We start from the raw sequence: 108,983 nt of genomic DNA on the forward strand, positions 1-108,983 counted from the left end.
GTTCGTCCTCCCATCCGGCCTATGTGTTTCACATGAGTGCCCGCGACCTCGCGCGGTTCGGCGTGCTCTATCTGAACGGTGGACGTTGGAACGGCGCCCAGATCGTCCCGGCGCATTGGGTGACGGAATCGACCACGCGGATGTCGGACACCGAGCAGCCTGAACGCGGCTATGGATATCTCTGGTGGACGTACACAAAGGCAGATGGAAGTCTCAACGCGTTCTTCGCCAATGGCTATGGCGGCCAGTTGGTGGTCGTCGTCCCATCGAAGCGCCTGGTGCTCGTCGAGCTGGTGGATCTGGACGTCAACCCGCATGTTGTCCGAACCCAGCGCGTCCTCGATCTCGTGAGCAGGATCAGCGCGTCGGTGCCGTGAGGACCATGCAATGGCCATCGCCCTCAATCTGCGATCCGATCGTGTCTGCGTAGGGCGGAAAATGGATTGCTGCGGGACCAGGTCGCGGCGTTCTCGGGACGGACCGCCGAGGCGGAAGTTCGCCCTGCGCTCGCAAACCCCGAAGGCTTACACGCGTCGTGCGGTTGCACGCCGAACCAGCGCTCGGCAATGTGAACGCCGCGGTGAGGGGCGTGTCAGATGAATCGGATTTCGTTCAAGGGCGTGGTGACCGGCAACATCGTGGACATCTTGTCGACGAACCTCGCGATCTTTCCGGTGACGATCATCGTGTTGATGTCGTCGGGAACGGCGGCGCAACTGGCCGTCTCCGACCCTCGCGTGCTGATGGCCAGCTCGCTGTTCAAATCGCTCATGCTCCTGTTCGGGGTGCTCAGTTCGGTCTTGGGCGGATACGTTGCGGGACGGCTCGCGCGGCATGATGTCATCCTCAACGGGGCTCTGTCGTCGATCCTCTGTCTCGGCTTCGGGGTTTATGCGCTGATCGGCGGGCACGGCAGCCTGATCACGCAGTTGCTCCTGCTGCCGACAAGCCCGGCGCTGGCCGCTCTGGGCGGCTATCTGAGTGCGCGCCGGACCCAACCAGTGTAACGATCGAGGCCAGCACCGTCTGGTCGCGCTTGGCAGATCGTCGAGGCTTCCCGATCTCAGCGCCAGAACGGCTTCGGCAACTGCTCGGGATTGAACTTCGGCGTCGGGCGTGGGGTTGGCGGAGGCGCATTGTCGGGAGAGGAGTACAGCAGGAAGGCCTCGAAGGGGACGTCAGGCGCTTCGGCGGCCCGGCCGGAGCAGGTGACGGGACTCGTCCGGCAGCAGCCTTCCAGGCTGAGCGTGAGCTCGTCCGGGCCGAACAGCGAGGGCTGTCCCGGGGCATGCCGTTTCGTCCGGATGACCGCCGTGAAGCGATCGCCGCGGGCCTCGTAGCTGCCGCTATAGCTCAGCACGCCGTCGCCGCCGCAGACCTTGCCCGCGGCCAATTGCACGATCCCGGTCCCCTGGCCCCTCGGAGTCTTGAACCAGGCGGAGTAGGTGCCTTCCTTCATCATGGGCGAGAACCCCATCGATCCATCACGCCATAGTTGTGCGCTGCACATTAAAGGAAGGTGAAAGCGGCCGCCCCAAACCCGTGGGAGCCCGGGATTTTATTCGTATACGAATGGTGAGCGGCGCGGCTCGCCGGTCTCGACGCGGGGCGAGACGGCGGAGGGTGATCGTATCAGCGAAACTGCGGCCAGTTCTCGAGCCAGCCGACGGCCTCGCGCGTCCACCGCATCACCGACGCGTCGTCGATACCGACATCGAACAGGTTCCAGCGGAAGGCGTCGATGGCGTCCTCGACCGTGCAACCCCAGTGGTGCGGGCGCGTCGCGATGATCGCCTGCTGGATCGGATCGCTCAAAGACCGACAGGGTGGAATGGGCATGCCGCGCAGATGGTCGGACGTGAGATCCTGCTCGTAGAAGCCTGCAAGGGATTCGAGCAAGTCCGCGCAGGCCGTTGCGTGATCATAGTCGCCCAGCACGTGCCCGAGCCAATGCGGCTTCAGGGTCGAGAGTGCAGGCGGTGTGTCAAGGACCCGAACGAGCGGTGATCGAACTTGCCCGCTGGCGAAAGTCGCAAGGCCGTGACAGGCGGCGGCGATCGCGACCATGAGGTGCGTCTGCAGACGGCTCACGAACAGGAATTCGCGACAGTCACGCGCTTCCCTGTCGGAGCCCCTCTCGTCGCGGAACGTCGTGAGTGTCGGCAGCGCGAGGTTGGTCCAGTCCGCGGCCGGAGGGCCGTAGCGCCGGAGCGGCAAGGTGGAGGGATCGTCGACCAGGACGGGCGAGCTTCCAGCGACCCGGCTGTAACGATGGTCATACGCAGCGAGCAGATCGGCACGAGCCGCGCCGGCCTTCATTCCCTCCGTGATCAAACATTCCTGAATGAGGCTGTCACCGCCGTAGAAGAACGCGATCGTGGTGTCGACCATGAAGGCCGCGGTCGCAGCATCCGGCTGGCACCAGGTCTGGCCGATGATGGCGAACGGCGTGAGCGCATAGTGCGTGTGATAACTCCAGGCGGGGTGACGCTTGGCCGGCGGCCGGCCCAGGCTCGCAATGATCTCGGCCAATCGCTCCTTGGCGCCATTCCAATGTCCGACGTGCCGGATCCAGAGATCGGCGCGGTCTCGGCGCGGCGGCGGTCCGAAACCCAGGCCGCTGTAGCGATGCGGCAGTTGCAGCGCGCAACTGACCTGCCAGTCGAAATCGCCGTCGCGCATGCCGGCCATGACGGCGCGCTCTTCGCTAGTCTGGCCGGGCATGACCCCGAGCGGCCAGCGGGCGGCCTCGTAGATCGGAGGCGATGGAGCAAAGCGAACATATTCTGAGGGATCGATGAATTCCGATGACAGCCAGACGCGCACGTCGCGATCGAAGCGCGGCGCCGACGCGCGCGGGTGAGCCTCGCGTGCGACCGGAGCATGGGCGACGATATGGGAGAACGCCTGATCGGAGGGCAACGACATCGACTCATGTCCCATGCTCGAAAGCAGTGCCGATCAAGCTACCAGAGATCGCGGGCGACCTCAGTCGGATCTCCACGACGTTCGGTGCCGTGGTAAACGATCTTCCTCGCACCAGTCCTGAGAAACTTTGTCTGACGTCAGGCGCACGCGCGTGATACGACGGATCAGGTCGTTTTCCAGAGATCAAGCCATGCCATCCGAATCCCGCTCGCCGCGCCTTGCCGTGCTCATCGACGCCGATAATGCCTCGGCCAAGATCGTGGACGGGCTGTTCGAGGAGATCGCCAAGATCGGCGAGGCGAGCGTGCGCCGGATCTATGGCGATTTCTCCAGTCCGCGCTCAAAGCCGTGGGCGGATACGCTGGCGCGCTACGCCATCGTGCCGCAGCAGCAGTTCGCCTACACCACGGGAAAGAACGCCTCCGACATCACGCTGGTGATCGATGCGATGGACCTGCTGCACAGCGGCCGCTTCGACGGGTTCTGCCTGGTGTCGTCGGACAGTGACTTCACCCGGCTGGCGGCGCGCATCCGCGAGCAGGGCATCGACGTGTTCGGCTTCGGCGAGCAGAAGACGCCCGAGAGCTTTCGGCAGGCCTGCCGCCGGTTTGTCTACACGGAAAATCTGCGCAGCGACGCGCTGAGCAGCAAGGATGTCGACAGCGCCACGGCGCCGAAGCCGCTGCAGCCGATCAGCGCGGCGACGCCGATGATCAAGAAGGTCATCACGCAGATGGAGAGCGAGGACGGTTGGGTCGCGCTCGGCGAGGTAGGCAAGCAGCTCTCCAACCTGGTCTCCGACTTCGATCCGCGCACCTATGGCTGCCGCAAGCTCAGCGACCTCGTGCGCAAGACCGGCGCCTTCGACATCGAGGAGCAGTCGAAAGGCGGCGGCTCGGTGAGGATTCGGGTGAAGGCGCCCAGCGGCGCGCAGGGGCGGTCTAGAGGAGGAAAACAGCGAGCCGCTTGATCGGAGAGCAACTTGCTAGTGCGGAGAGGTCCTAGCGTAGAAATGGTGCAAGACGTGATTGCATTGCACCGCTTTACGTTTCGCTTGCGTGAGGATTCGTGTCACCAAGGAAATCCGATGATGCGAATCTTGCTGACGTCGATTGCCGTGGCCAGAGTAATTGTAAGATATAGCGTGCAGGTCGCAGTATAGATAGTGAGAAAGTTTCGTGTAGTGAAGGAAATAGCCAAGAAAACACGTATGTTCGAGAGCTGTGCGCGGTCATAATGCGCTCCGTTTAGAGTGTAGCGTTCGGCATTTAGGAAGATGACCCACGTGAGAGCGGCATTCGTAGCGGCAGCGATATGCCATCCTGGGATGGCCTCTGGTACTAGGTAGTGGGCTATTGTGTCCCACCCTGGGATGCGTTGTGCTGTCTCCTTCAGAGAGGACCACGCTACAAATAGATAGAGTTTGGCTGCAAAGAGAGACAATACTCCAGCCGAGTAAAGTCGCGATATTCGGTAGATGGACAGGACCTGAATTTGCTGTGCAAGCTGCAGAGGATCTTCTTTTGCCTGTATAGGTCGGAACGCCCACAGAAGCGGACTCCAGATCAACGAAGTGCTTTTGATTGACCAGCGATAGGCACTAGCCGGCGCATAAACAAAAAACAGCAAATAGAATAGTCCCGCTGCGTACTTTGCTCGACCTAATGAAGGCTCAAGGGGGACGTCGGAAAACCGTACGATAAAAATCTCTGAAAACGTCGCAAGGTCCTCTAATCCCGGTGCCAGCTCAGGTAGGGTCGTCACGTCAGTGCAGAGAACGATCTTCCGCCAATTGTCAGGTATAGCGGCTATCGACTCCATCGGCCTCAAAGTTAGCTCAAGAAGAGTGGCGAAAGCTCTTGCAGATATTAGAAGCACGACAAGGCAGGTGCAGAAAAAGAAGTAGAGCGCGAATATATAGATCTCGAGAAGGAGGAACACTATGCCGAGAAGCAATAATCGCATGAAGCTTGTAGATTTGTCGACGGATGCGCTACTCGGAAACTCCTTAGGTAGTGCAGCGTGGAACACTATAGTCAGTCAACGATTAAGGCCGATCGCGTACTGCAGTGCGCGCTGATTTGAGCGGGCGGTCTGGAGTAGCGCCGCTGGCGACAAGGCAGCTAGTGCAATCAAGTGCGCAGCATGACCGCCATCAGAATAGAGGTAGATGCTCAGGCAAATAGCGGCCGCAGTCTCTGCAAGAGCTAAGATCGAAATATGATTCTCAGCAATCGTGCTCGGGGAAGAGTGCCACACGATCATCTTTAAGGTTATCCACCCTGCCGCAGCTTCGCCAGCACCTTCAACCCGCCATAGCCGTCGGCGGGGGTAATGCCGGCCTTCGCCTGGAAGTCGCGGATCGCCTTCATGGTGTCATTGCCGACGCGGCCGTCGGTGCCGCCGGTGTCGAAGCCGGCGGCGGTCAGGCGCTTCTGCATCTCCTGGACTTCGGCGAGCGTCAGCGCGCGCTCGGAGCCGGGGAAGGGCTGCAGAAAGGGCGGTGCTCCTAAGATGCGGTCGCCGAGATGGCAGATCGCGAGCGCGTAGCTCATCGCCGGATTGTAGGACTTGACCGAATAGAAGTTCGGACCCAGCAGGAAGGCGGGGCCGCCCTCGACGGGAATCCAGAGTTGCGCCGACGCGTTCGGCTGCGGGAAGGGCTCGCCGTCGGGGCGGGTGACGCCGGCGGCCTGCCAGGCCGCGTAGGTCCTGCTGCCTGAGATGTTGCCGGGGGCACGGACCTCGTAGCCCCAATGCTCGCCGCGATGATATTTGCCGCGGTTGACGAGATAGCGCGCGGTCGAGCCGAGCGCATCATCGGGCCGGCCGAATGGCGAGATCTTGCCGTCGCCATCATAGTCGAAGCCGACATTGAGCCAGACCTCGGGCATCCATTGCGTGTGGCCCATCGCGCCGGCCCAGGAGCCGCGCATCTCCTCCGGCGTGCTCCAGCCGCGGTCGACGATTTTCAGCGCGTTGGTGAGCTCGGTCTCCCAATAGGCCTTGCGGCGCGGCTCGTTCCAGGCGAGCGCGGCGAGCGCGGGAAACACCGGGCGCATGTGGTTCTGCTGCACCAACGGATCGCCGTAAGCCGACTCCACGCCCCACAGCGCGAGCAGCGTGCCGCGCTCGACGCCAAAGTCCTTTTCGATGCGCGCGAACAGCGCCTCGTTCTTCGACAGTGCCGCCTTGCCGTTGATGACGCGCCAGTCGGAGACGCGGCGGTTGATGTACTGCCAGAGCTGCTCCTTGAACTCCGGCTGGTTGCGCATCTCCTTGAACACGGACATGTCGGGCTCGAGCCGGGACATGACGCGCGTCCAGGTCGCCTGCGAGATGCCCTTGGCGAGCGCGCGGCTGCGGAAGCCGTCGCGCCAGGCGTCGAACTCGGCCGGCGCGGCCGCGGCGGGCCGCGCAGGCATGAGCAGCGCGGCGGCACCGAGGCCGGAGCGGAGCAGGGTGCGGCGGGTCGGGGAATCGGGCTGGGTCATGGCCGCCAGTGTAGCCGCTGGTGCGGGCCGGCGGCAGACCCCCTTTCAGCGTCAATCCGGATGGAACTCGGTCGCGATCCGCGCCAGCCAGCGGCGGATGGTCGCGAGCTCGCGCTGGCTGACACCGCGCGCGAGCCGGCGTTCCAGGGCCGACGCCTGTTGCCGCGCCTTGGCGAGCAAGGCGAGGCCGCGGCGGGTGAGCGTCCACTGCAGCACCCGGCCATGCACCGGATGCGGCGAGCGCGTGATGGCGCCGTCACGTTCCAGGTTGCCGATGATGACGTTGACGGTTTGCGGCGTCAGCAGCGCGACGCGGGCGCAGTCGGCGCCGGACAGGCCGGGATAGGCCTTGAGCATCGTCAGCACCACGAATTGCGGATGCGTGAGGCCGGTCGAGACCAGCGCGCGCTCGAGCGACAGCCTGGCCGCGGCCTGCGCCTGGCGTAGCAGATAGGCGAGATGTCCGTCCTCGCCGCGCTTGCCCTCGCCGGCGGCCGGGGGACGCACGGCGGTCGTCTTTGCCGGCTGCGGCTGTCGCCGCGCGCGCGATGGTGATGATGGCTGTGCCTTGCGCATAATATCAGAGCTCTGATAAATTATCAGACCACTGATAACATGAGAGACGATCCATGTCACATGCACGCAGCGAGTATGCGGATTTCAGGCGGCAGGCTCCCGAGCTGTACGACGCCATCCTCGCGGTCAGCCAGCAGGCGGCCAAGGCCGGGCTCGACAAGCAGCTGCTCGAGCTCGTCAAGATCCGGGCGTCGCAGATCAACGGCTGTGCGTTCTGCGTGCAGCATCATGTGCTGCTGGCGGAGAAGCTCGGCGTCGCCGCCGACAAGCTCAACCTCGTCGTGGTCTGGCGCGAAGCGCCGCATTTCTCGGCGCGCGAGCGCGCGGCGCTGGCCTTCACCGAAGCGCTGACGACGCTGGATAACGGCGTCAGCGACGAGGTCTATGCGCAGGCGCGCGCCGAATTCTCCGAGACGGAGGTGGTGTTGCTGACCTCGGCCATCGGCGTCATCAATCTCTGGAACCGCTTCGGCGTCGCCTTCCGCTGGACCCCGGGGGAGCGGCCGGCGCGCTCCGGCGGCTGAGCGGTCAGGAACCGCCGGGAAGCCGCGCGTGTTGTGCCTGCAAACCAGGAGGCGCACATGACCGAGCCGAACGAGCCGCTCAAGCCCGAGGATTTCCCGCTAGAGGCCGACAAGGACCGCGTGCGGTGTCAGGACGGCAAGCCGATCGCACGCACCGATAACGAAGCCATGGCCCATGAGATCGCCGAGCGGCTGAATGCGGAGGAGCACCGGCGGGAGGAGGAGAAGTGGTCGGCGTGAGGGTGGGCGCGTGGACGAACACCGCGTCGCCTAGCTTGTGATGCGAGCTATGGCGTCAGCCTTGGCGCGAAGGATGAAAGGGGGCTGGTCTCCCTGCTTGTCCTGCCCGTGTGGCTGCCCCTCACCCCGACCCTCTCCCCGTAAGAACGGGGAGAGGGAGGGCCGCGGCGAGGTTGCGGGAGCTTTGTCGACGACTAGCAGTATTGAAGGCAGGTCGCACCTGCCATCAGCTTGGACTGATCAGCACGCCCTTGTTCAAAACGGATTTGCCGGCTGCGCGCGCTTGGGGCCTCCGGGCTTTGGCTCCACGGCGAGGCTCGGATCGGTCGGCATCACGCGGGCGCCTGCGGCGCGGGCGACCTCGCCGGTCATCGAGTGACGGGCGGCGTCGGCGGATTTGATCTCCGGCGGATGCCAGCGATCGCGCACGAGCATGATGAGTGCGCCGATGCAGGCGAGCGCGATCGCTGCCGACACCAGCGCAGGTCCCGTCCTGTGATGCGATGTGACTGTCGCCATCCGACATCCTCCTTCACCCATCAACCCGCAGCCGGGGAGGTCGGTTCCGGCAGGGGCTGCGGCGCGGTCAGTTCCGGTCGCGCCCCACGGCGGCGTCGGCGGAGGGCCCGAGCGGCGAGACGGCTTGCGCCGGCGCTCTTATTGATCCGGTGGTGAGGGGAGACGGCGAGGCGGCCATCTCCGGGTCGGTGCCGATCTCGCGACCGCGGCGGCCGATCAGCCGCTCATAGGCGGTGATCAGCGTCATGTAGGGATTGACCCAGATCCAGCCGTCGCGCGTGAACAATTGGATGTCGAAATGCAGATGGCGCGTGGTGCCGTTGGGGTGGTCGAGATAGTTCGAGACCAAGCCGATCGGCTCGCCTTCGCGCAAGGAGCGGCCGTTGAGCAGGCCGTCATTGTCCATCGCGGTCGGGTTCATGTGCATGTAGCGGAAGCGGATGTGCTCGGTGCCGCTGTTGACCTGGATCGTGACGGCCTGCTGCTTGACCGAGCGGATGACGACGCCGTCGCGCACCGCCAGCACGCGCTGCCGCGAGGGATCGCAGCCATCGGGCCCGTCGCGGCGCACCGGACAGATGCCCGGACGGATGTCCTGGCCCTGATGGCCGAAGCCGCTGGCGCATTGGCCGACATTGAAGTCGCGCGCCTCGCAGAAATTGTCCCGCCAAGGATATTGGCTCCAGGGCTGTTGGCTTCGAGGCTGGTCGAGCTTGTCGCTGGCGCGCCTGCGGCCGAACGACTGCGAATGGACATAGGCCGGAGCGTCCACGGGAAAGCGGATCTGCGAATAGGCAATGCGGTCGGCGCGTCCGCTCTGGCCGCGAGCGCCTGAATTGGCGACGATGTCGCCCGGCGGCCGATAGCTGAAATCGGCGTCCAGCGTGGACGGCCGCTCGACGCCAAGCTGTGCGATCTCCGTCGCACGGCGCGCCGGCTGGCCGCCGGCGACGCGCAACGCCCGCAGGAAACGTTCGGCGACCGGGTAGGCCTCACGACAGGCGAGGCGCTTCGGCCGCGGCGCGCTGTCGAGGCATTGGATCGAGACGACATAGGGCACGCCAAAGCGCGTGAAGGCGTAGCGGACATAGCCTTCGCGAATGAAGCGGCGCAGATCGGGATATTGCGCCGAGAGCGCCTTGACCGGATCGCCCTTGCCGCCGGCGGGATCGGCGACGTCGTAGGTGATCGCCGAGCCCGTGATCTGGATCTCGATCGGCCTCGCGAAGATGCGCGGGGGCAGGCCGGAGGTCACCTCGACCGGCAGCGAGAACACGGCGTCATAGCCGGACGGGCCGGCATCGAACAGATCGGTGCGGAAATCCGCCTGGTAGCGCGGCAGGCTTTGCGGATCGATCGCGCCCTTGGCGCGCGCACCGAGATAGGCCGTGGTGTCGAACGGCAGCAAAACGGGGACCGGACTGCGTCCGATCCCCGTGAAGATATTGGAGGTCACGCTGTTGAGCTGGACCAGTGCCGGACGGCGGCGCGGATCATCCGCGGTCACGCTGCGCCGTCGCGCATCGACCGCGACGTCAGCCGCGGCCTCCGGCGCCGGGCTGAGCTCGGCGCGGAGTCGATCGAGCGCCGCGCGCCAGTCGGCGCGGTGGAGCGTGACGGCGGGGGTGGCGAGCGCCTCGGCCGCGCGCCCCGCAGGCGCTGCACCCAGCGTGATGATCGCCGCCAGGGCGGCGACGATGATGGTGACCCTTGCCCCCAATCCCCCGCGCCCCCCGGCGTCAGATTCATCCCATGTCGCCGGTCAGTCGGTCCGTCAGTCGGTCGGTCAGTCCTTGGCGCGCTCGCAGTATGAGCCATCCTCGGTCATGACGACAATCCGGGTGCCGACGGTGATGTGCGGCGGCACGCCGGTGCGGACGCCATTGGAGAGCACGGCGGGCTTGTAGGAGGACGACGCGGTCTGGCCCTTGGTCACCGGCTCGGTCTCGACGACCTCGAGCGTGACACGCTGCGGCAGCGCGATCGAGACCGGGTTGGTGTCGTGCATCGACAGCTTGACGGTCATATTCTCCTGGAGATACGCCGCCTGAGTGCCGACGACGTCCTTCGGCACCTGGACCTGGTCGTAGGTCTCCGGGTTCATGAAGTGGAAGCCGTCCTGGTCTTCGTACAGATAGGTGTAGTTGCGCTCTTCGATCGTGGCCTTCTCGACCTGGTCGGTGGTCTTGTAGCGCTCGGAGATCTTCACGCCGTCGCTGATTCGGCGCATTTCGATCTGGCTGACCGGGGTGCCCTTGCCGGGATGGATGTTCTCGGCGCTGACGACAACGTAGAGCTTGCCGTCTTGCTCAATGACGTTACCCTTGCGAATAGAGCTGGCGATGACTTTCAAAGCTGTTTTTCCTGAGTCTGGGGCCCGGCAACGGGCGGAGCCGGGCGGCGCATGGGCGCCGGATGCGGTTTCGGGGCGCAACATACTGATTTTGTCTGGCGTTGCCAGTCTTTTGGCCAGCCTTTTGGCGATCGCATGACAGGCCAGGGACCGTCCCCGTCGCCCTGGTGGTCGCCGGCGCGGCACGCCGATGTCCGGCCGTTCCTGCAGGCGAGGGCCGCGATCACGCGCGCCTTGCGGGCCTGGTTCGAGGAGCAGGGTTTTACCGAGGTCGAGACGGGGGTCCTGCAGGTCTCCCCGGGCAACGAGACCCATCTGCATGCGCCGGCCACCGAGCTGATGGCGGCGGATGGAACTCGTCAGCGAAGGTATCTCAGAACCTCGCCGGAATTCGCCTGCAAGAAGCTGCTGGCGGCCGGGGAACGCCGCATCTTCGAGTTCGCCCGCGTCTTTCGCGATCGCGAGCGCGGCGACCTGCATCTGCCCGAATTCACCATGCTGGAATGGTATCGGGCCGAGGCGCCGTACGACGCCATCATGGCCGATACGGTGGTGGTGATCGCCCATGCCGCTCAGGCGACCGGTATCAAGCAATTTGCCTTCCGCGGCCGGACCGCCGATCCCCATGCCGAGCCGGAGCTGCTGACCGTCGCGGGCGCCTTCGAGCGTTACGCCGGCATCGATCTTCTGGCGACGATCCGGGACCGAGTGGGCGACCGCGCCGCGCTGGCCGCGGCGGCGCAGGGCAAGATCCGCATCAGCGACGACGACACCTGGTCGGACCTGTTCAGCAAGCTGCTGGTCGAGCATGTCGAGCCGCAGCTCGGCAATGGGCGCGGGTGACCGTGTTGTACGAATATCCCTCGCCCGAGGCGGCGCTGGCGCGGGTGGCGCCGGACCCGCGCGTCGCCGAGCGCTTCGAGGTCTATGCCTGCGGCGTCGAGCTCGCCAACGGCTTTGGCGAGCTGACCGATGCCGCGGAGCAGCGCCGGCGCTTTGAGGCGGAGATGAACGAGAAGCAGCGCCGCTACGGCGAGCGCTATCCGCTTGACGAGGATTTTCTCGCCGCTGTCGCCGCCATGCCGCAGGCGAGCGGGGTCGCGCTCGGCTTCGACCGGCTGGTGATGCTGGCGGCGGGTGCAATGAGGATCGACCAGGTGGTGTGGACGCCGCCGGCAGGTGAGCAGCGATGAACAGGATCGAACGGCCCACGACATTGCGCAGCGCCGACGATCTCGTCGCGCAAGGCCTGGCTGATCCAAGCCAGCAGCCTGCGCTCGACCGCGTGGCGCAGCGCTACGCCGTCGCCGTGACGACGCATCTGGCGGACCTGATCGATAGCGACGATCCCAACGATCCGATCGCGCGCCAGTTCGTGCCGTCACCTGACGAGCTGATCGCGACGCCTGGGGAGCGCGGCGATCCGATCGGCGACGATGCGCATGCGCCGGTGCCCGGCATCGTGCACCGCTATCCAGACCGCGTGCTGCTCAAGCTCGTGCATGTCTGCGCGGTGTATTGCCGGTTCTGCTTCCGCCGCGAGATGGTCGGGCCGGGCAAGGACAATGCGCTGTCCGAGGACGCCTATCGGGGCGCGCTCGACTACATCCGCTCGCATGGCGAGATCTGGGAGGTGATCCTCACTGGCGGCGATCCCCTGATGCTGTCGCCGCGGCGGCTCAAGGAGATCATGGCCGATCTCGCTGATATCGATCACGTTAAGATCATCCGCATCCACACGCGGCTGCCGGTCGCCGATCCACAGCGCATCACGCCCGCGCTGGTCGATGCGCTGAAGGTTGCGGGTGCGACGACCTGGGTGGCGCTGCACGCCAATCATCCGCGCGAGTTGAGCCCATCCGTGCGCGCCGCCTGCGCGCGCCTGATCGACTCAGGCATTCCGATGGTCAGCCAGTCGGTGCTGCTGCGCGGCGTCAACGACGACGCGGCAACATTGGAGGCCTTGATGCGCGCCTTCGTCGAGACCGGCATCAAGCCCTACTACCTGCACCATGGCGACCTCGCGCCGGGCACCGCGCATCTGCGCACCACGTTGGACGAGGGACAGGCGCTGATTCGAGCGCTGCGCGGCCGTGTGTCGGGCCTGTGCCAGCCGGATTACGTGCTCGACATCCCCGGCGGCTACGGCAAGGCGCCGGTCGGACCGCAATACATCACTGCCGAGGATTCTGTTGCGCAGGATCATGCCACCGCTCCGCAAACGCGCTATCGTGTGGTTGACTATTGCGGCGAGGCGCATCTCTATCCGCCCGCTGGGGAATGAAGTGATCGGCCGATTCCGCCGACACGGAGGAGCAACATGAAGACACCTGCGATGAGGACAATCGCGATCGCGATGGGGCTCCTGATCCTGGCCGATGGCGCCGTACTGGCGCAGGGCAGCAACATGAGCAGCGATTCGACCGCGCAGGGCGGCAAGAAGCGGCGTCAGCCGCGGCCGAGCGACCTGCCGAAGGCCGAGCAGGCTGACGAGAGCTCCTCGATGGGCAATATGAGCAAGGAAGATCGCGAGCTCGATCGCAAGATCAAGAGCATCTGCCGCGGCTGCTGAGCGCAACCGCGGCGCGCGTAACCCGCGCGCCGCTTGGCTCGATCGCGTGATTACGCCGAGCGCTCACGCACGATGTCGCGACGCTTGGCGCGACGCGCCGTGACGGCGTCGGCCAACTGCTCCAGCACCTCGACCGTCGTCTCCCAGCCGATGCAGCCGTCGGTGATGCTCTGGCCGTAGGTCAAAGGCACGCCCGGCTTGACGTCCTGACGACCCGCCACGAGGTGGCTTTCGATCATCACGCCGATGATGCGCTGCTCGCCGTTCGCGAGCTGGCCGGCGATGTCGGCCGCGACCAGCGGCTGGTTCTCCGGCTTCTTGCTCGAATTGGCGTGGCTGGTGTCGATCATCAGCCGCGCCGGCAGGCCGGCCTTGATCAGCTCGGCGGAGGCCTGCTCGACATGGGCGGCATCGTAGTTCGGGCCAGCGCCGCCGCGCAGGATGATGTGGCAGTCCTCATTGCCCGTGGTTGCCGCGATGCCCGAGCGGCCGCCCTTGGTCACCGCCATGAAATGGTGCGGATGCGCGGCCGACTTCACCGCATCGGAGGCGATGCGGATGTTGCCGTCGGTGCCGTTCTTGAAGCCGACCGGGCAGGACAGTCCGGACGCCAACTCGCGATGGATCTGGCTCTCGGTCGTGCGCGCGCCGATCGCGGCCCAGGCGACGAGGTCGGCGATATATTGCGGGGTCGTCATGTCCAAGAATTCGCATCCCGCGGGCAGGCCGAGATTGTTGACGGCTGAGAGCACGTTGCGGGCCAGCCGCAGGCCCTTGTTGATGTCGAAGGAGTTGTCGAGATCGGGATCGTTGATCAGGCCCTTCCAGCCGACCGTGGTGCGCGGCTTCTCGAAATAGACCCGCATCACGATCTCCAGCCGGTCACCGAGGCGCTCGCGCAAAGCAGCGAGGCGGCTGGCGTAGTCCAGCGCGGCCTTGGGATCATGAATCGAGCAGGGGCCGACGATGACGAGCAGGCGGTCATCGGTGCCGGTGAGGATGGCGTGGATGGCGTTGCGCGCGGCCATCACCACGCGGGTGGCGGTGAGGGTGCGCGGAATCTCGCCCATCACCTCCACGGGCAGGCTCAATTCCTTGATTTCCTTGATACGAAGATCGTCTGTGGTGCTCAGCACGGCGGGCTCCTGGGTCACTTGAAGGGCACCTGCCGGCAATAAAAAAGCCGCCAGGTCTGGCGGCTTGGTCGGATATCTTGCTGCAATTTCTTAGATTGAGCGCGATCCTCCCGCCGCCAGCGAGCTGTCGAAGCTAAAGTACCAATAATAGCTGGTGGCGGCGTTGATCATGATCGTCCTATAGCGGCAGCGCGGCCGCTTGTCATCCCAAAAATCGAAACTCGGGTCGTCAGGCGTTTCTCGCCGCGAGCGCCATGCCGATCATCGACAGGCCGCCGAACAACAGGTTGATGCCGACGAGGAGGCCGATCGCCCAAGTCGCCGTCCCCGGCAGGCCGGAAATGATGATGCCGGCAATGGCGATATCGACGAGTCCCGAGATGGCGAGCCACGACCAGCGGCCGGACAGCTCGCGCCGGTGCTCCAGCGCATACATGATGGTGGCAACGCCCTCGGCGAGGAAATAGACGCCGATCACGATCGTCAATGTCACCGTGCCCTGGATCGGCTGCGCCACCAGGATGAAGCCGGCGACGATGGCGAGCACGGCCGAGAGCAGCGACCACCAGAAGCCAGGCATGCCGCGCGCCCAGAAGGTCAGCGCCAGCCCTGCGATGCCGGAGATCAGGAACATCCAGCCGAGGAAGATCGTCACCGCGAGGCTCGCCAGCGGCGTCAGGACCATGGCGAGCAGACCGAGCACCGCGAGCAGGATGCCTTCGATCAGGAAGGCCTTCCAATGCGCGCGCACGGCGGCGCTCATCCGCGACCGCATGCGCTCGAGCTCGGGCGGGATCGTATCCTGGGGAAGGGTCATGCTCATCACTCCGACAAGGCCACGAACGGGACGCCGTGCCCGCCCGCCCACAACATGGCGAGGAACGGCGGCCGGAACAAGCGCGCGAGGCGCGTTTCGTTGCAATCGAGCCCTGCGGCGGGCGGCTACGCCGTCGTCCGCATCCGGTTGCGGCCGAAGATATAGATCGTCGTTGTGACAACCAGCAGGGCGACCCCGAGCAGGATCGCGGTGAGGCCCAGGGGAACCAGGACGCCGGCGATGTTGCGGTCGGGATTGAGCAGCCAGTGCCGGATCGACGTCAGCACGAAGCCGAGGCCGATGAAGCCGGCGGCGCCGCCGAGCAGCAGCAGCGCCCACATCCGGCGCAACTGGCTCAGCCGGGCCTTCGCCACCTCGGTGCGGGGCGTGTGGTGATGCGCCACGCGGCGCACCAGCCGTGCGGCGAGCCCGATCGAGGAGAAGCCGATCAAGACGCTGACCGCGCCGAGACAGAGCCGCGAGGTCGGGTCGAGATTGGAGGCGCGTTGCAGCAGCAGCAGCGGATAGTCGAATGCTGCATGCAGCATCACCGGCGCGGCCAGCACCAGCGCCCAGCTCGACATCCGCGCGCCCTCGCGATTGTGCCGGTTGGCGCCGAGCGCGGTCGAGGTGCGCGCGATCGCAAGATAGGCCCCGGCGATGATGCCGAGCGCGCCATGGAAGGGCACCGTGAGGACGCTGCGCAGGATCGCAAGCGAGCGCCACATCTCGGCATGCTGAACCAGGTAGGCGAGGTTCTCGTAAGCCGCGAAGCCGAGGCCGACGGCCGCGCCATAGAACACCGTGTCCATGGCATTGCCGACCTGCCGTCGTCGCGACCACAGCGCGGCGATCACCGCCACCTTGGCGATTTCCTCCGGCAGGGCGACGTTGAATAGCGCCCGGACGGCTTGCGCGACCCAGGGGTTTTCGATCGCCAATCCGACATTCTGGAACGGGATCCGGATGATGCCGAGCAGCAGCACGCTCGCGGCGCCGAGCAGGAACGCGGTCCAGATCTTGAGCGGAGGTCCGGAATTATCGCCTGCCGCAACCACCAGCCACAGGATCAGCAGCGCAGGCGCGATCGCCGCGGTTCCGACCACGGTGGCGAGCGCTTCGAGCAGGTTCATTTGCGATGGCAGGTAGGCCATGGTCTCCAATCGTCTCAAACCGCTGGCGGACCCAGCCCGTCTCCTCCCGCGCGCGGCGTCACGGCGACATCGGCAGCCGCGGGGCATGACCACAATGTCGGTAAAAATCGCCGATCATCAAGGCATGGATCATCGATATGCCCCGCTGCCGCTTTCGGCCGCAGGGCTCCCGCCCGGACCGCGGCGTCAACGAATCCGGGAGCCGCCCGTAGCTGGCGTGCCGTCTCGCGCCGGCGTCTCCCGGCGAGGCTCCGGGGGCCAGGCATCGGTCCGCGACGGAGCCGGCGCCTGGGCCGTGGTCGGCGTCTCGACGCAGCTCAGCCGCGGGGTGGGATCGGCGACGCGCCGGCACTCCAGACCTTCGGCAAAGGCGGTCTGACTGATGGCGCAGGCAACGACGACAAGCGGAAAGACTTTCATGGTGCCCCTCGTATGCGGGTCCGTTGGCCCGTCATGCAACCCTCGACGAGATCCAGTCTACGGCAATGCAGCGCCTTAGTTCGCCCTGAAAGTGTGCAATTGTTTGGCCAATCTCGCCGAGATTCAAATTTCCTCGCCTCACCGGAGGTGCGAATGCGGCGCAATGCCCGCATCTGGGGCAACGGACACGCGGCGCGCGGCAGCTACCGCCCGTTCAGCATGCCCCAGGCCAGGGTGATCGCGGGCTTGATGCGGCCAGGGGATCATGATCGGTATGCCCCCATGAATCCGCCGAGTCCGTTTCGCCCCGCCGAACCCTGCCTGCCACGCTATCGCCGCGGCTGGGTCGACGATGCCGTCGCCGCCATCGAGGCGGACCAGTGCCGGACGGCCGACACGCACCTCATCCGCCTCATCGTCCCGGCGCTCGCCGGCATCGATATCTATCTCAAGGACGAGTCGACGCATCCGACCGGCAGCCTGAAGCATCGCCTGGCGCGCTCGCTGTTTCTCTATGCCCTCTGCAACGGCCATATCTGCGAGGGGACGCCGGTGGTCGAGGCTTCCTCGGGCTCGACCGCGGTGTCGGAGGCTTATTTCGCGCAGATGATCGGCGTGCCGTTCTATGCGGTCATGCCGCGCACGACCTCGGCGGAGAAGATCGCGGCGATCACGCATTACGGCGGCAATTGCCATTTGATCGACGATGGCCGCTTCCTGTACGCGGAGGCGGCGGCGCTCGCCGCGCGGCTCGGCGGCCACTACATGGACCAGTTCACCTTCGCCGAGCGCGCCACCGACTGGCGCGGCAACAACAACATCGCCGAATCGATCTTCAATCAGCTCAACGGCGAGCGCTGCCCGTTGCCGGAATGGATCGTGATGGGGGCCGGCACCGGCGGCACGTCGGCGACGATGGGACGCTATCTGCGCTACCGCCGCTATCCGACGCGGCTCTGCGTCGCCGATGTCGAGCACTCCGCGTTCTTCGATGCGTTCTGTAGCGGGGACTGCGCAAAGACCTGCGAGAAGCCGTCGTTGATCGAGGGCGTCGGCCGCCCGCGCTGCGAGCCGTCCTTCGTGCCGGGCGTGGTCGACCGGATGATGAAGGTGCCGGATGCTGCCTCCATCGCGGCGATGAACGTGCTGACGCGCAAGCTGCGCCGGCCGGTCGGCGGCTCGACCGGCACGAACTTCCTGGCGCTGTGCCGGCTCGCGGCGGAGATGCGGCAGCAGGGACAGACCGGCTCGCTGGTCACGCTGATCTGCGATTCCGGCGAGCGCTACCGCCAGACCTATTACGAGCCGCAATGGCTGGCCGCGCGCGGGCTCGATCCCGCGCCGACCGAGGCGGCGCTGTCGGCCTTCCTCGACACCGGCGCGCCGCTCGCGCTCGACATTCCCGACGCCGGCAATCCTCTCCATCCCTGATCTGGATCAACGATCGCCCGGCCGAACTGGGCTTTTGTCCCAGCCGAGACAGACCTTTAACCGCGCGCTGGAACGCTGGCGCCGGGCCGCAGGGCAGGGGAAGGACGGATCAGGTGATGAACTACGACAGCTATTTCGACCGCGCCCTCGACCAGCTGCACAGGGAAAGCCGCTACCGCGTCTTCGCCGATCTCGAACGTCTCGCCGGCCGTTTTCCGCGCGCCATCTGGCATTCGCCGGAGGGACCGAAGGATGTCGTGATCTGGTGCTCCAACGACTATCTCGGCATGGGCCAGCACCCGAAGGTGATCGGCGCCATGGTCGACGTCGCCGCGCGCATGGGCACCGGCGCCGGCGGCACCCGCAACATCGCCGGCACCAATCATCCGCTGATCGAGCTGGAGCGCGAGCTCGCCGATCTGCACGGAAAGCAGGCGGCGCTGGTGTTCACCTCCGGCTACGTCTCCAACGAGACGGGCATCTCGACGATCGCAAAGCTGCTGCCGAACTGCCTCTTGCTGTCGGATGCGCTGAACCACAATTCGATGATCGAAGGCGTCCGCAAGTCGGGCGCTGAACGGCAGATCTGGCGGCACAACGATCTCGCCCATCTGGAGGAGCTGCTGCGCGCCGCCGATGCGGATCGGCCGAAGCTGATCGTCTGCGAGAGCCTGTATTCGATGGACGGCGACGTCGCGCCGCTGCATCGGATCTGCGATCTCGCCGAGCGCTACGGGGCGTTGACTTATGTCGATGAGGTCCATGCCGTCGGCATGTACGGCCCGCGCGGCGGCGGCATCGCCGAGCGCGACGGCGCGATGGCCCGGATCGACATCCTCGAGGGCACGCTCGCCAAGGCCTATGGCTGCCTCGGCGGCTACATCGCCGCCAATGCCAATCTGATCGACGCCGTCCGCTCCTATGCGCCCGGCTTCATCTTCACGACCGCGCTGCCGCCTCCGGTCTGCGCGGCCGCGACCGCCGCGATCCGGCATCTGAAGACCTCGCAATGGGAGCGCAACCGTCACCAGGACCGGGCTGCCCGGCTCAAGGCGGTGCTGAACGCCTCCGGCCTGCCGGTGATGCCGTCCGACACCCACATCGTCCCGGTACATGTCGGCGATCCCGAGAAGTGCAAGACGGCGTCGGACCTGCTGCTGGCCGAGCACGGCATCTACATCCAGCCGATCAACTACCCGACCGTGCCGCGCGGCCTGGAGCGGCTGCGCATCACCCCGTCGCCCTACCACGATGACGGCCTGATCGATGCGCTCGCCGAGGCGCTGGTCGACGTCTGGGACCGGCTGGGCCTCTCCCGCGCACAGCAGGCGCTGGCGGCCGAGTAGGCCGGCTGCTCGCTGTCCGCCTGAGCTGTCAGGTCACCCTGTCAGTTTGATCTGCCGCAATGCTGCCTGCGCCCGCGCGGGCGTAGTCTGCTGCGATCAGGGGAGCATGCCGGTCCGGCAGAGCCCGGCCCGGCGCAAAGAGGCAGCCATGGCAAAGATCATCGAAGCGCTGCTGCAGGAGCACCAGAACCTCGAGAAGCTTCTTTCGGTGCTCGAGCACGAGCTGGAGCTGTTCGATCACAATCGGCGGCCGGACTACGACATCCTTCAGAGCATCATCGCCTATTTCGAGGACTATCCGCAGCGCTGCCATCATCCCAAGGAGGAGATGATCTTCGGCAAGCTGCGGGCGCGCGATCCGGCGGCGGCCGCGACCTATGGCGATGTCGACGACGAGCACGAGACCGAGGCGCAGCGGCTGCGCGGCTTCGCCGATGCCGTCAACGCCGTCCTGTCCGACCAGGAGATCCTGCGCGAGAGCTTCCACGCCGCCGTGCATCAGTTCATCGACAGCCAGCGCGAGCACCTGCGCAAGGAGGAGACGTTGCTGTTTCCGGCCGCGCTGCGCGCCTTGCAGCCGGAGGATTGGGCCGACATCGACGCGCGCATGACCGACCGCAAGGACCCGCTGTTCGACGGCGACGTCGCGGAGAAATTCCACAATCTCGAGCGGACCATCCTGCGCTGGGAGCAGGAAGCGGAGCAGGCCCGCGCCGCGGCGGGCTGAGGGACACTGAGCTGAGGGACACTTGGCCTCACGGACGCTTTGTCCCAATTGCGCAGGATATCCAGAGCGCTATAGTTCCCGATCGTTGGGGGCAGGCACTCTTTCACGGAGTTGGCTATGACCGCGTTGACTACAGGGATTGAGCCGGTCCGGACTTCGTTGGCCCGCGTCGAGGCTGATCCGCCCGATCCGGCGCAGACGCCGATGTCGCAGCAGAGCGCCTTCGGCTGCCACGGCTACGACATCCATCCTCAAGAGTTCGTCCGTCTGTCGGGCTGCCAGGAGCGTGCGCTGCGCCGCGAGAAGAAGCGCGCCTTGATCCTGAGCTGAGCGCTGTCCTTTCCTCGGTCTTAAGCGTCGACCAGCCGGTGAGGGGCCGGGTAACCCTGATTTTGCGCGGTGCCCGCTGGACGTGCAGTTTCGGCTGTCGCGTCGCTTCGCTCACCACGCATTAATCCATCATTAACCAGGCCGCGCGACCCTGTTCGCATGCTCCCCCAGGAGTGCGACGGAACCGGACGGCCGGAGCCGGCAGTCGCGACAAGAGGCCGGCGGCGTAACGCCCGCCGGCCTTTTTGCGTGAGCTGCTCAGCGCAGGATGCTCTCACGTCGCTCGTCTAAAGCGCGATGAGATCAAAATGAATCGTCATCGCGCTTTAGGTTATTGTTTGCGCATGATCTTTTCGGAAAACCGCTGCGCACTTTTCCGGATCATGCTTTTAGTTGCGGCGCGCCAGCGAGCGCAGGAAGCCCTGGTATTCCTCGTTCAGCTCCATGTCGACCGCCGGCGCGAGCTTCAGTAGCGTGTTGGCAATGAACGCCTGGTCGTTGCGCGGCTCCTCCAGCACCTCGCGCAGCACCGGGACGTTGTCCTCGATATGATGCAGGAAGGCGACGCCCTTGTCGGCGGTCTCGGTCCAGCGTGCGCGCGTCCATTTGGCCAGCGGGTACATGATCTCGTGGACGAAGTTCGATTTGCGCGCCTTCTCGAAGAAGCGCAGGCCAGCGCTCCAATATTCCTTGGCCCGCAGCGGCGGAGGCGGCAGGTCGCCCGCCAGCATCTTCTTGCCGGCCTGGCCGACGAAATCATCCAGCGTGGTCGGCGCGTCGATCGTGGTGCGGAAGTGCCACAGCGCAAATGAGCCGGGAAAATCCGGGCCGATCTGATCGAGCAGGGCGGTCTCGACCTTGTCGACCGCGGCCTTGTCGCCCTTCAGCGCCGCCGTCATCGCGAACGCAAACAGCGCGTCATTGCCGACCTCGTGCACGCCGCCATTCTTGAGCTGCGCCGGCGATAAAGCCGGTGTCTTGCCGTCCGCGGGCACCGTGGCCTCGCCCGCGCGCTGCGCCTTGATGAAAGCGGTGATCTCGAGCCAGCCCATCAGATGGGCGATGAAGGCATCGGGATCGACATGGACGATGGCGAGGTTGAGCGGCTCCTTGCGTGTCCTCAACTCCGTCATGTCGGTCATGTCACACTCCGTCGCCGCTGCTCGCCGGCGCGGTGGCCGCTCTGTCGTGTTTGCGACAGAGGCGGCGCGGTCAACGAGCTCTCGATGGTGAGGCAGCAAGAAGGGTGCCATCGTCCTGCTGCGCTCGGCAGACGAGGCGTCGTCGGAACAAGTCTTGCTCCGGCCGTCGCTTGCGATCATCGCAGACAAACGACGGAGAGGGCCCGCGCATGTTCACCCGCGTCTGCAAGGCGGACACGATCGACGAAGGCGGCATGCGCCTGGTCATCGCCGACGCCCAGCTCATCATTCTCGCCTGGCCCGACAATGGCGAGCTGAAGGCGTTCCAGGGCGTCTGCCCGCACACGGCGGCGCCGATGGAGGAGGCCGGCTTCGACGGCCGGGTGCTGCGCTGCCCCGTGCACAATTGGACGTGGGATGCGCTGACGGGCGAGCCGCTGCACCCGCCGGAGAGCGCGCTGGCCGAATATCCGGTCAAGGTCGAGGACGGCGTGGTCTATATCGACACCGACGGGATCTCGCCATTGTTTGCGGCGCGTTGAGCATGGCGTGACCGGGCCGGTAAAGACGTTCACGGGCGGCTTGCCCGGGCGGGCAAACGCCTCTATACGTTCGCCGCGCGCGGCACGGAATCACCTTTTGGCGGTTCAGCCGACCTCGCAAATTGCAGCCACAAGCTGTTGTTTTGCAGACGGTTTTTCCTTGAGCGCGCAAACGGCGATGGCGCCGGAGCCCAGTGTCTCCGCGACATCGTACGTCGTGCTCCCTTCGTCTATCGGTTAGGACGCCACCCTTTCACGGTGGAGAGAGCGGTTCGATTCCGCTAGGGAGCGCCATTCGCGGCGTCGTTTCTCACCCATCCGAATACCATGCTCGCCATCGACGTTTGTCGTCGACGGTCTGTTCTCCCGTGCATCGGCGCCGCTGTTCGAACAGGTCAACCGTCCATTAGGGTCCTTGCCGTACTGCAGCGGGCGAGCAGGAGCAGGATGATGGCCGCACCCAAGAAGCGGGAAGCCCGCAAGTCGATGAGGCAGCCGGCGTGGATCACGCTGGAGGGCGGATTCGCCGTGCGCCATTGTCTCGTGCAGGACATCTCCAGCGCGGGCGCCAAGCTGACCCTGGAGGATGCGGCGGCGCTGCCGGCCACAATCCGGCTCGCCTTCGCCCGGGATGCGCGCACCGGCCGGCTGTGCCAGGTGGTGTGGCGCCGCGGCGCCTCCGTCGGCGTCAAGTTCATCGGCAAGTAGCGCAATCGGCCGTCGCGTCCGCGCCGCCGACGCGCTATCAAGCCGGCATGTGCAGGTCCTTCAGTCTTGGCATCCTTGCCATCCTTGGCATCATCGCGTGGCTCGCGGTCGCGCTGCCCGCATCCGCGGGTTCGTCGGGGGCGTCGCTGCTGACCTCGAACGCTGCTGGTGGCAGCAAGCCGCCAACCCGCCCCACCGTCGTCAATCGAAATCCCTGCGCATCCTATGGCGCCAATTTCGTGCGGGTCGAAGGCACGGACACCTGCGTGAAGGTCGGCGGCGCGCTGCGCCTCGAGACGGGCACCTCCCTCGGCCGCTGACGGCTCAGGACAGCGGCGGCGCGATGTGGCGGGTGAACGCCGCGCGCTGCGCGATGCGGTCGTACCAGCGCCTCAGGCTCGGCAGCTCCGGCTTGGTGACGCCTTCGACTCCGAACCAGCGGCGCGCATAGGCGCCGAGCGCGATGTCGGCGAGCGTGAACGTCTCGGCTTCGACATGGCTGCGTGTGGCGAGGTGGGCATCGAGGATGCGCCACATCGCCGCGGCCTCGTCGGCGGCTTTTTGCAGCGCGATCATGTCGCGCTGCTCGGGCGGGGTGCGCACTAGGCCCCAGAACAGCGGGCGCTCGGTCGGCTGCACTGTCGAGAGCGTCCAGTCGAGCCAGCGCTCGATCGCGGCGCGGTGACGCGGTTGCGCCGGATAAAGCCGGGTGTCGCCGCCATAGGCGAGGCAGAGATAGCGCATGATCGCGTTGCTCTCCCACAGCACGAAATCGCCGTCGACCAGCGTCGGAATGCGGCCGTTCGGATTCATCGCAAGATAGTCCGCCTCATTGTTGCGGCCGAACTGCATGCCCGCATCGATGCGCTCGTAGTCGAGATCGAGCTCGGCCAGACACCACAGCACCTTCTGCACGTTGACCGAATTGGGCCGGCCCCAGACTGTCAGTTGCGTTGCAGTAGGCACATTTGGCTCCTGTGTTGATTGCTTCTGCTGCTCGCTGTAATAGCGCATCCCCACGCAAAAAGCCCCGCTCTTCAGCGGGGCTTTTCGGTTGAACGCGTCGCGCGATCAGTCGTGCTCTCGATCGTTCCCGGCGCTCAGCGGCCGAAGAACAGCCACAGCAGAATGATCACCGGGATCGGCACGCCCAACAACCACAGCAAGATTCCTCGACCCATCTCGGCCTCCTCATGTCCTCTCCGTCAATCGGGGCGACAACGCGAGGGGGGCTTCGATGTTCCGGACTTGTGTGGACGATTGCGACGCCTACCAATGTCCGGTGTTCGGCATCGACAGCCACGGCTCGGCCGGCGCCTTCGGCTCGCCCTTCTGCAATAGCTCGATCGAGTGCAGGTCGGGCGAGCGGACGAACGCCATGTTGCCGTCGCGCGGCGGCCGGTTGATGGTAACGCCGAGCTTCATCAGGCGATCGCAGGTGGCGTAGATGTCGTCGACCTCATAGGCGAGGTGGCCGAAGAAGCGATCCTCGCCGTATTTTTCCTCGTCCCAATTGTAGGTCAGCTCGACCAGCGGTGCGCCGCGCGTCGGAGGCAGGCTCTTCAGCAGGTGTTCATCTTCGGGTGCGCAGAGAAACACCAGGGTGAAGCGGCCCTTGTCGTTGTCGATCCGGCGCACCTCCTTGAGGCCGAGCGCATCGGAATAGAACTTCAGCGCGACGTCGAGATTGCGCACGCGCAGCATGGTGTGGAGATAACGCATCTGTCCTGGTCTCCCTGAGCTTCAAGCGGATGTTCAACGGCCGCCTGCGGATGCCGATCCATAGCAGCTATCGGCGCGCTTGCGCAGCACACCTCGGCTCGCGAAAAGGCCGGCTCGCGCGGAATTGTGGAGCGCGCAAGAGGGCGTCGGTGGTCGCTGCGACGATGCGGCTGTCGGCCCTGATGCCCCGGCGAATCGCTGTTTTCAGCCGTGATTCGCCGCGCGAACCAACCGGGGCGATGCGGGCGGATACGGGTTTTTCAGCGTATTTTGCCGGTGATGTGCGACCAAAATCACGCAGGAGCGTCGAAAATGCCTGGAAATATAGGGGAAAATGAATCGCATGCTCCATTCGATCGGCATCGCAGCTTGACTTCTCCGCGCTCCGTTGGAATTTTGGCGCCGCTGTGGGTGCTTCGGGGCCCCTTGAAATGCAGGAGAATCCCGAAAATCGCGGGGTGCTACACCACCAGACGGCTGAAGTCCCGGCTGTGCAATGCAGCCAGAAAACCCCGACCAGTCTGCGCAGCAATGCGCTGATAGCCGCGCAGTCGTCACGTCATTCATCCGTACCAATCACATCGGTACCAATCACAAGGAGATACGATGGCTACCCAACTGTCCAAGTCGCAACTGATCGAGAAGATTGCGACCTCCACCGAGTTGTCCAAGCGTGACGTCAAGAACGTCATGGAGACGCTCACGGACGTCGGCCACAAGGAGCTGAAGAAGAACGGCGTGTTCCTGGTGCCGGGCTTCGCCAAGTTCGTCGTCGTCAAGAAGCCGGCCGTCAAGGCGCGCAAGGGCACCAATCCCTTCACCGGCGAAGAGATGATGTTCAAGGCCAAGCCGGCCCGCAAGATCGTGCGCGCGCGCCCGGTCAAGGCCGCCAAGGACGCTGTCGCCTGATCAGACTTTTTTAGTCGTGATCGCGATCAGAGGCCCCCTGCAAAGGGGGCCTTTTTCGTTGCTGCATGTTTTCGTTGCTGCATGCTGGTGGGTTGCTGTCCCTGCATGCCGCTGCGGCCATCAGACCGCGGAAACGACAGCAGCGCCAGCGCGACGGAATATCTTCGTCGCGTGGCGCCACCCTCGAACACTGGGCCCTGAAATCCCCAGTGCTGATGTGTCTTGGCTCTCCGGGAAAAGGTTCAAGGCCCGATGCGAGAACCCCGCGGGAAGCCGCCGGGATGCGTAGCAGGTCGGGCAGGGGCGGAGACGCAACCAAGCCGCAGCAGCGAAGCTGAGGACAATGACGGTCATATTGCGCAGCAAGCCTTTGATCGGTCGGCTCGATGCTCTCGGGGCCCGCCTGTGGATATGCTGCGGATCGGCTGTGGACGACCGCCGAAAGACCAGCCTTCACATGCGGTCGATATGCACCTGAGCCCCGTCGTGCACGTCCGGTCCAGCGACGGACGGCTCCCCCTGGTGGCGCGAGGCAATCAGGACGAAGCCGCCATAGCCGATGATGTTGAACAGAAGTTCCAGCCAGGATGCCATGACCGATCCATGTTGAACGCAATTGAACGCCCAAGACGGCCAAGGGGTTCCGGAGCGAGGATCGAGCGTCGGCCTGCAACCAATCCGCCGGCGTCTGCGTTGTTTGGACGCATCGGAATTGGAGGATTGATCATGAGAAAGACATTGGCTGTTCTGGCCACCGCAGGCGCCGTTGCCGCCACCGCGCTGGCCGCACCTGCGCCGGCTCAGGCGCGCGGCATCGGACCGGGCCTGGCGTTCGGTCTCGCTGCTGGCGCGCTGACGGCCGGCGCGATCGCCGCGTCGCATCCCTACTACTATGGTCCGGGCTACGGCTATTATGACGATGGTCCGCGCTACGTGTACGGCCCGGGCTCGTATGCCTATTACGGCGGACCGTACTATCATCGCCACCATTACTGGCGCCACCACTGGTAAGGGCGCGCCAGGCGAGAAGAGTCCCCTAGAAGAAGAGCCCGGATGGCCCACGCCTCCGGGCTTTCTTCATCGTGCGGAATGTCGCTCTATTCGGCAGCCTCGCCGCGCTGTGCCTTTCGCCAGGCTTCCCGTGCGAACTCCTCGCGCTCGCGCGCGAACCTGTCCTGGGTCGACTTGAATCGTGCAATCCTGGCTGTGATCTCGGCACGCTCCTGAGTGCGCCGATCGTCCTGCGTCTGGTTCTGTCCCACGGATCCTCTCTGCTCCGGTCGATGTCCGGCGAGTCCAGCCATGAGACGCGTGACAAACTTCCTGGCGAATCGCTGACGGGATGTGGATGCCCGATTGCGGCGTGATTGCGGAGGGACGCGCTCCGCCGCATATGATGCACGGGGATTGCCGGCTTCTGATCTGTCGGGCGGTAGCGACGCCGTCTGTGGACTCGTCTCGCTTGCAGCCATCCGCATGGTTCCGACTGATGCAGGATGGACTCGAGTGCCGCCGGCGGCGGGTCATGACATGCTATGAGGGAGAAGGCGCACATGCTGCGCCGTGTGATGTGCCGGAGCCGCCGCTGATGATTGCATCCGATCTGCAAGACGGCGTGAACCGCCTGGGCGACATGATTGCCGCGGCACGCGTGATCGTGCCGTTCACCGGGGCCGGCATCTCGACGGAAGCCGGCATTCCCGACTTCCGCTCCCCGGGCGGGCTATGGACGCGCAACAGGCCGATCCATTTCGAAGACTTCGTCGCCAGTCAGGACGCGCGCGACGAAGCCTGGCGCCGGCGCTTCGCGATGCAGGACACGTTCGCGGCGGCGCGGCCCGGCCGCGGTCACCGCGCGCTTGCCGCGCTTTACCGCGCGGGGAAAAATTCCCGCCGTCATCACCCAGAACATCGACAACCTGCACCAGGACTCCGGCTTCGCAGGCGACCACGTCATCGAGCTGCACGGCAACACCACCTATGCGCGCTGCATCGGATGCGGGCAGCGCTATGAGCTGGATTGGGTGCAGCAGCGATTCATCGCCGACGGCGCCGCGCCGGATTGTCCTGAATGTGCAGAGCCGGTGAAGACGGCGACGGTCTCGTTCGGTCAGGCGATGCCTGAGGACGAGATGCAGCGCGCGACCGAGCTTGCGCAGCATTGCGACCTGTTTCTCGCCATCGGCTCATCGCTGGTTGTATGGCCGGCGGCCGGCTTTCCATTGATGGCAAAGCAGGCGGGTGCACGACTCGTGATCATCAACCGGGAACCGACCGATCAGGACGACGTTGCCGACCTCGTCATCCGCCATGACATCGGCGAAGTGCTCGGTCCGTTCGTCCGTAATTGAACGGAAATTGATGCATTTTTGTCGGCAAGTCTGTTCATATGCCTCACTGAATCCGATTTTTGTCTATGCGCGGCACGAGGGAATGTTATCTTTGATTCGAGAGATTCGCGTGAATCGTCTTGGGTATAAGTGATGAGCACGCGCAGACGCCGTTGCAGGGGTGGCGGCTCACAATTCATCTGTGAGGTCCGGGGTTATGGGGTCGGACGGATTTGAGTCCAAGAAGCTTGGAGTACCGGTTGCTGGTGGTGCTACACCAAACCGGCTCGGAGCTGACTATCAGAGCGGTATAGCACGCGATCAGGCGATCGATGCGTTGGCTGGTCTCGGCGAGAACCTCGTCGAAATCAGTGGCGTGATCAAATGGTTCGACGCCTCGAAGGGATACGGCTTCATCGTTCCCGACAATGGCTGGCCGGATGTGCTGCTGCACGTCACGGTGCTCAGGCGAGACGGCTATCAGACGGCCTATGAAGGCGCCCGTCTGGTCGTCGAATGCGTCCAGCGTGCCAAGGGTTATCAGGCCTTCCGCATCGTTTCGATGGACGAGTCGACGGCGATCCATCCGGCCCAGATGCTGCCGCCGCGCACACACGTGACGGTGACGCCGACCAGCGGGCTGGAGCGGGCCCAGGTCAAGTGGTTCAACCGCCTGCGCGGCTTCGGCTTCGTCACCTGCGGCGAGGGCACGCCGGACATCTTCGTCCACATGGAGACGCTGCGTCGCTTCGGCATGACCGAGCTGCGCCCGGGCCAGTGGGTCCTTGTCCGCTATGGGCCGGGCTCCAAGGGCATGATGGCGGCCGAGATCCATCCCGAGGCGGGATCGCCGGCGCTATCCTCGCACTGAGGATTGAGGATCGCATCGTCGTCGCAGAGCCCCGGGATCCGGGGCTTTGTCGTTCCTGGGATTGGTCTTTTCAGGCCGTGGCCCATCGGACGCGCCTGTGGCTTGCTGCGGGCGCCGCGACCGTGTAGTGACGTGGTCATTCCACGACAGTGGTCCTTCGAGGACATCGGGGTATAGCGCAGCCTGGTAGCGCGGCAGTTTTGGGTACTGCAGGTCGTTGGTTCGAATCCAGCTGCCCCGACCATCTAAGCATCTGAGAAATCTCCGTTTTCCTAGCACCTGTTCTGACGGGGTTCTGCCCTCGCGGGGCCGTCGTAGCCGGCGCGGTATCAGGACTGGAGATCATTGCGGGGCACCGGCCGCGGCCGTCGGTCCAAGGGAGGACGGCGCGTCCTCATCGACCCGGAAGAAGTCGTCGAGCTGGGGTTTGAGGCTCTCGAGGACGTAGTGCGACCCTTCGGGCGTGAGGTGGAGCGTGTCCCATACGATCGGCGTCTCGGCGTTGGCGGTCAGCGGGCAGATCCGGTTGGGGCACGCGGCCTGCAGCACCGAGATGAACCTGACATTCTCATAGCCGCGCGATAGCTGCCTCAGATGGGCGTCGACCGCGAAGCTCTCGTCCAGCGCAAGGAATGACTTGTCGGGCGGGAAGTGAGTCAGCTCTCGGCTGACCAGGCTGCTCGCCAGCGGCACGGGAAACTCGATCGACGGACCGAACACGAGAACGGGCAGCCCAGCATCCCGCGCGGCCGACAAGGTCGCGTCGAGATAGGCATCCAGGGCCGGGGCGGGACGATCGGATCGTTCGCTCCCGCTGGCTTCCGACGGGGCCAGTTGCCGATGAAGGTAGGCGCGCCAATGCGCCGAGATGATGATCGCTGAAAGCCTGCCGCCGCGGATGAGCTCGCCGATCCGTGCGGTCATCTCGTTGCAATTGTTCGAGCCGTCCTGGTGCAGTCCAATGAGCGGCGCGCAGCCTGCGGAGTTCAACTGAAGCAGTTGATACGGACTTGCGGCGAAATAGTCCTGGAGGGCGGGGACGTAGTGAGCGGCGGTGCTGTCACCGACGATGAGCACGTTCTTCCTGTCGCCGGCGAATGCCAGGCATTCCGAGCTCCGATAGACCGACATCGATTCTTGTCGATCGAGGAAGCAGACGTGCTGGCGGTAGTAGGGGACGAGCGACGCCGCGTCGTATCTCAGCATTCGCTGCTGCGCCTGCGGATAGCGATCGGGGTAGCCGTTGCCGAGGATGCCGGCCGAAGCGATCGCGATCATGAGCGACGAGGCCACCGCGATCAGGCTGGTGACGCGCATCTGCTTCCACATGACCGTCGCGCGCGCGGGCGCTTCGACCAGGCGATAGGTCGCATAAGCGAGGGTGATCGAGCACAGCAAGAACACGCCGCTCGATGCAGGCCCTGTCGCCCAGTCGCGGGGCAGCGCTGCTGTCCCGAGCACGAACACCGGCCAGTGCCAGAGGTAGAGCGAGTAGGAGATCTTGCCGAAGAACAGACCGGCGGCCTCCGCCGGCAAAGGCGGCCGCCAGCCCTCGCGGTTGAACGCGAAGATGAAGAGCGCGGCGCCCACGCATGGGACGAGGGCATGGAGACCCGGGAAGCGAGTCTCCGGGCTGAACAGCGCGACCGGCAGCAGCATCGCCGCCAGCCCGGCCAGCGCCAGGGCATAGCGGGTCCGGACGTCCGACGGTGACCAGCGGTCGGCCAGATAGACGAGGCCGCCGATGAGAAACTCCCAGGCGCGCAGCGGCGACAAATAAAACGCGGCCTGCGCCTGCTGCTTGATCATGAGCTCGTCGAGGACGCACAGAGCCACGGCGCCGCTGCCCACCAGCAGCAACGACCAGCGCGAGGACGGATCGCGAAAGCACTTGCTCCACAGCCACGTCACCAGCGGGAAGACGAAATAGAACTGCTCTTCGACCGATAGCGACCAGGTGTGGAGGAGGACCTTGCTCACTCCCGGCAGGTCGAAATAGCCGGATTGCGTCCAGAAGTAGATGTTCGAGCTGAACAGCAGCGTGGCGACCGCGCTCTCGAAGAAGGCCCTGTAATCGTGGGGTGGCGCGAGGTACCACGCGCAGATCCCGGTCGCGAGCAGAACCACGTAGAGAGCGGGCAAGAGTCGTCGGGCGCGACGCTCGTAGAAGCGCGCGAACGAGAACGCGTCGATGCGGATGTCGGTCCAGATCAGTCGCGAGATCAGGAAGCCTGAGATCACGAAGAAGATGTCGACGCCGACGAAGCCACCTGAAAAGCCGGGGATGTCGTAGTGGAAGCCGATGACCGAGAAGACTGCGATGGCTCTGAGATAGTCGACGTCGGCGCGGAATGACAAACGCATCTGACTCTGCCGCACCTTCCATACCAGGACACCGAACGCTGCGGCGACACAAGTTGAAATGAATGGCAATATTTGGAAACGCGCGCGATCACGCCGAGCACGGCTTGAGGATTCGACGAAAGGCCGCAGGCGCGCCGCGATGCTGCCGGCGTCCCACCTTTGATGTGGCGCGTTCAGGACGAGAGCATGACGATTTTCAGAATCGCGACGAGCGATTCGAGGGGCTCAAGGCTGGTTCGCGATCAGCCGCTGCTGGGACGCGCGATCGCTCGGTCGCGAGCATGTGCGGCGCGCTCGGCCGGTATCGGGAACGGCGAAGCTGCCGTGGCTCAATGAGCATGATCGCGTCGACAAACAAGCCTGGACCGGAGCCCCGGCCGGCGATGTTCGGGCTGGCTCGACCGACAAAAAAGTTCGGATGCTCCCGCAGCGGCAAGACCCGGGAGCATCCGAAGTGGTGCGGGTGAATCCGGGGAAGGAACATCCGCCAGCCCTCACCTCATCGCAATCGAGATTTCGCGTCTTTGCGCTAAATCAAATCAGTCGGCTGGAGCGCGCGGCGCATGGTCCTGAGCATGGTGACAGCCACGCTCAGCGCTTGCGGTTATGCGCCGGTCACGAGGCGCGCAGGACGCTGATCAAAACAGCACCGGCCGCGATCGGCGGCCGGTGCGAAACGAGGGACGTGATTGCAGTTGGACGCCTGCGTCCGTGATGCTTTAGCCCGCGGTGCCCGTCATCACCCGCGGCGGCGCCATCTTGAAGTGCTGCTTGGCATAGGCGACGATCTGCCGATCGGTCGGATGATCGGCGGCCTCGACGGCCACGATGCGCTTGCCGACGGCGGGATGTTTCTCGTGCAGGTACTTGGCGAGCTCGGTCTTGGCGCTGGCCGGGCCGATGATCAGGATCTCGCCGGCGTCGTTGAGCGCATGCGCGATCTCCTCGAGGAAATGCTTGTCGGGCGCCGCATGGCCGCTGCCGATCGAGTTGGCCTTGTGATGCAGATGCTTGGTCTGCAACTGCGGATGCAGCGTCAGCTCGTCGGCGCCGGTCAGGCCGATGTGAAACAGCTTGGCCTCGCTGTGATCGAGCCACACGACGGCATGGAAATGGGTCGGCATGATCTGGTCCTCGTCAGCAAATGATCAGCAAGCAGCCATCGTGGCTGGCGCGCTCGCGGAGGAGCGCGCGCCGCAGCAAGCGGCTTCTCTTGTGCTTGGGACCTTAGCGAGCCCCGATGGGGGCCCCTTGATGCAGGTCAACGGACGAGCCGCCGGAGAGGGCGCCTCGTCCAGGCCCGCTCATTTCGGAGCAGGCGGCTTGGGCAACGGCTTGTCCTGCCGTTTCGACCAGGAGATGTAGTAGGCCACCGTGGTCATGATCGCGATGCCGGCGGCGCTGACCAGGATCTGGGCGAGCAGCGAGCCCGAGCTCAGCATCAGCGTGAAGTGACCGATGAACGACAGGAAGACGCCGACGCAGAACACCGCCAGCGATTGCTGGCCGCAGACCACCAGCGGATCGAAGCCTTTCCACTCCAGGCCTTTCCACTCCTTCGGGACAAAGCGGATGACCATGATCACGATCACCACGAAATGCAGGAAGCGATAGGGGGCGAGATTGGTCTTGTCGTTCGGGTTGAACGCCGAATAAAGCCAGTGCGGAAACATCGCGCCGAGATCGGGGAAGCGGCCGGCCATGGTCATGACCAAGCCGAGCAGCAGATAGGCCAGACAGAAATAGAGCGTGGCCGGGGCCATGATGATGCCCATCGAGCGGCGGGCGCCGCCGAGCGCGCACCATGAGCCGAACACGAACAGCACCTGCCAGCAATACGGATTGAAGTACCAGGTGCCGGCCGGATAGGCGGCGAAATTCCAGCCCATCTGCCGCGCCAGGAGCCAGAGCACGATCGAGGCGATCATGGTGAGATCGGGTTGACGCAGCATCAGCCACAGCACTGGCGGGAAGAACCCCATCAGCACGATGTAGAGCGGCAGCACGTCGAGATTGACCGGCTTGAACTTCAGGATGAGGCCCTGCGCCAGGGTGTCGCTGGCGTGGTCGACGAGGCCAGCCACGTTGAACTCGTCGATGATCTCGGAAACGCCGAAGCGCGTCGCCAGATAGCTGATGGCCACGATGTAAATGACGAACAGCACGATGTGGGCGACGTAGAGCTGCCACACCCGCTTGAACAGCCGGGTGGCGCCGACGATGAAGCCGCGGTCGATCATCATGCGGGCATAGACGAACGAGGCGGTATAGCCGGAGATGAAGACGAACAGGTCGGCGGCGTCGCTGAAGCCGTAGTTTCGCGTGGTGATCCAGTTCACCACATTGTCGGGAATGTGGTCGAGGAAGATCGCCCAGTTGGCGATCCCGCGAAACAGGTCGAGCCGCAGGTCGCGCCCTCTCTCGGGCAGCGTGGCATTGATTTTCATGGCCGCTTCAACGCACTGTCTTGAATGGAAAACGATCGGGGCAGGAGGCGCGGTGGCAGTCGAGCGAGATTGTCACGAGACGGCAGAATGACTATACGGAGCACGATAGACGGTCACGTCCTGGATGGGAATCACCGTTCCATGCTGAATGTTGCGTGTACCCCATCCCAGCCGTTTCCGCCAAACGCATGCCGACCGCCGCTCGAGGGGCTCTGCCAGCCATGACCGCACGTATTTTCAAGCCCGCCAAGAACGCGATGCAATCGGGCAAGGCCAAGACCCGGGACTGGCAGCTGGATTACGAGCCGGAGCAGCCGCGCGCGGTCGAGCCGCTGATGGGCTGGACGTCGTCGTCGGACATGAAGCAGCAGGTCACCCTGCGCTTCGACACCAAGGACGAGGCGATCGCCTATTGCGAGCGCAAGGGCATTCCATACCAGGTGATCGAGCCGAAGGAGCCGGTGAAGCGCCAGGTCGCCTATGCCGACAATTTCTCGTTCCGCCGCGGCGAGCCCTGGACGCACTGATCAGGTTGCACTGACCCAGCCCGCGCGGTGGGTTTCGTAAACCGCAGGGGCGCCCGCGACGCCTAGCTTGGCGCGCCGTCCCCGGGGATCGGCAGGGGTGCGTCCTTCGACTGGCCGAGCGACGGCAAGCTTCTGATCGTGCGAACGCCGGGCAGCGCCGCAAATTGTCGCAGTTGCCGGCTCATGCCCTCGACGCCGGTCGAGACGCATTTCAGCAGGAAGTCGGCGTCTCCGGAGAGACGCCAGCATTGCTGGACCCAGGGCAGCGGCATGATCGCCGCCTCGAAGGCCGCCAGCGCAGCCTGGTTCTGGCTGTCGAGCTGGATCGTGACGAACGAGACCACCTCGTAGCCGAGCGCCCGTTCGTCGATCGTGGCGCGGATCGCCTTGATCACGCCGGTGCTGCGCAGGGCGCGCACCCGGCGCAGGCAGTTCGGATGCGAGATGCCGACCCGGTCCGCCAGCTCGTTGATGCGCATGCGACCGTCCGCCTGCAGCTCCGCGAGGATCCTGCGGTCGATCGCGTCGAGGTCGGGGCGCTCTGCCATCGCCGCTAGGCCTGTTCTCCCGTTGTGCCGTCGCCGCCGGCTTGGGCCGCAGCGGTGCGCGGCATGACCCCGGACAGGACGAGCTTCTCATGCGCGGCGATGATCGCATCCTTGGTCAGCCGGCCGCCGGGACGATACCAGCTGCACAGCCCCGTCAGCAGCGCAATGATCGCGAAGGTTGCGACCTGAACGTCGTCCACGTCGAACACGCCTTCTTTGACGCCGTCCGTGAGGATATCGGCCAGTCTGCGCTCATAGGCGCCGCGCAGCGCCACCACGGCCTCATAGTTGCGCGGCTCGAGGCTGCGCAGCTCTGAGTTGGCGATGAAGACCTCGCGCTTCCGCGTCATGTGATAGCTGACATGGAAGGCGACGAACGCCCGGAGACGTTCGACCGCACCCTGCTTGTCCCCGAGCGCCTGCTCGAGCTCGCCCAGGAGATCCCTGATGTGGTCCTGGATCAGCACTGCCAGCAGCTCCTGCTTGGTGCTGATGTGATTATAGAGAGAGCCGGGCTGGAGGCCGACCTCGGCGGCGAGCTGGCGCAGGCTCATGGCCTCGTAGCCGTGCTCGAAGATCAGCCGCAGGCCGGCCTTGCGGATCGCCTCCATCGTCGTCGGACCATGTGACCCGATCGTGCGCGCCATCTCATCCTCGCGAGACCCAAAATACGTATCGTCTCAAAGAGCTGCTGCCCGGACCAAACCATACAACAATCCTCTTGAGAACTCGATATAAAAACGTATGATCGTTTAATTCGAGAACGACGGACGGCCTGAAACGGTCGCGAGAGGTCCGGGGAGGACAGCATGCCGGCAGTGGTGATAAACCCTTGGTTGCGGCCGATCTTCCGGTCGCGCGCAATCTGACGCGTGCTCCCCGCGGCTTTCCCTCCAAGCTGAGACACGAAGACGGCGATCATGACGCTTCATTCCACGATCGATCCCTCGTCAGCGGATTTTGCGCGCAATGCCGAGGCCATGCGCGCGCTCGTTGCGGACCTCCGCGGCAAGCTGGCACAGGTCGCCGAAGGCGGCGGCGAGGCCTCGCGCAAACGCCACCTCGCGCGCGGCAAGATGCTGGCGCGCCAGCGCGTCGACCTGCTGCTCGATCCCGGCACCGCCTTCCTGGAGTTGTCGCCGCTTGCGGCGCACGGGCTCTATGGCGGCGACGTGCACTCGGCCAGCATCGTGACCGGCATCGGCCGCATCGCCGGCCGCGAATGCGTCGTCGTCGCCAATGACGCCACCATCAAGGGCGGCACCTATTATCCGATGACGGTGAAGAAGCACCTGCGCGCGCAGGACATCGCGCGGCAGAACAATCTGCCCTGCGTCTACATGGTCGATTCCGGCGGCGCCTTCCTGCCGCTGCAGGACGAGATCTTTCCGGACGAGCGGCATTTCGGACGCATCTTCTTCAACCAGGCGCAGATGTCGGCCGCGGGCATTCCGCAGCTCGCGATCGTGATGGGCTCATGCACGGCCGGCGGCGCCTATGTGCCGGCGATGTCCGACGAGAGCATCATCGTGCGCAACCAGGGCACGATCTTCCTCGGTGGCCCGCCGCTGGTGAAGGCCGCGACCGGCGAGGTTGTCAGTGCCGAGGAGCTCGGCGGCGCCGATGTGCATTCGCGGCAGTCAGGTGTGACCGATCACTACGCGCAGAATGATGCGCATGCGATCGGCATCGCGCGGCGCATCGTCGGCACGTTGAAGCCGCCGGGCGCGCGCACCGTGCTCAACATGCGCGAGGTCCGCGAGCCGCGCTATCAGGCGGAGGAGATCTACGGCGTGGTGCCGGCCGACGGCCGCAAGCCGTTCGACGTGCGCGACATCATTGCCCGCGTGGTCGACGGCTCCGAGTTCGACGAGTTCAAGAAGCTCTACGGCCAGACGCTGGTGTGCGGCTTCGCTCACATCTTCGGCTATCCCGTCGGCATCATCGCCAACAACGGCATCCTGTTCAGCGAGAGCTCGCTGAAGGGCGCTCACTTCATCGAGCTGTGCTGCCAGCGCAACATCCCGCTGGTGTTCCTGCAGAACATCACCGGCTTCATGGTCGGCAAGAAATACGAGGCCGGCGGCATCGCGCGCGACGGCGCCAAGCTGGTGACCGCGGTCGCGACCGCCTCGGTGCCGAAATTCACCGTCGTGATCGGCGGCTCCTACGGCGCTGGCAATTACGGCATGTGCGGCCGGGCGTACTCGCCGCGTTTCCTCTGGATGTGGCCGAACGCGCGCATCTCGGTGATGGGCGGCGAGCAGGCGGCGATGGTGCTGAGCCAGGTCCGCCGCGACGGCATCGAGGCCAAGGGCGAGAGCTGGCCGGCGGAAGAGGAAGAGACATTCCGGGCGCCCATCCGCGCGCAATACGAGGCGCAGGGCAATCCGTACTACGCGACCGCGCGGCTGTGGGACGACGGCGTGATCGATCCCGCCGACACCCGGCTCGTGCTCGGGCTCGGATTATCAGCTGCCGCCAATGCTCCGGTCGAGCCGACCAAGTTCGGCCTGTTCAGGATGTGATCATGGCTCGTCCCGGATTGTATCGCCGTTTCCGCAAGCTCCTGATCGCCAACCGCGGCGAGATCGCCGTGCGCGTCATCCGCACCGCGCGCGCGATGGGATTGAAGACCGTCGCGGTCTACTCCGAAGCCGACCGCAATGCGCTGCATGTCGCGCTTGCAGACGAGGCCGTGCTGCTGGGCCCCGCACGTGCTCGCGACTCCTACCTGAACATCGAGCGGCTGATCGAGGCTGCCAAGCAGACCGGAGCCGAGGCGGTTCATCCCGGCTACGGCTTCCTGTCGGAGAGCGCCGAGTTCGCGCAGGCCTGTCTCGACGCCGGCCTCGTATTCGTCGGCCCCACGGCGGCGATGATCACCGCGATGGGCTCGAAGTCCGGCTCGAAATTCCTGATGGAGCAGGCCGGCGTGCCGCTGGTGCCCGGCTATCATGGCGAGGCGCAGGACGAGGCCACGCTTGCCAATGAAGCCGCGCGGATCGGCTTCCCCGTGCTGATCAAGGCCTCCGCCGGCGGCGGCGGCCGCGGCATGCGCGTGGTGAATGCGGCCGGCGATCTCGCCGATGCCGTCACCAGCGCCAAACGTGAGGCCAAGGCGGCGTTCGGCGACGACCGTGTGCTGATCGAGAAGTTCGTCCAGAACCCGCGCCACATCGAGGTGCAGATTATCGGCGACAGTCACGGCAATCTGGTGTCGCTGTACGAGCGCGAATGCACCTTGCAGCGCCGGCACCAGAAGGTGATCGAGGAGGCGCCGTCGCCGACGTTGTCGCCTGAGCAGCGCGACACGGTCTGTGCCGCGGCCCGCCGCGCGGCGGGCGCCGTAAACTATGTCGGGGCGGGCACCATCGAGTTCGTCTCCGACGGCCGCGACGTGTTCTTCATCGAGATGAACACGCGCCTCCAGGTCGAGCATCCTGTCACTGAGCTGATCACCGGCGTCGATCTCGTCGAATGGCAGCTGCGTGTCGCCTTCGGCGAGGCGCTGCCGCTGACGCAGGACCAGATCAAGCTCAATGGCCACGCCATCGAGGCGCGCGTTTATGCGGAGAATCCGGCGAAGAACTTCATGCCCTCGGTCGGCGCCATCAAGACTTGGCGGACGCCGGCGGAGACCGGTGGCCTGCGCATCGATGCCGGCTATCGCGAGGGCGATGCCGTCTCGCCGTACTACGACGCGATGCTGGCGAAGATGATCGCCTGGGCGCCGACGCGCGAGGTTGCGATCGAGCGGCTCAACCGCGGGCTGGAGGACACCGACGTCCGCGGCATCGTCAGCAACATCCCGTTCCTGTCGGCGCTGCTGACGCATCCTGACGTCCAGGCGAATGCGATCGACACCGGCTTCATCGAGCGTCACCTGTCGCAACTGACCCAAGACGGCGCGGCCGCAGGAGATGTCGAGCTGTGCGCCGCTGTCGCGGCCATTCTGGTCGACGAGCAGAAGGCCGCGGCCAGCGAGCCAGCATCGCCATGGCGCTGCTCCGGCTGGATGCCGGTGGGTCTGCGGCAGCGCGTATTCTCGTTCCGCCATGCCGGCGGCGATCCGCGGACGGTGACGCTGGCCTATGGCCCGGGCGTGCAGACATTGTCGATCGATGGAAGGCAGACTTCGTTCTCGGCTATCCCCACATATGATGGCGGCTTCGACCTTGTGCGCGACGGCATCAAGTCCCATGTGGTGGCCGTCATCGAGGGGCACGAGCTCTATCTGCGCACCCGCAACGGCCGCTTCGATCTGCACTGGATCGATCCGTTCGGCGGCGACGACGAGGAGCAGGGCGGCGAGGACAAGATCGTCGCGCCGCTGCCGGGCACCGTGGTAGCGTTGCTGGCGCAGGAAGGCGCAGTTCTGGAGAAGGGCGCCGCGATCCTGACGCTCGAAGTGATGAAGATGGAGCAGACCCTGCGCGCGCCGTTCGCGGGCGTGCTCAAGGCCATCAGGTGCAAGGTCGGCGACATCGTGCAGGAAGGCGTCGAATTGGCGGAAATCGAACCCTCCGCCTGATCCTCCAACTGAATGAGGTCAGCATGAGCGAGAGCGTGCGCATCATCGAAATGGGCCCGCGCGACGGCCTGCAGAACGAAAAGACATCGGTCAGCGTCGCCGACCGCATCGCCTTCGTCCGTGCGCTGGTCGCGGCCGGGCTGACCACGGTCGAGGTCGGCGCCTTCGTCTCGCCCAAGGCGATCCCGCAGATGGTGGGCTCGGACGAGGTCATGCGCAGCGTCGCCGCGCTGCCCGGCGAGTTCCACGTGCTCGTGCCCAACGTGAAGGGATACGAGGCGGCGCATGCGGCGGGCGCCAAGGTGATCTCGGTGTTCACCGCGGCGTCCGAAAGCTTCTCGCGCGCCAACATCAATTGCTCCATCGAGGAATCGCTCGAGCGCTTCAAGCCTGTCGTGGCGCATGCCAAGACCGACGGCATCAAGGTGCGTGGCTATGTGTCGTGCGTGCTCGGCTGTCCCTATGAGGGCGAGATCAAGCCGCAGGCCGTCGCCGACGTCGCCAAGGCGCTGTGGGATCTCGGCTGCTACGAGGTTTCGCTCGGCGACACCATCGGTGTCGGCACGCCGCTCAAGGCCAAGCAGATGCTGCGCGCCGTCTGCGACGACGTGCCGGTCACGCATCTGGCGATGCATTTCCACGACACCTACGGCCAGGCGCTGGCCAATCTCTATGCCGGGATGGAAGAGGGCGTGCGCGTGATCGATGCCGCCGCGGGCGGCCTCGGTGGTTGCCCGTTCGCGCCGGGCGCGACGGGCAATGTCGCGACCGAGGATGTCGTCTATATGCTCGAGGGCATGGGCATCCGGACCGGCGTCGACATGGCCAAGCTGCTGGCGGCGACCAACGAGATGAGCCGCCTGCTCGGCCGTCCGCCGGTCAGCCGCGTGGCGTCGGCGCTGAATGCGAAAGCGAGGCGGGCGAGTAACGATCAGGGGTAAGCCCTAGTCGCTACTCCTATTCGCCATTCGCCTCCGCGTCAGCGGCTGAGATCCGGGCCCATCACCAGGTCCGGCAGCGCGGTCGAGATCTGCGGCACGAAGCAGAGCAGCAGCACCGCGGCCATCATCAGCAGCACGAAGGGCAGGGTGCCCCAGATCACCTCGCGCAGCGGAATGTCCGGCGCGACGTTCCTGATGACGAAGATGTTCAGTCCGACAGGCGGGTGGATCAGGCCCATTTCCATCACGATCGTCATGACGACACCGAACCAGATGATGTCGAAGTTCGCCGCGCGCAGCGGCGGCAGGATGATCGGCGCGGTCATCAGGATGATCGACACCGGCGGCAGGAAGAAGCCGAGCACGACGACCATCAGCAGGATCGCGAACAGCAGCTCCCAGCGCGGCAGGTGCATGGCCACGATGGACTCCGCCACCGACTGCGAGATGTGCAGATAGCTCATCACGTAGGAGTACAAGAGCGACATGCCGATGATCAGCATCAGCATGGTCGATTCTCGCAACGTCGCCTTCATGATCGGCGCGAGATCGCTGGGGCTCCAGACCCGGTAGATGATCGCGATCAGCACCAGCGCGAGGATGCCGCCGAGGCCGGCCGTCTCCGACGGGGTCGCCAGGCCGCCATAGAGCGCGACCATGACGCCGGTGAGCAGCAGCACGAACGGGATCACGCGCGGCAGCACCGAAAAGCGCTGCGCCATGGTGTACTCGTCCTTGACCAGGATGTCCGACCAGGCGCCCGACTTCTCATAGACAGTTTTCGCGCGCGCATATTCCTGGCGGAAGCGGACGACGGCATAGAGGCCGAACAGCGTGACCAGCAGCAGTCCCGGGCCGATGCCGGCGAGGAACAGACGTCCTAGCGACTTCTCCGCGGCGATCGCGAACAGGATCATCGTGATGGAGGGCGGCAAGAGGATGCCGAGCGTGCCGCCGGCTGCGATGATGCCGGCCGCGAAGCCGCCGGAATAGCCCCGCTTGCGCATCTCGGGAATGCCGGCCGAGCCGATCGCCGAGCAGGTCGCGGGTGACGATCCGGCCATCGCCGCGAACAGTGCGCAGGCGAACACGTTGGCAACGCCGAGACCGCCGGGCACACGATGCAGCCAAGCGTGCAGCGCCGAGTAGAGATCCTGGCCGGCGCGGGAGCGGCCGATCGCGGCGCCCTTGAGGATGAATAGCGGGATCGACAGCAGGGTGATCGACGCCATTTCCTCATAGACGTTCTGCGTCACCGTATCGAGCGACGCAGCCGGCATGTAGATCGCCATGAACACCACGGCGACGGCGCCGAGCGCGAACGCGATCGGCATGCCCGCGAACATCGCAAACAGGGTGGAGAGCCCGTAAGCGACACCAATTCCAAACACGCTCATCGACGGGCTCCGGTCAGCGGGGCCACGATCTGCAGCAGCATCTGCACGCAGAGCAGCGTCATTCCCGCAGCCATCAGGCCGTAGGGAATGGCCAGCGGCGGCGACCACATTGAATTCGACACCTGGCCGTCGACCCAGGCTTCATGCGTCAGGGTCCAGGACTTCCAGGTGAAAAAGGCACAAAACAGAAAGCTCGCGACATCGACGAGCCAGAGCCGGATCTTGTTGGCGAGCGGCGACATCAGGCCGACGAAGGCCTCGATGCTGACATGGCCGCGATGCTCCTGCACATAAGCGGCGGTCATGAAGGTGGCGCCCACCAGCAGGAACACGGCGGCCTCGTCCTGCCAGTAATTGGCGGCCTTGAACAGCGCGCGGCCGGCGACGCTGTAGCTGAGGATGACACAGGCCGCGACGAGGGCAATCGCGGCGAGAACGACGATGATGCTGTTGAGGGTGGAGATCACACGCTGAAGCGGCGCCAGCGGTCCGCTGGCGCCGGTGACAGGCGAGGTCTCATCCGAGACGGGCGCGTGCATCGATCAGGCCGCGACGTCGGAGGCGAGCTTGAGGAGCTTGGCGCAGTTGGCGGACTTGTTGCCATAGTCCTTCCAGGCGGTGTCGCGCGCAATGTCGCGCCACTTGTTGACGATCTCGACATCGAGATCGACCACCTTGGCGCCGGCCTTCTCGTAGACCTTGGCGACCTCGATGTCGTCCTCCTGCGCGCCCTTGCGGCCGAACGCCTCCATCTCTGCGCCGACCGAGAGCAGGATGTCCTGCTGGTTCTTCGGCAGCTTGTCGAACGAGGCCTTCGACATCATCAGCGGCTCGAGCATGAACCAGTACGACGCCTTGGCGCCGGAGGTCAGGGCCTTCGCCACCTCTTCGAGACGGAACGAGATCAGGCTGGTCGACGAGGTGAGGCCGGCATCGCAGGCGCCGGTCTGCATCGCCGTATAGATTTCGTTGGAGGGAACCGAGAGCACGGACGCGCCGGCGGTCTGCAGCACCATGTCCATCTCGCGCGAGCCGCCGCGCACCTTCATGCCCTTGGCGTCGTCAGGCGTCAGCAGCGGACGCGAGCGGCTGGCGACGCCGCCGGCCTGCCAGACCCAGGTGAGCAGGATGATGCCCTTGTCGGCGAGGAAGTCGCTGAGCGCCTTGCCGACCGGCTCGTTCTTCCAGCGCATGCCTTGATCATAGGTGGTGACGAGGCCGGGCATCAGCCCGATGTTGGTCTCCGGAAGCTCACCACCCGCATAGGGCATCGGATACAGGCTGATGTCGAGCGCGCCTTTCCGCATCGCCGAGAACTGCGCGACGGTCTTGATCAGCGAGGAGTTCGGATAGATCTCGGCGGCAATCTCGCCGCCCGAGCGCTTGGCGACTTGCTCCGCGAACACCCGGCACAGCCGGTCGCGGAAGTCGCCTTTGTCGATGGTTCCACCGGGGAACTGGTGGGAAATCTTCAGCGTGGTGGCGGCATGGGCGGTGCCGGTCCCGAAGCGAAGGATAGCCGGCGCGGCGAGCGCGGACGCGATGACATGACGGCGTGAGAGCATGAGACTTCCCCTGGACAACTTCTGGTTGGGTTCCCGACCCCGGTTCGCTGGCATTACCGATACGAGCCAAACTGCCGGATTTACCTCTAGCCGAACTATACAGCCCGTTCGAGGTCAAATGCAGGGGAGGCGACATATTGCTGCGGCGCAACTGCCCGCCTCTGAGTCCCTTGCAGCGGTTGTACTAACATCGGCTTGCCGGGGCGAAATTGTGTCGAGCTTTGAAACACCGCCAAATGCGACTCGAAGTTGATCCATGAGATTTTTTTCGAGCGCCCGTAACAATCGCCCGGCCGGCGACGTCGAGATCGATGAGCGGCGCAATCGATCGCCGTCCAACCCCGCACCTCGAAGGAGCGCTCAACATGACGTCTCGCAGCCGCCTCATCCTCGCTATCTCCGCCGCCGCTCTCGCCTTCAGCGTCGCCGCCGCGCCGGCGGCCTTTGCCGAGGACAAGATGGGCAAGGACGATGGGATGAAGAAGGATTCGATGTCCCACGACGGCATGAAGAAGGACACGATGGCCAAGGACAACATGAAGAAGGACAGCATGTCCAAGGACGGGATGAAGAAGGACGACGGCATGATGAAGAAGAACTGAGCCGCGTCTCGACAGAAGCGGAGGCGCCATGGCGAATGCTTCGCCCGGCGCCTCTGCTGTTACTTCTTCTTGCCGCGCGCCTTGCGCGCCGCATAGCGCGCATCGCGCTTGGCCTTCTGCTCGGCCTCGAGCTCGGCGGCACGCGCGGCAGCTTCTTCCGCCTCGCGGGCCAGGCGGGCAGCCTCGGCGGCCTTGGCCTCCTCCTCGAGTCGCTTCTGCTCGGCCTTTGCAGCCTCGCGCTCCAGGCGCTGCTGCTCGCGGCGCGCCGCGGCGGCCTCGCGCTCCTGCCGGCGCTTCACGACTTCGGGATCGTCCGGCCCGGGCTGCGACTTGAACTTCTGCAAGATGCTCTGGCGGGCCTGCTGCGCGGCCTTCTGCCGATCGGCAAATCCGGGTTCCTTGAATCCTCTCATGGAGACGTCGTCACTTCGCTACTGGTGTGGTTTGATTGGGTGGGTTCGGTCAGGGGCCGCTTGCGCCGCCATGCCATTCTTCCACAGTGTCGTGAACACGTGCGAAGGCTGACGCGAGGCCGTGTGTATAGGATGGCATGCGTCGATGACAAATGCTTTATCGCCGCTCCTCCACATGGAGCCTGTTCGGCGCTTGCATGCTCTGTAGCGATCGCTATGTAAGCCTCCCGTCAAGCTGACGAAGGTCGGCCGGCTGTGAGCTGCCTCACACCTCACGGGCACTGGCGCACCGTTCGGGTGCGACATCGAACGGAGACGACCGGCATGACCTCCATTTTTCGAGGGCGCGGGCGCACGGCGCTCGCTCTTGCGCTCACCTGTCTCGTGGTGAGCGCCTGCGTCGCGACGGCGGTATTTGCTCGCCCGACCCCTGTTCCGACCGGTGTCCTCGGCGCGGAATGGGAGTGCGGACAGCTGTTCTGGGTGACGAGCTGCACCCGGGTCGAGCCGGTCACCCCGGCCTCGCGCCATCACGAGACGCCGCACGGCGCCGCCGCCGACCTGCGCGCCGCCTAGGCAGGTCAAGGGATGAGCGGGCAAGACGAGGGCGGCGGACGGGGCGGTGCCATGGCGGCGCTGGTGTTTGCAGCGATCATGGTTGGGTTCGGCCTTTGGCTCGCCCACAGCCTGACCTCGGCCAGCAAGATGCAGGATTGCCTGATGTCCGGCCGCACCAATTGTAACGTCATCCAGCCGGAACGCTGAAGGTCGATCGGGACGCGGCTGCGCAGGGCGACACATTCGCAGCGGCGAATCAGCTCCATTTTCGCCTATCCTCATGGCTGCGAAGGGATTCGGTCGCAGGCTCGGCCGCAAATTTGTCGCGATTTTACCGGTTTGTCGCGAGGATTGTCGGATGGCCGACCGTCTACGCGCCGTGGTCGGATTCGGCCCGAGGTCGGCGGGCCACCATTCCCGCCGGCGCAGCGCCATCGCGGATCGCGGGAGAGCGAGAGGTAGGCAAGCATGACGTTGATCGACAAAACCAGATCGTGGCTGCCGGCCTTGGCCATGCTTGCGGCCGTCGCTCTGCCGTCCGCGGCAGACGCGCAGGGACCCGCGCCGGATCAGGCCGGTCCTGGCCATCCGCTGCCGGGCCGTCCGCCCGGCGTCATTCGTCAGGGGCAGGGCGGGCAACCGCCGGCCGGCCAGCCGCAGGCCCAACAAGGGCCGCGCCAAGGGATGCCGCCCGGCGGTCTCCAAGGGCACATCCCAACACCCGGCCAGGGTCCTGTCGCAGGACAGCCCGGTGGCCCCGCGCCGCGCGCCGGGATGCCGCCGCAGGGGCGGCTGCCCGCCCCGGTGGCGCAGCAGGGACGTCCGCCCGGTCCCGCAGCCATGGGCCGTGGCCCGGACGCGCGCTATGCCCGCGGCGCCATCGGCGTCCGCGACTATGGCGGACAGGCCTATCGGGGCCGCGTCGGCTGGGAAGGCGGCCGATGGCATCACACCGTCCACAATGGACGGGAGGGCTGGTGGTGGGACGTTGGTGGCGTCTGGTATTATTATCCTGAGCCGATGGAAGGCCCGCCGACCTACGTCTCCGACGAATATGCCGACGACATCGTCTATGCCCCGGCGACCGTGTACGAAGCCGCGCCTCCGCCGGTCGCCTATGAGCCGGCGCCGCCGCCTGCGGATCCCGATCCCGGCGCCAGCGCGCTCGGCGGCGCCATCATCGGCGGCGTCCTGGGTGGCATCCTGACCGGCAAGGCCGGCGGCGCCGCGGCGGGCGCGGTGATCGGCGGCGCAACGGGAGCGATCGCCGGCGCCACCGCCGCCTCGCGGCCCGGCTACTACCTGTCGCAGGGCAATTGCTACTATCGCTATCCCTCCGGCGAGTATGTCGCGGTCGATCCGCGCTCCTGCTACTGATCTGGCTGATGCGGCTGACGTGGCGTTGATCGGCGCCATGTTCGGCCGCGCGGCTGAACCCGGATGCGCCGCCCGCGACTGATGGAGGAAGCGGATCCGATCTCGCGCACCGCTCCGGCCTCCGCAAACGTCCGGAGCGGGAGTTGGAACGAATCCTGATACGCTCCGCTTCAGGGCGAGGTGAGAGTTTCCGAAGCAATGACCAAGGCGTCCAAGCTGGTTGCCGCGAAGGGCGGCAAGGTTCTCCTGGTCCGGCGCCGCATCGACGGCCGCTGGATGTTTCCGGGCGGCCGCAAGCGGGCGCGCGAGACCGCGAAGGACTGCATCAAGCGCGAGATCAAGGAAGAGCTGCCGAAGCTCAAGCTCGGCCGCCTGCGGCTGTGGAAGGAAGTCACGGCCAAGAACAAGCGCTCCGGGCGCAAGATGAGCGATGCGATCTTCATCGCCAAGAATGCCAAAGGGCGGCTCGATATCGGCGACAAGAAAGAGATCGACCGCGCGGTGTGGCAGAAACCTTATGGGATCAGCCTGACGCCGACGTCGCGCTATATTCGGGACCAGTTGTTTCCGCGTAAGGCCGACTAAACGGAAAGCCGGGCGGGAACGCCTGGCGCACCGCGGCGTTATATCGCCATGACTTACGAAAGCACCGCCAGACCGCCACGCGTCCTGACGCCTGAAGAGCGCCGGGCACGCGACGCCATGCGCAGGGCCGATGCCGAGCAGGCTATGCGCGAGCATGAGGAGGCCCAGCGGGCCTTCTACAAGAACCGTGAACGTCTGCGCGCCGAACGTCTGGCGCGAGAAGCCGCCGAAAAGCGCGGCTGAGTTCGAAGAGCTCAGTTGGCTGGACGCGTCCGGAACGCGTTGGCCATTCGCAGAAAAGCCCGATCCAGCAGGTCGTACATGTCGCCCGTGATGTCGCAATCGAACATCGCGCGGCGCATGCACGTCATCCACTCGTCGCGCTCGGCATCGCCGATCGGGTAGGGCCGGTGCGCCGACATGATGCAGCGGTGCTCGGCGCGCTGGAAGTAGATCGGCGGTCCGCCGAGCCAGCCGCTGAGAAACTCGAACAGCAATTGCCTGATCGGACCGAGGTCGGCATCGTGCATGGCGCGAATGCGGCGCGCGTCCGGCTCCTCGTCCATGATGGCATAGAATCGATCGGTCAGACGGCGAACGCCCGCTTCCCCACCGATCAGCTCGTAGGGCGTCGCCTCGACCACCACCGCTTCGCTGGCTTGCTCCGCTGCCGTCATTGCATCCCGTTTCCGTTCGTCCCGTTGCAGCCAACAGGCGACGGGCCGCTGCCGCCTTGATCTGCATCAAAGGCGACATGGCGATGGCCGCCGCACGGCAGCGCCGCGGGCGCGGGTCACAAAAGCGCGTTGGCGCTAGCGCATATTGGCTTTGACGAGGCGCTGCCGATCGGTGTCGGCGGCGATCTGGCGCAGCGTCTGGCGCAGCAGCGCGAGATCGACCGGCTTGGGGAACGGCGGATAGACGTTGAGGCCGAGGATCTTGCCGGCCCGCACCGTGATGTCGCGGGTCTGGTCGTCCGAGCCGCTGATGATGAGGATCGGCGTTCGCGACTTCATGTCGGCGAGGAGCTGCAGCACCTCGGTGCCCGAGCGTTCGCCGAGGTTGAGGTCGAGGGTGATGCACTCGAAGTTGCGCCGGCGCAGCACGCTCATGGCGCCGTCGACCGAGTTTACGCCGGTCGTGGCAAAGCCCGCCTGCACAGCGATCTTGCGGAGGATCGACAGATGAACATCGGCATCTTCGATCACGAGAAGTTCGTTCAGCATGGTCCCCGCGCGGCTGTGTGTCGACCTCTGATGGACGTTCGGAGCTTAAGAGTCGGTTTCTGAGTTCCGCGTAAATTTTCGGTCCCGTAGAATTACGTGTGGTTCTGCACGTCATCGTATATTGTGTATGAATGCGCGAGCGGATTCATTGTGCTCGCGCGCTACGCATCTTCGCGGAGGCGAGCTGTTGTCGGCGGACATAGGCCATCGTCAACGCGACGCCTTTCGGCGCCCGAGCTTTGCGAATGGGCTCGCCCTCGGCCCAGAGGGCGCAGGGAATGCCGGGCTGCTGGCCGCAACCCATGGCCCGCCTGCAGACAAAAAAGCAGGCGGCAGTCACCACAGGTTCAGCCGGATCAACCCGGCATTCCCCGCGCGATGGTCTTCACGCTTATACGCGGTCTCCCCGGTGTCCGGCTGTTTAGCCACCGTCGCCTCCGGGCTCATCATCACCCAAAGACTTGGCGCCAGCGTCGGGGCGCCAGGACCACGCGATTTCACGTCCGCCAACTGCCGTTCGTCCACACAGTCTCCTGTGCTGCGACATGCCAGCGGCCACCGCATCCCGCGCCCAACGTTCGTGACGATCGCGAAGCGCCCCCCTCGAGGAGCACGGGACTGGGACAGAGAACATCATTTTTCGAAAAAACGGAAGCGCATTTTTTCGAGCGACAGCACAGCACGGGGCGATGTCCCTGATGCGCCGTGCCAAATCCGTTTTCCGGCGCATCGTGAGTTGTTAGTTCGCTGCCGCGCCCGGCCGTTGAATGGGTGCCTCGGCGCACCCGACGGGCAAATCAATCCAACGGCAAGCGGCCGCCGGTGAGCGGGCACGCGGTCGGCTGAGCCCGTGCGGACGCATCGAGCGGGTCAATACATGAGATCACAACGATCAATTTTACCAATGTTCCGAAATCGCTCATCAATGAGGTGATCCATCGGGCGCCGGTGCGCCGCGCCGGCGGTCGATGGGGGCAAGCTCGTTCAAGAAGCGCGCCACTGAGGGGGGAATATGAGACGAGGACTGAAGCAGTCCGCTCTGGCGACATTGATGCTGGCCGTCATTCTGCCGGGCGCAAGAGCGGCGGAGAATGGCACCACCAACTATCCCGCGGGGTCGCCCGGCATCTTCATCGGAACGATGCCGCCGATTCCAGGCCTGTTTGCGATCAGCCAGACCAGCTACACCAGCGCCAACGGCCTGTATGACGGCCAGGGCAACAAGCTGCCGATCAATTTCAAGCTGTCCTCGGTGTCGGAGACCATGCGGTTTCTCGCCAGCTATCCCGGCGATTTCTTCGGCGCCCATGTCTATTCGCAATTGGTCGTCCCGTACGTGCATCTCGACAACACCACGCCGGGCGGCTCCTTCCAGGCCAACGGGCTTGCGAACATCACGTTCTCGCCGGTGATCCTGCGCTGGGCATTGTCGCCCACCCAGAGCGTGACGGCGGGGCTCGACATCATGCCGAATACCGGCACCTACTCGGCGCGGCAGCCGCTGAACGTCGGCACCAACTACACGACGATCTCGCCGGTGATCGCCTATCGCTATGCCGACCCGAAGGGGTTCGAGCTCGCCATCTCGCCGCGTCTCCTGCTCAACACGACCAATGCCGACTCGGTCAACGCGTTCACCCAACTCGGCCAGCAATATCGCAGCGGTGATGCGCTCGTGGTCGACTTCAACGTCGGCTACAACATCGGCGCCTGGAAGATCGGCGCGGTCGGTGGCTACACGCATCAGTATCAGGACGACAAGGTCAACGGCGTCAAGGCGTTCAATCTGGCGGGTGTCCAGGACGGCAACCGCCTCAAGTCGCTGAATCTCGGGCCGTCGCTGAGCTATGATGGCGGATCCTTCCAGGTCAATGTGAACTACCAGCACACCTTCCTTGTCGAGAACGGCAGCCGCAGCGACACGGTGTGGGCGAACGTGGCGTTCCCGATCTGGGTGCCGGCGCCCCCGCCGGGCACTGGACCGGCCAGGCACTGAGCCGCGCTGCCCCGCCGGCATTTTCGAGCTACGAACGGCCGGCGCTCCTGCGCCGGCCGTTTTCATGAGAGACCGCAGACGTCGATCACGGCAGCTCCGCGACCACCTCGCGCATCAGATTGCGCAGCCACAGCAGGCCGGCATCATTGGAGCGATAGCGGTGCCACTGCACGCGCTGGCGCAGAGCCGGAAGCTTCACCGGCAGATCGATGATGCGGATCGGCAGGCTGCGCTGGGCAGCGACAGCCAATTTGCGATGCACGGTGGCGATGCGGTCCGTCCCGGTGATGAGATGCGGGATGGCGGTGAACGCGTACACCGAGATGTCCTCGCGGCGGCTGGTGTCGCGCTGCTCCAGGTAATGGGTTTCGAGCGATTGCGCGGCGATCGCGGGCCGCATCACGACATGGGACGCGCTCGCGAAATCCTGCCGTGACAGCTTGCCCTTGCCATATTTGCCCTTGCTCCAGGCGATGACGCAGAAATCGTCCTCGAAGATGACCTCCGACGGATGCAGCTTCGAGCTGAACTCCTCGGGAATGATCAGGAGGTCGACATCGCCGCGCTCGAGCGCGCGCTCCGGCCGCTGCACCTGTTGCAGGAAATCGAAGCGGATGCCGGGGGCGAGGGCTTCGCTGCGCGCCAGCAGCCGCGGGATCAAGGTCACCAGCGTGTAGTCCGAGGCCAGGATCTTGAAGCAGCGGTCGGACTGCGCGGGGTCGAACTCCGTGGATGAGGCGATCGCCCAGTCGACCCGCACCAGAAGGTCCCTGATCGAGTCCTTGAGCACCTCCGCGCGCGGCGTGAGCTCCATCTTGCGCCCGATCTTCACCAGCAGCTCGTCGTCGAAATAGGTGCGCAGGCGGAGCAGGGCGTTGCTCATCGCCGACTGCGTCATGTTCATGCGCGCGGCCGCCCCGCTGACGCTGCGCAAATGCAGCAGATGATCGAGCGCGACCAGCAGATTGAGATCGAACTTGTTGTTGAACCGCATCGGCCGCCTCGCGGGATGTATTCAGAGGATCAATGCCATCGATCTTGATAATCAATTTTTCGAAATGGTCAAACCGCGCTACTCCAGATCCCGGGAAGAAACGTCAAGGGGACGCGCGGCCGGTCCGCGCGTCGCGAGTGCAGCATGTTCAAGTATTTTCCGACCAACTACGTCTGGAATCTGTCGGTCGATCTGGCGATCGAGATGGGCGCCCGGATCGGCGAGATCGAGGAGATGTGCGCGCCGCTGCAGGATGCGGCGCGGCAGCCCGACGCCAGCGGCACCCAGGCGTTTCGCGAGACCTGGGCGCGGATGGCCGACAAGCTCTGCGAGCTCGCCGCCGAGGACGAGGCGAAGGGCCGGTTACTCTCCGCGGGCGAGAAGTATGGCCGTGCAGCGAGCTATCTGATTACCTGCGAGCGTCTGCAGGCGCATGAGGCGCCCGGCCGGCTGGCGTTGTACCGCAAGTGCCTCGACACCTTTACCAAGGGAATTGCGCTGGCGCGGGAAAACTGCGAGCGCTTCGAGATCCCCTATGAAGGCAGCCACATTGCAGGCCTGCTGGTGCGCGCGGAAGGCTGCGATGGACCAGCGCCCTTGCTGGTGCAGGTCAACGGCTTGGACTCGACCAAGGAGATGAAATACCGCGTGGGGCTGCCGGCGTGGTTGGCCAAGCGCGGCGTGTCGTCATTGATCATCGATCAGCCGGGCTCCGGCGAGGCGCTGCGCCTGCAGGGGCTCACGGCGCGCTATGACAGCGAGCACTGGGCCTCGCGCGTCGTCGACTGGCTGGAGACGCGCAGCGACGTCGATCCCAGCCGCATCGGCCTCGAGGGCGTCTCGCTCGGCGGCTATTACTGCCCGCGTGCGGTAGCGTTCGAGCCGCGCTTCGCCTGCGGTGTCGCCTGGGGCGCCAATCATGATTGGCGCGACGTGCAGAAGAAGCGGCTGCAGAAGGAAGGCAACTTTCCGGTCCCGCATTACTGGGCGCATGTGCGCTGGGTGTGGGGAGCGAAAGACCAGGACGAGTTCATGCAGATCGCCGAGCGGGTTCACCTCGACGGCATCCTCGACCGCATCAAGGTGCCGTTCCTGGTGACGCATGGCGCGAAGGACTCGCAGATCCCGCTGCATTGGGCGGAGCGGACCTATGAGCAGCTGGTCAACTCGCCGAAGCGCGAGCTGAAGATCTTCACCGATCGCGAAGGCGGCGCGCAGCATGCGAGCTTCGACAACAGCATCAATGCCGGCCACTACATCGCGGATTGGGTGGCCGAGACCTTGAACGCGAGACCTTGAACGGAAAAGTCGCCTGAGCGCAGGCGGAGAGGAAAGCCATGAAAATTGTCGGTCTGGAAAGCCTGGTCTTCGCTGTCGACGACGTCAGGGGCGCGGCGCGCTTCCTGGTGGATTACGGCCTGACGGCGGTCGACGTCTCGGATCGCGGCGGCCGCTTCGAGGCGATGGACGGGACGGCTGTCGTGATCGCGCGGCAGGACGACCCGTCGCTGCCGCCCGGGCCCGTGCCGGGATGCCGCCTGCGCAAGACGGTGATGGGCGTCGCCGATGAGGCGACCTTGGGTGCGATCGCCGCCGAGCTGCGGCGCGATCGCGAGGTCCGGCGGCTGCCGGACGGCTCGATCGAGTCGATCGATGATTGCGGCTTCGTGATCGGCTTCCAGCTCACGGCGCGGCGGCCCTTCGTGCTCCCGAGCGAGATCTCAAATGCGCCGGGAGGCGTGGTGTTCAGGCCCGTCAACAGTCTCGGCGTGCCGCCGCCGGGCAGCGTGATCCGCCCGCGCTCGCTGTCGCATGTCGTGTACTTCGTGCCAGACGTGATGAAGGCGGAGGCCTTCTACGTCAACCGCCTGGGCTTCCGCTGCACCGATCGCTTCACCGGCACCGGGCCGTTCCTGCAGCCCGCCGGGTCGCTCGATCATCACACCCATTTCCTGATCGGCGCGCCGCCGCACATGCACGGGGTCGAGCACTTCACCTTCCATTTCGGCGGCCCGTCGGAAATGATCACCAACGGCTATCGCTTCGTCGAGAAGGGCTATCAGGCGTTCTGGGGCCCCGGCCGTCACATCCTCGGCTCGAACTGGTTCTGGTATTTCAACAGCCCGTTCGGCTGCCACATCGAGATGGATGCCGACATGGACCAGCATGATGCGAGTTGGCAGCCGCGCGAGGCCACGGCGTCCGCAGACAACTCGCAGACCTTCCTGCTGAAGATGCGCAAGAAGTGGTACCCCGGGCCAGGAATTCCCGAGAATGGCGACTACGCGTGAGGGCGCTAGCCCAGGCTGGGTCCGTCTGTGCCACGCGGGTGAGATCGGCGAGGGGCAATCGCGCGGCTTCGACCCTGACGACGAGGGGCAGGACAGCCTGTTCGTCGTGCGATGGCAGGGACAGCTCTATGCCTGGCGCAATGCCTGTCCGCATGTCGACGGCGCGCCGATGGCCTGGCGCAGGGATGCCTATCTCAACGCAGCGGGCACGCGCATCGTCTGTCACGCCCATGGCGCCGAGTTCATGCCCGATAGCGGGCTGTGCGTGCAGGGACCGTGTCGCGGTGAGCGGCTAGCTCAGCTCGAGCTCGTCGTCGATGCCGACGGCGAGCTGTTCGTGAAGTCATAACAAGCCCGCAAGGGTGGACTGTAGAGGGAGGAGGGCACCATGGCAGTGGTGAGCAGGGTGCTGACGATCGGCGGCGGATTTTCCGGCATGGCCGCGGCGATCCAGATGCGCAAGGCCGGCATCGCGGTCGATCTGGTCGAGCTCGATGCGAGCTGGCGGCCGGAAGGCGCCGGCATCACCGTCAGCGGCCCGACCTTGCGGGCGCTCGACCAGATCGGCGTGCTGGGCGAATTCAAACGGCGCGGCTATCTGTCTGATGGCGTCGAGCTGTTTACGCCGGCAGGTCATCGCATCGGCGAGATTCCGACGCCGAAGCCGGTCGGATCGGACGTCCCCGGCGGCGGCGGCATCATGCGCCCCGAGCTCGGCCGTATCCTCGCCGATGCGACACGCGAAGCCGGCGTCAGCGTCCGGGTTGGCTGCAGCTACACCGACATCACCCAGCACGACGATGACGTCGAGGTCGCCTTCACCGACGGCACGACCGGGCGCTACGATCTCGTCGTCGTCGCCGACGGCGTGCATTCGAAGACGCGGGCGCTGCTGTTGCCGGAGGTGAAGCCGCCGCAATATATCGGGCAGGTGGTGTGGCGCGCGGTGCTGCCGCGGCCGGACGAGATCGTGCGGCCGCGGATGTGGCTGGGCGGAGCGGTCAAGGCCGGAGTCAATCCGGTGTCGCCGAGCCAGATGTACATGTTCGTCACCGAGGCGCGGCCGGACAAGCAGCAGATCGAGCGCGCGGCCTGGCCGCAGATGGTCGCGGCCTTGCTGGCACCGTTCAGCGATCCCGTGCTGACCGGCTTGCGGCCGCATCTGTTCAGCGCGGAGGCTGCGATCGACTATCGCCCGCTCGCAAACCTCCTGGTACCGGCGCCATGGAATCGCGGGCGCGTGATCCTGATCGGCGACACCGTGGCCGCAACCACGCCGCATCTCGCCTCCGGCGCCGGCATCGGCATCGAAAGCGGCATCGTGCTGGCCGAGGAGCTCGCGCGTGCCGCGACGTTGCAGGAGGCGTTCGAACGCTTCCATGCGCGGCGCTGGGAGCGCTGCCGCATGGTGATCGAGAACTCCGCGCAGCTCTGCCGCATCGAGATGGAGAACGGCGACAAGGCCGAGCACGCACGCATCATGCGGGAGTCGACCATCGGGCTGACGCAGCCGATCTGAGACGGCAAGTAACAAGAACAGATATCAAGGGGAGGAAACAATGACGGTGACGACGGAAACCTGGCGCGGGCGCATCGCCCTGATGGTCGCGCATTGCGCCGGAATGGTTGACCTCGTGGCGCTGCCGGTCTGGGTGGGCACGCTGATCGCGCGCTACAAGTTCAGCCCGCAGCAGGCCGGATTGCTGGCCACTCTGTTCCTGCTCGGCGCCGTGCTCAGCAGCCTGTTCTTTGCGCCGCGCTTCAACCGCCTGAACGCCCGGCTGGCAGCCGCTGCGGGATACGCCGCGGCCGCGCTGGTGTTCATGGCCGCGAGCCGAACGTCGGAGTTTCCGCTGCTCGCGCTGCTGCATGCGCTGGCGGGGGCGACGGCGGCCTGCGGCTTGAGCTTCACCCATGGCACCATCGCGCGCAGCGCCAATCCGCACCGGCTGTTCGCGATCGTCGGGATGGCGCTCGGGGTGTTCGCAATTCTCTTCCTCGGCCTGACACCCAATCTCGTCGCGAGCTTCGGCGGGCCGGCGCTGTTCATCGTGTTCGCAGGCGTCATGGCGATCGCGGCGCTGGCGTCCGCGATATCGTTTCCCAAGGGCGTCATGCGCAGCGAGGAGGATCTCATCGCCGAGGTCAGCCATCTGCCGCGCGCGGTGTGGTTCGGGATCGCCGGCATCAGCGCGATGGCCCTGACGCAGGCGATGCTGTTCAGCTTCATCGAGCGCATCGGCATCGATCACGGCTTCGGCGCGGAGACGGTCACCGGCGTGCTGATCGCGCTCGGCTTCGTCAACCTGCTGCCGGCGCCGTTGGCCGCGCTTCTGGAGCGACGGCTGCCGGCGCGCCACGTGCTGCTGGCGGGGCCGGTCTGCCAGGCGCTGATCGCAGTGACGATCACCTTCGGCTCGGGCTTGCTCGCCTATGCCGTCCCGACCGCGGTGTTTGCGGCGGTGATGATCTTCACCCACACCTTCGCCTTCGGCCTGTTGTCGCGCCTCGACCCGACGGCGCGCGCGCTCGCCGGCACGCCGGCGATGCTGATGATCGGCGCCGCGATCGGTCCCATTCTCGGCGGCACCTTGGTGCAACTGTTCGGCTATCCCGCGCTCGGGCTCGGCGCCGTCGTCATCTCGTCGGTCGCCGTCGTGATGTTCTCGCGCGTGTTCGCCGCGCGTGAGACCGCCTCCGCTCCCTCTCTCGAAATCGCCTGACCAGGAGACCAGTTGCATGACCCTTCCGCAGATCCGCCGCGTCGTCACCGGACATGACGCCGAAGGCGCCGCCGTGATCTCGTCCGACGGCGCGCTGCCGACCGTGACCGAGCTCGCGGCGATCCCCGGCACCTTCTTCCACGAGGTGTGGAGCACGCAGGCGACGCCCGCGCCGATCGACAACGGCCCCGATCCGACCGTCGGGCCTCTACGGCTGCCGCCGCCGGCACATGGCAGCCGCATCCGCTTCGTCGACATCCCGCCGGACACCGAGGACTTCCTGCGCAACGGCGCCGAGCGCATGCAGGCTGCGTTCGGCCAGATTGGTGATCCCCACGCCTCGACGGTGACGAAGGAATCGCCGCACCCACTGATGCATCGCACCGAGACGATCGACTACGGCATCGTCATCTCCGGCGAGATCACGCTGGTGCTCGACAAGGGCACCGCGGATCTGAAGGCCGGTGACGTCGTGATCCAGCGCGGCACCAACCATGCGTGGGCCAATCGCAGCGACAAGCCGTGCCGGATGCTGTTCATCCTGGTCGACGGCAAGTTCGGTCCCGACGCCAATCCCGGCAAGGCCGACCGATGAAGCTCGCGACCTATCAGAACGGCAGCCTGGACGGCCGCCTCGTCATCGTCTCCAGCGATCAGGCGCGCGCCGTCAGCGCTGGAGCCATCGTGCCGGATCTCGCGAGCGCGCTGCGGCGCTGGCGCGAGGTCGAGGCGCCGCTGCGCGATCTCGCCGGCCGGCTGGAGACGGGCGCGGCGTCGGACGTCTTCGCGTTCGATCCCGCGCGCTGCGCCGCGCCGCTGCCGCGCGCACCGCAATGGCTGGACGGCTCGGCGTTTCTGAATCATGGGCGGCTGATGGACATCGCCTTCAACAAGCCGCCGATCCCGGACTTCGAGACCATTCCGGTCATGTACCAGGGCGCGAGCGACGACTTTCTCGGCCCGCAGGCCGATGTCCCGTTCGTGTCCGAAGCCGACGGCATCGATTGCGAGGGCGAGTTCGGCGTGATCGTCGACGAGGTCCCGATGGCGGTCACGGCCGAGCAGGCGGCACAGTGCATCCGGCTGCTGGTACAGATCAACGATTGGAGCCTGCGCGCGGTCGGCGCGCGCGAGGTGCGCACCGGCTTCGGCTTCCTGCAGGCGAAGCCCTCCACGAGCTTCGCGCCGATCGCGGTGACGCCCGACGAGATCGGCGCCGCCTGGCGCGGCGGCCGCGTGGACATGGCCCTGCATGTCGAGCGCAATGGCGCGCGGATCGGCGCGGCATCGGGCGGCGAGATGGCCTTCTCGTTTCCGCAACTGATCGCCCATGCCGCGCGGACGCGCCGCTTGAGCGCGGGCACGATCATCGGCTCGGGCACGGTCTCGAACGCTGATCGCAAGGCCGGATCGAGCTGCCTCGCGGAGGTCCGGGCGATCGAGATGATCGAGCGGGGCGAGGCGCGAACGGCGTTCCTGCGCTTCGGTGAGCATGTCTCCATGGAGGCCCGCTTCGCCGACGGCCGCGCCGGACCGTTCGGCCGTATCCATCAGCATGTGGTGCGCGCCGCCGGCGCGACGACGGCCTGAGGCGATGCGCATCCTGGTCACCGGCGCCGCCGGCTTCATTGGCTCAGCCTTGCTGCGCCGGCTGCTGATGGACGCGACCATCGCCGAGATCACCGCGATCGATCTCGCGGAACAGCCAATCGGACTGTCCGATCCTCGTCTGCGCTGGATCAGCGGCGCGCTGGATGCGGCGATGCTGGCCCGACTCGGGGAGCCCGCCTTCGACCGGGTGTTTCATCTCGCCAGCGTCCCGGGCGCGCGCGCCGAGGCAGATCCGGCGCTCGGGCGTCGCGTCAATCTCGATGCCTCGCTTGACCTCCTGCAATGGCTTGCGCAAGCACGGCACCGCCCGCGCGTGGTCTATGCCAGCAGCATCGCCGTCTATGGCAATTTCGAGGACGCGGTGGTGAGCGCGCGCACCGAGCCGCGGCCGACCACGACCTACGGCGCCCACAAGCGGATGGTGGAAATCGCGCTCGCCGATCACACCAGGCGCGACGAGATCTCGGGCGTCTCGCTGCGGCTGCCAGGGATCGTGGCGCGGCCGCGCCCGGTGAGCGGCTTCGGCTCGGCCTTCATGAGCGAGCTGCTGCACGCGCTCGCCGCCGGCGAGCCCTATGTCTGTCCGGTCTCTGCAGCAGCCACCTGCTGGTGGCTGTCGCAGACGGCGGTGGTCGACGATCTCGTTCGGGCGGGCGCGGCCGAGATCTGCGGAGCGCTGCAGCTACCCGCGCTGCATCTCTCCATCGGAGAGGTGGTGGAGGGCCTTGCGCAGCTGTTCGGCGCCGAGCGGGCGCGGCTGGTCAGCTACGCGCCCGATGAGCGCATCGAGGCGGTGTTCGCCCGCTATCCAGCGCTGGATGCGCGGGCCGAGATGGCGCAGGGCTTCGCCCATGACGGCTCGGTCGCGGCGCTGATCTCGCATGCGCTGGCGGCTGGGTGATCCGGATCGTCTCGGTGCCGCTCACCGCTCGATCGTGCCGAGCCGCCGGATCTTCTGTTGCAGCAGCATCACGCCGTAGAGCAGGGCCTCCGCCGTCGGCGGGCAGCCGGGCACGTAGATGTCGACCGGCACGATGCGGTCGCAGCCGCGGACGACGGAATAGGCGTAGTGATAATAGCCGCCGCCGTTGGCGCAGGAGCCCATCGAGATGACGTAGCGCGGCTCCGGCATCTGGTCGTAGATCTTTCGGAAGGCCGGGGCCATCTTGTTGGTGAGCGTGCCGGCGACGATGATCACGTCGGACTGCCGCGGCGAGGCGCGCGGCGCGAAGCCGAAGCGCTCGGCGTCCCAGCGCGGCATCGACATCTGCATCATCTCGACCGCGCAGCAGGCGAGCCCGAAGGTCATCCACATCAGCGAGCCGGCGCGCGCCCAGGTGATCAGCTCCTCGGCGCTTGCCGTGAAGAAGCCCTTGTCGGCGAGATCGTTGCGGACGCGGATGAAATAGGGATCGGTCGCATTGTCGGGCTTGCCCTGACCGGGCCGCAGCGCCTGCCTGCCCGGCGCGCTGTCATCGAAAGGGATCACCATGCTGCTCTCATCGGCGGAATCGTCGTCGCGCGATCCTGCAAGCACCGCTGGATCGCGCCGGCGGACAATGATGCTGGCGACCTGCCGTTCCTATCGGTGGTGGAGAGCGCCGAGGGCCAGCGCCGATCACGCGGGCGCAGCGGCGGCTTGCGGCTTCCCGGGGCAGGCGACGCGCGAGAACGGTTTGGGAGGTGTCGCGTCCGCGGCCGATCAGAGCGGCCGGCGAGTCGCGATCGAGCCGGGCGAGTTGGGGAGGGTCTTGATCGAGGCCGGGCCGACCGGCCGGACGCGCCGGTCGGACTGCCGCCACTGCCGGACATTGACGAGGATTCCCGCCAGCAGCAGCGGCGCGACGGCGAAGACGGCCAAGAACGGCGACAGCGGCTTCGGCGAGATCATCTCGAGCACCATCTCGGAGACCATCCAGAGCGTGCCGAAGACGACCGCGAAATCGACCGGGGGAATGCGCAGCCAGTACAGGAAGCCGGCCACCAGAACGGCGGGTGCGATCGCCGGGCCGATCATGTAAAAGGTCAGCTCCGGCGGCGTCAGGGCGTCGAGAAGCATGGACGCCAGCAGCCACAGGCTGAAGAACATCACCGCGCCGTCGAGATATCGCATGGCCCAAACCTCCGCCGCGACATTTTGGCGCAATCTTTGTCCGGTTTGTGGCTCTCTCGTCAAGCGGGGAACTTTAGATTTGACCTCCGATTTGCGGCCAAGGTGGGTGAATTGGCCCGGTTGTGCGCCTGCGGAGGGCCCGGGCCCCTCCACAGGCGTCCTCGGTCAGGGCGCGTGGTGGCCCGCAACCGCCGCTTCGAGCCTGGACTTCATCAGCCGGAACCGCTCGTCGATCTGCTCGGGGTGGTCGCGGTTGAGCGCGATCATCGCGCGCCGCGTCTCGTTGGTGCGGATGACCTCGCGGGCACCGGAAACGAGGCCCTCGACCAGCGCGTCGGCGACCATCTCGGGCGTCTCGCGCGCGAAACCGAGATCGGGGCCGGCCTTGTTGCTCGCCATCATCGGCGTCTCCGTGGCGCCGGGATAGACCGTGAGCACCCGCACGCCCTCGTCGAGCAGCTCGCGATGCAGTGCTTCGCCGAACCGTGCGAGGCCGGCTTTCGCCGCGGCATAGGTCGCGTAGAACGGGGCGCCCACCAGGGCGATTCCGGACGCGACATTGATGATCGCGCCATCACCGCTGGCGCGGAGCAGCGGCAGCGCCGCGCGGGTCCACAGGTCGGGGCGAGCAGGTCGACCTCGATCATGGCGCGGATGTCGGCTGTGTCGGTCGCCTCCAGCCGACCGGCGCGGACGTTGCCGGCATTGTTGACGAGGATGTCGAGCCGGCCGAAGCGGTCGCGGGCCAGCGCCAGCGTCTGGCTGCAGGCGGTCTCATCGGCGACATTGCCGGCGAGCGTCTCGACCTTTGCGCCGTGGCCGGCGGCAAGGTCCGCGGTCGCAGCGAGCTTCGATGGCGTGCGGCCGAACAGCACGAGGTGGGCGCCGCGCTTGGCGAGCGCGAGCGCGGTGGCGCGGCCAATGCCGCTGCCGGCGCCGGTGATCAGGGCGACCTTGCCGTCGAGTGTCATGGGGCTGTCTCCTCTCCGGGGCTGATCAGGCCGCGGCCGTCGCCAGCGCGGCCAGCCCCGCCTCGGGCTCGAGCCGCGTCCGGTAGTCCGGGCTGACATGCGCGAGCAGGATGCGGCCGCCCTTGGCGACGACATAGGTCGCGGGGATCGGCAGCGACCAGCGGCCGTCGCCATTGTGCACCGGCAGGTCGTGACCGAATTTCTGGTACAGCGCCTTGATTGGCGCCGACAGCTCATAGCGGATGCCGAGCGCATCGGCGAGGCGACCTTCGGTGTCGGACAGCACGTCGAAGGCGAGCGCGTTCTTCTCCGCTGTCGTCAGCGTGTTGTCCGGCGTTTCCGGCGACACCGCGACCAGGCGCGCGCGGCGCGCGGCGATCTCTGGCAATAGCGCCTGATAGGCGCGGAGCTCGAGATTGCAGTAGGGGCACCAGCCGCCGCGATAGAACGTCACGATGATGGCGCTCTCGGCGATGAGGGGCGCGAGATCGGTGATGCCGCCTTTGTGGTTGGGCAGCGCGAGGGCGGGGAAGGTCGCGCCTTGCTGTATTGCGCGGTCCGCGAGAGCTTGGAGCGCTGCGTTGTCGGTGTCGACCAGCGTGGCGATGTCATCGCCGACGCGCGAGGTCCAAGCCGTCTTGAAGGCATCGAGTTCGGTTTGCAGTGACATGATGATGATCCCTTTGAAATGGAAACAGCGAACGGCTTGCTCGGTCTGCGCCTCTCCCCGCCTGCGGGGAGAGGTCGGATCGCATCGTCAGATGCGATCCGGGTGAGGGGGTGCAGGTCTCGCAGCGAAGACTTCCCGTGCGGCTGCCCCTCACCCCAGCCCTCTCCCCGTGAAGGACGGGGAGAGGGAGCGCAGCGCCGCTGCGGTGAAGAGCTGAGTTCAAAACGGGAAGCGGGCTGATGAAGTTTTGGTCGGAGGATGCGCCGCGCTCAGCGTTGCCCCGCCGTCATCTGCTGCACCAGCGCATTGGCGCTGGCGCCTTCGAGGGCGAGGCCGTAGCCGACTTCGCGGACGATACGCTCCTTCAGCGGCTGGATGAAATGGATGCGGCTGTTGCGGCGGGTGACTTCGGGTTGGCGCAGATAGAGCGCGGCGAGCTCGCGGGCGACGGCGACGGTCTTGCCGTCGTCGGTGATGTGGTTGACGACCCCCCAGCTCGCCGCCTCCTGCGCCGACAGCGGCTGCGGGTTGAGCAGGAAGGCCTGCGCGCGGCCGGCGCCGGCGCGATACGACCAGGTGGTGAAGATGCCGTCGCCGGGCACGATGCCGCCGGCGAAATGCGGCAGGTCGTTGAAGGTGGCGCCGCGGCCGGCAACGATGACATCGGCGAGCAGCGCATATTCGGTGTGGATGTGGGCGCGGCCCTCGATCGCGGCGATCATCGGCACGCGGATGTTGGCGATGTTCTCGAGGATCTGCGTGCCCTCGTCATGGACGCGCGACCACACATGGGCGTCGCCGACATTGCCGAAGCTCGCGAAGTCGATCTCCGCCATGTAGTCGCCGACGCCGGTAAGGATGACGATCTTGTTGTCGCGATCGCGGCCGATCTCGTAGAAGGCATCGGTGAACTCGGTGTGATCGCGCGCATCGAAGCGGATCGGTCCGCCATCGCTGTGCATCTCGACCAGCAGCACGCCCTGGGCGTCGCGGCTGAGGCGCAGATGGGCGAAGCGGGTGAAGTAGGACGGGGTCATGGCTCTCTCCGATGCGATGGCCGGCGACGTGCCGGCCGTTTGCTGATGGGAGGACCTTCGCGCATTCGAGATGCTTGGATAATTGGCGGTGACCAGATATCATTCATACGTTTTTCGTATGGATTGATGAGATGGATCTTCTCGCACCGATGCGGACCTTCGTGCGGGTGGTGGAGGCCGGCAGCTTCACCGCCGTCGCCACGGAGCTGAACACGACGCAGCCGACGATCAGCCGCCAGATCGGCGCGCTGGAGGATCATCTGCGCACGCGGCTGTTCACCCGCACCACACGCGCGCTGACGCTGACCGATGACGGCCGGGTGTTCTACGAGCACGCGCTGCGCGCGCTGGAGGCGGTGTCGGAAGCGGAAGGCGCGGTCGGACGCCGCCGGCAGAAGCCGTCAGGGCTGCTGCGGCTGGCGGCACCGGTCGTGTTCGGCCGGCTGCATGTGGTGCCGCGGCTGCCGGCGTTCCTGAAGCGCTATCCGGACGTCTCGATCGATCTGATCATGAGCGACAGCTTTGCCGACCTAGTCGAGCAGGGCATCGATGTCGCCATCCGTGTTGGCGACATCACCGATCCCGGGCTGATCGCGCGGCGCATCGGCACGGTGCAGCGCGTGACCGTGGCATCACCCGCCTATCTCAAGGCGCATCGCGCGCCGAAGGCGCCGGCCGATCTCGCCGAGCATCAGTGCATCGTCTACACCCGGCTCGCGACCGGAAACCGCTGGCTGTTCGAGGGCACGGACGGACCCGTCGCGGTCGAGGTGAGCGGGCGCTACCGCGCCGACAATTCGGAAGCCGTGCGCGACGGCGTGCTCGGCGGGCTCGGCATCGCCGTGATCCCGACGTTTGCATTTTCCCAGGAGATCGAGAGCGGCGCGGTCAAGGTGCTGCTTCAGGACTTCGCGCCACGGCCGCTGCCGATGCATGCGGTCTATGCCTCGCGGCGCTTTGTGCCGCTCAAGGTGCGCGCGATCATCGATCATCTCGCCCACGAGTTCTCGCTCGACTCGCGGCTGTCGTCCTACACGGCGTGATGCCGCGCGTGCGGGGCTGGAACGGCATCCGCCGCCCATGCGTTCGATTTCGGCAAAGGGCCGACCGGGGTCGGCGACACGCCAGGAGATTGTCATGGAACGCACGATCATCGACCATTTCGCCACCCGCCGCGCCGCCGAGCTCGCCGTCGAGCATCTGGTGCAGGACCACGGCATTGCCCGCACCGACGTCTCCGTGCGCGCCGCAGGTGAAGCCAACAGTGCCGGCTCGAAGGCCGCCGGCGCCGACGTCGAGAGCGGCCATCCCGGCGTCGACAAGCAGGGGGCGCCCGAGCTCGAAGGTGAGATCGAGGTGTCGGTCGGTGGCCGCGCCGCCGGCTCGGCAGACGTGGAGAGCATCATGCGGGAGGCGGGAGCGCGGCAGGTGAGGAGTCGGTAGTCTGCCGCGCACGTCTTGCGGCGGGTTCGACCGTATGGTCAGTGCCGCGCCGTCAGGGCAGGGACACGTCCTTCTCACCGTCGGACTCGATCAGCGTGAGCCTCCCCGGCGCGCCTTCGCCGTCGGCGAGGTAGCGAAAGCTGTCGAGGACGGGTCCGCTTGGAATGCCGAGCAACTCGGCCAGGGCGGTCAACCTGTCTTCTTCGAGAAGGAAGGGTCTTGCCGCGGATGGCTCGGTTGCCTGAGTGACCGGCTGCGCTGCGAAGCGCCTCTCGATTTGGGCCAGGAGCTGCTCAGCGGCGGCGTATTTGGATCCTGGGCAGCCATTTTTGGATAGGACTGTATCACTTTCTTGCGCACCGCTTCGAGAACATCGTTCTGCGTGGGTTGCGCGTCATTCCGGGACAATGTCTCGGGATGCAGCAGGCGCGACAGGCGATCATGTGCATCATCCGCCTCGCAATAGGCCGCAACGACCTCGGCCTGTCCTCCGGTCGGCGCCAAACTCTCTCCCGTGAAAAAGCCCGGCGCCGAATTGTAGCTGTCGAGCAGCTTTCCGTGATCGACCAGGACGTACAGCAGAATATCGCTGTCATGAACGATGAAGCCGATCACCGGCCGCTGCAAAGCAGTCGAGAGCGCATGGGCGATCTCCGAAAGCGCGACGTCGTCTTGAAACGCGGCTTCAGGGTAGAGGCTGGTCCATCGATCGCCCGGCGCCCGGCGGATATAGGCAGGGACGACTGCAAGCGATCTGAGCGCGTCAATGACGGCCGCAGGCTCAGCATCTCGAACATGTAGGTTGGTGATGAACGATCCCATGGTCCCCGTCACATTCGGATGCCGATGGCGGAGTGCCTGTTTCTCCATGACCGGCGATGCATTCGTCCCGCGGAACGAAATCTGGCACATGGGACTCTCGACTGCAACGAGATGGTCTGCTCATACGACGAGCTACGCGTGACGTGCGGATGCCGAACGCAAAAAGGCCCGGGCGCGTCGAGACGCGTCCGGGCCGGTTAATGCTAGTGCAGTGTCGCTCCGCGAGAGCTCTCCTCCTGCGCCGTGATCCAGGCGATCACGGCCTCGGAGAAGCCGTCGACCCGCGTCCAGGGCCCGTATCCGACCCCGTGCTGGTACGACGCCACGTTGACCATGGTCCCGCGCGCCTTCGGCTGTGGCACCGGATCGTGGCTCTGCTCGTCGGTGAAGACGATCAGGCGGTCGCCCTTGCGGTCGACCTCGCTGACCGCACGCCCGAGATAGGTCCCGGAATGCGGCTGCGATCCGAGGATCGCATCGCGCAGTGCGAAGCCACGCCGCGGCGGCACCTTCACGACCTTGTCGCTGAACGTGAAGATCTCCACCTCGTCGCAGACCTCGCGGGCCAGGATCGCAAGCCCGCACGCCGCCTCCGCGCGCGTCATCTCCGACTGCGCGGACAGCTTGGCGAACATCGAGCCTGACACGTCGATCAGGAGCCGCGTGCGACCTGGAAGCCGCGCGTAGCCCTTGATCGCGCGCAGCATCGCCTGCTCGAGCTCGGGCTCGAAATCAGGCGCGTGCCGGGCCGCCGTGATGAACCGATACGGCAGGACACGGTCCGTCCGCATCGTCTTCAGCGCGGCCGCGATGGCGTCGCGCGACACCCCCGCCTGACGCATCAGGCGCAGGTTGCGCAGCAGCGCCAGGGCTCCGAGCCTGTTATCAGCAAGCAGCCGCTCGAAGCTCTCCCGCTTGTCCGCCCCAGTCGAGAGCGCGACCTCCCAGGTGTCGGGCGAGGGGAGTGCGCCATCGACGAGCTGCTTCCACACCGCCTCCTGGGCGTCGTCCTTGGGCCTGGCGTGGACCAGGAACAGGACGTCGCGCAGCCGCACCGGGCCTTCGCGGTCATACTTCGCGAGCTGATAGGCGTCGAACTTCGCGAACGCCTTCGCCAGCCCCTTCTTGATCTGCGCCGAAACCGGCTGCCGCTTGCGCTGCTGCTGCGGACCCAGAGAATCCGCCCAGTAGATCGCAAGCAGCTCGGTCATCTCGTCCGGCCGCTGGATGATGCGCGCAAGCGTCTCGGCGACCAGCGCGCGGTGCTGGGGCAGCCTGGCCATCTCGCGGGCGACGAGCAGCGGCGCGTGCCGCAGCTTCATCTCCTCGCGCGCGCGCACCGCGAGCTGCGCGACCTCGCGCGGCTCGACCTGAGCCACGAGAGCCTTGATCCGATCGGCGATCGCGATCCCGTCCTCGTAGAACTGGTCCTCCCACAGCAGGCAGCTCATCAGCGTGCGCTGAAGTGCCTGCACCGGCGCGAGCTGGCGGGACGGCGCACCCTCATGGGTGAAGGCGCGCAGGTACTTGTTGAGCCTGACCATGGTTGGCCTCCTCTCGTTGGGTTGGTGATGTCGGATAGAGCGGCGTGAGCCGGCCGGCACGCGTGATCCCCTCGGGGGATCACGCGCGTTGGGGACCGCGCGCCGGGAACGGGCGAATGCTGAGCTCCGCTCCACCTGCGTGGAGCGGATAGCGCTCTGCCGCTGAGCTACCGGCGCAAGGTACGCCGGGTGGGAGTCGAACCCACGACCTCTCGATCCACAATCGAAGTATCAGCATTCTTCACCACGGCACGTGGAAGACGGGACGCAGATATCTCTGCGCTCTCTCTGGATATGACCGTCTGTTCGACGACGATCCGTGACATGGATCACGAGCCGGGAACGGGCGACGACTGTACCCGGCCCACTTGCGCGGGCCGGACAGTGCTCTACCCCTGAGCTACCGGCATTTGCGCCGGGCGGGACTCGAACCCGCGACACCTGGCGTGGCAAGCGAAGTAACAGTCGTCTTCACCACGGCTCGTGAAACTGGTCGGCGGGGAACGGGTGATGCTGTTGCTCCCCTTGGAAGTCCATTGGGGAGCGCTCGGGTTTCAATCGAAGTAACAGACATCCTCACCACCGCCTGGCCGTCCGGCGGGTCGCCGGACGGCGTTGTTGGCCTGCTGGGGAACGGGCGACCACGGCGATACGACGATCGAAACGCAGGTTTGGCATCAGCCTCACCGCAACCCGCGACTCACCCATCTCGCTTGACGGATTCCACGGTACGATCGATCGAAGGCGGCTCATCGCCGCATTGGCGCGAAGGATCCGCGATCTTCACCACCAGCAGCTCCCGGCCGCGGACGGCCGGGAAATCAAATAGCTTGTCTGCGGCGCATCAGTGCGCCGCGTGTTGCGAGCTCCTGGGAGCTCGCTCTGTCATCGGTGTCCGGCCTCACGCCTCGTTCCCTCCGACAGGCCCCGCGCTCTTGGGCACGCGCATCATTTGCGCGAGCCCCGGGATCCGGGTCTCCCGTTCCGGCCGATGGCCGGGGCATTTCGTGTAGTTCGCCGTGCCGCCGGCTCGCGAGGGCAACAAAAAACCCTCCGGAGCGGCTGGCTCGGGAGGGTCCGTGTGAACAGACGGTTGATCTTGCCTCAAGCAAGACCGCTCCCCCGAGCAAGGCATGCGCCATCCATCGGCACGAAGCCGCTGGAGGTGCAGATCAGATGTTCGAAGCGAAATGACATGGTCTTGCTCATCAGTGTCGCGTGCGCAGTTGCCCGCGAGGCCGGCGTAACTACGCGCCTTTGCTGGTGCTGTCAACAGCGGCGTGCGAATTTATTGTTAGCGTGTTACGGCTTGATCTGAAGCAACGCGAGGCTCCGATGCGCCTCTATCGTGATCTCACGAGGATGGTGGCGGGCGTGTTGTGATGAACAGACGGCAGATCCTTTTGGGAGCGGGTGGCGTGCTGCTCACGGGCGCGCTCGGCTCGGCTGCCTGGCGGGCCGCCACCGGGACGATGTCCGAGTATGACGAGTACAGCGCGCGGTTGCGCGCGCCATTATCGCCGGAGATCTCCGACGTCATCCGCTATGCGACGCTCGCAGCCAACAGCCACAACACCCAGCCGTGGCGCTTTCGCCTGTCGCGCGATGTCATCGAGGTGCGATCTGATCTGTCGCGCCGGACGCCGGCGGTCGATCCCGACGATCATCACCTGTTCGTGAGCCTTGGCTGCGCCGCGACCAATCTCGCGATTGCCGCCGCGTGCAGCGGCCGTCCCGGCGAGATCAGCATCGACGGACAGACGGTGCGATACGCCTTCACGACGGCCGATCGGAACGACGATCCGTTGTTGGGTGCGATCGTCCGCAGGCAGTCGACGCGGAGCGAATATGATGGACGTCCGGTGCCGACCGGCGAGCTCGTCGCGCTGCAGTCGGCTGCCGCCATGCCCGGGGTCGATCTCGTCCTCATCACGGCGCCCGCGCGCGTTGCTGATATCCGCGATCTCGTCATCGCCGGCAATGACGCGCAGATGCATGATGCGGCTTTCATGCGCGAGTTGAAGAGCTGGATCCGGTTCAATCCGCGCAGTGCGATGGAGAGCGGTGACGGATTGTTCGCAGCCGCGAGCGGCAATCCGTCGCTGCCTTCGGCGCTCGGCGGCGTCGCTTTCGATCGGGTGTTCGATGCGGCGGCCGAGAACGACAAATATGCGCGCCAGATCACGTCATCGGCGGGGATTGCCGTGTTCGTGGCCGAGCAGGCCGATCCAGCCGGCTGGATCAGGGCAGGGCAGGCCTGCCAGCACTTCGCGCTCGAAGCGACGCAGCTCGGACTGAAGCTCGCCTTCATCAACCAGCCGGTCGAAGTGGCCGCGCTGCGTCCCGAACTGGCGCGATTGATCGGCACCGACCGGCGGCCGGATCTCGTGCTGCGCTTCGGCTACGGACCCGCGCTGCCATTCGCGCCGCGGCGCCGCGTGGCGGACGTGCTGAGTTCCTGAGTCGTTCCTGTCAATCTTGACGGATTCGCGACTCGATGCATTGCTCACGCACATGTTCGAGAACACCCGATTGGCACGCATGAGCGACGGGCATTATTGCCTGGTGCGCGACCTTGGCCTGGTCAAGGGCGGCAAGGGCATGCGTTATCATGAGGTGGTGGTCGATTTCAGCTATCGCGGGATCAAGGTATTTGCCAAGCAGGGCGCGTCGATGCTGCTGCGCCGCGTCGCGGCGAAGCTGGCGCAGCATGAGGCGACGTCGAAGCTGCCGGCGCTGCTGCGCGTGCGTCTGCGCGAGCCGCAGTAGACGTCACCGTTCGGGCCTGCGCTTCGGATCGTACGGACTGTCCGGGTTCACATCGAGATCGACATCAGCGACGCAATATTGCGGCTGGCTGTGGCTGCGTCCGGAATGCCAGCGTCCCTCGCGCAGCTCGACCTCGCTCATCCCGGCGATGTCGAAGCACTTCCATTGACCGCCCCGGGGCAGGCCGCTGCTCGCGCCGCCCGCGAACTGGAAGGCGAGCACGCGCTCGCGGCCCGCCGTATGGCCAAGGATGATCGGACAGACCGCGCGGGCGTGGCCGCGATACAGGCACAGCACCTGCCGGCGCGTGATCATCGCCTGCATGATCATGTCGTAAGTCGGACTCGGCATGCGCCATCTCTGCACATCGGCTGCACGATAAGACCATCCTGCAGCACCAGTTCCCAGGCCAGCCTTGCAGCGCGAGCGCATGGGCTTAGATTGAGACTTCAACGCAACAGGCGAGCCAAGCCATCATGTCCGATCTCTCCAGCTTCCCGATCACCACGCGCTGGCCGGCGCAGCATCCCGACCGCATCCAGCTCTATTCGCTGCCGACGCCCAACGGCGTGAAGGTCGCGATCATGCTGGAGGAGACCGGGCTGGCCTACGAGCCGCACGCGATCGATTTCGGCAAGGACGACCAGAAGACGCCGGAGTTTCTGTCGCTCAATCCGAACGGCAAGATCCCGGCGATCATCGATCCCGATGGCCCCGGCGGCCAGCCGCTCGGCCTGTTCGAGTCCGGCGCGATCCTGCAGTACTTGGCCGAGAAGACCGGCAAGTTTCTCCCCGCCGATCCGGCGCGGCGCTGGCAGACGATCCAGTGGCTGCATTTCCAGATGGGCGGCATCGGGCCGATGTTCGGCCAGCTCGGCTTCTTCCACAAATTCGCCGGCCGCGAATACGAGGACAAGCGGCCGTTGCAGCGCTATGTCGCCGAGAGCAAGCGGCTGCTCGGCGTGCTCGACGCGCGGCTCGACGGACGCGAGTGGATCATGGACGGCGACTACACCATCGCCGACATCGCCACGCTCGGCTGGGTGCGCAACCTGATCGGCTTCTACGGCGCGCGGGAGATCACGGCCTTCGACGAGCTGAAGCACGTGCCGGCATGGCTGGAGCGCGGCCTGGCGCGGCCGGCGGTGCAGCGCGGGCTGGAGATCCCGAAGCGGCCGTGATCGTCAGCGAAGCCGATTTCGAGCGTTGCCTGGATGAGGTGCTGTCGGCACCTGCGGTGCCGGGCGACGGCGTGCTCGGCCCCGACAGCGTGATGTGGCGGGTGCATCGCGAGGCGGCGCTGTTTCTCGGCGCCGGCCGTGCGCTGCTGCTGCAACTCGCCCATCCCTGGGTGTCGGCCGGGATTGCCGAGCAGTCGAAGGTGTTCGCCGATCCGCTCGGCCGCTTCCACCGCACCTTCGGCATCGTCTACACGATGGTGTTCGGCACGCGCGATCAAGCGGTGGCTGTGGCGCGGCGGCTGTACCGGCGGCACGCGGCTGTCGATGGCGTGATGACGCAGACGGCCGGACCGTTCGCGGCCGGCTCGCGCTATCGCGCCAACGACGTCGAGGCGTTGCGGTGGGTGCATGCGACGCTGGTCGAGACCGCGATGGTGTCCTACGGCCTGTTGCGCCCGCCGCTCAGCGAGGACGAGCGCGAGCAGTATTGGCGCGAGGCGATGCGCTTCGCCGGGCTGTTCGGCATTCCTCATGAAATGCTGCCACCGGATTGGAATTCGTTCAAAGCTTACACGGCCGGGATGATGGACTCGGAGACGCTCACGGTCAGCACCGCTGCGCGCGACATTGCGCAGCGTATCTTTTCCGGAGAGGCGACCCTGATCGGACCGCCGCACTGGTTTACTGCGCTGACCGCCGAGATGCTGCCGGACCGGCTGCGGCTTGCTTTCGATCTGCCATATGGCGCGCGGCAACGCCGCAGCGCCGCGCGTGCTCGCATCTGGCTGAGGCGCGTCTACGGCGCATTGCCGGAAAGAGTGCGGACTGTCGGTCCCTATCAGGAAGCGATGGCGCGCATCCGCGGCGAGCCGTGTCCGCCCATCACCCGCCTGCTCAACCGCGCCTGGATCGGCCAGCCCTTGATGCCGGCAGCGAGCGGAGCCGTGCAGCGTAGTGCCCACGGCTGAACGCCATCCGGCTGAGTGTGTGACCGAGTTCATATCGATGCGTGCGTGCCCGCGCTACGATCCATGACGCCCGGACCGTGAACCGGGCTCAAGCCAGCATGCTGGAGACTCCGATGGATGCGCTGACGCTGCTGATCATCCGCCACGCCGAGAAGCCCGACGGCGACGTCACAGGTCCTGGGCTGACCCACAAGGGCAAGACGGATTCGAAATCGCTGGTGATCTTCGGCTGGGAGCGGGCAGGGGCCTGGACGGCGTTATTTGGCAGCGGCATCGGTGGGACCGACTATCCGACGCCGCAGGCGGTCTATGCCGCCAACCCCGACAGCGCCGAGGACGGTTCAGATCCCAGCCGGCGGCCTTATGAGACGGTGCTGGAACTGGCCGCGCGTGTCGGCCTCGCCAAGCCGAACACGTCGTTCGCAAAAGGACAGGAAGCCGCGCTTGTAGCAGCCCTGCTGCCGCTGTCGGGCACCGTCCTGGTCGCATGGGAGCACAAGGCTATTATCACTGACATCCTGCCGCGACTGCCGGTGAGCAACGCGGACAAGCTGCCGACCCATTGGTCGGGCAAGCGTTTCGATGTGGTGCTGCGCTTTGATCGTGCCGCCGGCGGAACCGATTTCAAGTTCAGCGAGCTCCATCCCTGCCTGATGCCGGGCGATTCCGACAAGCCGCTGAAGAGCGATCCCAAGGACGAATGAACCTCTCGGCCGAAGCGGCAAGTCTGGCCTTAAGTCTGATCCACCGGGGCTCCTGATCAGGCGATCGCAATGTCCTCGCGGTCCCTGGTCTCCTCGACCCAGGCGTGGGCGGCGAACCATTCATGATACGTGCGGCAGTGCGGGCAATAAGCGCGCGAGAAGAACACGGGCATGCGCTGGAAGCGCGCGGCATCCATTTCCATTCCTGTCTCGATGCTGCGGCCGGTCTGCGGACAACGCACCATGATCTTGCCCATTCGCGGTCTCCTGTTCGCGCGCCAGATACGCCGGGGATGCGAAGAAAATGTAATGCTCAGCCGACACTTTCATGGCAAAGGTCCGTGTGAATTCCGACTGCGGAACGAACGGCGTCTGCGCATCAAAAGCAGGTGAATCGCACTGCAAAATGCGGGGCCGATTGTCGCAACATGAGACATTCGCTGCAGTCGCACACGAAGGGTTGAGGACAACCGGCATGAGCATCACGATCTACGGAATCAAGAACTGCGACACGATGAAGAAGGCGCGCGCCTGGCTCGATGAGCACCGCATTGCCTACGACTTCCACGACTACAAGATCGCGGGAATCGACAACGCGACGTTGAAGGCGTGGAGCGACGAGGTGGGCTGGGAGGTTCTGCTCAATCGCGCCGGCACGACCTTCAAGAAGCTGCCCGATGCTGAGAAGGAGGGGCTGACCGAGAGCAAGGCGATCGCGTTGATGCTGGCGCAGCCGTCGATGATCAAGCGGCCGGTGCTCGATCTCGGAGCCAAGCGCGTGGTCGGCTTCAAGCCGGACGTCTACGCGACTGAGGTGAAGGCCGCGAAATAGGAGCTGAGCCGCCACCATCTTCGCGCTCGCGAGATCCGCGGCGCGAGCCCAGATCATAGAAATGGCGGTGGTCCGGTATTCTAGGTCTACGAGTAGACCACAACAGAAACAACGCGAGGTTCATCAGCAGCCCCGCGACCCGTTTGCTCAGCTTTCCGCCTTGCTTAACTCCCTCGTTTGACGGCATATTCCGGCCCGAAGCGGTCGCGGAGGGCGACGCGGAATCGTTCAAGCCCTCCAGGAGAGCCGCCGTCCAGGAAGAAGCGAGGGCCAGGCGAGACACGCGCCGGCTGGGGGGAATCTGTTTGGCTGACGAGTTCATTCTCGAGACCCACGGATTGACGAAGGAATTCGCGGGGTTTTTTGCCGTACGCGATGTTTCGCTCAAGATCCGCCGGGGCACCATTCACGCGCTGATCGGCCCCAACGGGGCCGGCAAGACCACGTGCTTCAATCTCTTGACCAAGTTCCTGCGGCCGTCGGCGGGCAAGATTCTCTATAAGGGGCAGGACATTACGGCTGTGGCGCCGGCTGACGTGGCGCGGCTCGGCCTGGTGCGTTCTTTCCAGATCTCAGCGGTGTTCCCGCATCTGACCGCGCTGGAGAACGTCCGCGTCGCGCTGCAGCGCCAGCATGGCTGGTCATTCGACTTCTGGCGCTCCAAGAGCGTGCTGAACCGCTTCAACGGCCGCGCGCTGGAGCTGCTCAATGACGTGGGCTTGAGCGAGTTCGCCAATATTCCGGCTGTCGAAATGCCCTATGGACGCAAGCGCGCGCTGGAGATCGCGACCACACTCGCGCTCGATCCGGAGATGATGCTGCTGGACGAGCCGATGGCCGGCATGGGCCATGAGGACATCGACAAGATCGCAGCCCTGATCAAGCGCATCTCGGCCAAGTACACGATCCTGATGGTCGAGCATAATCTCAGCGTCGTCGCCAACCTCTCCGACACCATCACCGTGCTGACGCGCGGGCAGGTGCTGACCGAGGGACCATATTCCGAGCTCTCCAAGGATGAGCGCGTCAAGGAAGCCTATCTGGGAGCCGGACATGCCTGAGGTGATGACGGCCAACAAGCCGGGACAAGCGCAAGGGCAGGCGGCCGCGACGAACACCATTCTCGACGTCAAGAATCTCGAGAGCTGGTACGGCGAGTCCCACATCCTCCACGGCATGAACTTCAACGTGAATGCCGGTGAGGTCGTGACCTTGCTCGGGCGCAACGGCGCCGGCAAGACCACGACGCTGAAGTCGATCATGGGGATCATCGGCAAGCGCACCGGCTCCGTCCAGTTCAACGGCCAGCAGTTGATCCGGATGACCTCGGACAAGATCGCGCGGCTCGGCATCGCGCTGTGCCCGGAGGAGCGCGGCATCTTCGCGAGCCTCGATGTGCGCGAGAACCTGCTGCTGCCGCCGGTGGTGCGCCCGGGCGGGCTTTCGCTCGATCAGATCTTCGAGCTGTTTCCGAATCTGAAGGAGCGGCTGAAGAGCCAGGGCACCAAGCTCTCCGGCGGCGAGCAGCAGATGCTGGCGATCGCCCGCATCCTGCGGACCGGTGCGAGCTTCCTGATGCTGGACGAGCCGACCGAAGGTCTCGCGCCCGTCATCATCCAGCAGATCGGCCACACCATCGCACGGCTGAAGAAGGAGGGTTTCACGATCCTCCTCGTCGAGCAGAACTTCCGCTTCGCCTCGACGGTGGCCGATCGCTACTACGTCGTCGAGCACGGCAAGGTCATCGACGGTTTCGCCAATGCGGACCTCGCCGCCAACATGGACAAGCTGCATACTTATCTCGGCGTCTGACCGGCGCCGGGACTGTTTTCTTGGAATTTGGAAAGTTGGACATGAAGAGCAAATTCATCACGTCATGGTTGCTGGGAACGGCGCTCACCTTGGCCGCGGGCAGCATCGCGCTGGCCGGCGACAAGACCGTCAAGATCGGCGCGCTGTCCGATCAGTCGGGTTTGTATTCCGACCTCGGCGGCCCCGGCTCGACCTTGGCGACGCAGATGGCGATCGAGGATTCCGGCCTCGCGGGGAAAGGCTGGAAGATCGACGTGGTCACCGGCGACCATCAGAACAAGCCTGACATCGGCACCTCGATCGCCCGGCAGTGGTTCGATGTCGACAAGGTCGACATCATCGTCGACGTGCCGAACTCCGGCGTGGCGCTGGCGGTGAACAACGTCGTCAAGGAGAAGAACGGCGTCTACATCAATTCGGGCGCGGCGACCTCCGACCTCACCAACGCGCAGTGCTCGCCAAATACCGTGCACTGGACCTACGACACCTACATGCTGGCCCACACCACCGGCCAGGCGCTGGTCAAGGCGGGCGGCACGAGCTGGTTCTTCCTGACCGCGGACTACGCCTTCGGCGCCGCGCTGGAGCGCGACACGACGGCAGTGGTCACCGCCAATGGCGGCAAGGTGATCGGCGGCGTCAAGCATCCGCTCAACACCTCGGACTTCTCGTCCTTCCTGCTCCAGGCGCAGTCGTCGGGCGCCAAGGTCATCGGCCTCGCCAATGCCGGCGGCGACACCACCAACTCGATCAAGCAGGCGGCCGAGTTCGGCATCACCAAGGGGGGCCAGAAGCTCGCCGCGCTGCTCTTGTTCCTGACCGACGTCAAGTCGATCGGGCTCGACATCGCGCAGGGCCTCAACTTCACCGAGACGTTCTACTGGGACATGAACGACCAGACCCGCGCCTTCTCGGCGCGCTTCTCCAAGCGCATGAAGAACGGCGCGCCGCCGACCATGGTGCAGGCCGGCGTCTATGCTGGCCTGATGCATTACTTCAAGGCGCTGGAGGCGCTCGGCGAGAACCCGCATGACGGCGTCAAGGTCGTGGACAAGATGAAGTCGATGCCGACCGAGGATGCGCTGTTCGGCAAGGGCGAGATCCAGCCCAACGGCCGCACCATCCACACCGCCTATCTGTTCGAGGTCAAGAAGCCGTCGGAATCGAAGGGCCCGTGGGATCTGTACAAGCTGGTCGGCTCGGTGCCGGGCGATCAGGCCTTCACGCCGCTCGACAAGAGCGCATGCGCGCTGTTGAAGAAGTAAGCCGCTGCCGCCCCGGTGGCCGAGGCCGCCGGGGCGCTGCTGTCCTCAAGGAAACGCCGAGAGAAACAGAACAAGACGATGCAGGCTCTCTACGCACAGCTCCTGGTCGGACTGATCAACGGCTCGTTCTACGCGCTGCTCAGTCTCGGGCTTGCCGTCATCTTCGGCATGCTCAACATCATCAATTTCGCGCATGGCGCGCTCTACATGATGGGCGCGTTCTGCGCCTATTTCCTGCTGAATATCGGCGGCATCAACTACTGGCTGGCGCTCTTGCTCGCGCCGATCATCGTCGGCGCCTTCGGCATGGTGCTCGAACGCACCATGCTGCAATGGCTCGCCGGGCTCGATCACCTCTACGGGCTGCTGCTGACCTTCGGACTGGCCCTGATCATCCAGGGCGTGTTCCAGAACTTCTTCGGCTCGTCGGGCCTGCCTTATGCCATTCCCGAACAGTTGCGCGGCGGCATCAATCTCGGCTTCATGTTCTTACCCGTCTACCGCGGCTGGGTGGTGATCTTCTCGCTCGTGATCTGCCTCGCCACTTGGTTCCTGATCGAGCGGACGCGGCTCGGCGCCTATCTGCGCGCCGCGACCGAGAACCCGACCTTGGTGCGGGCGTTCGGCATCAACGTGCCGCGCATGATCACATTGACCTATGGCCTCGGCGTCGGGCTTGCCGCGCTGGCCGGGGTGTTGTCGGCGCCGATCAACCAGGTCCGTCCCTTGATGGGCGAGAACATCATCATCGTCGTGTTCGCGGTCGTCGTGATCGGCGGCATGGGCTCGATCATGGGCTCGATCATCACCGGCTTTGCGCTCGGGGTGATCGAGGGACTGACCAAATATTTCTATCCCGAGGCTTCCAACACCGTGGTCTTCGTTCTGATGGTCCTGGTGCTGCTGGTGAAGCCGACGGGTCTGACCGGACGGGCGGCCTGACATGACATCGATCACCGACGACACCCAGCCGATCACCCCGCGCGCGATGCGCGACGAGATGATCGTGTTCGTCATCATGGCGGCGCTGCTCGCCATCGTGCCGTTCACCGGGCTGTACCCGTTCTTCGTCATGCAGGCGCTGTGCTTTGCGCTTCTCGCCTGCGCCTTCAACCTTCTGATCGGCTATGGTGGCCTGCTGTCTTTCGGCCACGCGATGTTCCTCGGCACGGCCGGCTATTGCAGCGCCCATGCGCTGAAGGTCTGGGGGCTGCCGCCGGAGCTCGGCATCCTCACCGGCGTCGCCGGATCGTTCGTGCTGTCGGTGATCACCGGCTACATCTCGATCCGCCGCCAGGGCATCTATTTCGCCATGATCACGCTGGCGCTCTCGCAGTTGCTCTATTTCATCTATCTGCAGGCGCCTTTCACGCATGGCGAGGACGGAATCCAGGGCATTCCTCAGGGCCGCATGTTCGGCGTCCTCGACCTGTCCAAGCCGACGGTGCTCTATTATGTCGTGCTCGCCGGTTTCCTTGCCGGCTTCCTCATGATCTTCCGCACCATCAACTCGCCATTCGGCGAGGTGCTGAAATCGATCCGAGAGAATGAGCAGCGGGCGATCTCGCTCGGCTACAAGACTGATCACTACAAGCTGCTGGCGTTCATCCTGTCCGGGACCTTGGCGGGTCTTGCCGGAGCGCTGAAGGTCTTTGTCGCCCAGAATGCGTCGCTGACCGATGTCGAGGTGGCGATGTCGGGACAGATCGTGCTGATGACGCTGGTCGGCGGGCTCGGCACGGTGTTTGGACCGGTGGTCGGGGCCTTCGTCATCGTGGGCATGCAGCAATATCTGGCCGGGTTCGGGCAGTGGGTGACCGTCATCCAGGGCGTGATCTTCGTCGCCTGCGTGCTCACCTTCCGCCGCGGGGTGATCGGCGAAATCGCCCATCTGTTGAAGCGGTCACTCTAAGCCGTTGATCTAACGAAGGTTATCAAAAGGGCAGAATGCGGTGGATCAGCCGTCCTCCGCTTCTTCTGCGGCGTGATCCGGAGTATGACACTTCTGTGACGGGCCAGCCCTGGCCTGTTTCGGAATGGATGGATCTCGTCCCATGCTCAACTGGTTCCGCGCCGTCCTCCCCAAGGAGGAGCGGTTTTTCGATTTGTTCGCCCGCCACAACAAGGTGGTGATCCAGGGCGCGCATGCGCTTGTGGATATGCTGAAGGGCGGCGACGACGTGTTGACCCATTGCCAGCGCGTCAGCCAGTTCGAGAACGACGCTGACAACATCACGCGCGAGGTGCTGACCGCCGTCCGCCGCACCTTCATCACCCCGTTCGACCGCGGTGACATCAAGAACCTGATCACCTCGATGGACGATGCCATCGATCAGATGCAGCAGACCGCCAAGGCGGTGGTGCTGTTCGAGGTCAAGGAGTTCGAGCCGACGATGCGCGAGATGGGCACTCTCTTGGTCGACTGCGCCAACCTGATCGGGAAGGCGCTGCCGCTGCTGCAGGCGATCGGCCAGAACGTGCCGATGATCACCGCGATTACCGAGGAGATGACCAAGCTCGAGGGCCGCGTCGACGACCTCCACGACATCGGGCTCAAGGAGCTGTTCCTCAAGCACCGCAACGCCAACACGATGGACTTCATCGTCGGCGCCGAGATCTACGATCACCTCGAGAAGGTCGCAGACCGCTTCGACGACGTCGCCAACGAGATCAATTCGATCATGATCGAACAGGTCTAGGGTAGGGCCGCGCCGTGGACGCTCAACTCGGCCTGCCCATCCTGGTCTGCCTCATCGCCGTCGCGCTCGCCTTCGACTTCCTGAACGGCCTGCACGATGCCGCCAATTCGATCGCGACCATCGTCTCGACCCGCGTGCTGCGGCCGCAATACGCCGTGTTCTGGGCCGCGTTCTTCAATTTCGTTGCCTTCGGCGTGTTCGGCCTGCATGTCGCGCAGACCATCGGCACCGGGATCATCGACCCGGCGATCGTCGACGCGCAGGTGATCTTCGCAGCCCTTGTCGGCGCCATTGTCTGGAACCTCGTGACCTGGGCGGCTGGCATTCCCTCCTCGAGCTCGCACGCGCTGATCGGTGGTCTGGTCGGGGCAGGGGTCGCCAAGGCCGGCATCTCTGCCGCGGTGTGGAGCGGCCTGTCGAAGACCGTGCTGGCCATCGTGCTGTCGCCGCTGGTTGGCCTGATCCTCGCGATGATCCTGGTTGCGATCGTGTCCTGGGCCTCGGTGCGCTCGACGCCCTTTGCCGTGGATCGCGCCTTCCGCATCCTGCAATTCGCTTCCGCCTCACTGTATTCGCTCGGCCATGGCGGCAATGACGCGCAGAAGACGATGGGCATCATCGCGGTGCTGCTGTACTCGCAGGGCCATCTCGGCGAGCATTTCACGGTGCCGTTCTGGGTCGTGCTGTCGTGCCAGGCGGCGATGGCGATGGGCACCCTGATGGGCGGCTGGCGCATCGTCCGCACCATGGGCCTGCGCATCACCAAGCTGAACCCGATGCAGGGCTTCTGCGCCGAGACCGGCGGCGCCATCACCCTGTTCCTGGCGACCTTCCTTGGCGTCCCCGTCTCGACCACCCATACCATCACCGGCGCCATCGTCGGCGTCGGCGCCGCCCGCCGCGCCTCGGCGGTGCGCTGGAACGTCGCCGGATCGATCGTCTACGCCTGGATCTTCACGATTCCGGCCTCCGCCATCGTCTCGGCCCTGAGCTTCTGGCTGGTCTCGGTGCTCCGGCACTGACCCGGGTTGGACGGAAAATGAAAGTCGATCGCCACGGGAGGTCCACCTCTCCCGTCGGGAGAGGTCGGATTGCATCGCCAGATGCAATCCGGGTGAGGGGATCAGGTCGTTCTGAGGCACCCCCTCACCCGGCGCTGCGCGCCGACCTCTCCCCGGTGGGGAGAGGTGGATCCGGTCGCCTGGGCCAAGAGGTTAACTCCCCGGTTGGAGTTGCGGTGCAAAACGCCTATATGGAGGGCGCGCGGCGGCCGTGAGCCCGCGCTTTTCCCATGACATCGCCGCTCTCTGGCCCTGAAACGACGTCCGCCGCCCCATGTCCGATATCGCCGTCACCACCGACCAGCCGTCCCGCTCGCCTCTCTCCGACGAGGTGGCGCGCCGGCGCACCTTTGCCATCATCTCGCATCCGGACGCCGGCAAGACGACCTTGACCGAAAAGCTGCTGCTGTTCGGCGGCGCCATCAATCTCGCCGGCCAGGTCAAGGCCAAGGGCGAGCGCCGCAACACCCGCTCGGACTGGATGAAGATCGAGCGCGAGCGCGGCATCTCGGTCGTGACCTCGGTGATGACCTTCGAGTTCGAGGGTCTGGTGTTCAACCTGCTGGACACGCCGGGCCACGAGGACTTTTCGGAAGACACCTACCGCACGCTGACAGCGGTCGACTCGGCCGTCATGGTGATCGACGCCGCCAAGGGCATCGAGGCGCGCACGCGAAAGCTGTTCGAGGTCTGCCGCCTGCGCGACATCCCGATCATCACCTTCATCAACAAGATGGACCGCGAGAGCCGCGACACCTTTGATCTCCTGGACGAGATCGAGAAGACGTTGGCACTCGACACCACGCCGATGACCTGGCCGGTCGGCCGCGGCCGCGACTTCATCGGCACCTATGACATCCGCGATGGCGGCGTGCGCCTGCTCGAGGGTGGCGGCGCCAAGACCGGCGCCGCGCAGCAGATCGAAATCTCCGAGCTCGGCAAGCTCAACGCCAATCTCGACATGGGCCAGATCACCGACGAGCTCGAGCTGGTCAAGGAAGCCTGCAAGCCGTTCGAGCTCGACGCATTCCGCGAGGGCCATCTCACGCCGGTGTATTTCGGCAGCGCGTTGCGCAATTTCGGGGTCGGCGATCTCTTGGAAGGCCTCGGCCGCTACGCGCCGTCGCCGCGCGCGCAGGACTCCAATTTGCGCAAGGTCGATGCCGCCGAGCCGCGCATGAGCGCCTTCGTGTTCAAGATCCAGGCGAACATGGACCCGAACCACCGCGACCGCATCGCGTTCGCGCGGCTGTGCTCGGGCAAGCTCAATCGCGGCATGAAGGCCAAGCTGGTGCGCACCGGCAAGACGATGCCGCTGTCGAGCCCGCAGTTCTTCTTCGCCCAGGACCGCTCGGTCGCTGACGAAGCCTTTGCCGGCGACGTCGTCGGCATTCCCAACCATGGATCTTTGCGCATCGGCGATACCCTGACCGAGGGCGAGGACCTGACCTTCGTCGGCGTGCCGAGCTTCGCCCCGGAAATCGTCCGCCGCGTCCGCCTCACGGACGCGATGAAGGCTAAGAAGCTCAAGGAAGCCTTGCAGCAGATGTCGGAGGAGGGCGTCGTGCAGGTGTTCCGCCCGCGTGACGGCGCGCCCGCGCTGGTCGGCGTCGTCGGTCCGCTGCAGCTCGACGTGCTGAAGGCGCGGCTCGATGCCGAGTACTCGTTGCCGGTCGAGTTCGAAATCTCCGAGTTCTCGCTGGCGCGCTGGATCTCCTGCGACGACAAGAAGAAGCTGGAGGCATTCATCGCCTCCAACAATTCCGGCGTCGCGGACGACGTCGACGGCGATCCGGTGTTCCTGGCCAAGAACGAGTTCTATCTCGGCTACACCAAGGAGCGCGCCGAAGGCATCGTGTTCTCCAACGTCAAGGACGTGAAGAAGAAGGCGTGAGGTCTTGCTCCGCCTTCGGCCGTCAGTCCGGGACATCGCGCAGCGATGAGCCCGGCATCCATCTCGCCCGCTCGTGATGCCACCGATGGAATCCAGAGGCGCCGAGCGGGTGCCCCGCTTGGCGCCTCCTGAAATTCCTCGTAGCGCTCACCCGCACCCGCCCTGCGAGTGGGGCGACTGGACGCGACCGGCGCGGGACGTTCTTGATGTCTATCGCTCTCTGAACTATGATACTCCGTATCAGAGGAGCGCGGGCGTGCGGATCTTCAAGGTCAGAGTATTCGCTCGACTTGCCCGCCGCGAAGGCATTCCCGACGTGCTCCTCGTTCGGGCGGTCGATGACGCAGAGCGGGGACTGGTTGAAGCCGACCTTGGCGGAGGCGTGATCAAGCAGAGAGTGGCGCGGCCGGGTGCTGGCAAGTCCGGAGGGTATCGTGCGATCTTGGCCTACCGTTCGAAAACGATCTCGGTGTTCCTGCATGTCTTCGCCAAAAGCGATCTCGGAAACATCGAAGCCGACGAGCTAAAGACCCTGAAGGACATCGCGCGGGCTTGGCTGACCGCGCCTGCGGCCACAATCGACAAGGCCGTAATGGAAGGCAAGTTGCTGGAGATGAAGCGCGATGACGAGGAAAAAGGCAGATAGGCCCGTGAGAGAATCACGAAACCCGCGTGGCGCCGCGCCTGCTCGGAAATCCGGGAGGTCGAAGAGCGCACCTGGTTCATCAAAGGCTGCGGGCAGTTCGTCTTCGAAGACGGCGCATCGGAAGGTCAGCCCACTAACGGCGTCTCTGCTCGAGACGGCGCGGGATATGTACGACGTGGGCGTCATCGACACGGCCGGGTATGAGAAGATCACGTTGCGCCATCTCGGGTCCACAGCCCACGCCTCGGTCACCCGGCGGCTCACCGGCAGCGAAATCCGCAAAATGCGCGAACGGGCGAATATGAGCCAGGGTGTGTTCGCGAAGGTTCTGAATATTACGCCCGGCTACGTGTCCCAGCTTGAAAGGGGTAACAAGAAGCCGACCGGCTCGACGCTTGTGCTTCTCAACGTGATCAAACGCAAAGGGATTGACGCGATTTTGTGAGGGCAAGACCGGTCGCTGGAGGTCACAGCTCGATGATGCCCCGCCGCGCCGCATGCGCCACCGCATCCGTTCTCCCTGTCGCGTCGAGCTTGTCGAGCAGCGAGCCGACGTGGAATTTAGCGGTGTGCACGGAGATGCCGAGGCTGCGCGCGATCTCCTTGTTGGAGCAGCCCTCCGCCATCAGCGCCAGCACGTCGCGCTCGCGTGCGGTGAGCTGAAACGCGTCGCTCGTTTGACTGCTGTGGTTATCGTTCTCGCTCGCATCGGTGCTGCCCGGCGCGACAAGCGCGACGTCGGCGCTCTCGCCGGGCGCGACCAGCCGCAGGCCGGCGACGCCGCCGAGCAGCGCCGCCAGCCGGTCGGCCAGCTCGGAATCCTCGACCGCGATAGCGATCGAGATCGGTGCAAGGTCGTCCGCGCTCACGCAGGGCGCTCGCCGATAGTCAGGGCCAGTTGCAACGGCTCGCCGCCGCGCAGCGCGGCGATCTCGACCACGGCGCCGACACTCTCGGGACCGAGCTCTCGCATCAGCGCACGCATGCCCCGGAACGGCTCCTTGTTGAGCGCGGTGATGACATCGCCCTGGCGGAGGCCGGCGGTCGCGGCGGGCCCATTCTTGTCGACGCTCATCACCATCGCGCCGAGGCCGTCATCGAGACGGACCGGTTGCAATCCGGCACCGAGATAGCCGCGGGCGATCCGACCGTGCGTCTCGAGCTTGCCGGCGACGCGCGTGATGGTCGCGGCGGGAATGACCAGCGTGCGGCGCGGGCCGCGCACGGCCATGCCGATCGCACGCCCTTGCGCATCGAGCACCAGGCCGCCCTCGGAGCTGTGCCGAAGCCGCGTGTCGAGCTCGATCCGCGCCTCGATGTCGCCACCGCGCAGGCTGCGCCAGGGACCGGCGGATTTCGACACCAACGCGAGCGCTGCGACCGGCGTGCCCTGGTCGGCCGCCGTGATGACGGCCAGCGACCCGAGCGGCGGGACATCGCTCGCGAGCGGCGCAGCCGTCGCGTTCTTGCCGTCAAAGCGGAGCAGGGCGATGTCGGTGGTGTGATCGCGTCCGACGATCGTGGCCGGCCGCGTGCTGCCGTCGGCGAAGACGAGCGATACCTCACCCTCGTCGGCCAGCGCCTCGTCGGCCGTCACGACGAGGCCGGGCTTCCAGTGGAAGCCGGAGGCCCGCGAGCGATGCGAATGGACGGAGACCAGAGACGGCGCGGCAGCGGCGACCATGGCGGAGAGCGCTGACGACAGCGCAGAGAGGGCGGAGAGATCGGACATCGTGAGCTCCATCGGTTGAGACCAATGTGGAGCGTCGATGGTCGTTTCGGAACTCCCCAGGTGGGCAGGCGCCGTGGTCCGCAGCTCCCTCAAATCGTCGTGCGCGCCTTCGGCAGCGGAAATGCGAGATCGCCGTGCTTCGAGGTCTTCAGACCCAATCCGACTAGCGCCTCGGCGAAGCGCACCGCGGCAGCAACGCCGTCGATCACGGGAATGCCGAGCTCGCTGGAGAGATCATGCGCGAGATCGGCCATGCCGGCGCAGCCGAGCACGATGGCGCCGATGCCGTCCTCGCGCAGTGCCGCCCGGCATTCGCCGAGCAGCGTGCCACGGACATTGGCCTCCGGCTTGTCGAGATCGAGCACGGCGACGTCGACCGCGCGCACCTTGCGGCAATGATGCTCCATACCGTAGTTGCGCACGAGATGCTCGGCGATCACCTTGGTGCGCGACAGGGTGGTGACGACGCTAAAATGCGTCGCGACGAGGCTCGCCGCATGCATCGCGGCCTCGGCTATTCCGAGCACGGGCACGGCCGACAATTCGCGCGCTGCGAGCAAACCGGGATCGCCGAAGCAGGCGATCACATGAGCGTGGCAGCCTTCCGCATCGCCGGCCTCTATCTCCTTGAGCATGCCGACCGCCGCGATCGCCTCGTCATAATGCCCCTCGATCGAGGCGGCGCCGAACCGCGCGGTGCGGCCGATGATCCGCGTCGTCGGGCTTGCGCTGACTTGCGCGGCCTTCGCGATCAGCTCGGTCATCGTCGCCGTCATGTTCGGGTTGATGACGTTGATCACGGTCTCGCTGGGGCGGCTCATCGGGGCATCCGTCGTTGCTGTCCTGCCGTGTTCTAGCCGAGTTCCGCTGTAACGGTCGAGAGCCGTTCACGTCAGCGGGAACGCGAGGAATGTGAACGGGATTGAGCTTGCGAATTCCCTGGCCACGACCAGCTCTGAATCGTCCCATCCCGAGTGTGCCATGCTGCGTGTGATCGTGCTTCTCCTGTTGATGCTGGCCGCCTCGGGCACCGCCGACGCACGCCGGCGTCAGATCAATCCGGTGCCGTTCGCGCACACGCCATGCAGCGTGCTCGACGAGCAGCCATGCACGCCGTCGTTCTGCAGCGTGTATGGGCCGTGGCCGTGCATACCGGAGATGAACTATCCTTATGGCCAGAACCTGCAGCTGACCATCGAAAGCAAGCCGGCCAAGGATCAGGCCGCCAAGTACGAGAGGCCCGATCACGATCTCGACACGATCGGCGATCTCTTCGCCGCGCTCCGCTCCTGCTGGACGCCGCCGGCGGAGGACAGCGCCCGCTCCGGCATGCAGATGACCGTTCGCTTCAGCTTCAAGCGGACCGGCGACATGGTGGCGCCCCCGCGCGTCACCTTCGCCACCTCGGGTGCGTCGTCCGATACCCGCGCGACCTATCTCAAGGCGATCAATGCCTCGCTCGACGCCTGCCTGCCGCTGAAGTTCACCTCGGGCCTCGGCGGCGCGCTGGCCGGCCGGCCGATCGCGATCCGCTATGTCGACAATCGCGACCTGAGCAAGACCTCGCAGCAATAGTGCTGTCCGCTGCGGCTGACCGCGAAGCGCCGGCCCACGTTGCGGGGCCGCCCCCGAAGATGATACCCAGTTCCTCAGGGTGTGCGTGCACGAGAGGGGGACGCCGTGGGACTTCTGGTGATGGTGGTGGGCTTGGTGCTGTTTCTCGGCGCCCATGTGTTCACGACCCGGCGCGAGGCGCGGGCCCAGGTGATCGCGAAGCTGGGCGAGGCGCCCTATAAGCTCGTCTACACCGTCGTTGCGCTCGCAGGTCTCGCGCTGATCGTCTGGGGCTTTGCCGAGTATCGCCATGGCGGCGGCTGGATCCAGGTCTGGACGCCGCCGAAGGCGTTCAAGCACATCAATCTCGCCTTGATGCTGCCGGCGGTCATCATGATCGTCGCCGCTTACATTCGCGGCCGCATCTACACCACGCTGAAGCATCCAATGCTGGCGGGCGTGAAGCTGTGGGCGTTCGGCCATCTGCTCGCCAATGGCGATCTCGGCGGCATCATCCTGTTCGGCTCGATTCTCGCCTGGGCCGTGTTCGACCGCATCTCGCTGAAGCGCCGTGCCGATGCCGGCGGTCCGCCGATCCCGGTGGGCGGGGTCGGCAACGATGTCATCGCGGTCGTCGTCGGCATCGTCGTCTATGCGGCGCTGGCTTTCGCGTTCCATCCCGTCGTGCTCGGCATTCCCGTCATCGGCAATTAGCGGTTCTCGGCAGGCGCGTTCTGCCGCACAATGACGCGTCGCCCGGACCGGGCGGCGCTCATGACCGGTGCCAACCGGCAACAACAAGAACAGTTCAGGGGAGGCGATCCAATGGAGTGGTCGCAGCATGCCGCCATCATGCCGATGCGGCGTGAGCAGCGTTTCGGCGATCGCGTGGTGCCGCTGTTTGCGGAGCGCCAGGCCAGCATTTGGGACATGGTCGAACAGGCGGCCGCACGGAACGGCCAGGGCGAGGCGCTGATCTGTGGTGAGCAACGCCTGTCGTGGCGTCAAGTTGCCGACGCCGCGAGGCGCATTGCCGGCGGGCTGCAGGCGCGGGGCCTGCGCAAGGGCGACCGGCTGGCGCTGCTGCTCGGCAACCGCATCGAGTTCGTGCTGACGCTGTTCGCCGCCGCCAGGCTCGGCTTGATCACCGTGCTGCTGTCGACGCGGCAACAGACCCCGGAGATCGCCTATGTGCTGAACGATTGCGGCGCCCGGCTGCTGCTGCACGAAGCGACCCTGGCTGAGCGGCTGCCGGCTGCTGCCGAAACGCCTGATTTGCTGGAGCGCATCACGGTTCACGACAATCCGGCACGCTCCGGCTTCGCTGCGCTTGCCGGCCACGCGCCGCATGTTGATGAGATCGCCGTGGGCGAAGAGGACACCGCGATGATCCTCTACACCTCCGGCACCACCGGCCGTCCGAAGGGCGCGATGCTCGCTCATTGCAACATCGTGCACTCCTCGATGATCTACGAGGCCTGCCTCGGCCTGACGCCATCCGATCGCTCGATCGCGGCGGTGCCGCTCGGCCATGTCACCGGCGTGGTCGCCAACGTCACCAGCATGGCGCGCTGCGCCGGCACCCTGATCATCATGCCGGAGTTCAAGGCCGGCGAATATCTCAAGCTCGCCGCGCGCGAACGCGTGACCTACACCGTGATGGTGCCCGCGATGTACAATCTCTGCCTGTTGCAGCCCGACTTCGACAGCCACGATCTGTCGAGCTGGCGCATCGGCGGCTTCGGCGGCGCGCCGATGCCGGTGGCGACCATCGAGCGGCTGGCGGCGAAGATCCCGGGCCTGCGGCTCGTCAATGCCTACGGCTCGACCGAGACGACCTCGCCCTCAACCCTGATGCCGCCTGAGCTGACCGCCCGCCACATCGACAGCGTCGGGCTGCCCTGTCCGGGCGCCAGCATCCTGGTGATGGATGCGGAAGGCCGAGAGCTGCCGCGCGGCGAGATCGGCGAGATCTGGATCGGCGGCGGCCAGGTCATCAAGGGCTATTGGAAGCGGCCGGAGGCGACCGCCGAAAGCTTCACCGCGGGCTATTGGCATTCCGGCGACCTCGGCTCGATCGACGCCGACGATTTCGTCCGGGTGTTCGACCGCCAGAAGGACATGATCAACCGCGGCGGGCTGAAGATCTATTCGGCCGAGGTCGAATCGGTGCTGGCGGGTCATCCGGCAGTGATCGAGAGCGCGATCGTCGCCAAGCCGTGCCCGGTGCTCGGCGAACGGGTCCATGCCGTGGTGGTGACGCGCGAGCCGGTGAGTGGCGAAGCCCTTCGCCGCTGGTGCGCCGAACGGCTGTCGGACTATAAGGTCCCGGAGACCCTGACCGTGACCGCGGACCCCTTGCCACGCAACGCCAACGGCAAGGTGATGAAACGGCAGTTGCGCGAAGGCTTGACGGCATGATAGCCGCCGTCGACCGCTGTGGCAGGCCGGGACGGCAGTAACGCTTTGATTCGGCTGGACTCGCCTTGCCAGCGCCATACCGATACGGTATCGGCGCCGGCGTGCGGGCAATGGGCGGCTCGCGCGGCACTTCAACATCATTCGCGCGAGCTCGCAGCGACTCTGACGGGATGTCACTAAGTGTCTGAATTCATTGATGAGGTCGACGAGGAGGTCCGCCGGGAACAGCTCAAGAAGCTGTGGGACCGCTACTCGCTCTTGATCATCGCCGTGGCGGTTCTGATCATCGCGGGCGTCGGCGGCTGGCGCGGGTACCAGTACCTCGAATCCCAGAAGGCAGCCGAAGCGGGCGCAGCCTTCAACAAGGCCATCGAGCTGTCGGAGCAGAACAAGCACGCCGAGGCTGAAAAGGCCTTTGCCGATGTCGCCGCCACCGCCCCATCGGGGTACCGCATGCTGGCCCGCTTCCATCAGGCAGCCGAGGCCGCGGTGCGCGACAAGGCGGCGGCGGTGAAGCTCTTTGACGAGCTGGCGGCCGATCGGAGCATCGGCGCCGAGCAGCAGTCGATGGCCCGCCTGCGCGCCGCGGGGCTGCTGGTCGATACCGCGCCCTATGCCGACCTCAAGCAGCGCTTGGAAGGCGAAGCTGCGGCCGGTGCGCCGTTCCGCCATGCCTCTCGCGAGCTGCTGGCGCTGTCGGCCTGGAAGGCCAATGATGCCGCCGCGGCCCGTCAATGGCTCGACATGATTGCGCTGGACGGTGAGACCCCGCCGGGCCTGCGCTCGCGCGCAGAGGCGTTGCAGGCGCTGCTGCCTGCCGTCGCCAAGAGCTGATCCAGGAGCTGATGCTGCGCCGATCGCAACCGTTGCGCCGGCGAGACTGAGTTTGATCGGAAAATGACCACCATGCGTCGCCCCCAACGTCTCATCGCCCTGACCGTCCTTACCGCGCTGACCGGCGTTCTCGGCGGCTGCGCCAGCGGCGGCAGCTTCGACCCGTCGGATATGCTCGACTTCCTGGATACGAAGAAGAAGCTGCCGGGCGACCGCAAGCCGGTGTTCCCGGAGGGCGTACCCGGTCTCGAGCAGGGCGTGCCGAAGGAGCTCTACAAGGGCGCCCAGCAGCAGCCGATGGAGGATCCGGCGGCCCAAGCCGCGGCGCCGACGCCTCCGGTGGAGCAGCCCAAGGCCAAGAAGGGCGCCAAGGGCCGCCAGCAGGCGGCGGTGAGCAACCCAGCGCCGGCCGACCCGCAGGACGGCGAGGCGGCTGCGGTCGAGGAGGGGGCCTCCGCCGTGCCGGCGGCGCCGAAGCCGAAGAAGATCGTCCGCCGCCGCACCACCGCCCCGCCGGCGGATGACGCCGCGCCCGCGCAGCCATCGGGCGGCCAGTTCCAGGCGCCGGTGCCGAGCGGCTCGTTCAGCCGTTAATCTCGCTCGCGAAACGGCGGATCGCCCGTTCGGTTTTGCGGCCGGATGGGCTAAAGCTGCGCGCCAACGCGCGGGATCATCATGTCTTTCACCATCGCCATCATCGGCCGGCCCAATGTCGGCAAGTCGACCCTGTTCAACCGTCTGGTCGGGCAGAAGCTGGCGCTCGTCGACGACATGCCCGGCGTCACCCGCGATCGCCGCGAGGGTGAGGCGAAGCTGCATGATCTCAGCTTCACGATCATCGACACCGCCGGCCTCGACGAGGGCCCGAAGGGCTCGCTGACCGCGCGCATGCAGGAGCAGACGGAGACCGCAATCGCGCTCGCGGACGCGCTGTTCTTCGTGATCGACGCCCGCATCGGCCTGACGCCCGCCGACCGCGCCTTCGCGGATTTCGCCCGCCGCGCCGACAAGCCGGTGCTGCTGCTCGCCAACAAGAGCGAGGGCAAGCATGGCGAGCTCGGCGCGATGGAGTCCTACGCGCTCGGTCTCGGCGATCCCATCCAGATCTCGGCCGAGCACGGCGAGGGCATGGGCGAGCTCTACGACGCCGTCAGCAAGCTCGTGCCGCCGACCGAGGACGAGGACGACGAGCACGAGGAGACGGACGAGGAGCGGGCCGCAAGGCCAATCCGCGTCGCCATCGTCGGCCGCCCCAATGCCGGCAAGTCGACCTTGATCAACCACCTGCTCGGCGAGGAACGGCTGCTGACCAGCCCGGAGGCGGGAACGACGCGCGACTCGATCGCGGTCGAGATCGAGCACAAGGGCCGCAGCTTCCGCGTGTTCGACACCGCGGGCCTGCGCCGGCGCTCGCGGATCGAGGAGAAGCTTGAGAAGCTGTCGGTGGCGGATGCGCTGCGCGCGGTGCGCTTCGCCGAGGTCGTGGTGCTGATGATGGATTCGCAGAACCGCTTCGAGGAGCAGGATCTGCGCATTGCCGACCTGATCGAGCGCGAGGGGCGGGCGCTGGTCATCGCGGTCAACAAATGGGACCTGATGGACGCTCAGCCCGGCCAGATTTCCGCGCTGCGCAGGGATGCCGACCATTGGCTGCCGCAGGTCGCGGGTGCGCCGATCGTCGCCGTTTCCGGCCTGATGGGCGAGGGCATCGACCGGCTGATGCAGGCGATCGTCGAGGCCTATGCGGTCTGGAATCGGCGCGTGCCGACCGCGGCGCTGAACCGCTGGTTCGAGGGCGCGATCGCCGACAATCCGCCGCCGGCCGTGTCGGGCCGCCGCCTCAAGCTCAACTACATCACCCAGACGAAGGCGCGGCCGCCGAGCTTCGTGCTGTTCTGCTCGCGTGCGGATGCGATCCCGCAATCGTACCTTCGCTATCTCACCAACTCGATGCGCGAGACTTTTGAGCTGCCGGGCACGCCGGTGCGCATCACCCTGCGCGAGAAGGCTAACCCGTTCGCCCACAAGCGCAAGCGGCCGAACTGATCGGCTCGTTGGAGAGCTCGCTTCGAGACCCCTGATCTGATCGCGGCGGACCTCCATCAGTCTCCTCAATCCGACGAAAACCCGAACGGCACCGACGACGTCCTGAAATCGTCCGGCAGGATCTCGCGGCCGATCGGCGGCGCCGAGCGCGCCGCGCATTTCGGCCGATGGCAGACGCGGCAGGCGGTGCCGATCGGTGTCGGGGCGTTGGCATCGGGGCCACGGCCGTCGCGGGTGTAGATCAGTTGCCCGGCATGCTCGGCGGCGCAGCCCACCGCAATGGCGCGTTCGACCCGCACCGCGCCATAGGAGCCGCCGCCGGCGGTCACCGTGCGCGCGATCGAGAAGAAGCGGCGGCCGTCCGGCAGCTCCAGCCATTGCGTCACGATCTGGCGCGGCGTCTTGAAGATGCCGTGCACCGACCACAGCGGACAGGCGCCGCCATGACGCGCGAACGGGAAGCCCGCGCCGTCGAGCAGCTTTGAGATATTGCCGGCGGGATCGACGCGGATCAGGAAGAAGGGGATTTTTTCCGCGCCCGGCTTCTGCAGGGTCGTGACGCGATGCGCCGTCTGCTCGAAGCTGGTGCCGAACTGCCGGGCCAGCGCCTCGAGATCGTAGGCCCTCGCGTCTACGGCTTTAGCGAAGATCGAATAGGGCATGATGATCGCCGCGGCCGCATAGGCCGCGAGCGCGCGCCGGGCCAGCAGCTCCGCCGTCTTGCTGGCGAACTTGCCGTCCTCCAGCGCCGCGCTGATCTCGTTGTCGAGCTCGAGATAAGCGAGCTGCCGCGCCAGCTCGAATTTGAGACTCGCGCTGTCGAGCGAGTCCTCGATCAGCAATTGTCGGCGGTGCAGGTCGAGCCGCCTGAGCGAGCCGAGCATCACGTTCGGCGGCATGTAGCGGACTTGCAGTTTGTGCTTCTCGCGGAAGCGCTCGATGAAGCCGGCGGGGCTGGCCGAGACCTGCGGCGAACCGGTCGCCGAGCCCTGGAAGACCGCCTGCGCCAGTCGCTCGGCGGCGTCGTCGAGCCCCGCGAAATAGTTGCGGCGGGCGGCGAGGAAGCGCCGGACGTCGGCGACGGGATCGTTGGCGTCGAAGCCCTCGGGCAGCGGCCCGCCTCCGGAGATCGCGGGCGCACGCTCGGCAAGCGCGAGCTGCTCCTCGCGATACGCCGTGTAGAGCCGCAGGAACGCCTCGGCCATGCCGGGATAGCTGACGGCAAGGTCGGAGATCTCCAGCGCGGGAATGTCGATGTCCGAGAACATCGGGTCCTTCAGCACCGACTGCATCCGCGCGGTGTGGTCGGCGCCGCCGTCGCCGGCGAGGTCGGCGAGGTCGATCTTGTAGGTCCGGGCCAGCCGCAGCAGCATGTCGGCCGTCACCGGCCTCTGGTTGCGCTCCAGGAGCGCGACGTAAGGTGCTGATATTTCGAGGTCCGCGGCCATGTCGGCCTGGGTCAGGCCGAGCTCGCGCCGGAGCCGGCGCAGGCGCGGGCCCATGAAGATCGAGCGTGCCGTGGCGGTACTCATGGCCAAATCCCCGGGCTGTAAGCTCCTTACAGCTATACACGAGAGATTTGTAAAGTGTGACAAGTTTTCCGCGCAATGTCTGGTCCGGGCGCACACGCTGCTTACAACAGGTCCCAGGTTGTCCTTAACCAAGGGATCACGGACATGAACTTCCAACCGCGTGGACTGAACGACCAGGCTCTCCAAGGCTCCTCGTCCTACCAGGCCGAGGTCGAGGCGGCGCGTGCGCTGCTCGAGGCTAACCCGACCTGGAACGGCGTCACCGCCGAGGCCGTGGCGCGCATGCGCCTGCAGAACCGCTTTCGGACCGGTCTCGACGTCGCCCGCTATACTGCCGCCGTGATGCGCGCGGACATGGCCGCCTATGATGAGGACAGCACCAAGTACACGCAGTCGCTGGGCTGCTGGCACGGCTTCATCGCGCAGCAGAAGCTGATCTCGATCAAGAAGCATTTTGGCCGCACCGACCGCCGCTATCTCTATCTCTCCGGCTGGATGATCGCGGCGCTGCGCTCCGAGTTCGGCCCGCTGCCGGACCAGTCGATGCACGAGAAGACCTCGGTGCCCGCGCTGATCGAGGAGCTCTACACCTTCCTGCGCCAGGCCGACTCGCGTGAGCTCAACGATCTCTTCCGCACGCTCGATGCCGCCCGGAAGGCCGGCGACAAGGCGAAGGAGACCGAGATCATTGCCAAGATCGACGGCTTCCAGACCCACGTCGTGCCCGTCATCGCCGACATCGATGCCGGCTTCGGCAACGCCGAGGCGACCTATCTGCTCGCCAAGAAGATGATCGAGGCGGGCGCCTGCGCGCTGCAGATCGAGAACCAGGTCTCGGACGAAAAGCAGTGCGGCCATCAGGACGGCAAGGTCACCGTGCCGCATGACGTCTTCCTGGCCAAGATCCGCGCCTGCCGCCACGCCTTCCTGGAGCTCGGCGTCGAGGACGGCATCGTCGTCACCCGCACCGACTCGCTCGGCGCTGGTCTCACGCAGCAGATCGCCTTCTCGAGCCAGCCGGGCGATCTCGGCGACCAGTACAACAGCTTCCTCGACTGCGAGGAGGTGACGCCGGAGACCGCGCGCAGCGGTGACGTCATCATCAACCAGAACGGCAAGATGATGCGCCCGAAGCGGCTGCCCTCGAACCTCTACCAGTTCCGCCCCGGCACCGGCGAGGACCGTTGCGTGCTCGACTGCATCACCTCGCTGCAGAACGGCGCCGACCTCTTGTGGATCGAGACCGAGAAGCCGCATATCGAGCAGATCGCCAAGATGGTCGACCGCATCCGCAAGGTGATCCCGAACGCCAAGCTCGCCTACAACAACTCGCCGTCGTTCAACTGGACCCTCAACTTCCGTTGGCAGGTCTATGACGCGATGAAGGAGGCGGGCCAGGACGTCAGCAGGTACAACCGCGCCGAGCTGATGAAGGCGGAGTATGACGACACCCCGCTGGCGAAGGAAGCCGACGAGCGCATCCGCACCTTCCAGGCGGACTCGGCCAAGCGCGCCGGCATCTTCCACCACCTGATCACCTTGCCGACCTACCACACGGCGGCGCTGTCGACCGACAATCTCGCCCGCGAGTACTTTGGCGAGCAGGGCATGCTGGGCTACGTCAAGAACGTCCAGCGCGCCGAGATCCGCCAGGGCATCGCCTGCGTCAAGCACCAGAACATGGCCGGCTCCGACATCGGCGACGACCACAAGGAATATTTTGCGGGCGAGAAGGCCCTGAAGGCCGGCGGCGCGCACAACACGATGAATCAGTTCGGCTGAGCTCCGCCGGGTGACCAGTTGAACTGAGACGACCCGTCTGGGGCGGCAACGCCCCAGGCGGGTTGTTCGTTGGCTCATGCACGCCTCGAGCGCCTGACGATGTGGATGCCGTCGACGGGGGCCGTTGGTTGCGCTGCATGGTGCATGTCGAGCAGGCCGGCGCGCCAGCGCTGCGCCATCGCGATGCGGGAGAAATCGAAGGATTTTTCCGGACCGGCCTCCTCGTCGCCCGGCCGGTAGCTGAGGAGATGCACCTCGTCGGTGTCGTCGAGGCCGTCACGCTGGCGCCGCAAGCGGCGGGCGGCGAGCGCGTGGCGGAGCCGCTGATAGGTCTGGTTGCCGAACATCAAATCGTTCTTGCGCTCCGCGGCCGACTCGATGCCGTCGGGCACTGCGCCGTCGCGCGCGAACAGATCGATGACAAAGAGACGTAGCGGCCGCTCGGCATCGAGCACCGGCTCGAACGGCGCGTTCAGCGACAGGCCGCCATCGGCGAGCCAGCGTCCGCCGATCTCGACAGGCGGGAATTCCGGAATGAAGCCGCAGCTTGCGAGGATGTGGTCGATCTCGATGCGCTCGCGGCCGGAATCAAACACCACGGCATCGCCGCTCGCAATATCCGTGGCGACGATCGCAAGACGCGGCTCGCCGCTATTGAGCCGTCCGAAATCTATCAGCTCGCGCAGCCGCGCGCGGGTCGGCGCAAGATCGTACAAGCCGCTGAAGCGCGTCACCGGCGACGGCAGGCGCGGATGGAAGAAGCCGGAGGAGCCGAACAGCCGCGTCGTGAGCGAGCTCATCCAGGCCGACAGATGCCGGTTGGGATCGCCGACGAAGGGCTGCGCTGATGCATCCGCCTGCCAATAACGGCGCAGATGATCGATCCGCGCCTTAGGCGCGCTGCCGGCGATCAGCGCGGCCGAGATCGCGCCGGCGGAGGCGCCGGTGACGCAATCGAGGGGCAGGCTGCGCGCCACGAAGCCGTCGAGCACGCCGCCATGATAGGCGCCGAGCCCAAGCCCTCCTGACAACACCAGGCATGTCTGTTTGTGATCTGCCGTCATGCACGATTGAAATGGTTGGGAAAGCGCGGCGCTCCGCGCGGGCCCGGCCAACGGCCCCGCCCGCGCGATGGTTCCTCGGGCACTCCGCCAGGAACGATGCAGCCGGCGCGCGGTTGCCCGCCGATGACGTTTCAGCTTTCCGAAATCCTCAAGGCCCTCGGTCCCACCGCCTCGATCATCTTCGCGGCCTGGATCTTCATGGGCTTCCTGCAACAGCGCTACGATGCGGCGATCGATCGCTATCGCGCGGCGATCAGCGACTTCCGCAGCGCCGAGCACGCGCCGGAGCGCCGCGACAATGTCAGGGAGCAGGTGCTGCTGTTCAAGCGGCGCTGCGCGCTGATGGGCTATGCCTGTCTCGGCGGCCTTGCCGCCGCGGTGCTGTTTCTGCTGACGATGATCGCGGGCGGAGTGGACGTGATCGTGCCCGATACGCCCGTCGTGACCGTGTTCGGCACGCTCTGCGCCCTCGGCGGCTTCGCGCTGGTGATCGCAGCGACGGTGCTGGTGATCATCGAGGCGTCCTACACGCATCGCCAGCTCGACGCCGAGCTGCTCGACGTGCCCGATCTGGCGCACCGCACCGGCCTGGAGCCCGGCCGGCTGTCGCGCGCGCCGCGCGACCGGGCGCTGTGACGGCGAGCCGGCGATCGATCCGATCCGAACCATCACCCGGCGCGCCGCGGTCAAGACAGTCTCCTCAGCGTTCGCTCAGCGCCAGCCGCGCGCCGAGCAAAGCAAATCCGCCGGCAAAGGCACGGCGCAGCCAGGTCATCACGCGCGGGCGGCTGACGACGCGATCGCGCACGGCTGATGCGAACAGCCCGTAGACCACGAACACCGCAAACGTCATCGCCATGAACACAGCCGATAGCTCCAGCATCGCGGCAAGCGGATGCGGCTCGTCGGCCGCGATGAACTGCGGCAGGAAGGCGAGGAAGAAGATCGACAGCTTTGGATTGAGGATGTTGATCAGGAAGCCGGTCAGCACCACGCGCACGGGCGAGCGCGCCTTCTCATCATCCTTGGCCTCCACCGACAGCGCGCCGCGCTCGCCGAGCGTCTGCCAGGCCATGTACAGGAGGTACGCGACGCCGCAATATTTCAGCGCGGCAAAGGCGAGCGCGCTGGTGTGCATGATGGCGGCGAGGCCTATGATCGCAGCCAGCATCGCCGGAACGATGCCGAGCGTGCAGCCGAACGCCGCGGCGACGCTCATGCGTGAGCCCCGCGTCAGAGCAACCGCGAGCGTATAGAGCACGCCGGTGCCGGGCGAGGCGACCACGATCAGCGAGGTCAGCAGGAAGGCAGTGGACATCGGCGGTCTCCGGGTTTGCGGCTGCGAAAGCGGCCGGCGTTATTCTAAATCAGACCCCAACATTCCACGCCGCGCCGTCGGACGATAGCTGCACGCGCTTCACGTGGCAGCGAGCCGCCGGGCACGGCGCAGGCCGACACCGCGGCGCGTGAGGACATCAGGGCAGGGGACGCGTTCGACCGTCATCGCGGCGCGTGCGCGCCCGAGCTTTTCAGGTCGTCTCGCCCCCTGACAACAGAGGGCGCGGGGAATGCCGGGCTGCTGGCCGCAACCCATGGCCCGCCTGCAACACAAAAAGCAGGCGGCAGTCACCACAGGTTCAGCCGACATCCGGCATTCCCCGCGCGGTGGTCTTCACGCTTATACGCGATCTCCCCGGTGTCCGGCTTATTAGCCACCGTCGCCCAAGGGGTCATCATCCCCATCGGACTTGGCGCCAGCATCGGGGCGCCAGGACCACGCGATTTCACGTCCGCAAGCAGTCGTTCGTCCGCGCACCTCGAGCACGCTGCGATCCACCTGCGGCCACCGCTCCCCGCACCCAACGTCCGTGACGATCGCGATCCGCCCCTCTCGAGGAGCACGGGATGGGGTGTGTGTAGCATGGAATTCGGAAAAAGGGAAGCGAAACATTCTCGTGGGGGAGACTGACAGGCGCGATGGTCTTGAAAGGCCGTTTGAAAATTATTGACGACAGGGCAGGCGTGGTCCGCGCCCCGAAAAATTATTCGATGGTTGGCTGCAACTCTGCGCAGAGCGACTCATTCAATGCCCATCTCAATTTTCAGCGTACTAAGATCTTGAACGAATTGCTTTGAACTGGCCAGGGTGTAGATGCGCGTGATGTCGCTATTGTTTTGATAGGCGATGATTTTCCGGAGGTCACTTTGCCTCTGGCGCCATGACAATCCGTCAGTAACAAACAAAAATGCTGTGTCGGACTTTTTTGCGGAAATGATCTTCTCAATATCTCCGATGACGTCAGTCATTTTCGAGCCGGTGGCTCCATACGCTTTGGACTCGATAACAATTCGAGGATCATTCATTGATGGAATGGCAATGTCGCATTTGGCTATCCTGCCGTGAGCTCCTATGAAGTTCGAACGAGACGCGAACTTTGACCCAAATACTTGGCGCACCATTTCCTCAGCGAAGTCCTCAAGACCGCGTCCGCGGCGCTGACCGCTGATAGCGCTGCCTCGACCGCTCCGAAGTCGCTCGACCAGAGTGTCACTCCAATGAACTTTTCTGCCGACCTCAGCCACCATGGCATCCGCTATGCCAAGCGCGGCAAGGCCAGCAAGAAATCCTGCGCGATCGTTTTTGAAGCGTGTCTTTCCAGATCCGCCTGGGGCTAACGCCTCACCAAGGCTAGCCATAAACTGGTCTTTCGATAACCCGAGGAACAATCGACAAATTAAGAGGCCGTCTTCGAAATCTTCGTCTAGGAGTATTCCGACGTCTTCTATATCGTAGCTATTCACGACGGGGATCTCCTTCAGCTTTCCGATTACTCGGGTGGCGACGTCGTCCTGCCATTCCACTGTAAGTGGCTTAAGGGCGGACAGAATATCTTCAATGGATTGAACAACGCGCTGCATTACTTTCCTACGATGAGGTATTCTGTGGCTTGCGCCCGTTCGACGTTCTCGTGGGTACCAAAATGGTAACGGTGCGGTTTCTCAAAAACAGTCACGGACTTCTTGTATCGGAGAAGTAGGCTTTCGAGTTGATCAAGATCCGGAAACCCATTTGAGCTATAAGAGAGAACGATGATGCTCTTAGCGAAGCGAGCAAACATCTTATCAAACGCCTGTATGGCGGTCTTCCGGTAGCTGAAGGGCGTGAATTTCTTAGCTATTTTTCGGACTTTAGTGGACATATCGATAGGCAAATCCTCCCAATACAAGGATAGGCCTTCCAAGAAGTGATATCGTTTGACGTAACAGTTGTCGTCGGATCTTGGAACGTACGGGGGGTCGAGATAGACCAGATCAACCTCTTTTAGAGGCAATTCGAATACGTCGCCAAAGGCCGCCATGTTCTGACGACCGTTGTCGAAAACCGCCGCATTGAAGACATCGATCTGCTCGATGAAGTGTTCTTCAAGAGACAGCCGGAGGTCACGACGACCATCATCGTAGCGTGATAGATCTCCAGAAACCGTAAACACTCCTCTTGGCTGCCGTTTCACGCAAGACCTGAAGAGTGCCGCGTAAGCAAGTGCTTGCAGTTGAGGATCGTCGAGCTGGCGGATGTTTGATGACGCACGGTCCAAAAAGCGCAGATCATCCTTCGTGTAAAAAATTCCTTCGAACGTCCGTTCTATGAAGGACTGTGACGGGCGTCTTGGGCTAAGTAGCTTTTTGATATGAAGCTGATCAAGATGACGCGAGCTATTCTCTATTGTAGCGCGGGCAATCGTCGCTGAAAAATTCAAGAAGTCTGATGCAACGACAGTTCTTCCCATCGTCTTCATCAGATACCCCACCGATCCTGTCCCTGAGAACGGATCGAGAGCACTTTCGAAATCGAGCGTACCTAGGACTTGACTAATCCAAGGCAGTAATCGCTTTTTCGAACCCATGTAACGAAGTTCGGGATAACTGACGGCACGTGAAATATCGACGTTTGACGCCGGAGGATTGGCCGCGAGCTGGGCAATCTTCTTTAGCGCTACCGCATTCCCCATGACGGGTCCCCGATTCGATGCCGCTATTGAGCGTTAAGAGATACCTTACTCCCGTCGAAAGCACTTGCGCACCCAAAAGAACTCAGGAGGCCATTTCCTGCATAGGTTCTTTAGTGCAGGGTGGGTTGGGGCACCGTTTGCAATTTTCGTCGCCAGACGAGGGATTTGTGTCCGCGTGACCAGCGAATCCCTTTCTCGACCGCCGAGACTGATGAGCTGCACAGTTGATCAAAACGGATGGTGAGCGCGCCGGGACTCGAACCCGGGACCCCATGATTAAAAGTCACGTGCTCTACCGGCTGAGCTACGCGCTCGCTTCCTTGGAAGCAATGTGACGGCTGGCCGTCACTGTCCGGATCGTCGGCAGGTCACCATCAGAACGCTTGCGGCGTGGCTGTGGTTCACTGCGGGCTGCGGCAACGGGGGGAAGCCCCTGGCCCGTGGGCCGCATCCTGTCGTGGGCGCTGTGTAGGGGTTGGGTCCGTTCCGGTCAATAGGGCGGGCGGGGGAAACCACGGGATCGATTGGTCATGTGGGTGCGGCGATGACGGTCTCGTAGCCCGCATGAGCCGCCGTCGGCGCTCGGCAGAGCGTCGGCGGGGGCGACATGCGCGATCTCACGGGTGATTGCGATGAACCCGGATATCGCGGATGCCTGCGCCTGCGGGCTCTGGCCTCCGCTCATCCGGCTACGTGGCCGGGCTCGCGGCGTGAATGGCCGGGGCGAGCCCGGCCGTGACGGTGGGGGGAGAGCGGGGCGCAAAGGGCGCGGTTTGCCGCCGCTCGCCCCCGGCCGTCACGCCTTCTCTGTCACCTTCGTCGCTGCCGCGCTTAGCGGCGCCGGCTGGATCGGCTGCAGCATTCCCGGGCCCGCCAGCTCCGGCACCCAGACCGGGCGCAGGCCGATCAGCTCGGCGGTGCGCACGGTGGCGTGGCGCCAGAAGTCGAAGGAGTTGATGCGGGACATCTCCAGGACGGCGATGGCCACGGCCGAAAGGAACGGCAGGCTCTCCAGGATCAGCACGGCGGAGAAGATGTAGAGCTCGGTGATCGCCAGATAGTTGGTCGTGATCAGGATGGCGGCGCCGATCAGGAGCAGGGCGCCGATGACGGCCTCCCAAAACGCCTGGAACTCGATCGACATCCTGGAGAGGCCGCCCTTGGACGTGCGGGCAAACGCCAGGTGCTCGGTGATCAGGCCCTGAGCTACGGCGCGGCTGACCGTCCATTGCACCGACATCGCCGCGATCATCGCGCCCAGCATCTGCCAGGGGCGGACCGCGACGCGCAGGCGGTAGAGAATCAGGAAGTGCGCGAGCGAGACCACGAAGGCGGCGATGATCGGAATGGTCAGGATCTTGTCGGGGATGGCGATGCCGGCAAACGCGACGATCGGCACCCAGATCAGGTTGAGGATCGCGACGACCACGCCGAGGCTCTCGGCGCCGAGCCAGTTGAGCCAGCCGAGCGAGAACTCGCGCTTCTGGTCGGCCGTCAGCCGGCTCCGGCCGGGCAGGAAGCGGCGCCAGTGCTTCTTGACGATCTGGAAGCCGCCATAGGCCCAGCGATGGCGCTGCTTCTTGAACGCCTCGTAGGTGTCGGGCAGCAGGCCCGAGCCGTAGCGGGTGGCGGTGTAATGGGTCTTCCAGCCGAGCTCCTGGATGGCGAGGCCGAGATCGGTGTCCTCGCAGATCGTGTCGCTCGACCAGCCGCCGGCCATGTCCATCGCGGCGCGGCGAATGAGACACATCGTGCCGTGCACGATGATCGCGTTCTCCTCGTTGCGCTGGACCATGCCGATGTCGAAGAACCCGGCATATTCGCCGTTCATGATGTAGTGCATCAGCGACAGGTCCTCGTCGCGATGCTCCTGCGGCGCCTGCACCAGGCCCACGGCGGGATCGGCGAAGGCCGGCACGAGGTCGGACAGCCAGTCCGGCGTCACCACATAGTCGGCGTCGATGATGCCGATGATCTCGGCGTCGGCGGCCGTGCGCTCCATCGCGATGCGCAGCGCGCCAGCCTTGAAGCCCTTGACCTTCTCGGCGTTGATGAACTTGAAGCGCTCGCCGAGCATGCGGCAGTGATCCTGGATCGGCTGCCAGAACGCAGGATCGGGCGTGTTGTTGATGATGCAGACGACCTCGTAGTTCGGGTAGTCGAGGCGGGCCAGCGCATCCAGCGTCTGCTTCATCATCTCGACCGGCTCGAAATAGGCCGGCACGTGGATCGAGACCTTTGGGCAATAGCCTTGCGGCATCACGGCGCGGTCGCGCGCGACCTTGTCGCGGGTGAGCAGCCGGCGCGGCGCGCGGCCGAACGCGATCGCAGCGATCTCCTCGATGCGGGCCATCGCGATCAGGATCAACGGCACCAGCAGGATGAGACCGAGGGTGAGCGCGAAGGCCGAGCCCCAGACGAAATAATGCACGTTCCAATAGGCGAAGACGTTGGACACCCAGGCGCCGACGCCCTGCGCCGTGATCGCCAGCACCATCGCCTGCATCATGGTCGGTTGGCGCAGCCGCAAGATGGGCAAGGACAGGAGCACGCCGACGAGCAGCGCGATGGTCGCGAGCTTCCAGTAATCGGGGTTCACGATCGGGCCGGTCCAGGCGAACTTGGCCTCGCGCGAGGCGTTGAGCACGCCCCAATACGGGCCGACACCGCCTTCGAAGAACTTCCAGGGCTGATCGATGCCCTCGACGATGTTGTACTCCATGCCGATGGCTTCGGCGCGGGTGACGAAGTTGCGCAGCACCCAGGCCTGCTGGAACGGGCCGGGATCGGCGATGCCGCGATTATAGCCCTCGCTCGGCCAGCCGAACTCGGCGATCACGATGCGCTTGCCGGGAAACTTCTCGCGCAGCACCTGGTAGCGGTCGACGGCCTGGTCGACGGCCTGGGTGTGGTTGAAGAACTCCCAATAGGGCAGCACGTGCGCGGCGATGAAGTCGACGTTGGAGGCGAGCTGCGGATAGTCGCGCCACAGGTTCCAGATCTCGCCGGTCGTGACGGGCACGCTGACCGACTTCTTGACCTGCTTGATGTAGCCGATCAGCTCGTCCGGCTTGAGCTCGCCGCGGTACAGCGTCTCGTTGCCGACGACGATGCCGATGACGTTGCTGTTGCGGCGGGCGAGCTGCACGGCCGCCGCGATCTCGCGCTTGTTGCGGTCCTCGTTCTTGTCGATCCAGACGCCGAGCATGACCTTGAGCCCGACCTCGGCCGCGATCGGCGGCACCAGCTCGACGCCGCCGGTCGACGAATACAGCCGGATCGCGCGGGTGATGGTCGCGAGCTTCTTCAGGTCGGAGCGGATGCGCTCGGCATTGGGGACGTTGTCGACATCCGGATGGTCGGTGCCCTCGAACGGCGCGTAGGAGACGCTCGGCAGCATGCCGGTGAAATCGGGCGCGCTCTGCTTGGTCTGCAGGAGCCCCCACAGCGCGGCGTGCGCGGCGGCGACGAACAGGATGACGGCTGCGGTCAAGCGCATCGGTCGGGACACCATGGCGGGCTGAAGACAGACAGGAGCGGCGGATCAACAGAGGACGAGGCGCGGCGCTCCAGCGAGACGCTTCGCTTGCGTGCTGCCCAGGCACGTCAGGCGAAGCGCGGCTTCGATCGGGCACCGGCATGCCGTCATTGGCCTTGCCGGTGGTCGCATTAAGGCCGGTTCATCACTGAACGAGGGCTGAACCGCCGGACCGATCGGAGCCGAACCACCTGCGACACGATAGCGCTGCGGCGCGATTAAACAACTGCAGCGGTGCTGCAATCGCTGTGAGGCTGCCCTGCCGGCGCGGTGGCCGGGCAGGGCGCTGGTGTCACTGCTTGGCCGGCTGCGGCGAGGGCGAGGCCTGCGGCGCGGCCGGCTGGGCCGCCGGCGCCGATCCGGCCGGGGCCGGCGTGGCAGCAGGTGCCGGGGCGGCTGCGACCTGCGGCTTGGCGTCCGGATTGATCCAGCAGGTATGAACGTGGTTGTTCAGCGAGTTCGGCACCTTGTCGTCGATCTGGCCGACGAAGCGGGTGAGGCAGCGGAACGAGGCCTGGATGTGGCCGCCCGGGCAGCCGAACCGGTCATAGAGGTCGAGGTGGCGGAAGGCGGTATCGAGGTCGTCGCGGTACATCAGCTGCACGACGCGCCGGCCAAGCCAGACGCATTCCGGATTGCCGGCCGGTCCACCGCTCAACGCCTGCGCGGCCTCGTTGAATTCATCCGCCTTGCGCTGATTTTCCTTGAGGTCCGCCGGGCTGGAGGCCTGCGGCTTTTGGTCCTGGGGGTGGTCGTTGCCGCTCTGGGCGAAGGCGCCGGGAACGGCGAGGACCGCAAGGCCCAAAGAGAGGCCTACGGACGCGACAAGGCGGGAAACCGAAAACTTGGACTGGAGCACGCGTCGACCCATAAATTCCCCGAATGTTGCCTTCATGCCGTCCCCTGGCGGACGCAGTATTGATGCCGATCAAATCGGCCCCGATTGCGGCGGGAGATCGATTCCGACCGTCGCAGGCCGTTCCAAGATGCCGTTCCTAAAATGGCGTTCCTAACGGGCGCATGAACGGCACTGAAGCCTCGGGTGCGACGGGCAGGTCAACCCTGGGGATTCCCAATGACTGGAATCTCGGATTTTGTCCAGCAACGGCCGAACTTTCTCGCGTCATCGTAAAGGCCGGATGTGACGCGCGGCGCGCGCCCCGCCGCCTGCCTAGCAGATCGCCTACTTGGCAGATCGCCGCCGACCGGGTAATCGACACCACCTGCCTGGAGACACGGAACTGAAATCCCTTCCTACGCCGCTGGCGCTTCTGCTCATATCCTTGGGTGTCATCGCCGCGTCATGGTGGTGGCTGGCCAAGCCCATCACGCTCGCGCGCGCGCCGATCGAGCTGGATTCGAAGGTGCAGTGCGTGTCCTACGCGCCGTTCCGCGGACAGCAGAGCCCGCTCGATCCGACCACGCATATCGATGCCGAGCAGATCGAGCAGGATCTGGTGCAGCTCGCCAAGATCAGCGAATGCGTGCGCACCTATTCGATCGAGAACGGTCTCGACCAGGTGCCGGCGATCGCGGCGCGCGTCGGCATCAAGGTCATCCAGGGCATCTGGCTCGGCTCCAACAAGCTGAAGAACCAGCAGCAGATCGGCATCGCCGTCGACCTGATCAAGCGCTATCCGCAGGTGATCACCGGCGTCGTCGTGGGCAACGAGGTGCTGCTGCGCGGCGAGATGACCACCGCCGATCTCGCCGCGACGATCCGCAGCGTCAAGGCGCAGGTCCAGGTTCCGGTGACCTATGCCGACGTCTGGGAGTTCTGGCTGCGCAACCGCGAGCTCTACGACATCGTCGATTTCGTCACCGTGCACATCCTGCCTTATTGGGAGGACATGCCGGTGCGGGCGAAATTCGCCGCCGCCCATGTCGACACCATCCGCCAGCAGGTCGGCGTGGCGTTTCCGGGCAAGGAGATCCTGATCGGCGAGACGGGCTGGCCGAGCGAGGGCCGCATGCGCGAGGGCGCGCTGCCGTCGCGCGCCAACCAGGCCCGCGTGGTGTCGGAGATTCTCAGCCTCGCCAAGCGCGAGAATTTCCGCGTCAATCTGATCGAGGCCTATGACCAGCCGTGGAAGCGCAAGCTGGAAGGCACCGTCGGCGGCTATTGGGGCCTGATCAGCGACGACACCCGTGCGCTGAAATATCCGCCCGGCGAGCCCGTCAGCAACTATCCGCAGTGGAAGCTGCAGATGGCCGCCGGCATGATCCTGTCCTTCGTCGTCTTCCTGACCGGCTGGCTGACCGTCCGCCGCCGGCCCTGGCCGCCGCACATCTCGGCCTGGATCGGGGTCGGAATCTCCGCGACCACCGCCGGCGTGCTGCTCGGCATGGCCGCCGACAAGATGTATTACGAGAGCCTCGGCTTCGGCGGCTGGCTGCAATGGGGCGCGCTGCTCGCCGCCGGCGTGCTGTCGCCGATCCTGGCTGCCAATGCCGCCATGGCCGGCCGTCCGTTGCCGACCTTCCTCGATCTGCTCGGGCCGAATGACGGCCGCAAGCAGCTGAAGATCACCTACGCGCTGGGCCTCGTGCTCGTCGTCACGGTGCTGATCGCGGCCGAGACGGCGCTGGGCTTCGTGTTCGACCCGCGCTACCGCGACTTCCCGTTCGCCAGCCTGACCATGGCCGTGGTGCCGTTTGCGATGCTGCTCGGCAACCGTCCGGCGCAAGGGCCACGGCCGATTGCGGAGGCCAGCTTTGCCGGCCTGCTCGCGATCTCCTCGGTCTACGTGATCTACAATGAAGGCCGCGACAATTGGCAGGCGTTGTGGACCTGCGCGATGTACCTGACGCTCGCCTTTACGCTGTGGCGGGCGCGGGCCGCGCAAAGCCGAGGATGAGCAGGCCGATCGCAAGGCCCGACAGCACGATGTTGTAGAGCACGATGCCGAGGCCGGCGGCGATCAGTCCGCCGGTCAGGAGCACGATCGACGGCCGCATCACATGCAGCACCGCGATCACCAGCGCGGTGGCGCCGAACACCGAATTCTTGAACAGCGTGGTCGCGACCGCCCGGCTCTTGCAGGCGAGAGTCTGCAGACCGGCGTCGCAGGCGAGCGCAACGCTCGACAGCTCGATCGCGAGATAGCGCAGATAGAGGGCGTAACCGACGGTGACGAAGCCGACGATCAGGAGCCATTGCACCTGATAGGGCGAGAGGCGGAACGGGGTCTTTTTCATGCGCGGGACTATGCTGCGGAACGGATCGCCGGACAAGCCGCAAAGCCGCCTCACGGACTGCTTTCACAGTCCGCGGCAAGCGGCTTACGCGATGAGATGATTCGGGATCAGGAACGGCGGAAGAACGACGACAGCGCCGACGGCTGCTGCTCCGGCTTCGGCGCCTCCGCGGGGGGCGGCGGCGGGGCCACGGCGGCCGGCGGCTCCTCGCGCTTGCCGTGACGCTGCTGCTGTTGCGCCTGCGGTGGCAAATAGCGGCGGCGCTGCACGGGCTTCTGGACGGCCGCGGCGGGCGCGGCCGGCTTGGCCTCGGTGGTCTCAGGCTCTTCGCCGACCGCTAGCCGCTGGCCGTCATAGACGGTCGTCTCGCAAGGACGCTGGGTCTCGGCCAGGGCCGCGCAGATCCGCGCCGCGGCCGCCGCATCGGTCAGCGGGCCGGCGCCGAGCCGTAGCTGCATGCCGGGGCCGCCGCGGCCCTCCTTCAGCATGATGATCGGCCGGAGAGCGGCGAGGTCGGCATTGCTCTTGGCGAGGCCGCGCCACAGCGCCCGCAACCCGGCGATGGAATTGGCGCCGCCGAGATCGACGGCGAATTCGGTCTTCTGAACGGCCGTGGCCGCAGCCTCCGCATCAGCGCCCTTGGCCGTCATGTCTCCGGTATCCGCCTTGGCGAGCTTGTCGGTGTCGGCCGGCTTCGTGGCCGGTTCCACCGGCTTTGCGCCCGGAGCGGCGCTCGATGGGCCAGGGGCGGTCGGTGAGGTGGAGGAGATCGAGACCGAGACGCCCTTCGCCGGCTCCTGCTTCGGCCTGTCAGTGCTCGCCGCGGCAGCAGGGGGCGTGGGCGCGGGCTGGCCGGCACTCGTCGCCGCCGCTCCGCCGGGGACGGGCATGAACGGCGACAGGTTGGCGAAGGCGGGCATCGCGCTCGGCGCGGCGGTTCCCGCCGGGGCCGACGGGGCGGCCGCTGCGGGCGACTGCGAATCAACCGCCGCGATCTGCGGCAGCGGCGCGGATTTGGCGGCGGTGGTCTGATTCGATCCGGCCTGGGCGCTCTGCTTGGCCAAGGCGCCGGTGACCGATTCGAGGCCCTGCTCGAGCACGGTCACGCGGGCATAGAGCCGGTCACGGTCGGCGTTGAGCGTCTCGATGGCCGCGCCGAGCTGCCGCGCCTCGCCCTGGGTGTCCCGCGCGAGCGACTGCAGCAGCTGCGCCTGGCGCGAGAAATCGGCCGCGGAAATGCGGTCTTTCCGCCATCCTTGCGCCGCCTGGCTGACGAAGATGGCGAGGCCCACGGCACCGACGGCGCCGGCTCCCCACCAGCCCAGCCGCCACAACGCGCGGCGATCGAGCTCGTTCTCGTCGGCAAACAGTCCGGGCAGCGTTCCGCCGGTCTTCTCAACTCCATGCGCGCCGGCTGATTTGTGGGAGTCCTTAGCCATGAACCTGCCTTAATCGAATCACGAAGCGAACATTAACAGGAAAACCCGTATGGGTTTCAGTCGCTGCAGGTTTGCCGCGTGCCGAAAACGATTTATGACAGCGCCACCTGTGCCGCTCAGCTTTTCCAGGATGTTTGATGACCGCTCGATCAAGTCTGACCATTGTTCTCGCGGCCGGCGAGGGCACGCGGATGCGCACGAGCGTGCCGAAGGTGCTTCATCCGGTCGCAGGCGAGTCATTGCTGGCCCATGTGCTGGCCGCCGCCCCGAAAGGAGAGGGCGCGCGCATCGCCGTTGTGGTGGGGCCCGACCATGCCGCGGTCGAAAAGGAGGCGCGGCGGCTGCGTGCCGATGCCGACATCTTCGTCCAGCGCGAGCGGCTCGGCACCGCGCATGCGGTGCTGGCGGCGCGCGAGGCGATTGCACGCGGCGCCGACGATCTGCTCGTGGCCTTTGGTGACACCCCGCTGATCACCGCGGAGACTTTCGCGCGGCTGCGCGCGCCCCTGGCCGAGGGCGCCGCGCTCGCCGTGCTCGGCTTCCGCGCGGCCGATCCGACCGGCTATGGGCGGCTGCTGATGGATGGATCGAAGCTGCTCGCAATTCGCGAGCAGGCCGATGCCTCGGAGGCGGAGCGCGCGATCACGCTGTGCAATGCCGGCGTGATGGCGCTGAGCGGCCGGCACGCCCTGGCGATCCTCGACAGGATCGGCAACGCCAACAACAAGGGCGAGTATTATCTCGTCGATGCCGTGGCGATCGCGCGCGAGCAGGGGCTCGACGCCGTCGTCATCGAAACCTCTGAGGACGAGGTGCGCGGCATCAACACCAAGGCGCAGCTCGCGCAGGCCGAGGCCGTGATGCAGGCGCGGTTGCGACAGGCGGCCATGGACGCCGGCGTGACCTTGATCGCGCCGGAGACTGTCTATCTCTCAGCCGACACGACGTTCGGCAAGGACGTGACGATCGAGCCATTCGTCGTCATCGGCCCCGGCGTGTCGATCGGTGACGGCGCCGTCGTGCATTCGTTCTCGCACATCGTGCAGTCGAAGCTCGGCCGCAACAGCCTGCTCGGACCGTTCGCGCGGCTGCGGCCGGGCACGTCGCTCGGCGACGGCGCCAAGATCGGCAATTTCGTCGAGGCGAAGGCCGCGGTGCTGGAGCCGGGCGTCAAGGTCAACCATCTGTCCTACATCGGCGACGCGCATGTCGGCGCCAACTCCAACATCGGCGCGGGGACCATCACCTGCAATTATGACGGGTTCAACAAGTACAAGACGACGATCGGCGAGGGCGCTTTCATCGGCACCAACACCTCGCTGGTGGCGCCGATCAATATCGGCGCACGCGCTTATATCGGGTCAGGCTCGGTGATCACCCGCGACGTGCCGGATGACGCGCTGGCGCTCGAGCGCAGCCCGCAGACGACGCGCGAGGGCGCGGCGGCGCGCTTCCGGAGCGCGAAGCAGCGCCAGAAGCAGTGAGGTCTTATCTGCTGGACGTGCGCTCAGTCCTTCTCGTCGAGGAACTCGGCGAACATCTCGCGGGTCAGCCGCCAGCCGCGGCGGGTGGCGTGCTTGATCGGCTCATTGGTGCGATGCTTCACCGGCATCGGCTTGAGCTCATGACCCATCGTCGGCGGTGGCCAGTGCGCCAGATGGCTGCCTGACGTGGGATGCGACAGGCTCAGCGAGCTCGTGCCTTTGGGGTCAGTTGGGCGGCGGGTATAGGTCATGGCGTCCTCTCCGACGCGAGAGTTTCGTTGCGAAAGCGTTGACCGGGCGTTAAGGCCGCTCTGAACTGGCCCTCCGCAGCGAACCGGAGTTGCCTTGCTGGCTGCGCGGCTAACGCTGCCACTTAACCCTGTCGCAATCCGCAATAATTATTGAATCCTGAAAGCGCGCGGTTTTCG

At 65.5% G+C, this 108,983-nt stretch carries 115 protein-coding genes, 4 tRNA genes and 4 pseudogenes (1 of these 123 running past the window's edge); 68 read left to right on the forward strand and 55 right to left on the reverse strand.

The genetic code is table 11. From position 1 onward, the window contains the following. Both ACVILH_RS24185 and ACVILH_RS24190 read left to right on the forward strand, forming a co-directional pair. A protein-coding gene (locus ACVILH_RS24185) for a serine hydrolase domain-containing protein (RefSeq protein WP_456715124.1) crosses the window boundary here: on the forward strand, positions 1-377 show its 3' portion. It extends 631 nt beyond the left edge of the window; 377 of the gene's 1,008 nt are visible here — the last part of the coding sequence; the start codon falls outside the window, past its left edge; its stop codon occupies positions 375-377. A gap of 219 nt (positions 378-596) precedes the next feature. After that, positions 597-1,007: a hypothetical protein gene (locus ACVILH_RS24190; RefSeq protein ID WP_456715125.1), complete on the forward strand. Its 411-nt coding sequence runs from the start codon at positions 597-599 to the stop codon at positions 1,005-1,007. A gap of 56 nt (positions 1,008-1,063) precedes the next feature. Here the strand turns inward: ACVILH_RS24190 and ACVILH_RS24195 are convergent, their stop codons facing one another. Together ACVILH_RS24195 and ACVILH_RS24200 are read right to left on the reverse strand one after the other, a co-directional pair. Further along, entirely contained in the window at positions 1,064-1,462 is a 399-nt protein-coding gene (locus ACVILH_RS24195) for a hypothetical protein (protein ID WP_456717061.1), read from the reverse strand. A gap of 170 nt (positions 1,463-1,632) precedes the next feature. Further along, on the reverse strand, positions 1,633-2,928 hold the full coding sequence (locus ACVILH_RS24200) for a hypothetical protein (RefSeq protein ID WP_456715126.1): 1,296 nt from the start codon (positions 2,926-2,928) through the stop codon (positions 1,633-1,635). Between the two features lie 190 nt (positions 2,929-3,118). Here ACVILH_RS24200 and ACVILH_RS24205 point away from each other — a divergent pair, with 190 nt between their 5' ends. Next, entirely contained in the window at positions 3,119-3,898 is a 780-nt protein-coding gene (locus tag ACVILH_RS24205) for an NYN domain-containing protein (protein ID WP_456715127.1), read from the forward strand. 1,303 nt (positions 3,899-5,201) lie between these two features. Here ACVILH_RS24205 and ACVILH_RS24210 read toward each other — a convergent pair. Continuing rightward, positions 5,202-6,422: a lytic murein transglycosylase gene (locus ACVILH_RS24210; RefSeq protein ID WP_456715128.1), complete on the reverse strand. Its 1,221-nt coding sequence runs from the start codon at positions 6,420-6,422 to the stop codon at positions 5,202-5,204. Between the two features lie 51 nt (positions 6,423-6,473). Then, complete coding sequence (locus ACVILH_RS24215) at positions 6,474-6,998, reverse strand: MarR family winged helix-turn-helix transcriptional regulator (RefSeq protein WP_456715129.1); 525 nt, start codon at positions 6,996-6,998, stop codon at positions 6,474-6,476. Between the two features lie 53 nt (positions 6,999-7,051). Here ACVILH_RS24215 and ACVILH_RS24220 point away from each other — a divergent pair, with 53 nt between their 5' ends. Together ACVILH_RS24220 and ACVILH_RS24225 are read left to right on the forward strand one after the other, a co-directional pair. After that, positions 7,052-7,522 carry a carboxymuconolactone decarboxylase family protein gene (locus tag ACVILH_RS24220; RefSeq protein WP_456715130.1) on the forward strand — a complete coding sequence of 157 codons (471 nt, stop codon included), beginning with the start codon at positions 7,052-7,054 and terminating at the stop codon, positions 7,520-7,522. Positions 7,523-7,579: 57 nt separating this feature from the next. Next, complete coding sequence (locus ACVILH_RS24225; protein ID WP_456715131.1) at positions 7,580-7,762, forward strand: hypothetical protein; 183 nt, start codon at positions 7,580-7,582, stop codon at positions 7,760-7,762. Between the two features lie 255 nt (positions 7,763-8,017). Here the strand turns inward: ACVILH_RS24225 and ACVILH_RS24230 are convergent, their stop codons facing one another. The 3 genes from ACVILH_RS24230 to efp form a co-directional block, all read right to left on the reverse strand. Further along, positions 8,018-8,281 (reverse strand): hypothetical protein, encoded by a 264-nt coding sequence (locus tag ACVILH_RS24230; protein ID WP_456715132.1) that lies wholly within the window; start codon positions 8,279-8,281, stop codon positions 8,018-8,020. Positions 8,282-8,348: 67 nt separating this feature from the next. After that, on the reverse strand, positions 8,349-10,001 hold the full coding sequence (locus ACVILH_RS24235) for a M23 family peptidase (protein ID WP_456715133.1): 1,653 nt from the start codon (positions 9,999-10,001) through the stop codon (positions 8,349-8,351). A 66-nt stretch (positions 10,002-10,067) separates the two neighbouring features. After that, positions 10,068-10,634: an elongation factor P gene (gene efp, locus ACVILH_RS24240; protein WP_011926510.1), complete on the reverse strand. Its 567-nt coding sequence runs from the start codon at positions 10,632-10,634 to the stop codon at positions 10,068-10,070. A gap of 135 nt (positions 10,635-10,769) precedes the next feature. On the opposite strand from efp, the pseudogene epmA reads away from it, so the two are divergent. From epmA to ACVILH_RS24255, 3 genes and pseudogenes are all read left to right on the forward strand, one after another. Then, positions 10,770-11,827 (forward strand): annotated as a pseudogene (epmA, locus tag ACVILH_RS24245) (EF-P lysine aminoacylase EpmA). Continuing rightward, positions 11,824-12,918, forward strand: a complete 1,095-nt coding sequence (locus ACVILH_RS24250) for a lysine-2,3-aminomutase-like protein (RefSeq protein ID WP_456715134.1) — start codon at positions 11,824-11,826, stop codon at positions 12,916-12,918. Before epmA ends, ACVILH_RS24250 begins: the two are co-directional and overlap by 4 nt. 36 nt (positions 12,919-12,954) lie before the next feature. After that, positions 12,955-13,206, forward strand: coding sequence for a hypothetical protein (locus ACVILH_RS24255; protein WP_456715135.1), 252 nt, complete (start codon positions 12,955-12,957; stop codon positions 13,204-13,206). 50 nt (positions 13,207-13,256) lie between these two features. Here ACVILH_RS24255 and ACVILH_RS24260 read toward each other — a convergent pair whose 3' ends face one another. From ACVILH_RS24260 to ACVILH_RS24275, 4 genes are all read right to left on the reverse strand, one after another. After that, a complete protein-coding gene (locus ACVILH_RS24260; RefSeq protein ID WP_456715136.1) occupies positions 13,257-14,342 on the reverse strand; it encodes a 3-deoxy-7-phosphoheptulonate synthase in 1,086 nt (361 codons plus the stop codon). A 229-nt stretch (positions 14,343-14,571) separates the two neighbouring features. Beyond that, on the reverse strand, positions 14,572-15,159 hold the full coding sequence (locus ACVILH_RS24265; RefSeq protein ID WP_456715137.1) for an HdeD family acid-resistance protein: 588 nt from the start codon (positions 15,157-15,159) through the stop codon (positions 14,572-14,574). 125 nt (positions 15,160-15,284) lie between these two features. After that, a complete protein-coding gene (locus ACVILH_RS24270) occupies positions 15,285-16,313 on the reverse strand; it encodes a PrsW family intramembrane metalloprotease (RefSeq protein WP_456715138.1) in 1,029 nt (342 codons plus the stop codon). A gap of 186 nt (positions 16,314-16,499) precedes the next feature. Further along, on the reverse strand, positions 16,500-16,733 hold the full coding sequence (locus ACVILH_RS24275) for a hypothetical protein (protein WP_456715139.1): 234 nt from the start codon (positions 16,731-16,733) through the stop codon (positions 16,500-16,502). A gap of 282 nt (positions 16,734-17,015) precedes the next feature. Between ACVILH_RS24275 and ACVILH_RS24280 the strand changes: the two genes are divergently transcribed. From ACVILH_RS24280 to ACVILH_RS24295, 4 genes are all read left to right on the forward strand, one after another. Then, complete coding sequence (locus tag ACVILH_RS24280) at positions 17,016-18,164, forward strand: PLP-dependent cysteine synthase family protein (RefSeq protein ID WP_456717062.1); 1,149 nt, start codon at positions 17,016-17,018, stop codon at positions 18,162-18,164. 116 nt (positions 18,165-18,280) lie between these two features. Continuing rightward, on the forward strand, positions 18,281-19,510 hold the full coding sequence (hemA, locus tag ACVILH_RS24285) for a 5-aminolevulinate synthase (protein ID WP_456715140.1): 1,230 nt from the start codon (positions 18,281-18,283) through the stop codon (positions 19,508-19,510). 148 nt (positions 19,511-19,658) lie between these two features. Beyond that, positions 19,659-20,237, forward strand: a complete 579-nt coding sequence (locus ACVILH_RS24290; RefSeq protein WP_456715141.1) for a hemerythrin domain-containing protein — start codon at positions 19,659-19,661, stop codon at positions 20,235-20,237. 117 nt (positions 20,238-20,354) lie between these two features. After that, a complete protein-coding gene (locus ACVILH_RS24295; RefSeq protein ID WP_456715142.1) occupies positions 20,355-20,567 on the forward strand; it encodes a hypothetical protein in 213 nt (70 codons plus the stop codon). 389 nt (positions 20,568-20,956) lie between these two features. On the opposite strand, the gene ACVILH_RS24300 is transcribed toward ACVILH_RS24295, so the two are convergent. Further along, positions 20,957-21,709, reverse strand: a complete 753-nt coding sequence (locus ACVILH_RS24300) for a hypothetical protein (protein WP_456715143.1) — start codon at positions 21,707-21,709, stop codon at positions 20,957-20,959. Positions 21,710-21,918: 209 nt separating this feature from the next. On the opposite strand from ACVILH_RS24300, the gene ACVILH_RS24305 reads away from it, so the two are divergent. From ACVILH_RS24305 to ACVILH_RS24320, 4 genes are all read left to right on the forward strand, one after another. Beyond that, the gene (locus ACVILH_RS24305) at positions 21,919-22,251 is read left to right on the forward strand and encodes a Rieske 2Fe-2S domain-containing protein (protein WP_456715144.1); all 333 of its coding nucleotides are present in this window, start codon (positions 21,919-21,921) and stop codon (positions 22,249-22,251) included. 219 nt (positions 22,252-22,470) lie between these two features. After that, positions 22,471-22,545, forward strand: a tRNA-Glu gene (locus ACVILH_RS24310). Between the two features lie 156 nt (positions 22,546-22,701). Continuing rightward, entirely contained in the window at positions 22,702-22,959 is a 258-nt protein-coding gene (locus tag ACVILH_RS24315; RefSeq protein WP_035648441.1) for a PilZ domain-containing protein, read from the forward strand. A 47-nt stretch (positions 22,960-23,006) separates the two neighbouring features. Next, positions 23,007-23,279, forward strand: a complete 273-nt coding sequence (locus tag ACVILH_RS24320; protein ID WP_456715145.1) for a porin — start codon at positions 23,007-23,009, stop codon at positions 23,277-23,279. Positions 23,280-23,283: 4 nt separating this feature from the next. Here ACVILH_RS24320 and ACVILH_RS24325 read toward each other — a convergent pair whose 3' ends face one another. Continuing rightward, positions 23,284-23,973: a glutathione S-transferase family protein gene (locus ACVILH_RS24325; RefSeq protein ID WP_456717063.1), complete on the reverse strand. Its 690-nt coding sequence runs from the start codon at positions 23,971-23,973 to the stop codon at positions 23,284-23,286. Between the two features lie 255 nt (positions 23,974-24,228). Next, the gene (locus ACVILH_RS24330) at positions 24,229-24,681 is read right to left on the reverse strand and encodes a VOC family protein (protein WP_009031298.1); all 453 of its coding nucleotides are present in this window, start codon (positions 24,679-24,681) and stop codon (positions 24,229-24,231) included. Between the two features lie 606 nt (positions 24,682-25,287). Between ACVILH_RS24330 and ACVILH_RS24335 the strand changes: the two genes are divergently transcribed. Then, on the forward strand, positions 25,288-25,590 hold the full coding sequence (locus ACVILH_RS24335) for an HU family DNA-binding protein (RefSeq protein WP_172109121.1): 303 nt from the start codon (positions 25,288-25,290) through the stop codon (positions 25,588-25,590). A 453-nt stretch (positions 25,591-26,043) separates the two neighbouring features. Here the strand turns inward: ACVILH_RS24335 and ACVILH_RS24340 are convergent, their stop codons facing one another. After that, a complete protein-coding gene (locus tag ACVILH_RS24340) occupies positions 26,044-26,184 on the reverse strand; it encodes a hypothetical protein (protein WP_456715146.1) in 141 nt (46 codons plus the stop codon). Positions 26,185-26,316: 132 nt separating this feature from the next. Here ACVILH_RS24340 and ACVILH_RS24345 point away from each other — a divergent pair, with 132 nt between their 5' ends. From ACVILH_RS24345 to ACVILH_RS24360, 4 genes and pseudogenes are all read left to right on the forward strand, one after another. Beyond that, positions 26,317-26,601, forward strand: a complete 285-nt coding sequence (locus tag ACVILH_RS24345) for a hypothetical protein (protein ID WP_456715147.1) — start codon at positions 26,317-26,319, stop codon at positions 26,599-26,601. 577 nt (positions 26,602-27,178) lie between these two features. Continuing rightward, positions 27,179-27,941: pseudogene (locus tag ACVILH_RS24350) on the forward strand (SIR2 family NAD-dependent protein deacylase). 196 nt (positions 27,942-28,137) lie between these two features. Beyond that, positions 28,138-28,791, forward strand: a complete 654-nt coding sequence (locus tag ACVILH_RS24355; protein ID WP_456715148.1) for a cold-shock protein — start codon at positions 28,138-28,140, stop codon at positions 28,789-28,791. Between the two features lie 167 nt (positions 28,792-28,958). Then, a tRNA-Pro gene (locus ACVILH_RS24360) sits at positions 28,959-29,035 on the forward strand. Between the two features lie 98 nt (positions 29,036-29,133). Here ACVILH_RS24360 and ACVILH_RS24365 read toward each other — a convergent pair. The 3 genes from ACVILH_RS24365 to ACVILH_RS24375 all read right to left on the reverse strand — a co-directional run bounded on the left by ACVILH_RS24365 (position 29,134) and on the right by ACVILH_RS24375 (position 33,602). After that, the gene (locus tag ACVILH_RS24365; protein WP_456715149.1) at positions 29,134-31,155 is read right to left on the reverse strand and encodes an acyltransferase family protein; all 2,022 of its coding nucleotides are present in this window, start codon (positions 31,153-31,155) and stop codon (positions 29,134-29,136) included. Between the two features lie 719 nt (positions 31,156-31,874). Further along, the gene (locus ACVILH_RS24370; RefSeq protein ID WP_456715150.1) at positions 31,875-32,279 is read right to left on the reverse strand and encodes a translational machinery protein; all 405 of its coding nucleotides are present in this window, start codon (positions 32,277-32,279) and stop codon (positions 31,875-31,877) included. Between the two features lie 180 nt (positions 32,280-32,459). Then, positions 32,460-33,602: an OpgC domain-containing protein gene (locus ACVILH_RS24375; protein WP_456715151.1), complete on the reverse strand. Its 1,143-nt coding sequence runs from the start codon at positions 33,600-33,602 to the stop codon at positions 32,460-32,462. A gap of 221 nt (positions 33,603-33,823) precedes the next feature. Here ACVILH_RS24375 and ACVILH_RS24380 point away from each other — a divergent pair, with 221 nt between their 5' ends. Further along, the gene (locus tag ACVILH_RS24380) at positions 33,824-34,129 is read left to right on the forward strand and encodes an ETC complex I subunit (RefSeq protein WP_456715152.1); all 306 of its coding nucleotides are present in this window, start codon (positions 33,824-33,826) and stop codon (positions 34,127-34,129) included. Positions 34,130-34,191: 62 nt separating this feature from the next. Here the strand turns inward: ACVILH_RS24380 and ACVILH_RS24385 are convergent, their stop codons facing one another. Next, a complete protein-coding gene (locus tag ACVILH_RS24385; protein ID WP_456715153.1) occupies positions 34,192-34,677 on the reverse strand; it encodes an Lrp/AsnC family transcriptional regulator in 486 nt (161 codons plus the stop codon). A gap of 5 nt (positions 34,678-34,682) precedes the next feature. Next, positions 34,683-35,324, reverse strand: coding sequence for a TetR/AcrR family transcriptional regulator (locus tag ACVILH_RS24390; RefSeq protein ID WP_456715154.1), 642 nt, complete (start codon positions 35,322-35,324; stop codon positions 34,683-34,685). A 273-nt stretch (positions 35,325-35,597) separates the two neighbouring features. Between ACVILH_RS24390 and ACVILH_RS24395 the strand changes: the two genes are divergently transcribed. Genes ACVILH_RS24395 through ACVILH_RS24405 form a run of 3 tightly spaced genes read left to right on the forward strand, consistent with a single transcriptional unit; the run spans position 35,598 to position 40,152 of the window. Further along, positions 35,598-37,205, forward strand: a complete 1,608-nt coding sequence (locus ACVILH_RS24395; RefSeq protein ID WP_456715155.1) for a carboxyl transferase domain-containing protein — start codon at positions 35,598-35,600, stop codon at positions 37,203-37,205. Positions 37,206-37,207: 2 nt separating this feature from the next. Beyond that, a complete protein-coding gene (locus ACVILH_RS24400; protein WP_456715156.1) occupies positions 37,208-39,211 on the forward strand; it encodes an acetyl/propionyl/methylcrotonyl-CoA carboxylase subunit alpha in 2,004 nt (667 codons plus the stop codon). Positions 39,212-39,234: 23 nt separating this feature from the next. Continuing rightward, positions 39,235-40,152, forward strand: a complete 918-nt coding sequence (locus tag ACVILH_RS24405; RefSeq protein WP_456715157.1) for a hydroxymethylglutaryl-CoA lyase — start codon at positions 39,235-39,237, stop codon at positions 40,150-40,152. Positions 40,153-40,190: 38 nt separating this feature from the next. Here ACVILH_RS24405 and ACVILH_RS24410 read toward each other — a convergent pair whose 3' ends face one another. The 3 genes from ACVILH_RS24410 to ACVILH_RS24420 are packed head-to-tail and all read right to left on the reverse strand — an operon-like array spanning position 40,191 to position 43,114. Beyond that, positions 40,191-41,549 carry a TRAP transporter large permease gene (locus tag ACVILH_RS24410; RefSeq protein ID WP_456715158.1) on the reverse strand — a complete coding sequence of 453 codons (1,359 nt, stop codon included), beginning with the start codon at positions 41,547-41,549 and terminating at the stop codon, positions 40,191-40,193. Beyond that, positions 41,546-42,088, reverse strand: coding sequence for a TRAP transporter small permease (locus ACVILH_RS24415; protein WP_456715159.1), 543 nt, complete (start codon positions 42,086-42,088; stop codon positions 41,546-41,548). The genes ACVILH_RS24410 and ACVILH_RS24415 overlap by 4 nt, the downstream gene beginning before the upstream one ends. 3 nt (positions 42,089-42,091) lie before the next feature. After that, positions 42,092-43,114 carry a TRAP transporter substrate-binding protein gene (locus ACVILH_RS24420; RefSeq protein WP_456715160.1) on the reverse strand — a complete coding sequence of 341 codons (1,023 nt, stop codon included), beginning with the start codon at positions 43,112-43,114 and terminating at the stop codon, positions 42,092-42,094. Between the two features lie 365 nt (positions 43,115-43,479). Here ACVILH_RS24420 and ACVILH_RS24425 point away from each other — a divergent pair, with 365 nt between their 5' ends. Next, entirely contained in the window at positions 43,480-43,716 is a 237-nt protein-coding gene (locus tag ACVILH_RS24425; RefSeq protein ID WP_456715161.1) for a pentapeptide MXKDX repeat protein, read from the forward strand. 59 nt (positions 43,717-43,775) lie between these two features. On the opposite strand, the gene ACVILH_RS24430 is transcribed toward ACVILH_RS24425, so the two are convergent. After that, complete coding sequence (locus tag ACVILH_RS24430) at positions 43,776-44,129, reverse strand: DUF6481 family protein (protein ID WP_456715162.1); 354 nt, start codon at positions 44,127-44,129, stop codon at positions 43,776-43,778. A gap of 324 nt (positions 44,130-44,453) precedes the next feature. Between ACVILH_RS24430 and ACVILH_RS24435 the strand changes: the two genes are divergently transcribed. The 5 genes from ACVILH_RS24435 (at position 44,454) to ACVILH_RS24455 (ending at position 46,892) form a co-directional block, all read left to right on the forward strand. Then, on the forward strand, positions 44,454-44,705 hold the full coding sequence (locus ACVILH_RS24435) for a hypothetical protein (RefSeq protein WP_456715163.1): 252 nt from the start codon (positions 44,454-44,456) through the stop codon (positions 44,703-44,705). A gap of 51 nt (positions 44,706-44,756) precedes the next feature. Continuing rightward, positions 44,757-44,894 (forward strand): hypothetical protein, encoded by a 138-nt coding sequence (locus tag ACVILH_RS24440; RefSeq protein WP_456715164.1) that lies wholly within the window; start codon positions 44,757-44,759, stop codon positions 44,892-44,894. 261 nt (positions 44,895-45,155) lie between these two features. Beyond that, complete coding sequence (locus ACVILH_RS24445; protein WP_456715165.1) at positions 45,156-46,064, forward strand: hypothetical protein; 909 nt, start codon at positions 45,156-45,158, stop codon at positions 46,062-46,064. A 198-nt stretch (positions 46,065-46,262) separates the two neighbouring features. Then, on the forward strand, positions 46,263-46,649 hold the full coding sequence (locus ACVILH_RS24450) for an NUDIX hydrolase (RefSeq protein WP_456715166.1): 387 nt from the start codon (positions 46,263-46,265) through the stop codon (positions 46,647-46,649). 48 nt (positions 46,650-46,697) lie between these two features. Continuing rightward, complete coding sequence (locus tag ACVILH_RS24455; protein ID WP_172109804.1) at positions 46,698-46,892, forward strand: hypothetical protein; 195 nt, start codon at positions 46,698-46,700, stop codon at positions 46,890-46,892. An 11-nt stretch (positions 46,893-46,903) separates the two neighbouring features. On the opposite strand, the gene ACVILH_RS24460 is transcribed toward ACVILH_RS24455, so the two are convergent. The 3 genes from ACVILH_RS24460 to ACVILH_RS24470 form a co-directional block, all read right to left on the reverse strand. Continuing rightward, a complete protein-coding gene (locus ACVILH_RS24460; protein WP_456715167.1) occupies positions 46,904-47,326 on the reverse strand; it encodes a group II truncated hemoglobin in 423 nt (140 codons plus the stop codon). Positions 47,327-47,461: 135 nt separating this feature from the next. After that, entirely contained in the window at positions 47,462-47,875 is a 414-nt protein-coding gene (locus tag ACVILH_RS24465) for a response regulator (RefSeq protein WP_456715168.1), read from the reverse strand. Positions 47,876-48,211: 336 nt separating this feature from the next. After that, positions 48,212-48,400, reverse strand: a complete 189-nt coding sequence (locus ACVILH_RS24470) for a hypothetical protein (protein ID WP_456715169.1) — start codon at positions 48,398-48,400, stop codon at positions 48,212-48,214. A 487-nt stretch (positions 48,401-48,887) separates the two neighbouring features. Between ACVILH_RS24470 and ACVILH_RS24475 the strand changes: the two genes are divergently transcribed. Continuing rightward, a complete protein-coding gene (locus ACVILH_RS24475) occupies positions 48,888-49,871 on the forward strand; it encodes a SphA family protein (protein WP_456715170.1) in 984 nt (327 codons plus the stop codon). Between the two features lie 85 nt (positions 49,872-49,956). On the opposite strand, the gene ACVILH_RS24480 is transcribed toward ACVILH_RS24475, so the two are convergent. Continuing rightward, positions 49,957-50,865 (reverse strand): LysR family transcriptional regulator, encoded by a 909-nt coding sequence (locus ACVILH_RS24480; protein WP_456715171.1) that lies wholly within the window; start codon positions 50,863-50,865, stop codon positions 49,957-49,959. 144 nt (positions 50,866-51,009) lie between these two features. Here ACVILH_RS24480 and ACVILH_RS24485 point away from each other — a divergent pair, with 144 nt between their 5' ends. Genes ACVILH_RS24485 through ACVILH_RS24520 form a run of 8 tightly spaced genes read left to right on the forward strand, consistent with a single transcriptional unit; the run spans position 51,010 to position 58,391 of the window. Then, positions 51,010-52,164: an alpha/beta hydrolase family protein gene (locus ACVILH_RS24485; RefSeq protein ID WP_456715172.1), complete on the forward strand. Its 1,155-nt coding sequence runs from the start codon at positions 51,010-51,012 to the stop codon at positions 52,162-52,164. A 38-nt stretch (positions 52,165-52,202) separates the two neighbouring features. After that, on the forward strand, positions 52,203-53,156 hold the full coding sequence (locus tag ACVILH_RS24490; protein WP_456715173.1) for a VOC family protein: 954 nt from the start codon (positions 52,203-52,205) through the stop codon (positions 53,154-53,156). Further along, positions 53,140-53,505 carry a Rieske (2Fe-2S) protein gene (locus ACVILH_RS24495; RefSeq protein WP_456715174.1) on the forward strand — a complete coding sequence of 122 codons (366 nt, stop codon included), beginning with the start codon at positions 53,140-53,142 and terminating at the stop codon, positions 53,503-53,505. The genes ACVILH_RS24490 and ACVILH_RS24495 overlap by 17 nt, the downstream gene beginning before the upstream one ends. A gap of 39 nt (positions 53,506-53,544) precedes the next feature. Next, positions 53,545-54,675 carry an FAD-dependent oxidoreductase gene (locus ACVILH_RS24500; RefSeq protein WP_456715175.1) on the forward strand — a complete coding sequence of 377 codons (1,131 nt, stop codon included), beginning with the start codon at positions 53,545-53,547 and terminating at the stop codon, positions 54,673-54,675. Between the two features lie 46 nt (positions 54,676-54,721). Next, positions 54,722-55,879 (forward strand): MFS transporter, encoded by a 1,158-nt coding sequence (locus ACVILH_RS24505; RefSeq protein ID WP_456717064.1) that lies wholly within the window; start codon positions 54,722-54,724, stop codon positions 55,877-55,879. Positions 55,880-55,895: 16 nt separating this feature from the next. Then, entirely contained in the window at positions 55,896-56,474 is a 579-nt protein-coding gene (locus ACVILH_RS24510) for a cupin domain-containing protein (RefSeq protein ID WP_456715176.1), read from the forward strand. Continuing rightward, positions 56,471-57,469: a fumarylacetoacetate hydrolase family protein gene (locus ACVILH_RS24515; RefSeq protein ID WP_456715177.1), complete on the forward strand. Its 999-nt coding sequence runs from the start codon at positions 56,471-56,473 to the stop codon at positions 57,467-57,469. Before ACVILH_RS24510 ends, ACVILH_RS24515 begins: the two co-directional genes overlap by 4 nt. A gap of 4 nt (positions 57,470-57,473) precedes the next feature. After that, positions 57,474-58,391, forward strand: a complete 918-nt coding sequence (locus ACVILH_RS24520) for an NAD-dependent epimerase/dehydratase family protein (protein ID WP_456715178.1) — start codon at positions 57,474-57,476, stop codon at positions 58,389-58,391. Between the two features lie 21 nt (positions 58,392-58,412). Here the strand turns inward: ACVILH_RS24520 and ACVILH_RS24525 are convergent, their stop codons facing one another. The 7 genes and pseudogenes from ACVILH_RS24525 to ACVILH_RS24555 all read right to left on the reverse strand — a co-directional run bounded on the left by ACVILH_RS24525 (position 58,413) and on the right by ACVILH_RS24555 (position 62,281). Beyond that, entirely contained in the window at positions 58,413-58,982 is a 570-nt protein-coding gene (locus ACVILH_RS24525; protein ID WP_456715179.1) for a NuoB/complex I 20 kDa subunit family protein, read from the reverse strand. A gap of 210 nt (positions 58,983-59,192) precedes the next feature. After that, positions 59,193-59,579, reverse strand: a complete 387-nt coding sequence (locus tag ACVILH_RS24530) for a hypothetical protein (RefSeq protein ID WP_456717065.1) — start codon at positions 59,577-59,579, stop codon at positions 59,193-59,195. A 189-nt stretch (positions 59,580-59,768) separates the two neighbouring features. Continuing rightward, positions 59,769-60,005: a hypothetical protein gene (locus tag ACVILH_RS24535; RefSeq protein ID WP_456715180.1), complete on the reverse strand. Its 237-nt coding sequence runs from the start codon at positions 60,003-60,005 to the stop codon at positions 59,769-59,771. A 30-nt stretch (positions 60,006-60,035) separates the two neighbouring features. Then, positions 60,036-60,371 (reverse strand): annotated as a pseudogene (locus ACVILH_RS24540) (SDR family NAD(P)-dependent oxidoreductase); the annotation flags it as partial. Beyond that, a pseudogene (locus tag ACVILH_RS24545) lies at positions 60,287-60,709 on the reverse strand (SDR family NAD(P)-dependent oxidoreductase); the annotation flags it as partial. The pseudogenes ACVILH_RS24540 and ACVILH_RS24545, both read right to left, overlap by 85 nt. Beyond that, entirely contained in the window at positions 60,600-61,244 is a 645-nt protein-coding gene (locus tag ACVILH_RS24550) for a peroxiredoxin-like family protein (protein ID WP_456715181.1), read from the reverse strand. The pseudogene ACVILH_RS24545 and the gene ACVILH_RS24550, both read right to left, overlap by 110 nt. Before the next feature lie 269 nt (positions 61,245-61,513). Next, entirely contained in the window at positions 61,514-62,281 is a 768-nt protein-coding gene (locus ACVILH_RS24555; protein WP_456715182.1) for an enoyl-CoA hydratase/isomerase family protein, read from the reverse strand. A 131-nt stretch (positions 62,282-62,412) separates the two neighbouring features. On the opposite strand from ACVILH_RS24555, the gene ACVILH_RS24560 reads away from it, so the two are divergent. Then, a complete protein-coding gene (locus tag ACVILH_RS24560; RefSeq protein WP_456715183.1) occupies positions 62,413-63,324 on the forward strand; it encodes a LysR family transcriptional regulator in 912 nt (303 codons plus the stop codon). Between the two features lie 94 nt (positions 63,325-63,418). After that, positions 63,419-63,724: a hypothetical protein gene (locus ACVILH_RS24565; protein ID WP_456715184.1), complete on the forward strand. Its 306-nt coding sequence runs from the start codon at positions 63,419-63,421 to the stop codon at positions 63,722-63,724. A 52-nt stretch (positions 63,725-63,776) separates the two neighbouring features. Here ACVILH_RS24565 and ACVILH_RS24570 read toward each other — a convergent pair whose 3' ends face one another. The 4 genes from ACVILH_RS24570 to ACVILH_RS24585 all read right to left on the reverse strand — a co-directional run bounded on the left by ACVILH_RS24570 (position 63,777) and on the right by ACVILH_RS24585 (position 66,345). Further along, complete coding sequence (locus ACVILH_RS24570; protein WP_456715185.1) at positions 63,777-63,917, reverse strand: hypothetical protein; 141 nt, start codon at positions 63,915-63,917, stop codon at positions 63,777-63,779. Then, positions 63,914-64,636, reverse strand: coding sequence for a hypothetical protein (locus tag ACVILH_RS24575; protein WP_456715186.1), 723 nt, complete (start codon positions 64,634-64,636; stop codon positions 63,914-63,916). The genes ACVILH_RS24570 and ACVILH_RS24575 overlap by 4 nt, the downstream gene beginning before the upstream one ends. Before the next feature lie 113 nt (positions 64,637-64,749). Beyond that, the gene (locus ACVILH_RS24580) at positions 64,750-66,090 is read right to left on the reverse strand and encodes a TROVE domain-containing protein (RefSeq protein ID WP_456715187.1); all 1,341 of its coding nucleotides are present in this window, start codon (positions 66,088-66,090) and stop codon (positions 64,750-64,752) included. Positions 66,091-66,271: 181 nt separating this feature from the next. Continuing rightward, positions 66,272-66,345, reverse strand: a tRNA-His gene (locus ACVILH_RS24585). Between the two features lie 1,127 nt (positions 66,346-67,472). On the opposite strand from ACVILH_RS24585, the gene ACVILH_RS24590 reads away from it, so the two are divergent. Then, a complete protein-coding gene (locus ACVILH_RS24590) occupies positions 67,473-68,552 on the forward strand; it encodes an Acg family FMN-binding oxidoreductase (protein WP_456715188.1) in 1,080 nt (359 codons plus the stop codon). Between the two features lie 79 nt (positions 68,553-68,631). Further along, positions 68,632-68,859, forward strand: coding sequence for a hypothetical protein (locus ACVILH_RS24595; protein ID WP_456715189.1), 228 nt, complete (start codon positions 68,632-68,634; stop codon positions 68,857-68,859). A gap of 3 nt (positions 68,860-68,862) precedes the next feature. On the opposite strand, the gene ACVILH_RS24600 is transcribed toward ACVILH_RS24595, so the two are convergent. Then, positions 68,863-69,210, reverse strand: a complete 348-nt coding sequence (locus tag ACVILH_RS24600; RefSeq protein ID WP_456715190.1) for a hypothetical protein — start codon at positions 69,208-69,210, stop codon at positions 68,863-68,865. 125 nt (positions 69,211-69,335) lie between these two features. Here ACVILH_RS24600 and ACVILH_RS24605 point away from each other — a divergent pair, with 125 nt between their 5' ends. The 3 genes from ACVILH_RS24605 (at position 69,336) to ACVILH_RS24615 (ending at position 71,712) form a co-directional block, all read left to right on the forward strand. After that, entirely contained in the window at positions 69,336-70,040 is a 705-nt protein-coding gene (locus tag ACVILH_RS24605) for a glutathione S-transferase N-terminal domain-containing protein (protein WP_456715191.1), read from the forward strand. Next, a complete protein-coding gene (locus tag ACVILH_RS24610) occupies positions 70,037-71,008 on the forward strand; it encodes an oxygenase MpaB family protein (protein ID WP_456715192.1) in 972 nt (323 codons plus the stop codon). Before ACVILH_RS24605 ends, ACVILH_RS24610 begins: the two co-directional genes overlap by 4 nt. 113 nt (positions 71,009-71,121) lie before the next feature. Beyond that, a complete protein-coding gene (locus ACVILH_RS24615; protein WP_456715193.1) occupies positions 71,122-71,712 on the forward strand; it encodes a histidine phosphatase family protein in 591 nt (196 codons plus the stop codon). 56 nt (positions 71,713-71,768) lie between these two features. Here the strand turns inward: ACVILH_RS24615 and ACVILH_RS24620 are convergent, their stop codons facing one another. Beyond that, positions 71,769-71,969: a hypothetical protein gene (locus ACVILH_RS24620; RefSeq protein ID WP_456715194.1), complete on the reverse strand. Its 201-nt coding sequence runs from the start codon at positions 71,967-71,969 to the stop codon at positions 71,769-71,771. Positions 71,970-72,187: 218 nt separating this feature from the next. On the opposite strand from ACVILH_RS24620, the gene ACVILH_RS24625 reads away from it, so the two are divergent. From ACVILH_RS24625 to ACVILH_RS24675, 11 genes are all read left to right on the forward strand, one after another. Beyond that, positions 72,188-72,544 carry an ArsC family reductase gene (locus ACVILH_RS24625; RefSeq protein WP_456715195.1) on the forward strand — a complete coding sequence of 119 codons (357 nt, stop codon included), beginning with the start codon at positions 72,188-72,190 and terminating at the stop codon, positions 72,542-72,544. A gap of 305 nt (positions 72,545-72,849) precedes the next feature. Beyond that, complete coding sequence (locus ACVILH_RS24630; protein ID WP_456715196.1) at positions 72,850-73,605, forward strand: ABC transporter ATP-binding protein; 756 nt, start codon at positions 72,850-72,852, stop codon at positions 73,603-73,605. Further along, on the forward strand, positions 73,598-74,356 hold the full coding sequence (locus ACVILH_RS24635; protein ID WP_456715197.1) for an ABC transporter ATP-binding protein: 759 nt from the start codon (positions 73,598-73,600) through the stop codon (positions 74,354-74,356). The genes ACVILH_RS24630 and ACVILH_RS24635 overlap by 8 nt, the downstream gene beginning before the upstream one ends. A gap of 41 nt (positions 74,357-74,397) precedes the next feature. Next, the gene (locus ACVILH_RS24640) at positions 74,398-75,621 is read left to right on the forward strand and encodes an ABC transporter substrate-binding protein (RefSeq protein ID WP_456715198.1); all 1,224 of its coding nucleotides are present in this window, start codon (positions 74,398-74,400) and stop codon (positions 75,619-75,621) included. 78 nt (positions 75,622-75,699) lie between these two features. Continuing rightward, the gene (locus ACVILH_RS24645) at positions 75,700-76,563 is read left to right on the forward strand and encodes a branched-chain amino acid ABC transporter permease (RefSeq protein ID WP_456715199.1); all 864 of its coding nucleotides are present in this window, start codon (positions 75,700-75,702) and stop codon (positions 76,561-76,563) included. 1 nt (position 76,564) lies between these two features. Continuing rightward, positions 76,565-77,533, forward strand: a complete 969-nt coding sequence (locus ACVILH_RS24650) for a branched-chain amino acid ABC transporter permease (RefSeq protein WP_456715200.1) — start codon at positions 76,565-76,567, stop codon at positions 77,531-77,533. A gap of 142 nt (positions 77,534-77,675) precedes the next feature. Next, the gene (locus ACVILH_RS24655) at positions 77,676-78,320 is read left to right on the forward strand and encodes a DUF47 domain-containing protein (RefSeq protein ID WP_456715201.1); all 645 of its coding nucleotides are present in this window, start codon (positions 77,676-77,678) and stop codon (positions 78,318-78,320) included. A gap of 14 nt (positions 78,321-78,334) precedes the next feature. Next, a complete protein-coding gene (locus tag ACVILH_RS24660) occupies positions 78,335-79,342 on the forward strand; it encodes an anion permease (protein WP_456715202.1) in 1,008 nt (335 codons plus the stop codon). Between the two features lie 313 nt (positions 79,343-79,655). Continuing rightward, positions 79,656-81,275: a peptide chain release factor 3 gene (locus tag ACVILH_RS24665; protein ID WP_456715203.1), complete on the forward strand. Its 1,620-nt coding sequence runs from the start codon at positions 79,656-79,658 to the stop codon at positions 81,273-81,275. 256 nt (positions 81,276-81,531) lie between these two features. Further along, a complete protein-coding gene (locus tag ACVILH_RS24670) occupies positions 81,532-81,921 on the forward strand; it encodes a type II toxin-antitoxin system RelE/ParE family toxin (RefSeq protein WP_456715204.1) in 390 nt (129 codons plus the stop codon). A gap of 166 nt (positions 81,922-82,087) precedes the next feature. Continuing rightward, positions 82,088-82,366: a helix-turn-helix domain-containing protein gene (locus ACVILH_RS24675; RefSeq protein ID WP_456715205.1), complete on the forward strand. Its 279-nt coding sequence runs from the start codon at positions 82,088-82,090 to the stop codon at positions 82,364-82,366. 22 nt (positions 82,367-82,388) lie between these two features. Here the strand turns inward: ACVILH_RS24675 and ACVILH_RS24680 are convergent, their stop codons facing one another. The 3 genes from ACVILH_RS24680 to ACVILH_RS24690 all read right to left on the reverse strand — a co-directional run bounded on the left by ACVILH_RS24680 (position 82,389) and on the right by ACVILH_RS24690 (position 84,474). Next, positions 82,389-82,790: a response regulator transcription factor gene (locus ACVILH_RS24680; protein ID WP_456715206.1), complete on the reverse strand. Its 402-nt coding sequence runs from the start codon at positions 82,788-82,790 to the stop codon at positions 82,389-82,391. Then, a complete protein-coding gene (locus tag ACVILH_RS24685) occupies positions 82,787-83,653 on the reverse strand; it encodes a S1C family serine protease (protein ID WP_456715207.1) in 867 nt (288 codons plus the stop codon). The genes ACVILH_RS24680 and ACVILH_RS24685 overlap by 4 nt, the downstream gene beginning before the upstream one ends. An 89-nt stretch (positions 83,654-83,742) precedes the next feature. Further along, on the reverse strand, positions 83,743-84,474 hold the full coding sequence (locus ACVILH_RS24690; RefSeq protein ID WP_456715208.1) for an aspartate/glutamate racemase family protein: 732 nt from the start codon (positions 84,472-84,474) through the stop codon (positions 83,743-83,745). 160 nt (positions 84,475-84,634) lie between these two features. Between ACVILH_RS24690 and ACVILH_RS24695 the strand changes: the two genes are divergently transcribed. The 6 genes from ACVILH_RS24695 to der all read left to right on the forward strand — a co-directional run bounded on the left by ACVILH_RS24695 (position 84,635) and on the right by der (position 90,508). Further along, positions 84,635-85,228 (forward strand): hypothetical protein, encoded by a 594-nt coding sequence (locus ACVILH_RS24695; RefSeq protein ID WP_456715209.1) that lies wholly within the window; start codon positions 84,635-84,637, stop codon positions 85,226-85,228. Between the two features lie 105 nt (positions 85,229-85,333). Further along, positions 85,334-85,921: an NnrU family protein gene (locus tag ACVILH_RS24700; protein ID WP_456715210.1), complete on the forward strand. Its 588-nt coding sequence runs from the start codon at positions 85,334-85,336 to the stop codon at positions 85,919-85,921. Positions 85,922-86,032: 111 nt separating this feature from the next. Beyond that, the gene (locus ACVILH_RS24705; RefSeq protein ID WP_456715211.1) at positions 86,033-87,628 is read left to right on the forward strand and encodes a class I adenylate-forming enzyme family protein; all 1,596 of its coding nucleotides are present in this window, start codon (positions 86,033-86,035) and stop codon (positions 87,626-87,628) included. 180 nt (positions 87,629-87,808) lie between these two features. Next, positions 87,809-88,462 carry a tetratricopeptide repeat protein gene (locus ACVILH_RS24710; protein ID WP_456715212.1) on the forward strand — a complete coding sequence of 218 codons (654 nt, stop codon included), beginning with the start codon at positions 87,809-87,811 and terminating at the stop codon, positions 88,460-88,462. Positions 88,463-88,534: 72 nt separating this feature from the next. Further along, positions 88,535-89,056: a hypothetical protein gene (locus ACVILH_RS24715; RefSeq protein WP_456717066.1), complete on the forward strand. Its 522-nt coding sequence runs from the start codon at positions 88,535-88,537 to the stop codon at positions 89,054-89,056. A gap of 81 nt (positions 89,057-89,137) precedes the next feature. Then, positions 89,138-90,508 (forward strand): ribosome biogenesis GTPase Der, encoded by a 1,371-nt coding sequence (gene der / locus ACVILH_RS24720; protein WP_456715213.1) that lies wholly within the window; start codon positions 89,138-89,140, stop codon positions 90,506-90,508. A gap of 65 nt (positions 90,509-90,573) precedes the next feature. On the opposite strand, the gene ACVILH_RS24725 is transcribed toward der, so the two are convergent. Further along, positions 90,574-92,040, reverse strand: coding sequence for a helix-turn-helix domain-containing protein (locus ACVILH_RS24725; RefSeq protein WP_456715214.1), 1,467 nt, complete (start codon positions 92,038-92,040; stop codon positions 90,574-90,576). A gap of 144 nt (positions 92,041-92,184) precedes the next feature. Between ACVILH_RS24725 and ACVILH_RS24730 the strand changes: the two genes are divergently transcribed. After that, a complete protein-coding gene (locus ACVILH_RS24730) occupies positions 92,185-93,822 on the forward strand; it encodes an isocitrate lyase (protein ID WP_456715215.1) in 1,638 nt (545 codons plus the stop codon). Between the two features lie 74 nt (positions 93,823-93,896). Here the strand turns inward: ACVILH_RS24730 and ACVILH_RS24735 are convergent, their stop codons facing one another. Then, entirely contained in the window at positions 93,897-94,856 is a 960-nt protein-coding gene (locus ACVILH_RS24735; RefSeq protein WP_456715216.1) for a patatin-like phospholipase family protein, read from the reverse strand. A gap of 153 nt (positions 94,857-95,009) precedes the next feature. On the opposite strand from ACVILH_RS24735, the gene ACVILH_RS24740 reads away from it, so the two are divergent. Then, a complete protein-coding gene (locus ACVILH_RS24740) occupies positions 95,010-95,522 on the forward strand; it encodes a DUF2721 domain-containing protein (RefSeq protein ID WP_456715217.1) in 513 nt (170 codons plus the stop codon). A 64-nt stretch (positions 95,523-95,586) separates the two neighbouring features. Here ACVILH_RS24740 and ACVILH_RS24745 read toward each other — a convergent pair whose 3' ends face one another. The 6 genes from ACVILH_RS24745 to ACVILH_RS24770 form a co-directional block, all read right to left on the reverse strand. Further along, on the reverse strand, positions 95,587-96,204 hold the full coding sequence (locus ACVILH_RS24745; protein WP_456715218.1) for a LysE family translocator: 618 nt from the start codon (positions 96,202-96,204) through the stop codon (positions 95,587-95,589). A 761-nt stretch (positions 96,205-96,965) separates the two neighbouring features. Next, positions 96,966-97,805 carry a DpnII family type II restriction endonuclease gene (locus ACVILH_RS24750; RefSeq protein WP_456715219.1) on the reverse strand — a complete coding sequence of 280 codons (840 nt, stop codon included), beginning with the start codon at positions 97,803-97,805 and terminating at the stop codon, positions 96,966-96,968. Then, positions 97,805-98,896, reverse strand: a complete 1,092-nt coding sequence (locus tag ACVILH_RS24755) for a DNA adenine methylase (protein ID WP_456715220.1) — start codon at positions 98,894-98,896, stop codon at positions 97,805-97,807. Before ACVILH_RS24755 ends, ACVILH_RS24750 begins: the two co-directional genes overlap by 1 nt. 238 nt (positions 98,897-99,134) lie before the next feature. Beyond that, positions 99,135-99,210 (reverse strand) — tRNA-Lys (locus ACVILH_RS24760). Between the two features lie 482 nt (positions 99,211-99,692). Next, complete coding sequence (locus tag ACVILH_RS24765) at positions 99,693-102,395, reverse strand: glycosyltransferase (protein ID WP_456715221.1); 2,703 nt, start codon at positions 102,393-102,395, stop codon at positions 99,693-99,695. 331 nt (positions 102,396-102,726) lie between these two features. After that, positions 102,727-103,305 (reverse strand): beta-1-3, beta-1-6-glucan biosynthesis protein, encoded by a 579-nt coding sequence (locus ACVILH_RS24770; RefSeq protein WP_456717067.1) that lies wholly within the window; start codon positions 103,303-103,305, stop codon positions 102,727-102,729. Positions 103,306-103,711: 406 nt separating this feature from the next. Between ACVILH_RS24770 and ACVILH_RS24775 the strand changes: the two genes are divergently transcribed. Continuing rightward, positions 103,712-105,292 (forward strand): glycoside hydrolase family 17 protein, encoded by a 1,581-nt coding sequence (locus ACVILH_RS24775; protein ID WP_456717068.1) that lies wholly within the window; start codon positions 103,712-103,714, stop codon positions 105,290-105,292. Here the strand turns inward: ACVILH_RS24775 and ACVILH_RS24780 are convergent. Both ACVILH_RS24780 and ACVILH_RS24785 read right to left on the reverse strand, forming a co-directional pair. After that, entirely contained in the window at positions 105,252-105,632 is a 381-nt protein-coding gene (locus tag ACVILH_RS24780) for a hypothetical protein (protein ID WP_008963041.1), read from the reverse strand. The genes ACVILH_RS24775 and ACVILH_RS24780 overlap by 41 nt on opposite strands. A 107-nt stretch (positions 105,633-105,739) precedes the next feature. Then, a complete protein-coding gene (locus tag ACVILH_RS24785) occupies positions 105,740-107,071 on the reverse strand; it encodes a hypothetical protein (protein ID WP_456715222.1) in 1,332 nt (443 codons plus the stop codon). Positions 107,072-107,208: 137 nt separating this feature from the next. Between ACVILH_RS24785 and glmU the strand changes: the two genes are divergently transcribed. Further along, on the forward strand, positions 107,209-108,555 hold the full coding sequence (gene glmU / locus ACVILH_RS24790) for a bifunctional UDP-N-acetylglucosamine diphosphorylase/glucosamine-1-phosphate N-acetyltransferase GlmU (protein ID WP_456715223.1): 1,347 nt from the start codon (positions 107,209-107,211) through the stop codon (positions 108,553-108,555). Between the two features lie 23 nt (positions 108,556-108,578). On the opposite strand, the gene ACVILH_RS24795 is transcribed toward glmU, so the two are convergent. Next, positions 108,579-108,806 carry a hypothetical protein gene (locus ACVILH_RS24795; RefSeq protein WP_456715224.1) on the reverse strand — a complete coding sequence of 76 codons (228 nt, stop codon included), beginning with the start codon at positions 108,804-108,806 and terminating at the stop codon, positions 108,579-108,581. Positions 108,807-108,983: the final 177 nt, after the last annotated feature.

The organism is Bradyrhizobium sp. USDA 4353, assembly GCF_054063215.1.

Coding starts and splice junctions, on each gene's coding strand:
- ACVILH_RS24275 (WP_456715139.1), bottom strand. CDS start 16,733: ATGAAAGTCTTTCCGCTTGTCGTCGTTGCCTGCGCCATCAGTCAGACC.
- ACVILH_RS24530 (WP_456717065.1), bottom strand. CDS start 59,579: ATGTTCTTCAGCCTGTGGCTGCTGGCGTCCATGCTTCTCGACGCCCTG.
- ACVILH_RS24750 (WP_456715219.1), bottom strand. CDS start 97,805: ATGCAGCGCGTTGTTCAATCCATTGAAGATATTCTGTCCGCCCTTAAG.
- ACVILH_RS24420 (WP_456715160.1), bottom strand. CDS start 43,114: ATGCTCTCACGCCGTCATGTCATCGCGTCCGCGCTCGCCGCGCCGGCT.
- ACVILH_RS24315 (WP_035648441.1), top strand. CDS start 22,702: ATGGCCGCACCCAAGAAGCGGGAAGCCCGCAAGTCGATGAGGCAGCCG.
- ACVILH_RS24205 (WP_456715127.1), top strand. CDS start 3,119: ATGCCATCCGAATCCCGCTCGCCGCGCCTTGCCGTGCTCATCGACGCC.
- ACVILH_RS24650 (WP_456715200.1), top strand. CDS start 76,565: ATGACATCGATCACCGACGACACCCAGCCGATCACCCCGCGCGCGATG.
- ACVILH_RS24330 (WP_009031298.1), bottom strand. CDS start 24,681: ATGCGTTATCTCCACACCATGCTGCGCGTGCGCAATCTCGACGTCGCG.
- ACVILH_RS24500 (WP_456715175.1), top strand. CDS start 53,545: ATGGCAGTGGTGAGCAGGGTGCTGACGATCGGCGGCGGATTTTCCGGC.
- ACVILH_RS24490 (WP_456715173.1), top strand. CDS start 52,203: ATGAAAATTGTCGGTCTGGAAAGCCTGGTCTTCGCTGTCGACGACGTC.
- ACVILH_RS24450 (WP_456715166.1), top strand. CDS start 46,263: ATGACCAAGGCGTCCAAGCTGGTTGCCGCGAAGGGCGGCAAGGTTCTC.
- ACVILH_RS24695 (WP_456715209.1), top strand. CDS start 84,635: ATGCTGCGTGTGATCGTGCTTCTCCTGTTGATGCTGGCCGCCTCGGGC.
- ACVILH_RS24715 (WP_456717066.1), top strand. CDS start 88,535: ATGCGTCGCCCCCAACGTCTCATCGCCCTGACCGTCCTTACCGCGCTG.
- ACVILH_RS24215 (WP_456715129.1), bottom strand. CDS start 6,998: ATGCGCAAGGCACAGCCATCATCACCATCGCGCGCGCGGCGACAGCCG.
- ACVILH_RS24375 (WP_456715151.1), bottom strand. CDS start 33,602: ATGAAAATCAATGCCACGCTGCCCGAGAGAGGGCGCGACCTGCGGCTC.
- ACVILH_RS24270 (WP_456715138.1), bottom strand. CDS start 16,313: ATGGCCTACCTGCCATCGCAAATGAACCTGCTCGAAGCGCTCGCCACC.
- ACVILH_RS24525 (WP_456715179.1), bottom strand. CDS start 58,982: ATGGTGATCCCTTTCGATGACAGCGCGCCGGGCAGGCAGGCGCTGCGG.
- ACVILH_RS24345 (WP_456715147.1), top strand. CDS start 26,317: ATGAGAAAGACATTGGCTGTTCTGGCCACCGCAGGCGCCGTTGCCGCC.
- ACVILH_RS24595 (WP_456715189.1), top strand. CDS start 68,632: ATGAGCGACGGGCATTATTGCCTGGTGCGCGACCTTGGCCTGGTCAAG.
- ACVILH_RS24250 (WP_456715134.1), top strand. CDS start 11,824: ATGAACAGGATCGAACGGCCCACGACATTGCGCAGCGCCGACGATCTC.
- ACVILH_RS24365 (WP_456715149.1), bottom strand. CDS start 31,155: ATGCGTTTGTCATTCCGCGCCGACGTCGACTATCTCAGAGCCATCGCA.
- ACVILH_RS24255 (WP_456715135.1), top strand. CDS start 12,955: ATGAAGACACCTGCGATGAGGACAATCGCGATCGCGATGGGGCTCCTG.
- ACVILH_RS24705 (WP_456715211.1), top strand. CDS start 86,033: ATGGAGTGGTCGCAGCATGCCGCCATCATGCCGATGCGGCGTGAGCAG.
- ACVILH_RS24465 (WP_456715168.1), bottom strand. CDS start 47,875: ATGCTGAACGAACTTCTCGTGATCGAAGATGCCGATGTTCATCTGTCG.
- ACVILH_RS24555 (WP_456715182.1), bottom strand. CDS start 62,281: ATGACCCCGTCCTACTTCACCCGCTTCGCCCATCTGCGCCTCAGCCGC.
- ACVILH_RS24405 (WP_456715157.1), top strand. CDS start 39,235: ATGAGCGAGAGCGTGCGCATCATCGAAATGGGCCCGCGCGACGGCCTG.
- ACVILH_RS24415 (WP_456715159.1), bottom strand. CDS start 42,088: ATGCACGCGCCCGTCTCGGATGAGACCTCGCCTGTCACCGGCGCCAGC.
- ACVILH_RS24480 (WP_456715171.1), bottom strand. CDS start 50,865: ATGCGGTTCAACAACAAGTTCGATCTCAATCTGCTGGTCGCGCTCGAT.
- ACVILH_RS24325 (WP_456717063.1), bottom strand. CDS start 23,973: ATGCGCTATTACAGCGAGCAGCAGAAGCAATCAACACAGGAGCCAAAT.
- ACVILH_RS24665 (WP_456715203.1), top strand. CDS start 79,656: ATGTCCGATATCGCCGTCACCACCGACCAGCCGTCCCGCTCGCCTCTC.
- ACVILH_RS24685 (WP_456715207.1), bottom strand. CDS start 83,653: ATGTCCGATCTCTCCGCCCTCTCTGCGCTGTCGTCAGCGCTCTCCGCC.
- ACVILH_RS24265 (WP_456715137.1), bottom strand. CDS start 15,159: ATGACCCTTCCCCAGGATACGATCCCGCCCGAGCTCGAGCGCATGCGG.
- ACVILH_RS24380 (WP_456715152.1), top strand. CDS start 33,824: ATGACCGCACGTATTTTCAAGCCCGCCAAGAACGCGATGCAATCGGGC.
- ACVILH_RS24200 (WP_456715126.1), bottom strand. CDS start 2,928: ATGTCGTTGCCCTCCGATCAGGCGTTCTCCCATATCGTCGCCCATGCT.
- ACVILH_RS24770 (WP_456717067.1), bottom strand. CDS start 103,305: ATGGGTCGACGCGTGCTCCAGTCCAAGTTTTCGGTTTCCCGCCTTGTC.
- ACVILH_RS24445 (WP_456715165.1), top strand. CDS start 45,156: ATGACGTTGATCGACAAAACCAGATCGTGGCTGCCGGCCTTGGCCATG.
- ACVILH_RS24305 (WP_456715144.1), top strand. CDS start 21,919: ATGTTCACCCGCGTCTGCAAGGCGGACACGATCGACGAAGGCGGCATG.
- ACVILH_RS24565 (WP_456715184.1), top strand. CDS start 63,419: ATGGAACGCACGATCATCGACCATTTCGCCACCCGCCGCGCCGCCGAG.
- ACVILH_RS24765 (WP_456715221.1), bottom strand. CDS start 102,395: ATGCGCTTGACCGCAGCCGTCATCCTGTTCGTCGCCGCCGCGCACGCC.
- ACVILH_RS24575 (WP_456715186.1), bottom strand. CDS start 64,636: ATGTGCCAGATTTCGTTCCGCGGGACGAATGCATCGCCGGTCATGGAG.
- ACVILH_RS24535 (WP_456715180.1), bottom strand. CDS start 60,005: ATGATGGCGAGCAACAAGGCCGGCCCCGATCTCGGTTTCGCGCGCGAG.
- ACVILH_RS24320 (WP_456715145.1), top strand. CDS start 23,007: ATGTGCAGGTCCTTCAGTCTTGGCATCCTTGCCATCCTTGGCATCATC.
- glmU (WP_456715223.1), top strand. CDS start 107,209: ATGACCGCTCGATCAAGTCTGACCATTGTTCTCGCGGCCGGCGAGGGC.
- ACVILH_RS24780 (WP_008963041.1), bottom strand. CDS start 105,632: ATGAAAAAGACCCCGTTCCGCCTCTCGCCCTATCAGGTGCAATGGCTC.
- ACVILH_RS24590 (WP_456715188.1), top strand. CDS start 67,473: ATGAACAGACGGCAGATCCTTTTGGGAGCGGGTGGCGTGCTGCTCACG.
- ACVILH_RS24370 (WP_456715150.1), bottom strand. CDS start 32,279: ATGCCGACCCATTTCCATGCCGTCGTGTGGCTCGATCACAGCGAGGCC.
- ACVILH_RS24300 (WP_456715143.1), bottom strand. CDS start 21,709: ATGACCGACATGACGGAGTTGAGGACACGCAAGGAGCCGCTCAACCTC.
- ACVILH_RS24755 (WP_456715220.1), bottom strand. CDS start 98,896: ATGGGGAATGCGGTAGCGCTAAAGAAGATTGCCCAGCTCGCGGCCAAT.
- ACVILH_RS24400 (WP_456715156.1), top strand. CDS start 37,208: ATGGCTCGTCCCGGATTGTATCGCCGTTTCCGCAAGCTCCTGATCGCC.
- ACVILH_RS24655 (WP_456715201.1), top strand. CDS start 77,676: ATGCTCAACTGGTTCCGCGCCGTCCTCCCCAAGGAGGAGCGGTTTTTC.
- ACVILH_RS24435 (WP_456715163.1), top strand. CDS start 44,454: ATGACCTCCATTTTTCGAGGGCGCGGGCGCACGGCGCTCGCTCTTGCG.
- ACVILH_RS24485 (WP_456715172.1), top strand. CDS start 51,010: ATGTTCAAGTATTTTCCGACCAACTACGTCTGGAATCTGTCGGTCGAT.
- ACVILH_RS24340 (WP_456715146.1), bottom strand. CDS start 26,184: ATGGCATCCTGGCTGGAACTTCTGTTCAACATCATCGGCTATGGCGGC.
- ACVILH_RS24190 (WP_456715125.1), top strand. CDS start 597: ATGAATCGGATTTCGTTCAAGGGCGTGGTGACCGGCAACATCGTGGAC.
- ACVILH_RS24675 (WP_456715205.1), top strand. CDS start 82,088: ATGTACGACGTGGGCGTCATCGACACGGCCGGGTATGAGAAGATCACG.
- ACVILH_RS24335 (WP_172109121.1), top strand. CDS start 25,288: ATGGCTACCCAACTGTCCAAGTCGCAACTGATCGAGAAGATTGCGACC.
- ACVILH_RS24210 (WP_456715128.1), bottom strand. CDS start 6,422: ATGACCCAGCCCGATTCCCCGACCCGCCGCACCCTGCTCCGCTCCGGC.
- ACVILH_RS24620 (WP_456715194.1), bottom strand. CDS start 71,969: ATGGGCAAGATCATGGTGCGTTGTCCGCAGACCGGCCGCAGCATCGAG.
- ACVILH_RS24475 (WP_456715170.1), top strand. CDS start 48,888: ATGAGACGAGGACTGAAGCAGTCCGCTCTGGCGACATTGATGCTGGCC.
- ACVILH_RS24550 (WP_456715181.1), bottom strand. CDS start 61,244: ATGTCACTGCAAACCGAACTCGATGCCTTCAAGACGGCTTGGACCTCG.
- ACVILH_RS24635 (WP_456715197.1), top strand. CDS start 73,598: ATGCCTGAGGTGATGACGGCCAACAAGCCGGGACAAGCGCAAGGGCAG.
- der (WP_456715213.1), top strand. CDS start 89,138: ATGTCTTTCACCATCGCCATCATCGGCCGGCCCAATGTCGGCAAGTCG.
- ACVILH_RS24395 (WP_456715155.1), top strand. CDS start 35,598: ATGACGCTTCATTCCACGATCGATCCCTCGTCAGCGGATTTTGCGCGC.
- ACVILH_RS24600 (WP_456715190.1), bottom strand. CDS start 69,210: ATGCCGAGTCCGACTTACGACATGATCATGCAGGCGATGATCACGCGC.
- ACVILH_RS24290 (WP_456715141.1), top strand. CDS start 19,659: ATGGCAAAGATCATCGAAGCGCTGCTGCAGGAGCACCAGAACCTCGAG.
- ACVILH_RS24430 (WP_456715162.1), bottom strand. CDS start 44,129: ATGAGAGGATTCAAGGAACCCGGATTTGCCGATCGGCAGAAGGCCGCG.
- ACVILH_RS24580 (WP_456715187.1), bottom strand. CDS start 66,090: ATGGTCAGGCTCAACAAGTACCTGCGCGCCTTCACCCATGAGGGTGCG.
- ACVILH_RS24740 (WP_456715217.1), top strand. CDS start 95,010: ATGACGTTTCAGCTTTCCGAAATCCTCAAGGCCCTCGGTCCCACCGCC.
- ACVILH_RS24520 (WP_456715178.1), top strand. CDS start 57,474: ATGCGCATCCTGGTCACCGGCGCCGCCGGCTTCATTGGCTCAGCCTTG.
- ACVILH_RS24795 (WP_456715224.1), bottom strand. CDS start 108,806: ATGACCTATACCCGCCGCCCAACTGACCCCAAAGGCACGAGCTCGCTG.
- ACVILH_RS24560 (WP_456715183.1), top strand. CDS start 62,413: ATGGATCTTCTCGCACCGATGCGGACCTTCGTGCGGGTGGTGGAGGCC.
- ACVILH_RS24440 (WP_456715164.1), top strand. CDS start 44,757: ATGGCGGCGCTGGTGTTTGCAGCGATCATGGTTGGGTTCGGCCTTTGG.
- ACVILH_RS24625 (WP_456715195.1), top strand. CDS start 72,188: ATGAGCATCACGATCTACGGAATCAAGAACTGCGACACGATGAAGAAG.
- ACVILH_RS24730 (WP_456715215.1), top strand. CDS start 92,185: ATGAACTTCCAACCGCGTGGACTGAACGACCAGGCTCTCCAAGGCTCC.
- hemA (WP_456715140.1), top strand. CDS start 18,281: ATGAACTACGACAGCTATTTCGACCGCGCCCTCGACCAGCTGCACAGG.
- ACVILH_RS24425 (WP_456715161.1), top strand. CDS start 43,480: ATGACGTCTCGCAGCCGCCTCATCCTCGCTATCTCCGCCGCCGCTCTC.
- ACVILH_RS24230 (WP_456715132.1), bottom strand. CDS start 8,281: ATGGCGACAGTCACATCGCATCACAGGACGGGACCTGCGCTGGTGTCG.
- ACVILH_RS24455 (WP_172109804.1), top strand. CDS start 46,698: ATGACTTACGAAAGCACCGCCAGACCGCCACGCGTCCTGACGCCTGAA.
- ACVILH_RS24690 (WP_456715208.1), bottom strand. CDS start 84,474: ATGAGCCGCCCCAGCGAGACCGTGATCAACGTCATCAACCCGAACATG.
- ACVILH_RS24495 (WP_456715174.1), top strand. CDS start 53,140: ATGGCGACTACGCGTGAGGGCGCTAGCCCAGGCTGGGTCCGTCTGTGC.
- ACVILH_RS24745 (WP_456715218.1), bottom strand. CDS start 96,204: ATGTCCACTGCCTTCCTGCTGACCTCGCTGATCGTGGTCGCCTCGCCC.
- ACVILH_RS24225 (WP_456715131.1), top strand. CDS start 7,580: ATGACCGAGCCGAACGAGCCGCTCAAGCCCGAGGATTTCCCGCTAGAG.
- ACVILH_RS24605 (WP_456715191.1), top strand. CDS start 69,336: ATGTCCGATCTCTCCAGCTTCCCGATCACCACGCGCTGGCCGGCGCAG.
- ACVILH_RS24785 (WP_456715222.1), bottom strand. CDS start 107,071: ATGGCTAAGGACTCCCACAAATCAGCCGGCGCGCATGGAGTTGAGAAG.
- ACVILH_RS24460 (WP_456715167.1), bottom strand. CDS start 47,326: ATGACGGCAGCGGAGCAAGCCAGCGAAGCGGTGGTGGTCGAGGCGACG.
- ACVILH_RS24280 (WP_456717062.1), top strand. CDS start 17,016: ATGAATCCGCCGAGTCCGTTTCGCCCCGCCGAACCCTGCCTGCCACGC.
- ACVILH_RS24515 (WP_456715177.1), top strand. CDS start 56,471: ATGAAGCTCGCGACCTATCAGAACGGCAGCCTGGACGGCCGCCTCGTC.
- ACVILH_RS24195 (WP_456717061.1), bottom strand. CDS start 1,462: ATGATGAAGGAAGGCACCTACTCCGCCTGGTTCAAGACTCCGAGGGGC.
- ACVILH_RS24220 (WP_456715130.1), top strand. CDS start 7,052: ATGTCACATGCACGCAGCGAGTATGCGGATTTCAGGCGGCAGGCTCCC.
- ACVILH_RS24390 (WP_456715154.1), bottom strand. CDS start 35,324: ATGGCGCGCACGATCGGGTCACATGGTCCGACGACGATGGAGGCGATC.
- ACVILH_RS24725 (WP_456715214.1), bottom strand. CDS start 92,040: ATGAGTACCGCCACGGCACGCTCGATCTTCATGGGCCCGCGCCTGCGC.
- ACVILH_RS24295 (WP_456715142.1), top strand. CDS start 20,355: ATGACCGCGTTGACTACAGGGATTGAGCCGGTCCGGACTTCGTTGGCC.
- ACVILH_RS24355 (WP_456715148.1), top strand. CDS start 28,138: ATGGGGTCGGACGGATTTGAGTCCAAGAAGCTTGGAGTACCGGTTGCT.
- ACVILH_RS24645 (WP_456715199.1), top strand. CDS start 75,700: ATGCAGGCTCTCTACGCACAGCTCCTGGTCGGACTGATCAACGGCTCG.
- ACVILH_RS24410 (WP_456715158.1), bottom strand. CDS start 41,549: ATGAGCGTGTTTGGAATTGGTGTCGCTTACGGGCTCTCCACCCTGTTT.
- ACVILH_RS24385 (WP_456715153.1), bottom strand. CDS start 34,677: ATGGCAGAGCGCCCCGACCTCGACGCGATCGACCGCAGGATCCTCGCG.
- ACVILH_RS24615 (WP_456715193.1), top strand. CDS start 71,122: ATGGATGCGCTGACGCTGCTGATCATCCGCCACGCCGAGAAGCCCGAC.
- ACVILH_RS24510 (WP_456715176.1), top strand. CDS start 55,896: ATGACCCTTCCGCAGATCCGCCGCGTCGTCACCGGACATGACGCCGAA.
- ACVILH_RS24640 (WP_456715198.1), top strand. CDS start 74,398: ATGAAGAGCAAATTCATCACGTCATGGTTGCTGGGAACGGCGCTCACC.